Source organism: Corynebacterium vitaeruminis (genome assembly GCF_001054325.1).
GTDB classification, from domain to species: domain Bacteria; phylum Actinomycetota; class Actinomycetes; order Mycobacteriales; family Mycobacteriaceae; genus Corynebacterium; species Corynebacterium vitaeruminis_A.
The window spans coordinates 1-115,343 of record NZ_JVVM01000006.1; the positions used below are offsets into that span (position 1 = coordinate 1).

The following is a 115,343-nucleotide window of genomic DNA, read 5'->3' on the forward strand; positions in this document are numbered from 1 at the left end:
CGACCCTAACCTTGGCAAGGTTATGCGCTACCAGCTGCGCTACATCCGCATTGCGTTACAAGAGAAACTCAAGCGCTCTCTTGCGGTGCGAAAGATACTTTAGCGTGATTGTGCGATTGATTACAAATGCCCAGGTGAACATCTCTATTGCGTTTGTAGGAGTTGAGCTAAGGCCGGCTGTATGACGACGTTGAATCGCAACTATGTCATTTAGTGGCTTTCGCAGATTTGTTGCGGGGTGGACATCGAGCTGTTGCCGCCCAGGAGCTCTATTGGTGTGGCGATAAATCCTCGAACTGCGCAATCGCAACCCAAGCCAACTCAATTAGGGAAATTTCTAAAACGCGTGCTAACTTATTCCGCAGAGCAGGAAAGCTTTCGTAGTTTTCTGTCCTAGTCCCATAGCTCAGTGGAAGAGCGTTCCGTTCACACCGGAAAGGTCGCTGGTTCGAACCCAGTTGGGACTACCAACCAAAACCCCGGTCGGCTCGTTGTCTATAACAGCCGTACCGGGGTTTTCGCTATGTGACCTGAAATATATTCCCCCTCTCGGGAACTTTTCTGGGCTACCATCCGACAATAGGGATAAGGGCAGCGGTCAGATTACTGCTGGCCTTCCCGAACTGTCCCGCTTTAAGGAGTTGAACTGTTCTAGTGAGTCCCCGGGTCGCTTCAGGCGAAACGTACCGGTTCCCAAAGTTGGGTCTCCGGCGTGCGGCAGCCACTGTTGCGTCGTTCGCTGTACTCGCAGGTGCATCAGTTGTCACAGCAGCGCCTGCAAGTGCTCATGATGCTGTGATCTCATCAAATCCAGGTGATAAGCAGGTTCTAGAGGAATTCCCACACCGCGTTTCTCTCAAGTTCTCCGGCAACCCCAAGAACAATTTCAACACCGTTGCAATCAGTGATGCAGATGCCAAGGAAGTCTTGTACTCCCACGTGCCAGAGGTAGTGGGCAATGAGGTCTCTTTGGATATTCCAGAGGGTATTAATCCCGGGCCCGGCAACTACATCATTGGTTTCCAGATTACGTCCTCGGATGGGCACTCCACTCGGGGCAAGACCACTTTCTCAGTGGGGAATCCGGATGCTGCGGGCGCAGCCGAAGCTGGGGCAGAATCTCGTCAGACCGGTGCGAACGCCGAGGAAACGAAGTCTTTACCACTGTGGGCCTATGGGCTCGGTGGTGGGCTGATTGTAATCATCGCCGCTGTCGTCACCGTTATTAATCGAAAGGCAAAATAGACACATGAAGCTCAATCGCACTGCAACTGCACTGATTGCCGGTTCCGCAGCTTTGACCCTCGCCCTGGCAGGTTGCTCGTCCGACGACAACAATGCTGCTGAGGTGACTGAGTCCGCTACTTCCGCTGCGACCGAGGCTTCCTCATCGATGGAGAAGAGCGATGCGGCCGTGCAGCTGGCTGATGCTTACATCAAGGAAAAGCCAGCTGACAAGAACATGACCGCTATCTTCGGTACCCTGACCAACAACACCGACGAGGACATCAAGATTTCCTCCTTCAAGCTTGAGGGGCTGAAGGAAGGCACGAAGTTCGAGCAGCACGACACCGAGGACGGCAAGATGTTCGAGGTGCCCGAAGGTCTGACAATCCCGGCTAACGGCGAACTCGTTCTGGAGCCGGGTAGCACCCACTTCATGATTATGGATAATGATGAGGCGATGGAGGCGGGAGCAGAGTACAAACTCGTCATCGAGCTTTCCGACGGCTCTAGCATCACCCAGGATATTGAGGTTCGTGTCCAGCCAGCAGGTGAAGAGGACTACGGCGACGACGGCGACCTGAACAACCCGGAGCACATGGGTGGCGATGAGATGGATCACTCGGGCCACTAGTTCTTTTGACGAAACAGTTGGGCAACGAATCGTCGTAAAGCGGGCGTGAGCCCAGTTATGCCGAGGAATTAACTGACTGTCTCTAAGGGCAGTGAAAGCGCCGGAGTTGGCAAGTTGTTGCAACAAGTGCATCGAACTCCTGCGCTTTTTTCTTTTTCCGAAAGATGATTTCGATACGGTCAAATTGGATAGGTCAGTGGCGACATTGAAACCATTGAAGAGTTGGCGGATTACCAGTCACCGCATGTGCTCCAGTTTGAAGTAATCAGAAAGGTAAGAGTGCACAACATGTCCGAAGGCTTTTCCAGAAGGCGTTTTCTTGGCGGGCTCGGCACTGCGGCAGGAGCCTCAGCGCTCGCTCTGGGAGCACCGGAAGCCCAGGCAATCGGGTTGGAACGTCCGAAGGAGGAGCCGCCGAAACCTCCGTTGCAGACCGCAACCGTACCTTTTGATAGCGCACACCAGGCGGGAATCGCGACGCCCGCACAGGCGAATCTATGGCTTGTGGCCTTCAATGTGAAGAAGGATGTCGATCGCGATCGCCTACAAAACCTCATGCGCGTGTGGACGGATGACGCTCGCCGAATGACAGCCGGTAAACCCACCCGTACGGACTTGGAACCAGAGCTTATGGGGGCTCCAGCCAACTTGACTATCACTGTTGGATATGGGGAGAACTTTTTCAAGATTATCGATAAGGAAGACGAGAAGCCCGAGTGGCTGGGAGACCTGCCGAAGTACGTCAATGACGAACTCCGCCCGGAGTGGAACGGTGGAGACCTGTGCCTGCAGATTTGTGCTGACGACCCGGTAATGGTCTCCCATGCGGCCCGGATGATGATCCGAAATGCAGCTCCTTATCTGGACGTCCACTGGGTGCAAGCTGGCTTCCAGCACGCCAATGGCTCTCAACAGGAAGGCGAAACTCCACGCAACCTCTTCGGGCAGAAGGACGGCACGGTTAACCCGCGCACTCGTGAGGAGTTCGATAAGCAGGTGTGGATTGACAGTGGTCCGGACTGGCTGCGAGGTGGTACGGCGATGGTCGTCCGACGTATCGAAATGGATATTCCAGGCTGGGACGTTTTGGACCGCGAGAGCCGCACCGTTATTACCGGACGCGATATCGGCACCGGTGCGCCCATTGGTGGCAAGGACGAATTCGAGACCGTCGACCTGTCGAAAACTGATGAGTACGGCCTGCCTCTGACGGATCCGAACAGCCATGTTGCACTGTCGATGCCTCCGAAAGAAAATCCCAATCAGAGGATTCTGCGACGGGTCTACAACTACGACCTGCCGCCGGAGCCGAACGGTCGATTCGAAACAAACACGGGCCTGGTGTTCATCTGTTTCCAGAAGGACCCGTTGGAGCAGTTCAATCCGATTCAGGAGCGACTGTCGAAGAACGACCGTCTCAATCAGTGGATTTTCCACATTGGATCCGCTGTGTTTGTCATGCCGCGAGGTACCTCTGAAGAGGAGTACTGGGCACAAGACCTCCTCGAGGCCTAAGTTTTGACCGTGCGGTAAAGTGTGTGAGCGACTGACGAAGGTCACCAGGTATGTGATTTTCGAAGACACTTTGAAAAGGAGTACACGCACGCCGTGTCAGAAGAATTTGCAACCCCAGCACCGTTTTCCGTGCCCGCAGGAGTTTCTGCGGGTGAGGCGATGAGAGACCTGGGTTTCCCAAATAAGGGCGTTGACGCCATCGTTTGCGTCCGCGACCCCGAAGGCGATTTGAAGGACCTGTCCTTTAAGCCAGAAGCGGAAACCGTTTTCGAACCCGTTCCGGCCAACACGCCGGACGGTCGCGATGTCATCCGCCACTCTGCTACTCACGTGATGGCTCAAGCCGTGCAGTTGGAGTTCCCTGGAACGAAGCTGGGCATTGGTCCTGCGATCGATAACGGTTTCTACTACGACTTCCGTGTCGATGAGCCTTTCTCGCCGGAAGATCTCAAGCGTATCGAAAAGCGCATGAAGAAGATCATCAAGTCTGGTCAACGATTTGAGCGCTTCGCGTTTGAGTCTGCTGATCAGGCGCAGGAGGCGCTTGCCGACGAGCCGTATAAGCTCGAGCTTATTGTTGAAAAGTCGGCCGGCAAGGTGTCCGAAGAGGATGAGGCCAATGTCGACGTCGGTGGTGCAGGTACGACCTTGACCGGCTACCGCAACGTCAATCCGCGTACCGGTGAGACCGAATGGTTTGATCTTTGCCGTGGCCCGCACGTGCCGACCACTCGCTACATTCCGGCATTCAAGATCACGCGTTCTTCCGCTGCCTACTGGCGTGGTGACCAGTCCCGCGACGACCTGCAGCGTGTTTATGGCACCGCGTGGGAGTCCAAGGAAGCACTCGACGAGCACCTCGACCGCATGCTGGAGGCTGAGAAGCGCGACCACCGCCGTCTGGGCTCGGAGCTGGATTTGTTCAGCTTCCCGGATGAGATTGGTTCCGGGTTCCCGGTATTCCATGTCAAGGGCGGCATCATCCGTAATGAGATGGAGCAGCACTCCCGTCGTCGCCATATCGAGGCCGGCTATGACTTTGTGAACACCCCGCACGTAACTAAGGGCGACCTGTTCAAGAAGTCCGGTCACCTGGACTTCTACGCCGATGGCATGTTCCCGCCGATGCAGCTCGACGGTGAGTACGACGAGCACGGCAACTGCACCAAGGCTCCGCAGGACTACTACGTCAAGCCAATGAACTGCCCGATGCACAACCTCATTTTCGCATCACGTGGCCGCAGCTACCGCGAACTGCCGATTCGTATGTTCGAGTTCGGCACTGTCTACCGTTACGAGAAATCGGGTGTTATCCACGGTCTGACCCGAGCCCGTGGCTTTACGCAGGACGATGCCCACATCTACTGCACCGAAGAGCAGCTGGAAGAAGAGCTCACCAGTGTCCTCGACTTCATTATTTCGCTTCTTCGTGACTACGGCCTGGATGACTTCTACTTGGAGTTGTCTACGAAGGACGATAAGAAGTTCGTCGGCTCGGATGAAATTTGGGAGAAGTCCACGGCTATCCTGCAGCGCGTTGCGGACGCCTCTGGTCTAGAGCTCGTGCCGGATCCGGGCGGAGCCGCTTTCTATGGCCCGAAGATTTCTGTCCAGGCCCGCGACGCCATCGGTCGTACCTGGCAGATGTCGACGGTTCAGCTTGATTTCAACCTGCCGGAGCGCTTTGAGCTTGAGTACACCGCACCTGATGGAACCAAGAAGCGCCCGATTATGATTCACCGCGCACTGTTTGGTTCTATTGAGCGCTTCTTTGGTGTCCTGCTGGAGCATTACGCCGGCGCTTTCCCAGCATGGCTGGCTCCGGAGCAGGTCGTTGGTATCCCGGTTGCGGACGACTGTATCCCGCACCTGGAAGATTTCGCTGCACAGCTGAAGTCCCGCGGTATTCGCGTTCACGTGGATACCTCCGACGACCGCATGCAGAAGAAGATTCGCAACCACACCCAGGCCAAGGTTCCGTTCATGATTCTGGCTGGGGCCCGCGACATTGAGGCAGGTGCCGTCAGCTTCCGTTTCCTCGATGGCACCCAGATCAACGGTGTCGCAGTTGAAAAGGCTGCGGACATCATCTGTGACTGGGTTGCATCGCGGAATAACGAACAGCCGAACAAGGAGAATATCTCTGCTCTCTAGGGCTCGCTGACGCTCTCTAATTCGACCGAGTTGTTTTATCTGGTGAACCACGTGTGGTAATCCAAAGAAGATAGCTGCAAGGTCGTAAACTACAGCAGGGAAATATTTGTGGTCGAGGTCCGAGAGGGGCGCGGCCACGCAACGAAGGGGATGGCAGTGAACCAGTCGGGAAGTGAAGAGTTGCCTCCGCAACAGCAGGGCAATGCCGGTCAGCAGGAATCGTCTGATGAGGTATACGTCGACAGCGGTTACGGCGAACCGGATCGGCTCACGCGGTTGTGGGCACCGTACCGCCTGGACTACATCGTCAAGCGTGGCGTGCATAACTCCAAGCCGTCCCGTAACCCCTTCGTTGATTTGCCGAAGCAGAGCGATGAGGAAGCACTCATTATCGCTCGCGGCGAGTGGGTGTACGCAGTTCTGAATCTATTTCCGTACAACCCGGGACATCTCATGGTGGTCCCATACCGCGAAGTCGCCAACCTTGAGGACTTGACCGAAGAAGAAACCGCCGAGATGATGCGTTTTGCAAAGCACGCAGTCCGGACTCTCAAATCCGTTTCGCGCCCGCACGCCGTCAACGTCGGTTTCAACTTGGGCAAGGCATCTGGCGGTTCGGTCGCGGATCACCTGCACATGCACGTCGTGCCACGCTGGTCCGGTGACAGCAATTTTATGACGGTCATCGATGGCACCAAGGTTCTACCGCAGGCTCTTCGTCAGACTCGCGAATTGCTTGCCGACGGCTGGCGTGCCCTCGAGCAGGAGGACGAGGCAACATGCTGAGCGTGCGTGGCAGGGCTCCAATCCGGCCCGTAGTTGAACCGGTAGCCGCTGCACTTTTGCGCATCGGCATTAGCCCGAACACGGTCACCCTCGTGGGAACTGCGGTCGCGGTACTACTTGCGGTAATCCTGATTCCGACGAATCATCTCTTTGCCGCCGCAGTGTCAATTGCTATCTTTACGGCTTTTGACCTTCTCGATGGCACGATGGCCAGACTTCAGGGGCAAGGCACCAAGTACGGGGCGACGTTGGATGCCTCTTGTGACCGCATCACCGATGCTGCACTGTTTGGCTCTATTGCATATTGGGTGGTGTATCACCATGATGCCGACGCAATCCTACTTATTCTGACCTTAGTCACTATGGGTTCGTCCCAGGTGATCTCCTACGTCAAAGCTCGTGCAGAGGCGAGTGGCCTCAAAGTCAATGGCGGACTCGTCGAACGCGCAGAGCGCCTCATTATCGGCCTGATCGGCGTTGGGCTCCAAGGACTTGGCGTGGACTATGCCCTCTACGTTGCGATGTGGCTGCTGACAGTCGGGTCGGTATTCACCGTCGTCCAGCGCTTGTACATGGTGGCAAAGCAGCCGGGAGCGTTGGATCCCATCGCTCCGCCCGAGGGCGCAACTGATAGTTCAACTGTCAATTCTGGTTCTGCACCGAAGCCCACGGGTTCAGCTGAATCCGGCAATTAAAGGAGGATACGGTGTCGACTTTCTTCCTGCCCCGTTCTAAAGAAGATTTTGTTGCGCTCGGCTACATGGCCGGGTGGAAGGTTTTCGGTCTTCTTCCGGAACGCATGGCCTATGGCCTCGGTGACCTGGCCGCCGATCGGGTTGCGTCAAATCCCGAAACGACTCGTCAGCTTCGCAAGAACCTGGCTCGTGTTATGGGGTGTCCACCTGAGGAAGTGCCGCAAGGTCTTATTCGGGCTTCCATGCGTTCCTATCTACGTTATTGGGTCGAGGCATTCCGGTTGCCCTCCATCGCGTCGCCCGAGTTGGCAGACACGGTCGAGTCCACCAGCGTCGGTCTCGAACGGGTCTCTGAGGCGCTCAACGCGGGAGAATCCATCGTCATTCCGCTGCCGCACTGCGGCAACTGGGACATGGCCGGCATGTGGCTAGTCTCGCGGCATGTCCGGTTCAGTACCGTGGCGGAACGGCTGAAGCCAGAGGTGCTTTACGACGCTTTCGTCGAGTACCGTGAGTCGCTCGGTTTCCATATTCTGCCGCTGACCGGTGGCAAACCCGCGATGCCGGAGCTGCAGAAGCGATTGGAAGACGGTGGAGTAGTCTGCCTGTTGGCGGACCGTGATTTCGGTGGCCACGGTGTTCCGGTTACGTTTTTCGGTGAGCCGACCACAATGCCGGTCGGTGCAGCAAAGCTGGCACTGGACACGGGTGCTCGGCTCATGCCTGCGGGGCTGTCCTACACTCACGATGGATGGCGCTTTGTAGCGCATCCTTTCGTGCCGACCGAGGGGCGCGAGCTAAGCGACATTGTCCAAGATATCGCCACTGTCTTTGAATCCGATATCGCCCAGCATCCAGCGGATTGGCACATGATGCAGCCACTGTGGCCAGCGGATAAGAAGAGGTCAAAATAGCAGTGCGAATTGGAATGGTGTGTCCGTACTCGTTCGATGTCCCCGGTGGTGTTCAAGCTCACGCCATTGACTTGTGTGAAGAGTTCATCCGTCGCGGCCACGAGGTCAGTCTTATCGGCCCAGCTAGTGCGCAAGCGGACGTGCCGGACTTCGTTATCCGCGGTGGCGCTGCCATTCCGATTCCGTATAACGGCTCGGTCGCTCGGCTGTCTTTTGGTCCCCGCACGAGCCGTCGAGTCCGCACGTGGATTGACGAGGGAAACTTCGACATCCTCCATATTCATGAACCGAATTCGCCCAGTTTCTCGATGCTTTCACTGGTCAACTCGGTCGGTCCAATTGTTGCTACGTATCACTCTGCGGCAACAGACTCCCTGGCATTGAAGCTGGCCACGCCATTTTTGCGTAAGTACCTTGAACGCATTCGGGGAGGCATTGCTGTCTCGGAAGTGGCTCGTCGCTGGCAGGTTGAACAACTCGGCGGTGACCCGATTCTCATTCCCAATGGCGTTCGCGTTAGAGATTTCGAGTCCTGCCCACCGGCCACATCGTTACCCGAGATTCCACTACGGCGTGAGGGAGTTTCTCGGCTCGTGTTCCTCGGTCGTTTCGACGAATCCCGCAAGGGCTTCGACGTTTTGCTCAACGCTTTGCCAGCTATTTGTGCAGAGATTCCACAGCTTGAGGTCTGTGTTGTTGGTGATGGTGATGTCGCGGCAGCTCGTCGTAAAGCGGGCAGAAACGCAAATGCCCTGCATTTCGTTGGACGCCTGTCGGAGGATGCTAAGGCGTCAATACTCGCCGATGCGGATGCATACATCGCGCCGCAGCGTGGCGGTGAGAGTTTCGGCATTGTGCTGGTAGAAGCGATGGCGGCGGGCGCGCCGGTAATCTCCAGCGACATCGATGCGTTCAAGCTCGTGCTTGACGACGGCCGTTACGGGCTTCACTTTGAAAACGGCAACTCCGCAGACCTTGCGGAGACGGTCATACGCCTTTTGAAGCAGCCGGAGTTGGGGGAGGAGCTACGTGCGCTCGGTCATAAACGAGCTTGGGAGTATGACTGGTCGCAGGTCGCCGATGGCGTTCTGCGTGTGTACGATACGGTGCGCATGGATGGCGAAAAGGTCGTCATTGCGCCGTAGTAGCTGTAGAGACTTCCGTCGTGGCAGCCGATTGAAAGCAGCGGAGTGAAGGTAGGTATTCGGTGGACGTAACTGTTCCAGTTTGGGTCGTTGTCCTGGTCATTGCGCTGATTATTGTGCTCATTATCGGTCTGGTGGCTTCATCGACAGCGAAACGTCTGAACCGTATGCACATTCGCACGGACTTGGCGCGTTCTTCACTGGAAGCGGCGTTGGGGCGAAGGGCGGCAGTTGCTCGTGCCGCGTACCCGGAGCTCGCCGGAGTGGTGACGAAGGTGGAAGCCACACCGCTTAGAGCCAACAACACCGGGCAGCGCGCGGATGTGGAAAACGAGCTGACTAGGAAAATTATGGCGCTCTATGAGGAACAGCCAGTGGATCGAACGATGGCAATTGAGCTCGCCGATGCCCACACGCGACTCGAGCTCGCCCGTCGTTTTTACAACGATGCGGTGACGGATACGAAGGCACTGCGAGCCAGGCCTCTAGTGCGTGCGCTGCGACTGGCGGGTACTGCACCCGAACCGGAATATTTCGATGTTGCAGACGGGCTGACAACGGCTTAGGTTTGGGTAAAGGCGCTGTTGTGCTGGATGTTTTCCGTGTTATCTGACTCTATGAACAGCACGGTCTAGTTCAGGCGTTATAGTGTTAAACGACTACAAACAGTCACATTCACCAGTTTTATTAGGGAAGTAGGGTTCGTTGAGCACGGTTGAAAACAACTCCGGACAGGGCACTGCGCGAGTGAAGCGCGGTTTCGCTGAGATGATGAAGGGCGGCGTCATTATGGACGTCGTTACTCCGGAGCAGGCCAAGATCGCAGAGGATGCCGGCGCAACTGCCGTGATGGCGCTGGAGCGCGTCCCCGCCGATATCCGCGCAGAGGGCGGCGTGTCGCGTATGTCCGACCCGGACATGATTGAGGGCATCATCAATGCCGTCTCCATCCCGGTTATGGCCAAGGCACGTATCGGCCACTTTGTTGAGGCGCAGGTGCTGCAGTCCCTAGGCGTGGACTTCATTGACGAGTCCGAGGTGCTGACTCCGGCCGATTACTCGAACCACATTGACAAGTTCGACTTCACTGTTCCGTTTGTCTGTGGCGCGACCAACCTGGGTGAAGCTCTCCGCCGCATCAACGAAGGTGCTGCGATGATTCGCTCCAAGGGTGAGGCTGGTACCGGCGATGTTTCCAACGCTGTGACTCACATGCGCACCATCCGTGCTGAAATTAACCGTCTGCGTTCCATGGCTCCGGACGAGCTCTACGTTGCCGCCAAGGAGCTGCAAGCGCCGTACGAGCTGGTACGTGAGGTCGCTGAGACCGGTAAGCTGCCGGTTGTGCTGTTCACCGCAGGTGGCATTGCAACTCCGGCAGACGCTGCCATGATGATGCAGCTCGGTGCTGAGGGTGTCTTTGTCGGCTCCGGTATCTTCAAGTCCGGTGATCCGGAGAAGCGCGCTAAGGCTATCGTGCAGGCAACCCAGCACTACGATGACCCGAAGGTCATCGCTGATGTCTCCCGCGGTCTCGGCGAGGCAATGGTCGGCATCAACGTCGATGAGATTCCGCAGCCGCACCGACTCGCGGAGCGTGGCTGGTAAAAATGGCTAACATCCGCGAAGTATTAGATCTGGAGCAGATTGACCGCGACATTTTCCGTGGCCCAGTCATTAAGTCAATTCTGCAGCGCACTTTCGGTGGCCAAGTTGCCGGCCAGTCCCTAGTCGCGGCGACGCGCACAGTGGGTAATACTTTCGCGGTAAACTCCCTCCACGCCTACTTTGTAGGCCCGGGCCGTCCCCATATTCCGACGGTCTACCTGGTCAAGCGTATTCGCGATGGCCGGTCTTTCTGCCACCGCTCCGTCGAAGCTGTGCAAGATGGCCGCACAATTTTCGTCATGCAGGTCAGCTTCCATCGCAAGGGGGATGAGGGGCTCGAGCACTCTGACGTGATGCGCAAGGTGCCAGATCCCGAGGATGTGGTGACGGACACGTCGGAGATGACAAACACCCGGCGCCTGCTCATGCGCGAGTGGGCAGACTGGGATATTCGGGTAGTCCCGGATGATCAGTTCGAACACAACAAGTACACCCCGTCGCAGCAACTGGTGTGGTTCCGGTGCAAGGATCGCCTGCCCGATAACGAGACATTCCACGTCTGCACGCTGGCGTACATGTCCGATATGACTCTTTTGTCGTCGGCTCTGGTCCCGCATCCAGGTGTGGAGGTACAGGAAGCCAGCCTCGACCATGCGATGTGGTTTATGCGCCCATTCCGTGCTGATGAATGGCTTCTCTACGACCAGATTTCGCCGTCGGCGCATGCCGGTCGCGCACTGACTCATGGCCGCATCTTTAACCAAAAGGGTGAGCTCGTAGCCGTCGTCACGCAGGAGGGGCTGACCCGAAGCCTGGCACCGGGTGTCGAGCCTGTGCCAGTGGTGGCGAACTTCGACGCACGCAGCGAAAACCTCGATTAATGTCGCCTGAAACAATCGGAATCCTCGCTCTTCAGGGCAACGTTGCCGAACACGGGTATGTGCTGGATAAGCTCGGTGTCGCGCACCGGAAGGTGCGCTTGCCGCGAGACTTGGATGGGCTCGGCGGCCTAATCTTGCCCGGTGGAGAATCCACCACGATGAGCAAGCTCATGGTCTTCAATGAGCTCGTGGAGCCGCTGCGCGAGGCACTCCGCGATGGCCTTCCGGTATACGGCACCTGCGCAGGCATGATTTTGCTTGCCGACGAAGTGCTCGACACCCGTCCGGATGCGGTAAGCCTAGGGGTGATTGACATTACGGTTCGTCGTAACGCCTTTGGCCGTCAAGTGGATTCCTTTGAAACCGATCTGGATATTCCACAACTGGCGATTAACGGTGACCAGCCGCCTGTGCACGCCGCCTTTATTCGCGCTCCGTGGGTTGAGCGCGTGGGCGATGGCGTTGAGGTGCTAGCGCGCGTTCCAGAATCGGCTGGAGAAGCCGCCGGCACAGTGGTCGGTGTGCGCCAGAGGGCTGCTATGGCGACCAGCTTTCACCCGGAGTCGACGGGGGAGACGCGGGTTCACGAGTTCTTTTTGCGAGAGCTTGTCGGCATTTAAATCGTCGGTTTGTATAATGAACACCTGAATAATTCCCATCTACATGGGTATTGACGAGAGGATTGGTAGGAACTAGCACATGGCGGGTCATTCAAAATGGGCAACCACTAAGCACAAGAAGGCTGCTAATGACGCCAAGCGCGCCAAAGAGTGGGCGAAGATGATCAAGAACATCGAGGTCGCGGCTCGTACCGGCGGTGGTGATCCGGCTGGTAACCCCACCCTCGATGACATGATTAAGAAGGCCAAGAAGGCCTCGGTTCCCAACGACAACATTGAGCGTGCCCGCAAGCGTGGCTCCGGTGAGGAGTCCGGCGGTGCTGACTGGGAGAACATCGTCTACGAAGGCTACGCACCTGGGGGCGTTGCTCTGATTGTGGAGTGCCTGACGGATAACCGTAACCGTGCTGCTTCCGATGTGCGCTCGGCGTTCAACAAGAACAACGGCAACATGGCGGACAACGGTGCCGTGGCGTACCTGTTCGAAAAGAAAGGTGTCGTTGAGCTGCCGAAGGGCGAGCTGACTGAGGATGACCTGCTCATGGCCGTTCTCGATGCCGGTGCGGAAGAGGTCAACGACCTGGGAGAAAAGTTCGAGGTGGTCTCCGCCTTCACCGATTTGATGAATGTCCGCACCGCTTTGGTCGACGCTGAGATGGAGTACGACTCCACAGATCAGGACTACCGCGCTTCTACCATGGTCGCTCTCGATGCCGACGGTGCACGCAAGCTCTTCCGCTTAATCGATGCCCTCGAAGAATCTGACGACGTGCAGAACGTCTACTCGAATGCCGACATCAGCGACGAGGTCATCGCCGAACTCGACGGCTAGGCAATCGCTTGACGACGGACTGATGCGAATCTTGTCGGTCGGGGGTAGCCCGTTTTTGGCCAGCCCCACAACGCTGAATTGCTCGGCGAGCTGGTGTGCATAGAAAATCCCCATCGGAGAATCGTCCGATGGGGATTTTGGTTTCTGAAAGTTTTAAGACAACCGTTTTAAGAGAACCACTGAGTCGGAGGCCCAGCCATCAGCAGCAGAGTGAAGACCACGATGAGAACAATCAGAATGACGAATGCCGAAATGAATGGGCGGCGAATAATCATGGCGAGTGCCCACTCGAAGATGTCCTGTGGCTCCTCAGATTCGTCGGTAAAGCGCCACGGCTGGTCCAGCAAGCCGGCCTTTAGAGTGTTCTGTTCAAACGGGTAGGTTGCGAACGGGATGATGGAAGAGGCCAGGCCAACGACACCGCGGCCAAAGCTCCACCGCTGGTTGATCCACACCATGATGGTGGTGACTACGTAGCACAGAAACGTAAACCCGTGGATGCTGCCGAAGATGGTGGTGGCAACGTCAGTGACTTTGAACAGGTACTTTAGCGCCAGCCCGAACAACAACAGGGCCCACGTGACCATTTCAGCTGCAGCGAGAACGCCGTAGAGCTTCTTCGGTGAATTCATGGTGTCAAACCTAGCAGAACCTACGGTTGGTGCCTCTTGTAGCTACGATACAAACAGCTGTTCGAAATGTGGTATTAGTGGAGACGTGAATTATCGAGCTGGATCTCTCCGAGTGATGGGTATTGACCCTGGCCTTACTCGATGCGGTCTCTCCATTGCGGAAGGCACTCAGGGCAGGAAAGTCGTTCCCATTGCTGTGGGCGTGGCCCGCACACCAACTACGGCTTCGTTGGAGGATCGCCTCCTACGGCTTTCCAATGCCGTGGAGCAGTGGATGGATGAATACCAACCGGACGTGGTTGCGATGGAAAGGGTATTCGAGCGGGGTAACGTCTCCACCGTGATGCAGACTGCTCATGCAGTCGGTGTGCTGGTTCTCGCGGCGGCGCGCCGCGGTTTGGAAGTGCATATGTACACGCCATCGGAGGTCAAGAAAGCGCTTACCGGCAATGGCCGGGCTGATAAGAAGCAGATGACCATGATGGTGACCAGAATTCTAGGGTTGGAAACGCCACCGAAACCTGCGGACGCAGCGGATGCGTTGGCCATTGCGATTTGCCACTGTTGGCGTGGCCCAGTTTTGCAACGCCAGCGCGACACGTTGGCGGCCCTTGCCAAACAGCACGAGGAACGGGAATCGGAGCTCTCTCGCCGTGAGCATACGTCGCGGTAAAGTACGGCTGGTTAGCAAACAGCAGTGAACTCTGCATCTACCGCGGTGTCTTGAGTGGTCTGTAGTGAAAGGAAATGTGAGAAGTGATTGCATCTCTGCGAGGTGAGGTTATTGACCTCGGTGCGGACTATTGCGTTATTGAATGCGGTGGTGTCGGACATTTGGTCACCATTACCGGCAGGTTAGCTTCCCAGTTGGTGAGGCATGAGCAGACTTTCATGTTGACCACTATGACGGTTCGCGAAGACGCAATTACGCTTTTCGGTTTTGCCAACTCGCAGGAACGTGAGATGTTCGCACTCTTGCGCACTGTCTCAACAGTGGGGCCGAAGGTAGCGATGTCTGTTCTTTCTGTACTGTCGCCGGCTGAAATTGCCAATGCGGTCGCCTCAAAGAATGCGAAGGCCTTGCAAGCAGCTAACGGCGTCGGCAAGCGATTGGCGGAGCGCCTGCTAGTCGAGCTGAAGGATAAGGTCGAGGTATTCGCCGACAGGGCAGTGTCCCAGCCGGAGGAAGCTGCAAGCGGAACAGCTCCTGGCATTGTCCTTAAGGCGGATTTGGATCAGGTCGTTGGCGCTTTGGTTGGACTCGGTTTTCCGGAGGCGGATGCCAACCAGGCGGCAGAGACTGTCGTACGCATCGATCCGAACTTGGATACGTCGATGGCGCTCAAGGCGGCGCTGAAGACATTGGGTGAGAAGTAAGTGCTGGTTGATGGTCTGCCGGGACATTGATAGCGATAATTGGCAGTGCACTAGGATGAGGGGACTATGAGCGATATCGAGCGCACGGAATTTAACGTGTCGGGCAATCCCTTCGGGGGTTCCCTCGGTGGATCGGCCAACGATTCTTTCGGCGGTACGGGAAATGGTGCTCAGCGTGATCTCGACGCGCGTGCCCAGGTCGAGGAAATTGATGCCGAATCGAACCTGCGCCCGAAGTCGCTAGGCGAGTTCATCGGTCAGCCCAAGGTTCGGGAGCAGCTCGATTTAGTGCTCTCGGGTGCCCGAGGACGAGATGTGACTCCAGACCATATTCTGCTGTCAGGGCCTCCAGGACTAGGCAAGACCACCATGGCGATGATTATCGCGCAGGAAATGGGGTCGTCACTGCGCATGACCTCAGGCCCGGCTTTAATTCGCGCCGGCGATTTGGCAGCAATGCTGTCCAACCTGCTCGAGGGCGATGTGCTCTTCATCGACGAGATCCACCGCATTGCCAGACCAGTGGAAGAAATGCTCTACATGGCAATGGAGGATTTCCGTATCGACGTCATCGTGGGCAAGGGCCCGGGAGCTACGTCAATTCCACTTGAGATTCCACCATTTACTTTGGTAGGAGCAACGACGCGCTCGGGAATGCTAACCGGCCCGCTGCGTGACCGTTTTGGTTTTACCGCGCAGATGGAGTTCTACGAGGTTGAGGATCTGACAAGGGTGGTTACCCGTGCCGCTGGAATCCTCGGGGTAGATATCAGCCCAGAGGCTGCGGTGGAGATCGCCTCACGTTCGCGCGGCACACCACGAATCGCCAACCGTCTACTGCGTCGCGTACGCGATTTCGCCGATGTCCACTCCGGTGGCGTTATTGATCTTGGTGCGGCTAAGGCAGCGCTGATTGTGTTCGATGTCGACGAGCTGGGGCTCGACCGTCTGGATCGGGCAGTGCTGACAGCCTTGGTCAAGGGACACGGCGGTGGGCCTGTGGGGGTAAACTCGCTGGCACTGGCAGTGGGTGAGGAGCCCTCGACCGTGGAAGAAGTGTGCGAACCCTACTTGGTACGTGCAGGAATGATTGCGCGCACATCCCGTGGACGCGTGGCAACTGCCCGAGCATGGCGGCACTTGGGGCTACAGCCCCCGGAGGGAACTATCGGAGAATAGCTTTCCCTCAAATCCTGTCCCAGGGCAGTGTGGAATTGCGAGCAGGCAATTCGTTAAACTCGGCAGACATGGATCAAACTATTCTCCTCCTACTTATTTTCTTGTTCCTGGCGCTGCCGATTTGGCAGATCGTCAAGCAGAACAAGCAGGTGCGCACCATCCGGGAAATGCAGGATAAGCTGGCCCCTGGCGCGGAGGTCATCACAGGTTCCGGCATGCACGGCGTGGTCGTTGATACCACCGACACAACCGTTGACCTAATCATCGCTGACGGCATCGTCACCCGTTGGGAGAAGGGCGCTATTGCCCGCAACCTCACTACCGGCGCGGGAGCTAGCTACGCTCACCGCGACCAGCGTGGCAGAGTTTCCGATGCGACGGACGACCACATTGGCGATGTGCAAGAAATTACCGGCCACGGTCCGGCTGATAATGCGGCTTCGGACAGCAACGGGCAGGCCGCGAACCCGGATACAACGAGCAATTCGGATAACCCGGGTAAAGGTGGCTCGACTTCTACCGAAAAGTAGTAGCAGTTTTGCACGTCCACGCCCCGCTGGTTTGCATGCCATCAAGCTCTAGCGTGCGCCGTAGGGCGAAGAACGCGACCCAGGTTTCGCCGTCGGCAAGCGTGGGGAAGATTTTCACTAAACAGGTACAAGTCAAAACCGGCGCAGGCCGCTAAATCGGTTATCCTCTAGCGGTTAGTGTTTATAGCTTTGCTTGGCGACGCCCGCAATGCCCCTACCTGGTATTGCGCGAGTTCGCGGTGCAGTTATAGACACGCGTTTCAACCCGAAACGTTCAAGTACCTAAACGTCACGATTCAGGAGACTTTGCTTTGAACAGCAAATCCAGATCTGGTGCGAATACATTCAAGAGGAACTGGCCACAGTGGCTGTTGGCGCTGTTTGTCAGCTTCCTTATCCTTACGTACGCACTCGTCTTTTTCACCGGCGGCGGATCGGCCAAGCCAAAGTTGGGTATCGATTTGCAGGGCGGTACCCGAGTAACCCTGGTGCCGCAGGGCGAAAAGCCGACCCGCGATCAGCTCGACCAGGCTCGCAAGATTCTGGAGAACCGAGTAAACGGCATGGGTGTCAGCGGCGCTCAAGTTGTCACCGACGGTGACACCCTAGTCATCACCGTGCCGGGTGAAGACTCGCAGGAGGCACGTTCCCTCGGACAGACTTCGCAGCTTTTTTTCCGTCCGGTAGAGCAGCCCACGCAGGGCCCAGATGAAGCTGCCTTTGGTGAAGTAGTCAAAAAGACCGCAGAGGACTGGGTTTCGGTCGGTGTCCTGTCGAAGGAGGACGCCACCAAGCGCGTCGATGGCCTGTACAAGGACATGAACGAGACGCAGAAGCGCGCTATTGATGCCTTCAAGGAACAGAACCCGGACCAGCCGGTTCCGGAGGAGCTGTCCGCGTCGCTCGGCGAAGCGCCGAAGCTGGAAGCTACGGCTCCGGCAAAGCCGGCGAACTCGATTGAAGCAGCGGAGCTGCGTACGAAGGTTCGTGACGTGCTGCTGGCAACTCGCCAGTCCGAAGATCCGACGACGCAGTTTGCAGCCGCTGCACTGATGAGCTGCGACGACCGAGATGCAGTCGATCCGCTGCAGGGTTCCGATGACCCGGCCAAGCCATTGGTGACCTGTGCGCCAGAAGGTGGCAAGGCTATCTTCCTGGGCAAGGCTCCGCTGTTGATTGGGCAAGACGATGAGGTCAAGGGCCAGCGTCTGTCCGGCGATGCTATCGACACCAATGCGCCGATTAGCGGTGGCTACGATCAGCAGTCTGGTCAAATCCAGGTCTCCTTTAGCTTCAAGTCCGGTAAGAACGACACCGGTGCTCGTACCTGGACCAAGCTGACCGATGACTACCTGCAGCAGCAGGTCGCCATCGTGTTGGATTCGAAGGTTATTTCCGCACCGGTGATTCAGGAGGCAACCCCGGTCGGTTCAGCTACTCGAATCACGGGTGATTTCACTATCGATGAGGCACAGGCGCTGGCGAATAACTTGCGTTACGGCGCACTGCCACTGTCCTTCGCAGGTGAGGACGGCGAGCCGGGCGGTACCACTACGACCATTCCAGCTATGCTGGGGTCGGCCTCCCTGCAGGCCGGTCTGCTTGCCGGCATTATCGGTATTGCTCTGATTGTCGTCTACGCAATCGTTCTTTACCGAGGCCTCGGAGCCATCTCGCTGGTTTCACTGGCAGCAGCTGGTGCGATGGTCTACGGCGTACTCGTGCTGCTCGGTCGCTGGATTGGATACTCACTCGATCTCGCTGGTATCGCCGGTATCATCATCTCCATCGGCGTGACAGCTGACTCCTTTATCGTCTTCTTCGAACGCATTAAGGATGAGATTCGTGCGGGTAGGACATTCCGCTCTGCGGTACCGCATGCTTGGCGACGAGCACGGCGTACGATCCTGTCGGGTAACTTTGTGTCCATCATTGCGGCTGTGGTCCTCTACATCCTGGCCGTTGGCGATGTGCGTGGTTTCGCATTCACGCTTGGTCTTTCTACGGCATTCGATATTGTGACCGCCTTCTTGGTGACTGCGCCACTGGTCATTCTGGCTACTCGGAAGTGGCCGGCACTGTCCAAACCATCCATGAACGGCTTTGGTTCAGTCATGGAGGTCGCTAACAGGAATAAGTCCGTAGCTACCGGTAAAAAGGCTGTCACCTCCAATGCAGCTGCCAGTGCAGTTGCCGAAACCGGTTCGGCTGACTCCGGCGCGAATGAGGGGAAGTAGGAATTCATGAATACTACTCAGACGAATCCGGCGCTGACTAGCGAAAATGACGCGGCTAACGAGGACTCATTCTTCCGCCGCCTCTACACCGGCGAGGGTGGAATCAACATCGTCGGTAAGCGGAAGCGCTGGTACCAGATTGCGATTGCCGTCATTGTCGTTGCTTTAGCATCGATGCTGATTCGTGGGTTCAGCTTCGGTATCGATTTCGAGGGCGGCACCAAGATGACTATGCCGCCTGCGTCAGTGACGACTGAACAGGCTGAGGAGGTCTTCACCGACGCCACCGGCGTCAAGCCGGAGTTGGTGCAGATCATCGGTTCTGGCGAAGGCCGCATTCTGGAAATCACCTCAGAGAAGCTGACCCAAGGCGAGATTAATGATGCTCGCGTCGCACTGAACGACGCATTCAAACCCGTCGACGCACAGGGGGAGCAGACTCCGGATGCGATTGGCGACTCGACCGTTTCCGAGTCGTGGGGCTCGTCGATTACCAACCGAATGCTGCTGGCTGCAGTAGTGTTTTTGGGCTTGGTATTCGCCTACATCACTATCCGCTTCGAGCGTGACATGGCCATTTCCGCCATCCTCGCCCTGGCTGTGGACGCAATCGTGATTATGGGTATCTACGCGCTGATCGGCCTAGATGTCACCCCGGCCACCATTATCGGTCTGCTGACCGTGCTGTCGTTCTCGCTGTACGACACCGTCGTGGTCTTCGACAAAGTCGACGAGAATACGGCAGGCTATCGTTCATCGACACGTAGAAGCTATGCCGAGCTGGTGAATCTGGCTGTCAACCAGACCATCATGCGTTCAATCAACACCACAGTGTCGACGCTGCTGCCAATCCTGGCACTGATGATTATCGCCGTGGGCATGCTGGGTGTCGGTACGCTGAAGGATCTTGCGCTGGTTCAGCTCATCGGCATTATTCAGGGCACGTTCTCCTCTATTTTCCTGGCTTCGCCGCTGTTGGTAACGCTCAAGTCGCGTCAGCGTGAATACCGCAAGCATGATGAAGCGGTGCTGGCCGCTCGCGCAAAGGTATCTGCTGGGGAAGGCTCGAACTCTGAGTCGGCTGCCACCGATGCCGCGGAGGGCACGGGCGCGGAAGACGCGTCGGCAAGCGACATAGAGCAGTCCAAGCCGAAGCGAACAGTGACTACTCCGAAGCTCCAGGGCGATGATGACAAGCCGCTGTCCTGGCGTCCGGGGCAGTAGGAGGTAGTGGACCCCAGCGGTTGGGGTGAAACTACTTTAAAAGGACATAGTGCGGGTATCGTTGACAGGTACCCGCACTTTTTCTTTTTGCTGAAAAGGAGCTTAAACCTGTGTCGTATGCACACGCGCGAGAGGCATTGGCTGACCAGATTCGCTTGGTGCCCGATTTTCCAGTTGAGGGCGTGCTCTTCGAGGACCTAACGCCGGCGCTTGCCGACGCCACGACGTTCAACCTGATTGTGGACGAGATTGCCGCCAAGGTAGAGGAATTCGGGGCTGATGTCATCGGCAGTCTTGATGCGCGTGGATTCCTGTTGGGTTCTGCGGTGGCATACAAGCTCGGACTGGGGGTGCTCGCTATTCGTAAGAAGGGCAAGCTGCCACCGCCGGTGCTGACAGAAACCTATGACCTGGAATATGGCACAGCAGCATTGGAGATTCCGGCGAGTGGGATTGAGCTGAAGGGCAAGAAAACTGTGCTTGTCGACGATGTGTTGGCAACCGGTGGCACCCTTTGTGCAGCCCGCGCACTGTTGGAGTCAGCTGGTGTAGAAGTAACCGGGCTGTGCACTGTGCTTGAGGTCGAAGGCCTAGGAGCTCGAGAAAAGCTTGCCGACCTGCCTCTGTACGTGGTTAATAAGGGGTGATTGAGCGATGGCTGAAGGGCCCGCACGCCGTTATGGTGCTCGATTAGCGCGAAGCCTTACCGGTAACAGGACGAAGACTCGCCCGGTGCTAGATCCGCTTGTTGCGGTGCATCGACAGGTGCATCCGCGCGCAGATGTGGCTGTGCTCCAGCGTGCCTACGATACCGCCGAGCGCCTTCACGACGGCGTGTACCGGAAATCCGGCGAGCCATACATCACCCACCCGCTTGCAGTCGCCACTATTGCCGCCGAAATTGGCATGGATACGACCACGCTGGTGGCGGCTCTGCTGCACGACACAGTTGAGGATACCGATTACACGCTGGAAGACCTGGAGCGGGACTTCGGGCCAGAAGTCGCGCGACTGGTCGACGGCGTGACCAAACTGGACAAGGTTGCATTGGGCTCCGCCGCCGAGGCAGAGACCGTGCGCAAGATGATTATCGCCATGAGTCAGGACCCCCGCGTGCTGGTTATCAAGGTGGCTGATCGGCTGCACAATATGCGCACCATGCGGTTCCTGCCTCCCGAGAAGCAAGCGAAGAAAGCCCGCGAGACTCTTGAGGTAATCGCGCCGCTGGCGCACCGCCTGGGTATGGCCAGCGTGAAGTGGGAGCTGGAAGATCTCTCTTTCGCTATTTTGTACCCGAAGAAGTACGACGAAATCGTCCGACTTGTCGCTGACCGAGCTCCACAACGCGACCGGTACATCCAGGAAGTCTCTGAGCTAATCCAGAAGGATTTAAAGGAGTCTCATATTGCTGCCGAGGTCCAGGGCAGGCCAAAGCACTACTGGTCGATTTATCAGAAGATGATTGTCCGAGGTCACGAGTTCGACGAGATTTTTGACCTGGTTGGACTCCGTGTCCTGGTGGACACGACAAAGGACTGCTACGCCGCCATGGGCGCCGTCCACTCCCTGTTCAAGCCTATGCCGGGACGATTCAAGGACTATATTTCCGCGCCTCGTTTCGGGGTTTACCAGTCGCTGCACACAACGGTGATTGGCCCTGGCGGTTCGCCTCTGGAAGTGCAGATTCGCACCCATGAGATGCACTACAACGCCGAGTACGGAATTGCCGCGCACTGGCGCTACAAGGAAACAAAGGGCTCTCACAAGGGAGATTCCGCCGAAGTCGACCAGATGGCGTGGATGCGTCAGCTGCTGGATTGGCAGCGCGAGGCCGCGGACCCCAACGAATTCCTGGACTCCCTGCGCTACGACCTCTCAGTTACCGAAATTTTTGCGTTCACGCCTAAGGGCGATGTCATCACTTTGCCCGCGGACTCCACGCCGGTCGACTTTGCCTACGCGGTTCACACTGAGGTTGGCCACCGCTGCATTGGTGCCAAAGTCAACGGCAAGTTGGTGGCGTTGGAATCACCGCTAAAAACCGGTGACCGCGTCGAGATTTTCACGTCCAAGGATGCCCATTCTGGTCCGTCCAAGGACTGGGAGAAGTTCGTTAAAACTCCTCGTGCGCGGGCAAAGATTCGCCAGTGGTTTGCCAAGGAGCGACGCGAGGAGGCACTCGATGCCGGACGCGATGCGCTGGCGGCAGAGGTACAGCGCGGTGGTCTGCCGATGCACCGCCTGTTCACCCCGGCTTCCATCAAGCAGATTGCCTCCGAGCTGCACTATGCGGATGTCGACGCGCTCTATACCGCGATTGGTAAGGGGCAGGTATCGGCTCAGCATGTGACGCACCGTCTGATGGCGCAGTTCTCGAGCACAGACGATGCCGAAGAGCAGCTGGTCTCGCGCACTCCGATTTCGAAGATGAGTGTGCACGATACTCCGCGTCGCGCCGACAGCACCGGCGTGCTTGTGGAGGGCAGTGCGGATATGGCAGCCAAGTTGGCCAAATGCTGTACACCGGTGCCTGGCGATGCCATCTTTGGTTTCGTCACCCGCGGTGGCGGTGTCAGCGTGCACCGCACGGATTGCACCAATGCGGAAAAACTCCACCAGGAGCCCGAGCGCATTATCGAGGTTTCTTGGGCGACAGATTCCTCCGGCGCAGTGTTCATGGTCACGGTACAAATCGAAGCGCTCGACCGCCACGGGTTGCTCTCGGAGATCACTCGCGTGTTCTCCGATCAGAAGGTCTCAATCCTGTCGACGTCCTCTCATACCTCCGATGACCGCGTAGCTGTGATGCGTTTTAGCTTTGAAGTCTCAGATACCAAGCAGATGGGCTATATCATCAACATTTTGCGCGGTGTCGAGGGAGTCTTCGATGTTTACCGCATTACTTCTGGTCAGTAGTCGCTTTACGACGGGACAGTGCTTTCAGTAAACAGGACGAAGGCGAGCCAGAACTTGAAAAGGACCAAGGTGAAATACCTTGGCCCTTTTAAAGCTGATCAACTTTTTAATCAGTTACTGGAGTCAGTTACTTGACCTCTGCCTTCTCAATACGGACTTCCATGGCTGGCTTACCGTCGGAGGTGTCGCCACCTTCGATGCCGTTCTTGGCAATGTCCGCAACCGTCTTGGTGCCCTCGTCAGTCATGGAGCCGAGCAGGGTGTACTGCGGAGGCAGCTGAGAATCTGCCCAGTTGAGGAAGAATTGGCTGCCGTTGGCATCCGGGTCGCCCGGGTTTGCCATGGCAATGGAGCCCTTCGGGTACACCAGCGGGGTATTCTGATCCAGACCGGAGTCCTTGACCGGCCACTCGCCTGCGAACTTGAAGCCCGGGCCACCGGTACCGGTACCAGTCGGGTCACCACACTGCAGCACGTTCAGGCCACCGCCGGTAATACGGTGGCACACAGTGTCGTTAAAGTAGTTGGACTTGGCCATGTGCTCAATCGCATTGACACCGCAAGGTGAAATAGCGCGATCCAGCTCCATCGGGATGTCGCCCTGGTTAGTCTTCAAGGTAATGGTTACCGTGCCGGTGGCTGGAACGTTGTCGGCCGCTGGCTTGTCGATGTCCTTCGATGCCTCACCATCATCCGGGTAAGCACAGGTCACGGTCTCCGAAAGCGGGGAGGAGCGCTTCATCGGAACTTTTTCACCGCTGACGGGAGTAGCCGTGAGAGCTGCAGGTTCGACCGGAGTTGTCGATTCGTCAGCGGCCTCATTGTCGTCAGCGCCGCCAGCTGTGGTCAACAGGTAGATGCCGCCACCGATAAAGAGCAGGATTGCCAAGGTGGTAACGACAACGCCCAGTGGCTTCAGTTTCTCGGCGCGGGCACGGCGCTTAAGTTCGCGCTCGAGCGTCCGCATCGCATCTTTGCGCCTTTGCTCATTATTGGCCACTAGTCTCTCTCCGTATCTCTTAGTCATCTAGTGCCGGTGACGGAACACCAGCGGACGATTTTGCCCATAGATAGTGACCGAGTTTGAGGTGAAAGCTCAGTCGGTCACCGTCGCGTACACAATCGACCATTATGCCCGGAGTCGCTTCTCATTTGCGAGATGACAGGCCAAGGAGCTGTTGGGAAAGGGATTGCGGCCCATTCTAGGAAAGCCCTAATACGCCGCCAGGGGCTGTTGAGAATCGATAGAATGTGCGCTATGGAGATATTTGGTTTTGCAGCCGGCCCTTTTCAGACCAACTGCTATGTGGCAACCGGCGCTCCGGAGATGGACGACTTGGCTACCCCGTGCGTAATTATTGACCCGGGCATGGGGGCACTTGAAGTTGTGCGCACTGAGGTTGAGAAACGAAATTGGAAGCCGGAGGCAATTCTGCTGACCCATGGCCATATCGACCACATCCGCGATGTTGCGGAGGCCGCCGACTTCTGGGATATCCCCGTCTTCATTCACGAAAGCGACAATGTGTTGCTGGCCAACCCGAACCTCGGCGGTTCCTCCTTCGGGCACCTATTTAACGTGGACGCTATGGAAGCCTATACAAAGGCCGATTTCTTCGATGATGGCGAGGAAGTAAAGTGGGCAGGGTTGAATTTCGAAGTCATTCACGCACCGGGTCACTCTCCGGGATGCGTGATGCTGCGCGCTTCTGATGGTGAAGATGAGATTGTTTTCAGCGGCGACGTCCTCTTTAAGGGGGCTATCGGTCGCGTTGATTTGCCGGGCAGTAGTCCGGAGCAGATGCAGCAGTCTCTGAGGGATAAGGTTCTACCGCTGGCGGATGACCTGATGATTCTTCCGGGACATGGCTCCGCATCGTCGATAGGCGAGGAGCGCGCGACCAACCCGTTCCTGCAAAACCTCACCTAGCCTGGCTGACACGTTGTGAGAGTCGGCAGGTAGAGTTAGCGGAGTGAACTCTAGCCAGAAGCCAAAGAAGTTGAAGCCATTCTCCGCGCCCAAGGGCGTGCCGGATTATGTCCCGCCAGTCTCGCGCGAATTCGAGGCGGTGCGGAACTCGTTCCAGCACCGTGCACGACTTGCGGGCTACGAGCACATTGAGCTGCCAATCTTCGAGGAAACAGGGCTTTTTGCTCGTGGTGTAGGAGAATCGACGGACGTCGTCACCAAGGAGATGTACACGTTCGCCGACCGCGGCGATCGCTCTGTCACTCTGCGCCCGGAGGGTACCGCTGGTGTGATGCGCGCGGTCATTGAGCACAATCTCGACCGCGGTCAGCTGCCGGTCAAGCTGTCCTACGCTGGTCCTTTCTTCCGTTACGAGCGTCCACAGGCGGGCCGCTACCGTCAGTTGCAGCAGGTAGGCGTCGAGGCAATTGGCATTGATGATCCAGCATTGGACGCTGAGGTCATCGCGCTTGCCGACGCATGTTTCCGCGGCATCGGCCTGGAGGGTTTCCGCCTTGAGTTGACCAGCCTCGGTGACAACACCTGTCGTCCTGAATATCGTGCTAAGCTGCAGGAATTCCTGTTTGAGCTGCCGCTGGATGAGGAAACTCGCCACCGCGCAAACATCAACCCGCTGCGCGTTCTCGATGACAAGCGTCCGGAAATGCAGGACATGCTTGCCGACGCGCCACTGATGCTCGACCACCTTTCGGACAGCGCTCGCAATCACTTTGAATCGGTGACTGGGCTGCTGGATGACATGAAGGTGCCCTATGTCATCAATCCGCGCATGGTGCGCGGCCTGGACTATTACACCAAAACCTGCTTCGAGTTTGTTCACGATGGTCTTGGTGCTCAGTCGGGTATCGGTGGCGGTGGCCGCTACGACGGGCTGATGGCGCAGCTCGGCGGTCAAGAGCTGTCCGGAATTGGCTTTGGTTTGGGCGTGGACCGTGCACTGCTCGCACTGGAAGCAGAGGGCAAGCAGGCCAGCGATGGTCGACGCGTTGACGTCTATGGTGTTGCGCTCGGTGAAGAAGCCGCTCACGCTATGGCGGTGCAGATTAATCTGCTGCGCCAAGCGGGTATCCGCGCTGATATGTCCTACGGTGGCCGCGGCCTGAAGGGGGCGATGAAGGGCGCTGATCGCGCTGGAGCTCGATTTGCGTTGGTGCTCGGTGAGTCTGAGCTAGCCGCGGGCGAGGTCCAGCTGAAGAACCTCGAGTCCCACGAGCAGCACGCAGTCGCACTTGATGCGCTGGTGCAGGAATTGCAGTCGCGTATCTAAGCAGTTGCCCATCTACTAGGCGTGTAGCTTTTAGACGTGCGGCTGCTGAGTGAAGGGGTTAGCGGTAGACGCCACGGCCAAGGGTGTCGCACTGCGCCATCTTGCCGGATTTGTAGCCGGTGAGGAATGCCTTCGTACGCTGCTCAGCCGAGCCGTGGGTCCAGGAGTCTGGCTGGACACCACCGCCAGAATGCTGCTGGATGGTGTCATCACCAATGGCCTTCGTAGTTTTCAGGGCATCGGAGACCTGCTCGTCGGAAAGCGGCTCGAGGATAGCGTCCGGCCCCTTGTCCGCGTAATGAGCCCAGATGCCCGCGTAGCAGTCTGCCTGCAGCTCAATCTTTACGGCATCGGAATCGGGGCCAGGCTCATTGTAGTTACTGCGGCCGAGCGTACCCTCCAACTTTTGGATATGGTGACCGAATTCGTGGGCTACGACATACTCCTGTGCGAGCGGGCCGTTGCCTCCGCCCATGCGCTCCAGAGTGTTAAAGAAGTCAGTATCGAAGTAAGCCGTCTGGTCGGCGGGGCAGTAGAAGGGGCCGGTGGACGATGACGCCGCGCCACAGCCCGACTGAGTGGAGCCTTCAAAGAGGACTAGGCCTGGGTTTGTGTACTTGATGCCGGCCTGTGCGGGGAGTTGCTCCGCCCAGACCTGGTCGACGGAAATGCCAGTAAATTCCATCCGGCAATCGATACGGCTGTTGGCGTCTTCGCCGGTCTTGCAGGGATCCTCACCAGGGGGCTGCTGTGCGGTCTGCGAGGACTGGTTGTTCTGGGCGCCGGTCAGCTGACCCAGCTGTCCCGGATCGCCGCCGAGAAGTAAGTACAGGCCAATGAGGACAAGGCCGCCGATGCCGCCACCGCCTACCGCAATAGCGCGGCCCCCACCCGAGCGTCGCTCGGCACGGGCCGAGCTCTTTTGGAAGTCATTCCGGAAGGTCATAGGAATAAGACTATTGCATCAGGTGCAGAAAACGGACTATTGAATAAAGCTCGGCAAGAAATGTCCGCGTGTAAGTCAGTGTGAAGGTTCACGAAGATCTTGGCGTAAGTGAATACGCGAAGCCCGAGGTAGACCCGAGGCGATGGCCGGCAGAAGGCAAAAGAACCGGGGTCTTCTTCTCACCTTTATGGCTTCAAGGTAGACTACACGGACGAAACCGCTATCTACAGCGTTAATCCCTATAGCACCAATTTTGGAAGGACCAATTCGCAGTGCTTCGTACGCATCTTGCCGGAGACCTCCGCGCTGACCTCGCCGGCAGCACAGTAACCCTGACCGGTTGGGTAGGACGCCGCCGCGACCACGGTGGCGTGATCTTCATTGACATGCGTGACCGCTCTGGTTACGCCCAGGTCGTGTTCCGCAACAGCGAAGTTGCTGAGCGTGCACACCACCTGCGCAGTGAGTACTGCATTCAGGTCACCGGTGTCGTGGAGAAGCGTCCGGAGGGCTCCGAGAACCCGAACCTGGCATCGGGTGAAATTGAGGTCAATGTCACGGAGCTGACTATCCTCAACGAGTCTGCTGCACTGCCGTTCCAGCTCGAGGATGTTGGAACATCTGGCACTGTTGGCGAAGAAGCTCGCCTGAAGTACCGCTACCTGGACCTGCGCCGTGAAGGCCCGGCCAAGATTATGCGTCTTCGTGCTGCAGTAAACCGCGCTGCACGCAAGGTGCTGGACAGCCACGATTTCACTGAGATTGAGACCCCGACGCTGACTCGCTCTACTCCGGAGGGTGCTCGTGACTTTGTGGTGCCGGCTCGTCTGAAGCCGGGTACCTTCTACGCACTGCCGCAGTCTCCGCAGCTTTTCAAGCAGCTGCTGATGGTGGCTGGCATGGAGCGTTACTACCAGATTGCTCGTTGCTACCGCGATGAGGACTTCCGCGCTGACCGCCAGCCGGAGTTCACCCAGCTCGACGTTGAGATGAGCTTCGCCGAACAGGACGATGTCATTGCACTGGCAGAAGAGATTCTGGTCGCTATCTTCGCAGAGGCCGGTGTCACTGTTCAGACTCCGATTCCGCGCATGACCTTCAAGGAGGCCATGGAGAAGTACGGCTCTGACAAGCCGGATCTGCGCTTCGACATTCCGCTGGTGGAGTGCACCGAGTTCTTTAAGGACACCACTTTCCGCGTCTTCCAGAATGACTATGTCGGTGCGGTCGTGATGGAGGGAGGCGCATCGCAGCCGCGTCGCCAGCTCGACGCGTGGCAGGACTGGGCCCGTCAGCGCGGTGCCAAGGGTCTGGCCTACATTCTCGTCGGTGAGGACGGCACGCTGGGTGGCCCGGTGGCTAAGAACATCACTGATGCAGAGCGAGAAGGCATCGCGGAGCACGTCGGCGCCAAGCCGGGCGACTGCATTTTCTTCGCCGCAGGTGATGCCAAGAGCTCCCGTGCACTACTCGGTGCCGCTCGTGGCGAGATTGCCAAGAAGCTCGGCCTGATTAAGGAAGGCGACTGGGCATTCACCTGGGTTGTCGATGCACCGCTGTTTGAGCCGGCTGCCGATGCTACCGCTTCTGGCGATGTGGCCCTGGGCCACTCCCAGTGGACTGCTGTTCACCATGCCTTCACCTCGCCGAAGCCAGAGCACATGGATACCTTCGACAAGGATCCGGGTAACGCACTGGCTTACGCCTACGACATTGTCTGCAACGGTAATGAAATTGGTGGCGGCTCCATTCGTATTCACCGTCCAGATGTCCAGAAGCGCGTCTTTGATGTCATGGGCATCGGTGAGGAAGAGGCACAGGAGCAGTTCGGCTTCCTGCTGGACGCCTTCCAGTACGGCGCTCCGCCGCACGGTGGTATCGCATTCGGTTGGGACCGTATCGTTTCCCTGCTGGCCGGCGTTGACTCCATTCGCGAAGTTATCGCCTTCCCGAAGTCCGGCGGCGGCGTCGACCCGTTGACCGACGCTCCGACTCCGATTACCGCTCAGCAGCGCAAGGAGACCGGTATCGACTTTAAGCCAAAGCCAAAGACTAAGGCTGACACCGCTAAAGCAGCAGCCGACGCAGGCGACAGCAAGTAAACAAAGAAATCACATTGCGAGGAATTTGATTCGCCACTCCAGCGTGAACAGCGCAAGTGGGTCAATTCCTCCTAACGGAGGCAATACGGGCCACACCACACCAGCCATATCGCCTGACTGAAACTGGCTCATTGAAAGGGCATTCAATGGAGTACTCGGCCGACGCTGCAGCAGAAGTTGACAGTGTAGTTAAAGATGCAGAGACACTGCTTTCCGCACGATTCGGCGGTACCCCAATGCTGTCGGATCCAGAAGTACTTACAGGCCAGTCAAACGCCCTTGTTATTCGCGTACGGGTCGCCACAAACCCGTTCATGCAGGAACGCACGGTCGTCGTAAAGCAGATTCCTGGGACTACTGACGGCGTCGATCCTGCGGTTCTACGGGAAGTCGTGGCGTACCAGTTCATCAATACGCTGCCTGACGACGTCCGCCCGGGACCGCAGCTGCTTGCCTACGATGTTTCAAAACAGCTGCTGGTCCTCAGTGACGTCGGAGTCGTGGACACTCTGGCGGACGTTCTTTTCCGTGGCGATGAAGAACGACGCCTGCGGGCATTCCGCAGCCTCGGTGCCTCGTTGGGGCGGATGCACATTCACACACATACTCGCGAAGATGGTTTTGAAACTCTGCGTCGCCGTATGTGGGTGAAGAACAAAGTTGATCGTGAAGCGCTTGAAGCCCGGGACCATGGGATTGTTTCTGCAATTCGCTTTGGCATGCGGGCTATTGAGGGTTCCGGTATGCCTGTTCCCGACGCTGTGCGCTCTTTCGGTGAGGACGCCGCTCGTCGAATCGAAAAGGGCACGCATCGGGCATTTACGCCGTTCGATCTCGCCCCGGACAACATTCTGCTGGCGGACAAGGTTCAGTTCCTCGACTACGAGTGGGCAGGCTACCGCGACGTTATCTTCGACGTGGCTAGTGTAGTTGCAGGCTTTCCACTGCATGTCTTCGTGGAACGTCCCTCGGAGGCAGAGGTCGATGCCTTTGTCCGCGCATGGATGGAAGAGATTCGTGATTACTGGTATCGCGGAATCAACGACCGCCGTATGATGGCGTTCATTGCCGCGGCGTTGCTCGGTTGGCTGTTCATCTCCGCCACGGTCTCGTTCTTCGGTTCCCCGAAGGAAGCTCTGTGGGTAGGCCATGAAGGGCGCACCGACTTGAACCCCAAGGTGGGGGGTTCCGCACTGGAGAGGCGCGACATGGCCAATACCGCCCGCGCCATTGCACAGTTTGCGCATAAGTGCGAGGACGATCGCGCCGCCGAGCTGGAACAGTTCGCGCATGCAGTCATTGATTTCTTAGAAGAAGAGGAAGGCTAGGGCACACGTGGCGGATCCGAACAAGCTGCCGACAGGCGGTGCAAACGGCTCCGCCGATGACGCGCCAGGGCTTTTCGACGAGCCTTCGGTCACCAACCCCGCGGGGGCCAAGAGCACAGATCGGGGTGCAGGCTCAGGAAGCTTCGGTGTGAACTCCGACGCGAGCGCCTACTTCCATCCGGGCGCACATGCGCCACTGGCGGTTCGTATGCGACCGCGGAACCTCGATGAGGTCGTCGGTCAAGACCATCTTCTGGCCCCCGGAACGCCGTTGCGCCGTCTGGTCGAAGGCGGTGGCGACACCTCCGTTATCTTGTTTGGTCCTCCCGGGACAGGCAAGACCACTCTTGCCAGTTTGATTTCCTCGGCGACCGGCCGACATTTTGAAGCGCTTTCCGCCCTCAACGCTGGAGTGAAGGAAGTGCGTGCGGTTATCGACACCGCCAGACGGACACTTGTCAATGAGGGTGTTCAAACTGTGCTCTTCATCGACGAGGTGCACCGCTTCTCGAAGACGCAACAGGATGCCTTGCTGGGTGCCGTGGAAAACCGGATTGTCCTACTCGTTGCGGCAACGACGGAAAATCCATCGTTCTCAGTGGTGTCCCCGCTGCTCAGTCGATCGCTTCTGTTACAGCTGCAGCCACTCGATGACGAAGCCGTCGGCACGCTCATTGATCGAGCGCTTACTGATGAGCGCGGCCTCAATGGTCGCGTCAGCATGACGGACGACGCTCGTAAACAACTCATTGCGCTGGCTGCAGGAGACGCCCGACGTTCCCTCACGTACTTGGAGGCTGCCGCAGAAGCTGTGGCGGATGGCAAACAGATTACTGCTGAGTCGCTTGCCAAATCAATCAACCGTGCCGTCGTTCGCTATGACCGTGATGGGGACCAGCATTACGACGTCACCAGCGCTTTTATTAAGTCTGTGCGCGGATCTGATGTAGATGCTGCGCTGCATTATTTGGCCAGGATGATTGAAGGTGGGGAGGACCCACGGTTTATTGCTCGCCGTATCGTCATCCTGGCCAGCGAAGACATTGGTATGGCAGACCCGACTGCCTTGCAAACTGCCGTCGCCGCGGCGCAGGCCGTTGCCTTGATCGGCATGCCAGAAGCTCGGCTGACGCTGGCACAGGCGACGATTCACCTGGCCACGGCACCGAAGTCGAATTCGGTCATAAACGCGATCGACGGGGCGTTGAAGGATGTTCGTTCCGGGAAGACAGGCCCGGTTCCTCCGCATTTGCGCGACGGACATTACAGCGGGGCTAAGGATCTAGGCCACGCGGTTGACTACATCTACCCGCACAATGACCCCATGGGGGTCGTTGCTCAGCAGTATCCGCCAGATCAGTTGGTAAACACTGACTATTTTGTCCCGTCCAACCACGGCCGAGAAAACGGGATGGCGGAGTATCTAGGACGCATTCGCCGGATTGTCAGGGGGAGACGCCGGAAATCAAAGTAGGCGGCGTTAAAAGGGGCCGTGTGTCATCGGCGGGGTGGTTTTAAAGTTGCCCGAACCGAGCGGGTAGACTGCTAATTTTGTATTAAACATCTCGGACGCTCGACGTGAAACGAGGAATTAGAACACCGTGCAGACTCATGAAATTCGAAATCGCTTTATCCAGCATTTCGTGAAGGCGGGACACACCGAGGTCCCCAGTGCCTCCCTGGTTTTGGATGACCCGAACCTGCTGTTCGTTAACGCCGGTATGGTGCCGTTCAAGCCCTACTTCCTCGGCAATGAGACTCCGGACTTCTCGACCGCGACTTCGATTCAGAAGTGCGTGCGCACACTGGACATTGAAGAGGTGGGTATCACCACTCGTCACAACACCTTTTTCCAGATGGCGGGTAACTTCTCGTTCGGAAATTACTTCAAGGAAGGTGCCATTACTCACGCCTGGAGCCTTCTGACCGGCTCTGTTGAGGATGGCGGCTTTGGCATCCCGGCAGAGAAGCTGTGGGTAACGGTCTTCCTCGATGATGACGAGGCCCATGACATTTGGCACAAGAAGGTTGGTGTGCCAGCGGAGCGTATTCAACGCCGAGGCATGGCTGACAACTACTGGTCCATGGGTGTTCCGGGCCCGTGTGGTCCGTGCTCGGAGATCTTCTACGACCGCGGTCCAGAGTACGGTGCCGATGGTGGCCCAGAGGCTGATGAGGATCGCTACATCGAGATTTGGAACCTCGTCTTCATGGAAAATGAGCGTGGCGAGGGGACAGGCAAGGATTCTTTCGAGATTCTTGGCCCACTGCCGAAGAAGAACATCGATACCGGTATGGGTATCGAGCGCGTTGCCTTCCTGCTACAGGGCGTCGACAACGTTTACGAAACCGACCTGCTGCGTCCGGTTATCGACGAGGCGGAAAAGCTCACTGGTTCGAAGTACAGCTCGAACCACCAGGACAACATCCGCTTCCGCGTCATCGCTGACCACAGCCGAACCGGCTTGATGCTCATGCTTGACGGCGTCACCCCGTCAAACTCCGATCGCGGTTATATCCTGCGTCGCCTTCTGCGTCGCATTATCCGCTCTGCACGCTTGCTCGGTGCTAATGGTCCGGTGCTGGAGAAGCTTATTGGTGTCGCTGCTGAGACCATGACTCCGTCCTACCCAGAGATCGCGGAGAACTGGAACCGTATTCGCCGCGTGGCTGTCGCCGAGGAGAAGACTTTCACCAAGACGCTGTCCGCCGGTGAAGAGCTGTTCGAGCGCGCTGCCACCAAGGCTAAGGCAGAGGGTAAAACTGTTCTGTCCGGTCACGATGCCTTCACTCTGCATGACACTCACGGCTTCCCAATCGACCTGACCATCGAGATGGCCGAAGAAGCTGGTCTGACGATCGACCGCGAGGAATTCGACCGCGAGATGGCAGAGCAGCGGGCCCGCGCAAAGGCTGACAGCCAGGCGAAGAAGCAGTCTCACACTGATCTGCACGTCTACCGCGAGTTCATCGATGAGCACCCAACGTCCTTCACTGGTTACGATCGGCTTGCCGACGAGTCCACGATTCTCGGCATCATTGCCGATGGCCAGAAGCAGGCCTTTGCCGCAGAAGGCGATGAGATTGAGGTTATTCTCGACCGCACTCCGCTTTACGCCGAGGCCGGCGGTCAGCTGGCTGACCGCGGCCGCATCGTGACTGATTCCGGCGCTGTGGTTCACATTAACGATGTCCAAAAGGTGGGCAAGAAGCTGTGGCTGCACAAGGGCATCGTCACCGCCGGCGAGTTCACCCCGGGAGTGTCCGCTGAAGCTTTGGTCGATGAACAATGGCGACACGGTGCTCGTCAGGCGCACACTGCCACTCACCTGATTCACGGTGCGCTGCGCCAGGTACTGGGTGATACAGCGACTCAGGCTGGTTCCATGAATAAGCCGGGTTACCTCCGCTTTGACTTCAAGTACGGTGACCAGCTCACACCGGAACAGCTCCGCGAGATTGAGCAGATTACCAATGAGGCTGTCGACAACGACTGGGCTGTCAATACTGCCGAGATGCCTTTAGAAGAGGCCAAGGCAGCCGGTGCCATGGCATTGTTCAATGAGAACTACGGCGACGTCGTTCGTGTTGTGGAGGTCGGTGGCCCGTTCTCGATTGAGCTGTGTGGCGGTACCCACGTTTCGCACTCCTCGCAGATTGGTCCGGTGGCCGTGCTGGGCGAGTCTTCCGTCGGATCGGGCGTGCGCCGCATTGAGGCCTACTCGGGTATGGATTCCTTCCGATACCTGTCCACTGAGCGCCTCTTGGCTGAGCGACTGGCCACTGAATTCAAGGCTCCGTCTGCTGAGCTGCCAGACCGCATCGCAGCATTGGCTGAGAAGCTAAAGGCTGCAGAAAAGCAGCTCGCTGATTTCAAGGCGGGACAGCTGCTAGCTAATGCTGCGTCTCACCTTGAGTCCGCTCGCACCATCGGCGATGTCACCTACCTCGGCCTTCAGCTTCCCGACGGCACGGAGATGAAGGACATCCGTTCGCTGGCTAATGACCTGTCGAAGCGCCTCGCAGATCGCCCAAGTGTCATTGCGTTGGTTTCCAGCGCTGGCGGCAAGGTTCCATTTGTGGCCTCGGTTTCGGCTGAAGCCGTCGATCGCGGTATTAAGGCCGGCGACCTGGTTAAGCTGATGGGCGCCGAGGTCGGCGGTAAGGGCGGCGGTAAGCCGGCGATGGCACAGGGCTCCGGCTCTGATGCCTCCGGTATCGATGCAGCATTGGCCGCTGTTGAGGCCGAACTGTCCAAGTAGCTGATGACGGCTGTGCTATCGGAAGAGCGGTGAACAATGGCTAAGCCCCGCATTGATACCCCCGGTCAGGATGACCCCGGTCGGGGACGGCGGCTCGGAATCGACGTCGGCGATGTCCGCGTTGGTGTCGCGGTCTCTGACCCTGACTGTATCCTGGCCACACCAGTTGAGACAGTCACTCGAGCAACGGGGCGTAAGGACCCTGATGGGCCGGATATTGATCGGCTCGTGGAACTGGCCACTGAATTTGAGGTCGTTGAAATCGTTGTCGGCATGCCCCTTATGCTCGACGGCTCATTCGGGACTTCTGCTCGAAAAGCTACTGATGTCGGGTTCCGTCTGCAGCGCCGACTCGGTGACCGTGTCGTAGTACATTACGCCGACGAGCGCATGACGACGGTAATGGCACAGTCGAGGCTGCATGCAGCTGGTATTGACGTTAAGTCTGGGCGGCAGGTCATCGACCAGGCAGCGGCAGTAGAAATTTTGCAGTCCTGGCTGGACAGCCGGTCAAAAGCCTTGGACGCAAAAGCAGACTAGGGGCACACAAAAGTTACCGAAAGGTGACAATTCCCCCACCTTTGCGCAATTATAAAGTGTGTAATGCCTTAGCACGTTACAGCGTGCAAGGGATGTGAAAGTTGAAGTGGCGAATCACACCTACGCCGCAACCTAGCGCTACGACTTCGTCGTGAAGCTACGTTGCACCGGTCGTTATTAGTGGCGTGTCCTCCCCAAACGGGGCGACTCCTGCTGATACCGATGGGAGAGTGGGCCGCATTCGAGGAGATTATTGATGAGTAAAGACGCGCAGACCGCGCGCCGCACCGATAGCGGCGGTACCGACCGGAACCGCTCTGGTGCTCGCAGCGGCGGGGCAAGGCCTCGGGTTCGTCACCGCCAGACAGCAGTGGCAATCAATGTGACTTCTGTCCTGTTATGCGTGTTAGTCCTCGGAGTGATTGGCATTGTGTGGAGCCGAGGTGGCATTGTCGATGACTACGATGGAAACGCCGAAGGTCCAATGACCATCGTTGAGGTAACTGAAGGCACGTCACTTACCGATTTGTCCAACCAGTTGGTGGAAAGTGGCGTCGTCAAGTCTTCGCATGCATTCATCCAGGCAGCGAATGAAAACTCCCATTCCAATGAATTGCAACCTGGTTTCTACCGTCTCCACCAGCGAATGAAGGCCGACGATACTGTCGAGGCTCTACTGGACGTCGAAAATCAGGTCGGTACCGTTGACATTCCGACTGGTGCTCGCTTTGCCGATACCCGCATTGTGTCCTCTTCGGACGTGCGTAAGGGCATTTTCTCGCTTATTTCCGAGGCCACTTGTATTGAGGACGATGACTGTGTGTCCAAGGCTGAGCTCGAACGTGCTGCCAGTGAAACCGATTTGGCAGCACTCGGTGTTCCAGAATGGGCACAGGACGCGGTAGCAGCGCGTGGCAATGACCCTCGTCGTCTGGAGGGGCTCATTACGCCGGGTATTCACCACCTCGACCCGCAGCAGACCCCTGAAGAAATGCTGGCTAAGTTGGTCAAGGAGTCGGTGAAGAACTACGAGAGCACAGGTCTCTTGGCTTCTGCGGACATGGTTGGGCTGTCTCCCTACGAACTGATTACCGCAGCTTCGTTGATTCAGATGGAGTCTCCGGATGGCGACTTCGATAAGGTTGCTCGCGTTATTCTTAACCGCCTGGATGAGCCGATGCAGCTGCAGTTTGACTCGACAGTCAACTATGACCTGCCGGATCAGGAAATTGCGACCACGGATGAGGACCGCGCGCGCGAGACCGCGTGGAATACTTACGCCAAGGAGGGGCTGCCCGAAACCCCAATTGCTTCACCGTCTATCGAGGCGATTCGTGCCATGGAGAATCCGGCTGACGGCACCTGGCTGTACTTTGTCACGGTGGACAAGGAAGGCAACACCGTCTTTAGTACGACCTTCGAAGAACACGAGGCCGCTATCGCTGAGTCACGCCGCAATGGCGTGCTGGATTCCAACCGTTAAGGGGTAGAGTTCCGATGGCCATAACTCATCGTGCAGCTGTGCTTGGCGATCCGATTGACCACTCATACTCGCCGGCCATTCACAATGCTGGTTATCGCGCTGCAGGTATGAATGACTGGCACTACGACCGCATTCGCTGCAACGCCGAAGAGCTTGCCGACGTCGTCGGTGGCTCAGACCCCAGTTTTCAGGGGTTTTCCGTCACCATGCCCGGCAAGTTTGCCGCTTTGGACTTCGCCGATGAAGTCAGTGACCGCGCGCGGTTGATTGGTTCTGCAAACACCCTGGTCCGTCGCGATTCAGGCTGGTTTGCCGACAACACTGATGGCGACGGAGTATTGGGAGCACTGCGCGAGATTGGCTGCACGAACGCACCGCGTGGTCGAGCCGTTGTTGTTGGTGCCGGTGGCACGGCACGACCAGCACTCTGGGCGCTGTCTCAGCTGGGAGTCAATCATGTGACCGTCGTGGCGCGCTCTGAGCGCGCATACGATATCGAGCCGCTGGCTGCCGCGTTGGGTATGGAGTTTGCCTGGGTGACTTTCGATGTTCCAAACCTGGCAGATATTGTTAGCAATGCCGACGTCCTGGTCTCTACGGTGCCGTCAGCCGCAATCGAATCCGTCGCCGGCTACCTCGCTCGAGCACCGAAGATTCTCGACGTCATTTACAATCCCTGGCCAACCCCACTTGTGAAAGCAGCGGAGCGCGGGGGTTCACAGGCCGTTGGTGGGTTGTCCATGTTGCTGCATCAAGCGGTGGGACAGTTTGAGCAGTTTACTGGACGCACTCCTGATATCGATGCGATGCGTGCAGTGCTGCCGAATTAGCTCGCACCGGTTAGAATTCCGAAGTTATGGGGTGGGGAATATTTGAGATAGCGCTGTCTCCGAATGGACAGCACAGGATTGACCCGGTCTATCTAGACCGGGTTTTCTTTTTCCTAGTCGCGTTGCTTGTTCTCAGCTGGGGCGCTATTGGTTGCTGGTTCGACGTAGCTCAGCGGAGGCTGCCGAACTGGTGGTTGGTACTAGGGGCGGCAGGCCTGACTGTTGCTATTGGGATATTGCTCCGACAAAAGCCAGCTTCAGTTTTTGAACTTGCCGGGGTAGTCGGTGCTGTGGGAACGGGGATAGGTCTCTGGTTTGGATTCTATTTAGGGGCGTTCTTACTCAACCCGTGCTCTATTGGCGCTGGAGATGTGAAACTCGCAGCAATCCTCGGTGGCAGTGTTGGTCTGGTATCGGGCGAGGCAGTGACGACGGGAATCTGGATCGCAGTGGCCATGGTGTTGGCCGCAGGGCTTACGCTCCTCATGGCAGGAATCAACACGAGGAGGAGGGCGTGGGGTGACCGTCGTAAAGCGAAAACAGTGTCTTTATCGGCGAGCGTGCCTCATGGGCCCGCGATGCTTGCCGCAACGGCCATTGTGTGGGGAATGAGCGGGGGTTACCTCCAAGTCCCGTGAAGCGATAGACCAGGGGCGATGAAATGGGGCATATTTAAAACTTGTATGCCCCCAAATGCACAAGAAGTACGGCAAACGTGACATTATGATACCTATGCTTCGTTGGACTACCGCGGGTGAATCTCACGGCAAAGCGCTTATTGCTCTTGTAGAAGGCGCGCCAGCCGGACTTCCCCTGACTACAGATGACGTATCTCGCCACCTCGCACGCCGCCGCCTCGGCTATGGTCGCGGGGCGCGAATGAAGTTTGAGGCTGATGAAGTCACGCTGCTGACTGGCATCCGACATGGTGAGACGCTGGGATCGCCGATTGGCATTATGGTCGGCAATTCCGAATGGCCGAAGTGGACTGAGGTCATGAGCCCGGATCCGGTTGACCCAGCTGCTTTGGATACCGCCCGTGGGGCAACATTGACCCGCCCGCGTCCAGGACACGCCGACTTCAACGGCATGCTTAAGTACAACCACACCGATGCACGAAACATCCTGGAGCGGTCATCGGCTCGTGAGACTGCGGCACGTGTTGCTGCTTCGGTTGTGGCTCGCTCAATTCTGCGCGAGACTCTCGGCGTGGAAGTTGTCAGCCACGTTGTTTCGATCGGTCGCTCCGAACCCTACGAGGGACCGCTGCCGACCTTCGCCGATCAGGACAAAATCGACGAATCGCCGGTACGTGCATTCTCCGTAGCAGCGGAGGAGTCGATGATTGACGAAATCAAGGCCGCTAAGAAGCAGGGTGACACCCTTGGCGGCATTGTTGAGGTCGTAGTCCATGGTCTGCCGGTGGGGCTGGGGTCGCACATTTCCGGTGATGCCCGTCTGGATTCGCAGCTTGCAGGTGCCTTGATGGGCATTCAGTCCGTCAAGGGCGTGGAGATTGGTGACGGTTTTGAGGAAGCCCGTCGGCGTGGCACCGAGGCGCACGATGAAATGGTGCGTACCGACGACGGCGTAGACCGTGAAACCAACCGCGCCGGCGGCTTGGAAGGTGGCATGACTAATGCTCAGCCTCTCGTTGTCCGCGCTGCGATGAAGCCGATATCGACTGTGCCGCGCGCGCTGAAGACCGTCGACATGGCCAGCGGCGATGCCGCCACCGCAATCCACCAGCGCTCTGATGTCTGCGCAGTTCCGGCTGGCGGCGTTGTCGCCGAGGCCATGGTCGCGCTGGTGCTGGCGCGTGCGGTGATGGAGAAGTTCGGCGGCGATAGCCTGGAGGAAACCAAGCGCAACGTTGAGGGCTACTTGGAGCAGACCCGACGCCGCCTTAATTGGAATTAGCGCCACATTTGCGCACACGAAGAAGGGTAAAACGAGGAGAATGTCTGTTCCTACTATTGTCCTTGTCGGGCCTCCCGGGTCGGGAAAGTCCACCATCGGCCGTCGGCTGTCCCGTGCGTTGAACACCAGACTCACCGATACCGATGAGATGATTGAACAACGCATGGGCAAAGCTTGCGGGGAAGTCTTTTCCGAGCTGGGCGAACCGGAATTCCGCCGTATCGAGGAACAGGTCGTGGCGGAGGCTCTGACTCGCGACGGAATCGTCTCGCTTGGTGGAGGCGCTGTGATTTCACCAGCAAGCCGTGAGCTACTCAGAGACCATAACGTCGTCTACCTCGAGATCAGCATTGCCGAGGGCGTACGCCGTACCTCGGGCAACAATTCGCGCCCGGTTTTGCAGGCGGATGACCCAGAGGCTCATTACCGTGCAATCTACGACGCCCGCCGCGCTTTCTATGAAGACGCGGCCAGTTTCAAGGTGCGTTCCGACGAGCGTTCTCCGCAGCGGGTTGTAGCTGAGATTCTCAGCTACCTCGACGAAACCTACGATGACGCTTAACTGCCGACACTTAAGTCTCGGCAGCTAACGACAGCCACATAGCCAGTAACTTCATACATTTTCTACGCCAACGACTAGGGACTGACAATGAACTCAACCCGCACCATCCGTGTTGAAGGCCCATCCCCGTACACCGTGACGATGGGCCACGGACTCACCGAGCAGATTGCGGAGGCCGCTACCTTTGCCTCCCAGGTCGCAGTGATTCATCAGGGTAGCGTTCAAGAACTGAGCTTCGGCGTCATCAAGGCCCTGGAGGACAGCGGAGTCAATGCCTTCAGCATTCAGATTCCGGATGCTGAAGAGGGCAAGACGCTCGCGGTTGCTGAAACCGTTTGGGACACTTTTGGTGAGCGCGGTCTGGGGCGGCGTGACGTGGTTATCGCCATCGGTGGCGGTGCGGCTACAGACTTCGGCGGTTTCGTCGCCGCCGCCTGGATGCGTGGAGTGAAGGTTATTCAGGTTCCGACCACGCTACTCGGCATGGTCGACGCGGCTGTCGGCGGCAAGACCGGCATCAACACTGCAGCCGGCAAGAACCTGGTTGGTGCATTCCACGAGCCGGCCGCAGTGTACTGTGACCTGGACGTCTTGCGCACATTACCGGAGGCCGAACTCATTGCAGGCTCGGCCGAGATTATCAAGGCGGGATTCATTGCGGACACGAAGATTCTCGATCTTTACGAGGCCACCCCGCAAGCCTGCCTTGACGTCGATGGTGATCTGCCCGAGCTGGTCGAGCGCGCAATTGCTGTCAAGGCTCGCGTTGTTGCTGAGGACCTGAAGGAATCTGGTCTCCGCGAGATCTTGAACTACGGCCACACTTTCGGTCACGCCATCGAGCATTTTGAAAATTACCGCTGGCGCCACGGCCACGCCGTCGCTGTTGGCATGATTTTTGTCGCTGAGCTGGCCAAGCTCACCGGACATATCGATCAGGAACTCGTAGACCGCCACCGTTGCATCCTGGAGTCTATCGGTCTGCCAACGACCTACCAGGCAGGACGTTTTACCGAGCTTTACAACGCTATGACCAGGGATAAGAAGAACCGCGACGGAGCAATCCGTTTCGTGATTCTCGAAGGCCCTGGCAAGACCGCTCGTCTTGAAGGCCCAGAGCTTGGTGACCTCGAGCGTGCTTACGAGCTAGTTTGCAGCAACGGCCGAGCCGCATCTGAGGAGTCCGCCCGCTCATGACATCTCTTCGCGCAGCAACTGATGCCACAGCGGCGATTCCGACGGTACTTGTTCTAAACGGCCCGAACCTCGATCGTCTGGGCAAACGCCAGCCAGAGATTTACGGTGCCACCACCTTGGCCGACGTCGAAGCTGAGCTTCGTACCTTAGCCAAGGAGCTCGGCGTCGTGGTGGATTGCCGTCAGTCCAACTATGAAGGTCAACTAATCGAGTGGGTTCACGAAGCTGCTGACTACGGATGGCCAATCATTATCAACCCAGGTGGCTTGACACATACTTCCGTCGCCCTGCGTGACGCGCTTGCCGAAGTTGCCGACGGTGCGGGCTTCCACGAGGTCCATATTTCGAACATTCACGCTCGGGAAGAGTTCCGGCACCACTCGTATCTCTCGGCACTTGCCGCTGGCGTTATCGTCGGATGTGGAACTGATGGCTATTCCATGGCACTGAGAAGGGTGAGTACGAAACTATGACAGATAACTCCACGAATTACGCCGCCCGCCGAGCCGCTCTCGTCAACGCACTGTCCAACAACGACTGTGACGGTTTCCTTACAGTCGACCCAACCCATGTTGGTTGGCTTACTGGTTTCCACGGCTCGAATGCTGGCTTGATTGTGGCGGCCAGTGGGGAAACGCTGCTTTCCACCGATGGGCGGTACACAGTACAGGCTGGCAAGCAGGCACCGGACGTGGAGTTGCTCACCGCCCGCAACACAGGTGTGGCGCTCGTCGGTCAAGCTCGAAAGTTGGGCATCTCGCGTCTTGGTGTTGAATCTGAGTTCCTCACCATGGCCGCTTACCAGGAGCTCGACGATACCCGGCCACAGGCTCTCGAGCTGGTGTCGACTACGGGAATCGTCTCTAAGCTGCGCGAAATCAAGTCCGATGCTGAGCTCGTCGCTTTGCGTCATGTCGCCGACATCGCAGTCCGCGCATTCGAGGATTTGCTTCACGACGGCATCGTGGTCGCCGGCCGCACGGAGCGTGAAGTCGCCGCCGAGCTGGAGTACCGCATGCGTTTGCAGGGCGCCGATCGGCCTAGCTTCGACACGATTGTCGCAAGTGGCCCGAATTCGGCCAAGCCACACCACGGCGCGGAAGATCGCGTGATTGAGGCCGGTGACCTGGTCACAATCGACTTTGGAGCCTTTTCCGGGGGCTACAACTCCGATATGACGCGTACTCTCTTCGCTGGTGAAGCAGGGTCGTCGTCAAGCGAAAACGTTGCCAACAGTGTGGCGTCGGATTTGGCCGGTGCGATCGTTTCCGGCGTGGAGTTCGCGGAAGAGAAGTCCCGAGAAATTTACAATGTCGTGCTGAACGCACAGCTGGCTGGAGTGAAAGCTGCAGTGCCGGGGGCGGACGTCGTCGATGTCGACGCAGCTTGCCGCGATATTATTGAAAAAGCTGGTTACGGAGATTACTTCGTCCATTCCACTGGCCACGGTATCGGCATTGAAGTGCACGAGGCGCCATTTGCCGCTCGCACTGGTAAGGGGAAGTTGGCTGCTGGTATGACGTTGACCATCGAGCCGGGAATTTATGTGCCGGAGTTCGGTGGTGTGCGTATCGAGGATACGTTGATTATCACCGACAACGAGCCCGAAATCATTACGCAGCTGCCGAAACCGCGGGCCTAACATCACGGCGTTTTATTTTTCTCTCGATGAGATACGGAGTATCGTGGTTTCGTCAGAGAGCTTTTTAACAATTTCAGGAGAGTTTAGTTGGCTACCACCGCAGATTTTAAGAACGGTCTAGTTATCAAGCACGACAACAAGCTTCAGCAGATCGTGGAGTTCCAGCACGTTAAGCCAGGTAAGGGTCCGGCATTCGTCCGTACCAAGCTAAAGGACGTGCTGACCGGCAAGGTTGTTGACAAAACTTTCAACGCTGGTGTCAAGATCGAGACTGCAACCGTCGACCGTCGCGACATGACGTACCTGTACCACGACGGTGAAGGCTATGTCTTCATGGACGACAAGACCTACGACCAGATTTCCATCCTGGACGCTCAGATGCCGGAGGGCGCTAAGTTCCTGCTTCCAGAAACCACCTGCCAGGTGTCCTTCCATGAAGGCAATGTTCTTTTCGCTGAGATGCCTGTTTCGGTTGAGCTGAAGGTTGAGCAGACCGACCCGGGTCTGCAGGGCGACCGCTCCACAGGTGGCACCAAGCCGGCAACCCTGGAGACGGGCGCTGAGATTCAGGTGCCGCTTTTCATCGAGACTGGTGACATTCTGAAGGTCGACACCCGCGACGGTTCCTACCTGTCCCGCGTCAACCACTAATTCTTTCGTCAAGCCCAATTCTTTGTTGAGAGCGATACACACACATCCATGACTGATAAGGATCACAAGTCCGTCGAGACCTCGGATGCGCAGGAGTCCGCAACACTTCGCGAGCCTAACTACAAGCGCCATGGCGCTCGCTACCGTGCACGTCGTCGTGCTGTAGATCTGCTTTTTGAGGCCGAGCAGAGGGGCGTCGACGTCGTCAAGCTTCTTGAAGAACGACTGGAAATGGTCCGTAACCCAGATCTGGATGTGAATCCGATTGCGGAATACACCGAGCAGATTGTTCGCGGTGTAGCTGCGGAAATCATTGGTATCGACTCGACGATTGCCTCGTACCTGACGGAGGAGTGGCCACTGCGTCGTCTGCCAGCGGTCGACCGTGCCATTCTGCGCCTTTCCACCTGGGAGCTGTTCTACAACTCTGACGTGCCTCCGCGCGTGGCTGTGGTTGAAGGCGTTGAGTTGGCATCGGAGTACTCCACGGATGTGGCGGCTCCGTACATCAACGCAGTGCTAGATGCTGAAGCCAAGATTGCCGACCAGGCTCGTTTGGCGGCAGCTGCCGTGAGCACGTCGGTGGGCGAGTCTCAGTTTGACGAAGCCATCCAGGCACAGGCTGCGGCAAACGAGGAGGCCGACAAGAACTTGGTCGATTCTGATGCGACGGCCAAGATTACTGGGCTGGACATGAGTGACATCGCCAAGCTGGTGGCAGAGGACGTCGCCAAGAGCGAGAATCAGTCCTAGCCAGCCAACTTTAGCGCTTAGACAAGACCCACGCGATTCCAGCCGGGTCCTATCGAATTCAGAAACTCCAAGTCCCTTTTTGGGGGCTTGGAGTTTTGTTGCATTTAGAGGCAACGACCGGGCGAGTGCTATTCTGGTCTGCGGAAGTTTGCACCGCGACTGCGCTGGCAGTTCGTACAAACTGATAATCAAATATCCCCAATCAAGACATCCTTTAACGGACCGCACTGAGAGGCGGGGAAGGAGGTCACGATGAGCGAAGGAACGCCGCAAACCACTGAGCTGCTTAACGCAGACGAAGTTGCACGTACCGTCGCGCGCATCGCGCACCAAATTATTGAGAAAACTGCGCTGGATAGCCCAAATGCTGGACGCGTAGTTCTACTCGGCATTCCATCTGGTGGCGTACCGCTGGCAGAGAAGTTAGCCGATTTGATTGAACAATTCTCCGGCATTCGTCCTGAAACTGGATCGCTGGATATCACCCTGTACAGGGATGACTTGCGCAAGGGCCCGCACCGCGCTTTGCAGCCCACGAACATTCCAAACTCCGGCATTGATGGCACCACCGTTGTCCTCGTTGACGATGTCCTTTTCTCGGGCCGCACGATTCGTGCCGCACTCGACGCTATTGCCGACATCGGTCGCCCCCGGGTAATCCAGCTTGCTGTGCTGGTTGATCGTGGCCACCGTCAGCTACCAATTCGCGCCGACTACGTCGGTAAGAATCTGCCAACTTCCCGCGACGAAGACGTCGATGTGCTGGTAGAGGCACTTGACGGCCGTGACGCGGTCATTCTCACTCGGGCGGAGGAACAGTGAAACACCTGATTAGCATCGCGGATTTGACCAAAGATGAGATTGTCGGCCTGATGGATGAGGCCGATCGTTTCAAGGAGGTCATCCGCGGTCGGGAAATTAAGAAGCTGCCGACATTGCGCGGCCGCACCATCTATAACCTCTTTTATGAAAACTCCACTCGTACCCGCTCGTCTTTTGAGACCGCTGGTAAATGGATGAGCGCCGATGTCATCAATATCTCGGCTTCCTCTTCCTCTGTGAAGAAGGGCGAGAGCCTGAAGGATACCGCGCTGACTTTGGATGCTATCGGCGGCGATGCCATCGTCGTTAGGCATCCATCGTCGGGAGCGGCACAGCTGATCGCCAAATGGACTGAAGAGTTTGGCAACGGCCCATCGATCATCAACGCGGGTGACGGCAAGCACCAGCATCCGACGCAGGCACTGTTAGATGCAGTGACTCTGCGTCAGCGCCTCGGTGGAATTGAAGGCCGCAAGGTCGTCATTGTTGGCGATATTTTGCACTCCCGCGTGGCTCGCTCCAACGCCGATCTGCTGAGCAAACTAGGTGCAGAGGTTGTCTTTGTCGCCCCGCCAACACTGCTGCCGTTCGGCATCGAGACCTGGCCGGTGCGCGTCGCCTACCGCATGGAAGACGAAATTCGCGATGCCGATGCAGTGATGATGCTCCGCGTTCAGCAGGAGCGCATGAATGGCGGCTTCTTCCCATCGCATCGTGAATACGCCACTCGCTACGGTCTGTCGAAGGCACGCGAGAAGATGCTTCGCGACGACTGCATCGTGATGCACCCAGGTCCGATGCTTCGTGGCATGGAAATTAATGACGCCGTCGCGGATCTGCCACGAACCGCTGTGTTGCAGCAGGTTGCCAACGGTGTCCACGTCCGCATGGCAGTTCTTTTCACACTGCTGACCTCAGGTGTTTCCGCCAACTTGGAAGGGCAGGCATAAATGTCGAATCGCAATGAGTATGACGAAGCCTCGTACCCCGAGGTAGGACCACTGGCAGCGTCCGCCCGCGGACAGCTCCTGCTCAAGGGTGTGCGCCCCTACGGTGAGGGCGAAGATGTCGACGTTTTAATCAAGGACGGCATCATCGCCGAGATTGGTGCTGGTCTTGAAGCCAAGGATGACGTTGAGGTCGTCGAGTTCGACTCCCTCGTTCTTCTGCCAGGTCTGGTTGACATCCATGTGCACCTGCGCGAGCCGGGCCGTGAAGATACGGAAACCCTGGCCACTGGTTCCGCTGCCGCAGCACGCGGTGGTTTCACTGCAGTGTTCACTATGGCCAATACCGCTCCGGTAACCGACGACCCTTCGATTGCTGAGTCAGTATGGCTCAAGGGCCAGGCGCTCAACCTCTGCGACATCCACCCGGTCGGCTCTATTACTAAGGGCCTGAAGGGCGAGACGCTGACCGAGTTCGGCATGATGGCAGACTCGCAGGCGAAAGTGCGCATGTTCTCCGACGACGGTAAGTGCGTCGACAATCCACTGATTATGCGCCGCGCGATTGAATACGCCCGCGGCGAGGACGTACTCTTGGCGCAGCACTGCGAAGACCCACGTCTGACTGCTGATGCTGCTGCGCACGAAGGTCCGACTGCTGCACGTCTGGGCCTGACCGGATGGCCGCGGGTAGCTGAGGAATCCATTGTTGCTCGCGACGCCATCATGGCCCGCGACTACGGCGGACGCATGCACATTTGCCACGCATCCACCGAAGGCACTGTTGAGCTGGTCAAGTGGGCAAAGGAGCATGACATTCCGCTGACTGCGGAGGTCACCCCGCATCACCTGATTCTCACCGATGAGAAGCTGGAGACCTACGACGGTGTCTACCGCGTCAATCCGCCACTGCGCGAGCACCGCGACACCTTGGCCCTGCGCCAGGCTCTTATCGACGGGACTATCGACTGCGTCGCTACTGACCACGCTCCGCACGGCTCTGAAGAGAAGTGCTGTGAATTTGAGCACGCTAAGCCGGGCATGCTTGGTCTTGAGACCTCGATGCCGATTATCGCCGAAGAGTTCGTTTTGAAGGGCGATTGTGATTGGCGCTGGCTGGCCAAGGTCATGAGTGAGCGCCCGGCTCAAATCGTGAAACTGCCGGGTCACGGCCGACCGATTGCGGTCGGTGAGCCGGCCAACCTGACCGTCGTTGACCCGGGTAAGAAGTGGACAGTCCGCGGCGAAGATCTGGCTTCGAAGTCCGAAAACACTCCTTATGAGGAAATGGAGATGGCCGTGTCCGTGGCAGCTACCGTGCTGCGCGGTAAGGTGACCGCTCTCAACGGAGAGGTCGCTGGATAATATTCATGTCAACGCATAACAATTCACATGCGTCCCGTATGATTAATGTAAATTCCTCGCACGCTACCCAACTGAAAGGCAATAACGTGAGCAACGAGTCGCAGGCCGCGGCCGCTACAGCGGCAGTCCTGGTATTGGCAGATGGACGAGTGTTCCGCGGACGCGGTTTTGGCGCCACCGGTACGACTCTGGGTGAAGCTGTTTTTACCACCGCTATGACGGGCTACCAGGAAACCCTGACTGACCCGTCCTACCACCGCCAGCTGGTTGTGGCCACTGCACCACAGATCGGTAACACCGGTTGGAATGACGAGGACTACGAGTCCCGTGGAAACAAGATTTGGGCAGCAGGCTTTATTATCCGCGACCTATCGCGCATCCCCTCTAACTGGCGCTCGGAGCGCAGCTTGGAAGATGAGCTGAAGGCACAGGGCATCATCGGTATTCGCCAGATTGATACTCGTGCGCTGGTTCGTCATCTGCGCGACAATGGCTCGATTGCCGCTGGCATTTTTTCCGGTGAGGACGCACAACAGTCCGTCGATAAGCTGCTGGAGATCGTACGCGCACAGCCTGCGATGAAGGGCGCGGACCTGGCTCGCGAGGTCAGCACCGATGAGGCCTACGTTGTGGAGGCGCAGGGGGAGAAGAAGGCCCGCGTTGTCGCTTACGACCTGGGCATTAAGTCCAACACCCCGCGTGAGCTGGCTAAGCGTGGCCTCGAAGTCGTAGTGGTTCCGGCTAACACGCCGTACGAGGACATTAAGAAGGAATACCAGCCCGAGGGTGTCTTCATGTCCAACGGCCCAGGTGACCCGGCAACTGCTGATGAGATGGTTGCGGTCGCCAAGGCTGCGCTCGATGACGGCATGCCGCTGTTCGGCATCTGCTTCGGTAACCAGATTCTTGGCCGGGCTTTTGGCATGGACACCTACAAGCTGGTCTTCGGTCACCGCGGAGTCAACGTCCCGGTGAAGGACCACCGCACCGGCCGCATTTTCATCACTGCTCAGAACCACGGCTTCGCACTCGAAGGCAAGGTCGGGGAGAGCTTCGATACGCCGTGGGGTGAGGCTGAGGTTACGCACACTTGCCTTAACGACGATGTCGTAGAGGGCGTTGCCCTGAAGAACGGCATGGCCTTCTCTGTGCAGTACCACCCGGAGTCCGCAGCCGGCCCGCACGATGCGCACTCCCTCTTCGATGACTTCTTGGAGCTAATCCAGAACGTCGATTTCAACAAGTCCGCAACCGAGAACTCGAACAAGTAGGAAAGGGCTAAGGGACCTAACACCATGCCACGTCGCACAGACATCAACCACGTACTGGTTATCGGCTCCGGCCCGATTGTTATCGGTCAGGCCTGCGAGTTCGACTACTCCGGCACCCAGGCTTGCCGCGTGCTGCGCGAGGAGGGCCTGCGAGTCACGCTGGTCAACTCCAACCCGGCAACGATTATGACCGATCCGGAGTTCGCGGACTCCACCTACATCGAGCCGATTGAAACCAAGTACATCGAAAAGATCCTGGCCAAGGAAGCTGCAGAGGGCAATCCGATTGACGCTGTCCTAGCAACCCTCGGTGGCCAGACTGCACTGAACGCAGCTATCCAGCTCGACCGCGAAGGCATTCTGGAGAAGTACAACGTCGAGCTGATCGGTGCTGATATTCCAGCCATTCAGCGCGGTGAGGACCGCCAGATGTTCAAGGACATCGTCGCCAAGATTGGTGGCGAGTCTGCTCGTTCTCGCGTCTGTCACAACATGGATGAAGTCCATGAGACTGTCGCTGAGCTCGGCCTGCCCGTCGTTGTGCGCCCGTCGTTCACCATGGGTGGTCTGGGCTCTGGTCTGGCCTTCAACCAGGAAGACCTGGAGCGGATTGCAGGTGGCGGCCTGGCCGCATCTCCCGAGGCCAATGTTCTGATTGAGGAGTCCATCCTCGGTTGGAAGGAATTTGAGCTCGAGCTCATGCGCGATGGCGACGATAACGTCGTTGTTGTCTGCTCCATTGAAAACGTTGATGCCCTCGGTGTTCACACTGGTGACTCGGTGACTGTCGCTCCGTCGATGACTCTGACCGACCGCGAGTACCAGACCATGCGCGATCAGGGCATCGCTATTTTGCGCGAGGTCGGCGTCGACACCGGTGGCTGTAACATTCAGTTCGCCATCAATCCGCATGACGGCCGCATTATCACCATTGAGATGAACCCGCGCGTCTCCCGCTCGTCGGCCCTGGCCTCCAAGGCAACCGGCTTCCCGATTGCGAAAATCGCCGCCAAACTGGCTATCGGCTACACCCTCGATGAAATCACCAATGACATCACCGGTGAGACTCCGGCCGCGTTTGAGCCGGTGCAGGACTACGTGATTGTCAAGGCTCCACGCTTTGCTTTCGAGAAGTTCCCAGGTGCTGATGACACGCTGACCACCACCATGAAGTCCGTCGGTGAGGCCATGGCTATCGGGCGCAACTACATCGGTGCGCTCGGTAAGGTCATGCGCTCGCTGGAGAACAAGCCAGCTGGTTTCTGGACTGTTCCGGATGAGAACTTCGCAGGTGAGCGCGCAAACGATGTCAACGCTGTCCTCGAGGACTTGAAGCGTCCGACTGAAGGCCGCATTTACGACGTCGAGCTGGCTCAGCGCCTGGGTGCTTCCATCGAGCAGATTCACGACGCCTCCGGCCTGGATCCGTGGTTTATCGCCGAGATGGAAAACCTGCAGGATATTCGTAAGGCGCTTATCGACGCTCCGGTGCTGACCTCTGACCTGCTTCGTGAGGCCAAGTACTGGGGCCTGTCCGACGCTCAGATTGCTGCGCTGCGTCCGGAGTTGGCCGGGGAAGATGGCGTGCGCGAGTTGCGCTGGCGCCTGAACATCCACCCGGTATTCAAGACCGTCGATACCTGCTCCGCTGAGTTCGAAGCACAGACTCCGTACCACTACTCGGCCTACGAGCTGGACCCGGCTGCTGAGTCTGAGGTCGCTCCGCAAACCGAGAGGGAAAAGGTCATTATTCTCGGCTCCGGTCCGAACCGTATCGGCCAGGGCATTGAGTTCGACTACTCCTGCGTCCATGCTGCACTGGAGCTCTCCCGCGTTGGCTACGAGACCGTCATGGTCAACTGCAACCCGGAAACCGTCTCCACCGACTACGACACCGCAGACCGTCTCTACTTCGAGCCGCTGACCTTCGAGGATGTCCTTGAGGTCTACCACGCTGAGAGCCAGTCCGGAAAGGTCGCAGGTGTTATTGTCCAGCTCGGTGGTCAGACTCCGCTGGGCCTGGCTGAGCGTCTGCAGGCCGCAGGTGTTCCGATTGTCGGCACCAGCCCGGAGGCCATCGACCTGGCTGAGGACCGTGGTGAGTTCGGCAAGGTCCTGGCTGAAGCCAACCTGCCGGCGCCGGAATTCGGTACCGCCACCTCGTTCGCAGAGGCTCGCCAGGTTGCCGCTGGAATCGGTTACCCGGTCCTGGTTCGTCCGTCCTACGTCCTGGGCGGCCGTGGCATGGAAATCGTCTACGACGAAGCCACTCTGGAGGATTACATCAACCGCGCTACCGAGCTTTCCAACGAGCATCCGGTACTGGTTGACCGCTTCCTGGACAGCGCTATCGAAATCGACGTCGATGCACTGTGCGATGGGGAAGAGGTCTACCTCGGTGGTGTCATGGAGCACATCGAGGAAGCCGGTATTCACTCCGGTGACTCCGCTTGTGCACTGCCTCCGATGACTCTGTCCGGTGGCATCATCGATAAGGTGCGTGAGTCCACCAAGGCACTGGCACACGGCATCGGCGTCAAGGGCCTGATGAACGTTCAGTACGCGCTGAAGGACGAGACGCTCTACGTCATTGAAGCCAACCCGCGCGCATCCCGCACCGTGCCGTTCGTGTCCAAGGCAACCTCGGTTCCGTTGGCGAAGGCCGCGTCCCGTGTCATGATGGGCGCCTCCATCGCAGAACTGCGCGAAGAGGGCATGATCCCGTCCAACTTCGACGGTGGATCTCTGCCTGCCGACGCTCCGATTGCGGTTAAGGAAGCCGTCCTGCCGTTCAACCGCTTCCGCGACTTCGAGGGCCGCGCTCTCGATAGCCTGCTGAGCCCGGAGATGAAGTCCACCGGTGAGGTCATGGGCCTGGCCGACAACTTCGGTGCGGCATTCGCCAAGGGTGAGCTGGCCGGTTTCGGTGAATTGCCGACCGAGGGCACTGTCTTCGTCTCGCTGGCCAACCGCGACAAGCGCACCCTGGTCTTCCCGATTCTCACGCTAGCCGATATGGGCTTCCGCATTCTGGCAACGGAAGGTACTGCGGGCATGCTGCGTCGCAACGGTGTTGAATGTGAGATCGTCGCAAAGCGCACGACTGACTCCGACGCACCGGCTGACGAGCGCGACATTGTCGACATGATCCGCGACGGCGAGGTTGACATCATCATCAACACCCCGTCCGGTTCTGCAGGTGCTCGCTCCGACGGATACGAGATTCGCGCCGCTGCCGTGAGCCAGGGCGTCACCTGTGTGACCACTGCACAGGGTGCTGTCGCTGCGCTGCAGGGCATTCTGGCGCTGCGGGGCGGCGAGATGAGCGTCAAGGCGCTGCAGGAACTCCACCCGGCAGAACTGGCTGCTCGGGAGCAGGCCTAACATGACCGCGAAGGCTGGAGATTCCACAGTGAAGACCGTCAAGGGTTTCGGCGATCGCCTCAGTGATGTTGTCGCCGAGCGCGGCCGACTCTGTGTGGGCATCGACCCGCACCCGGGGCTGCTGGATGCTTGGCATTTGCCGCACACGGCAGAAGGCTTGGAGCGCTTTGCCGCCACATGTGTCGAGGCGTTTGGTGACATTGTTGCCGTCGTCAAGCCGCAGGTAGCGTTCTTCGAGGCCTACGGGTCCAAGGGCTTTGCGGTTCTGGAGCGGACGTTGGCGGACCTAAAGGATGCCGGTGCGTTGTCGATTGCCGACGCTAAGCGGGGCGATATCGGTTCGACGATGGCAGCGTACGCGGAGGCCTGGCTGTCGGATAGCTCGCCACTGGCTGCCGACGCGCTGACGGTCTCTCCGTACCTCGGCTTCGGGGCGCTTGATCCGGCTGTTTCGTTAGCGCTGAAGAACGGACGCGGTTTGTTTGTGCTGGCCGCAACCTCCAATCCGGAAGGTGCGTCCGTGCAGAAGGCGACAGTTTCGGGTGAAAGCCTCGCTCAGACGATGGTCGACCAGGCCGCCGCGATTAATGCTCGCCAGATTAACACTGGTGCGCGCGCTGGCAGCATTGGCGTCGTCGTTGGCGCAACGCTTGACGACGCCCCGGTGCTCAGTGATCTGCGCGGTCCTATCCTCATGCCCGGTGTGGGAGCTCAGGGCGGAACCCCGGCAGATGTAGATCGTCTGGCAGGGGAGTCAAGAGGGCTTGCGCTGCCGAATATCTCCCGTGCGATTCTCTCGGCCGGACCCGATGTCGCGGCGCTGCGGCGCGCAACTGTAGAAGCCGCAGCTCCATTCCTTACCGAGAATTAGCGACAGTTCGTCTAATCCTCTGAAGCCCGCAGGGCCTGCCCAGTAAGCAGGTATCCCTGCGGGCTTCCTGCGTATCTAATGGTGAGTGTTTTGACACGTTAAAAATATATTGCAAACAATTTGGGATTAATAATAAATGTGTTTATTAATCATTGTTGCTAGTGGGACAACGTGTTATAAACAGCTTAAGACAATTACGTCAATTCCGGAGTCAATTGAAGAGCGGAGTGTTAAATATATAGAAAGTGCATTAATGCATTGTGTGCATCATTAATAGGGTTTGTAGACCTTTTACCTGTATCTAATGCAAATGCCGAGGTCTAAGACGACTACAGGACAGGAGCATTTGCAACCGAGAAGGAAATTTCTGCTGCTAACTCGCAATACTCGGTAGATAGCGATGGAGGCAAGCGTTTTGATAGTAAAGCCGCAGAAGACGCCGGGGTAGACATAAATATCATCAACGTTGGGCTAGTCTACATTGAAATGTTGGCAGATGAAGTTAGTGGCCATAATCCGCATACTCGCTTGGCAAATCCATTAAATAGGTGGCGATAGTGCGGAAAATACAATTCCCGCCCCGGCGAGCCGTTAAATTCGGCAGACGAAGCATGTAGGCGCCACGATAAATGCCTATCTGCTGGTACTTCTGCCTGTTGGTGTGATTCGCAGCTTGTTTACGACCTTCGTCGCATTCGGGACAAATATTCTGGTGCCGATCGCGTTTATATCGAGGCGGCGATTCAGGCTGTGCCCCGATATCACGGCTGCCCGATTCCTGGGTGATCTCGAACGGAACGATTCAGCCGTCTTATTCAAGGGGAGGAACGGAGGAATAATGGTCAAGAACAAGACACGACAGCCCGCAGAGTGGATTGCTTGGGTGGCGGCCGCATTCGGGTGGTTATGCTCGGCGTTTGTGTGGTCATCTGGTGGCCCTGAACAACGAGTGGTCAGCATCGTATCTACGGTAATGGTACTGATAGTGACGATAACGATCGCAGCTATCGCAGTGGCAAGGAAAAGCTCGGCGTTAGGCGTACTTGCGCTGGTTCCCTTGCTTTCGCCCTTACTCATTCTTTTTGCATCGTTTGCTAGCTGGTGATTAAGGCGCATATCTTACGGACGCGACCACCTGGGAATTCATTCATAGTGGCATACGCAGCGAACTGCCACTGCATCAGGGACATTTCATACAAAAACCGTGGTCAATTTCCATTCTCCTGGGCAAACGGTGCTACAATCGCCGGAGTTGGTTGACCACGACCGAAAGGTGGGGCGGATTAAGCCCTGGTGTGATTTTTATCGACACCCCGTCAGCATTTGCTCCAACAAGCGGCAAGTGCGGTACGGTCTCCAATCGTTAAGCACGGTCTCGGTGCCGCCGCAGGTGGACGTAAGACTCGTGCTAGTAAATAAGAAGCTAACCAATCTATTTTTACGGAGGAACACGTGGCCCTTCCGCAGTTGACCCCGGAGCAGCGTGCAGCAGCACTCGAGAAGGCAGCTCAGGCCCGCAAGGTGCGCGCAGAGCTCAAGGATAAGCTGAAGCGTGGCGCTATCGACCTGCCAGAGGTTCTCAAGCAGGCTGATGAGAACGAGATCATCGGCAAGATGAAGGTCTCCGCTCTGCTCGAGGCTCTGCCGAAGGTCGGCAAGGTCAAGGCACAGGACATCATGAATGACCTGGAGATTGCTCAGACCCGCCGCCTGCGTGGCCTGGGTGACCGTCAGCGTCGTGCTCTCCTTGAGCGCTTCGGCTACGCAGTGGAGGACTAGTCGCTGTGGCCGGGAATGAAAACGGTCAGTTGGTAGTCCTCGCCGGCCCCGCCGGTGTGGGAAAGTCCACTGTTGTCAGTCGGCTCCGTGCCGAGGTTCCCGGACTGTACTTCAGCGTTTCCATGACCACCCGAGCCGCTCGGCCGGGCGAGGTCGATGGCCGCGACTATTTCTTCGTGAGCCCGGAGAAGTTCCAAGAGCATATTGACGCCGGTGAGATGCTCGAGTGGGCCGATATCCACGGAGGTCTGCAGCGTTCGGGTACGCCGCGTGGCCCGGTGGACGAAGCTCTCGCAGAGGGACGTCCGGTACTCGTTGAGGTAGATTTGGCGGGTGCCCGTTCCATTCGCAAGGTAGCGCCGGATGCTCATCTGCTGTTCTTGGCTCCGCCAAGCTGGGAAATTCTCGTTAACAGGCTCACTGGCCGTGGCACGGAAACCGAGGCGCAAGTCAAGCGTCGCCTGGAAACCGCACGCGTGGAAATGGATGCTCAGCACGAGTTCGATGAGGTCGTTATCAACGACAGTGTCGATGAGGCGGTTGCAGCCATTGCTCGAGCGCTGACGGCTGGAAAGTAACAGGGCAGCTCCGCATCATCGATAGTAGGAACCGCTTACAAGCCATCGCGTCGCTCTAGCGACAGCAGTTTTTATTATCACCTAGTAACTCACGTTCTATTGAGGAAAGATTTCTCGTGACCCAGGAAAATACCGCCACCGAGGCAGTGTTCGACCCGCCGATTGGTATTACCAATCCGCCAATCGATGAGCTGCTTGATAAGGCTTCTTCGAAGTACGCTCTGGCTATCTTCGCTGCCAAGCGCGCACGTCAGATTAATGACTACTACCAGCAGATCGACGAAGGCATGCTGGAGTACGTTGGTCCGCTGGTAACTCCGGGGGTCGCTGAGAAGCCTCTGTCCATCGCTCTTCGTGAAATCAACGCTGGTCTGCTGGACCACACTGAGGGCTAGAGCATTTCCTTAAGGGGAGATATCTGTATGCATGCCGCCGGTAATGCTGACGTATCCGAATGTTTAAAGGTTGTCGTCGGGGTTACCGGCGGCATTGCCGCGTATAAGGCCGCACACGTCGTCCGTGGATTCAAAGAACTAGGTCACGACGTTCGCGTCGTTCCCACCGAGTCTGCATTGAACTTCGTGGGTGCGGCCACCTTCGAGGCGCTATCTGGTAACCCGGTCTCGACTACGGTTTTTGATGCAGTCGATGAAGTCCAGCACGTTCGAGTAGGTCAGGAGGCCGACCTCGTCGTCGTGGTTCCCGCGACAGCCGACTTCATGGCTCGCGCCGCACATGGGCGTGCCGACGACCTGCTCACCGCAACACTGCTTGTGGCTACCTGCCCGGTGGTGCTGGCCCCTGCTATGCACACCGAGATGTGGAACCATCCAGCTACCCGAGATAACGTGGCGACTCTCCGTCGCCACGGCACTATTGTGCTCGATCCAGCCCATGGTCGCTTGACTGGCAAGGACACTGGTCCAGGTCGTCTTCCCGAGCCGGAGCAGATTGTTTCGCTGGCATTGGCGGCGGTCGAGAATCCACGCCATTTCCGCCGTGATTTCGAAGGCGTGCGTGTCATGATTACTGCCGGTGGCACCCGCGAAGCCATCGATCCAGTGCGTTTTATCGGCAATCACTCATCTGGCCGCCAAGGCTTTGCACTCGCCGAGATGGCCGCTCAGCGTGGCGCCGAAGTCACTGTCGTGGCAGGCCACACCGATCAGTTGCCGACCCCGCTGGGCACAAATGTTGTGAAGGTGGACTCCGCATTAGAGATGGCCGAGGCTACCTACGAGCACGCCAAGCTGGCCGATGTCTGCATTTTCGCGGCTGCCGTCGCAGACTTCCGTCCGGCATCAGCCGCGGGGTCGAAGATGAAGAAGGGTGTCGCAGATGACGCTTTGAGCAACATTCAGCTCGTGGAGAACCCGGACATTCTGGCCACCACTGTGCAGCGTCGTAAAGCAGGCGAAATTTCGGCGGCCACGACGATGGTGGGTTTTGCGGCTGAGACGGGCGACGAAACGACGACGCCGCTCGAGCTCGCGAAACAGAAGATTGTCCGCAAGGGCTGCGATTTGCTCATGTGTAATGACGTCTCAGGTGGCCAGACTTTCGGCGCGACAGATAATGTCGGTTGGTTGTTATCGCTCAACGGCGAGCAGTGGGGTGTGCCGCGGGGCTCGAAGTTCTCGGTAGCTGGTTCGATTTTGGATGCAGTTTCCGAGCTGCGCCAGGAATCTCAGCCAGCGGAATAGTTTAATCTGGTGTCGTTTCACCAGTTTAGAAGGGGACGGTGGGGCCTTGGTGCATCAACTGAACCGCTTGGTCTATAATTATTAAATCAAGCGAAAATCCCCACCGTGGCAAGTTCGCACCGTGCGGAGTACGCTCGGCTGAGCAGCTAACCCACAGGGTGGGGAAATAATCTAGAAGGAAGTTGTACTGCTCGTGGCCTCAAATCTTCGGCTTTTTTCCAGTGAATCTGTTACCGAGGGGCACCCGGATAAGATTTGCGACTCGATTTCGGATTCCATCCTCGACGCCATGCTCGCGCAGGACTCCGAATCGATGGTCGCCGTGGAAACCGTGGTGACCACCGGTTTAGTCCATGTCGTCGGTGAGGTTCGCACCAAGAGCTACGTCGATATTCCCGGCATTGTCCGGAGCCGCCTGAAGGAGATCGGTTTTGATTCGTCAGAAAAGGGTTTCGACGGCAAGACCTGTGGGGTCTCCATTTCAATTGGTGAGCAGTCCTCGGACATCAACGACGGTGTGACTACCTCGCTCGAAGCACGCAGCTCGGACGGTGAAGTTGAAGCAGAAGATCTTAAGGGCGCTGGCGACCAGGGTCTGATGTTCGGTTACGCCACCAACGAAACCCCCGAATACATGCCGCTGCCGATTGCACTGGCGCACCGCCTTGCTCGCCGCTTGACGCAGGTACGCAAGGAGGGCATCGTCCCATCGCTCCGTCCAGACGGTAAGACCCAGGTCACCTTCGCTTACGACGAGGACAATAACCCGGTGTACCTGGACACCGTTGTGGTCTCTACGCAGCACGACCCGGATGTGAGCCAGGAATGGGTTACCGAGCAGGTCAAAACTCATGTGGTCGACTGGGTTCTCGACGACGCTGACCTGCGCGAGCGCTTCGTTACCGACGAGTTGAAGCTGCTGGTTAACCCTTCCGGCCAGTTTATTATTGGCGGTCCGATGGGTGATGCTGGCCTGACCGGCCGTAAGATTATTGTCGACACTTACGGTGGTATGGCTCGTCACGGTGGTGGTGCATTCTCGGGTAAGGATCCGTCAAAGGTGGATCGCTCCGGCGCTTATGCCACCCGCTGGGTTGCAAAGAACGCCGTGGCCGCAGGTCTGGCTGACCGCCTTGAAATTCAGGTAGCTTACGCTATCGGCCGTGCTCGTCCAGTTGGCCTCTACGTCGACTCCTTCGGCACCGGTCACGTTTCGGACGACATCATCCGCGAGGCTATTAACAAGGTCTTCGATCTCCGACCGGCCGCCATCATCCGCGACCTGGACTTGCTGCGCCCGATCTACGCGCAAACCTCCACCTACGGCCACTTCGGCCGTACCGACTTGGACCTGCCGTGGGAACGTCTCGACCGCGTTGATGAACTCCGAGCAGCCGCTGGCCTGGGATAATTGACTCCCTTCAACATCGCTGGAGGATGGGGAAGTAGAGTAAGACTCTATGACCGATGCCCCCTTTGCACCCGCCGCCGCAGCCGAGAAGCTGCCGGTCGCGCGGGTGCTTCCGCTTTTGGGGCTACCGCAGTTGGACCGGCCCTTCGACTACCTAGTACCGCACGCCTTGGCAGACGATGCCGTGGTCGGTTGTCGTGTGCGAGTTCGTTTCCACGGCCAATTGGTCAATGCGCTCGTACTGGAGCGTCGCGCCACCCCCACTCACGATGGCAAACTGTCCTACCTAAAGGACGTCATCAGCTCAGAGGTGGTCTATCCGCCGCAGCTCCGCAGGCTGGTGGACTCTCTCGCGGAGTACTACGGCGCAACGCGCTCAAACATCATTCGCGCTGCCATTCCCACCCGCCACGCACGGGCCGAGCGTGCTCGCAAGGAGAAAACTCCTCCAACGTGGGAGGAACTGGGCAAGCTAGCTACCGAAGATCCAAATCTTTCCGCATGGAGAAAGTATGTTTTCGGTGAATCGTTCGTCGACTCGGTTCGCAAGGGAGCCCCGGCACGCGCCGCTTGGCAGCCTGTTCCGGGCGAGCAGGTGGCAGCCATGCTCGCCGCACTCAGTGTCGCGGTAGCCCGCGATGGTGGTGGCGTTCTCATCATTGTTCCGGACGCCCGCACACAGTCACGTTTTGAAACCGCTTTTCGCGAGCTCATTTCTGCCCGCCAGCTCACACTTCTCGGCGCCGGCCTCGGCCCTGAGTCCCGCTATCGGCGCTACTTGGATATCCTTCACGGCCAGGGGCGCATAGTCGTCGGCACACGCTCGGCAACGTACGCGCCGGTGAAGAATCTACGCTTAGCAGTGATTATCGATGATGGCGACGACAACCTCGTCGACCCCCGAGCACCCTACGTCCACGCTCGCGAGGTGCTGGTCACGCGTAGCGCGCAGGAAGGGTGCGCTCTCATTTTCGCGTCGTATAGCCGCACGGCGGAGGTGCAGCTGCTGGTGTCCTCCGGGTGGGCGCACAATCTGGTCGCGGACGCCGACGTCCTGGCTGAGTACATGCCGGAGATGATCGCATCGACGGACACTGCCGAGGATCCGGATGACATCAGTAGGGGGCGTCTCCCCGCCATCGCTTTTCGACGGGCAAAAGCCGCATTGCGCGAAGAGCTCCCGATTCTGGTCCAGGTACCCCGAAAGGGATATGTGCCGACACTGTCGTGTCGTTCCTGTGGCGCACCTGCGCGCTGTCGCTGGTGTAACGGTCCGCTGGGCATTCCGCCATCGGATAATCCGGATGATCCAGCGCCACCGACCTGTCGTTGGTGCGGCCGAATCGACATTCATCACCGGTGTCACAGCTGTGGTTCCACCAAGATTCGGCCAGTTGTGGTCGGCAGTGAACGCACAGCGGAGGAATTTGGCCGTATCTTCAGTCCCTTCCCAGTCGCGGCTTCTTCTGGTGAACGGATTGTGGATGATGTTCCTGCAGGTCCGAGGGTTGTGGTGGCCACTCCGGGGGCTGAACCCGTTGCACCGGAGGGCTATGGCGCAGTGATGCTGCTAGACACCTGGGCCATGCTGGGCCGACAGGATTTGCGCGCGCATGAAGAGGCCTACGCACATTGGTCGCGGGCAGTCGCGCTTGCGCGCCCACGTGAAAAGGGCGGGGCAGTGATCATCGATGCTGACGCTGCGATTCCAACCGTGGCCGATTTGCTGGCCTGGGACTCGGTGGGCGCGGCGAATAGGGAGTTAGCAGACCGTACTGCCGCGGCACTGCCACCAGCTTTTCACGTGGCAGCGGTGGACGGTACCGAAGAGGGCCTGCGTAACTTCATGGAATCCCTGGAGGTTCCACCAGGCGCGGAGATTCTGGGGCCGGTCGATCTTCCTCGCAATGCCAGACCACCGGCAGGCGTGGAGCCGGGTACCCCCATTCAGCGGATGTTGGTTCGCTGTGACCGTCGTCAAGCACGAGCAGTGGGAGCGGTGTTAAAGGCGGCACAGGTCGTTCGGGCGACCAGGAAAGATCCGACGCCAGTGCGTGTTGTCGTCGATCCAATTAATTTTGGCTAGCTGCTAAAATAGCTCCGTTATCGCTTGATTCTCATTAGTTTTCTTGGAGGCCCTAAGTTCATGGCAGTTCGTGAGGTACGTCTTTTCGGCGATCCGGTGTTGCTGTCCAAGGCGGATACCGTCACTGATTTCGATGCGACACTGTCGCACTTGATTGATGACATGTTCGACACGATGGATAAGCACCGCGGCGTCGGTCTCGCGGCAAACCAGGTAGGCGTGCTGCAGCGCGTTTTCGTCTACGACTGCAAGGGCACCCGCGGGCACATCGTCAATCCGGAGTGGGAAGCCATCGGCGGTGAAACTGTCCACGAAGCCGAGGGATGCCTTTCCATCCCAGGTGTTAACGGGGCTGTGACTCGGCAAGCACGCGTGCGTGTTACCGGTCAGGATCGCCACGGTACCCCGGTGAGCTTCGAGGCAGACGATCTATTGGCTCGCTGCATCCAGCATGAGAGCGACCACCTGGACGGTGTGCTGTTTTTGAAGCGGCTCGAGGGCGACGAGCGCAAGGCCGCGATGCGTTCTCTGCGTGAACAGGACTGGTTCATCAACCGCGGTTAATCCGCGCGCCCAGCTAGGGCGTGTATGCCGAATTTCATCACTAGATTCACTAGAACAACTAGGTTCACCAGGAAGGAACCCGCTTACTGTGCGCCTGATTTTTGCCGGAACCCCGGAGCCCGCCGTCGTTGCACTGAAGAAGTTGCTCAAGGACACCCGCCACGAAATTGTCGCTGTTCTCACCCGCCCCGATGCCCGCCGTGGCCGTGGCAAGTCGCTTTCGCCATCGCCGGTGAAGGCTCTCGCCATGGAACACGGCATTACCGTTCTCACCCCGACGACCCTGCGCGATAAGGAAATCCAACAGCAGATTCGCGAACTAAACGCCGACTGCATCCCCGTGGTCGCCTACGGCAATCTCGTACCGGAGGAATTGCTCGACGTACCGACACACGGCTGGGTGAATCTGCATTTCTCACTGCTCCCTGCTTGGCGAGGAGCCGCCCCAGTGCAGGCAGCTATCGCCGCTGGTGATGAAATCACGGGTGCCAGCACTTTCCGGATTGAAAAGGGCCTGGATACCGGACCGGTTTTCGGTACCGTCACCGAAACAATCCGCTCGACCGACAATGCCGACGACCTTCTGACCCGCCTCGCTTACTCCGGCGCTGATCTCCTAGCCGCCACCATGGACGGCATCGAAGCTGGCGCACTGCGCCCGACCGCTCAGCCGGAACAGGACGTCAGCTATGCGGCTAAGTTCGGGCCGGAGGATGCCCGAATCGTCTGGACTCACCCGCGCCATCTCCTCGACCGCCGCGCTCGCGCGTTCACGCCCGCTCCAGGTGCGTGGACGACTCTCGACGGCGCACGTCTGAAAGTCGGAGAGCTCACCCCGCTTTCCGACGAGGACAGCGCCGCAATCGAAGAGGTGCGAAAGGCAGCCGCTCCGGAGGCGGCAGCCGCCACACCGGGAGAATTGGTAGTGGAAAAGCACCGGGTATCCGCGCGTTGTGCCGATGGCTATGTGCAGCTGGTGAAGGTGCAGCCGCAGGGCAAGAAGATGATGGATGCGTCCGACTGGGCACGAGGAAGCCAACCCGGCGGAAAGGTCTGCGAGTAAATGGGCAACGACAAACCTCGCCACGCCGGTGGCGGACGGCAGCGCAGCGACCGCGGCGGACAGGGCCGCAATGACCGCAACCGTAAGCGAGATAATCGCCGGAACCACCGTGAAGACAATCGCGGTGGTATTGACCAGCCGCGCAAGGTTGCACTGAGGGTGCTGGCTGAAGTCCGCGAGAATGATGCCTATGCGAACCTTTTGCTGCCGAAGTTGCTGAAGGCACACAAGCTCAAGGGTCGGGACGCCGCTTTTGCTACAGAGCTTACGTACGGCACCCTGCGGGCGGAAGGCCTGTTGGATGCCGTGATTGAGGCATCGTCGTCACGCCCATTGAGCGAAATTGCTGGCCCGGTGATGGACGTACTGCGTCTGGGAACGTACCAGCTACTGCGTACGCGAGTCGATGCCTACGCAGCGGTTGATACCTCGGTGCGGGCAGTGGCAAAGGTCGCGGGACCTGGTGCGCGTGGCTTTGTCAATGCCATCTTGCGGAAGGTCTCCTCGAAAACCGAAAGTGAGTGGGTGGCTGAGATTGCACCGGATCCGGCGTCTGATCCGATTGGCTACGTGGCGATGAAGTACGCCCATCCGCGCTGGATTGCGATGGAGTTTGCCCGTGCACTCGGTGCACAAGCCGGTGAATTGCAGCAGGCGCTGGCCGCGGACGACGCCCGCCCACTGGTGCACTTGGTCGCCCGCCCGGGCGAGATTACCGCGGAGGAATTGGCACTTATCACTGGCGGTGAGGAGGGGCCGTGGTCGCCGTACTGTGTGCGGTTGGACTCCGGCGCCCCGGGAGAATTAGAGCCGGTTCGACAGGGCTTGGCTGCGGTGCAGGATGAGGGTTCTCAGCTCATTGCGCGTGCCGTCACAATGGCGCCAATCACCGGTGAAGATAGTGGCCGCTGGTTGGACTTGTGTTCTGGTCCCGGTGGTAAGTCAGCGTTCATCGGCGGAATCGCCGCTATTGAGGGCGCGAAGCTCGATGCTGTTGAAGTATCTGCGACTCGCGCAGAACTGGTGAAGAAGGCCACGGTTGGGCTACCAGTGACGGTAACCGTCGCGGATGGCCGCGATACTGGCCTGGATACAGGCTTTGACCGCATCCTTGTCGACGCACCGTGTTCAGGATTAGGCTCGCTTCGCCGTCGTCCGGAGGCGCGCTGGCGCAAGTCACCGGGCGATCTTAACTCGTTGACCACGCTGCAGTTTGAGCTGCTCAGTGAGGCAGTGCGCCTAGCACGGCCGGGTGGCATCATCGTCTATTCCACGTGTTCTCCACATCTACGGGAAACCCGGGGCATCGTCGATAAGGCTTTGGCAGAACTGCCGGTGACTGAGCTGAACGCACACGAGTTGGTAGCGCCGATGACCGATGTCGGACCTTATCCATCGGTACAGATGTGGCCGCACCGCCACGGCACCGATGCGATGTTCTTCTCAGTTTTGCGCAAGAACGACTAGGCTCAGAGGGTATGAGCGCACCAATTATCGCCCCGTCCATTCTCGCCGCTGATTTTGCTCGCCTCGACCGCGAGGTCGAAGCTGTAGTTAACGCTGATTGGCTGCATATCGACGTGATGGATGGCCACTTCGTTCCGAACCTGTCCTTTGGCGCCCCGGTGCTGGAGGCCGTGGCTGCGGTGACGGATAAGTACTTGGATGTCCATCTCATGATTGAGAATCCAGAAAAGTGGGTCGACACCTACATTAAGGCAGGGGCGAGCTCCGTTATTTTCCATGTGGAAGCTGCCGACGACGCCATCGCACTGGCACACCACATTCGTTCGCAGGGTGTGAAGGCCGGATTCTCGCTTCGCCCGGGTACTCCAATTGAGCCCTGGTTGGAACACCTTGCTGAATTCGACGAGGTTCTGGTCATGAGTGTCGAACCTGGTTTCGGCGGCCAGTCCTTTATGCCGGATCAGCTGGCCAAGGTCGAAAAGTTGCGCGAGCGCATTGACGCCGAAGGTCTAGAAACTCTGATTGAGATCGACGGTGGCATCTCCGCCAAGACCATCGAAGCCGCTGCCGCCGCTGGTTGCCATGCCTTTGTCGCTGGCTCTGCCGTTTTCGGCGCAGAGGATCGTGCAGCAGCTGTTGACGAGCTGCGTACGCTGGCAACTGCCGCTGCAGCTAAGTAGTCGGCGGTGAGGCACGGTGGCACAGTTTCCCGATCTCGTCTCCGCACAGCCGCTCACTGATGCAGCGGCCATGTCGCTGGCCATAGAGGCTGGCCAGCGAGTTCGAGGCACCACCTATCCCAATCCGCCGGTTGGTTGCGTCATCCTCGATTCTTCGGGCATTGCAGTAGGCGTGGCCGGAACTGAGCCGGTAGGCGGGCAACATGCGGAGCCTCAAGCTTTAGAAATGGCGGGCACTCGAGCTCAGGGCGGCACTGTAGTGGTCACGCTGGAGCCGTGCAACCACATCGGCCACACGCCTCCGTGCACTGAGGCACTTGCGTCGGCCGGTATTTCCCGCGTCATCTTTGCTGTCGCTGATCCCAATCCCGTTGCCGCTGGCGGCAGCGAGTGGTTGCGCTATAAAGGAATCGAAGTCAGCGAAGAATTCGATCGTGACCGCGTAGCAGCCGGCTATCTGCGTCCATGGCTTCACTGGCAGCGGACTCGTCGCCCGCATATCACGCTCAAAACGGCGGGCACACTCGACGGTTTCGCCGCCGCTACCGACCACACCTCGCAGTGGATTACGGGGGAGCAAGCGCGAGCGCGGGTACATGTCGATCGTGCTCGTCGGCAAGCGATTGTCATTGGCACGGGGACAGTGCTCGCGGACAACCCGCGATTGACGGCGCGCACACCAGACGGCGATGAGCTGCCGACGCAACCTCTGCGCATTGCGATTGGTACCTCGGAGATTGCCGCCGACGCGAACATTCGTGGCGATAATTTCCGCCAGATTCGCACCCACGATGTTGAAGTGGCGCTGGAGGCAATGGCGGATATGGGGCTTATCGACGTCCTGGTAGAGGGGGGCCCGCGTCTAGCCAGCGCCTTCTTGGATGCCGATGCCGTTGATGCGATTGAGTCCTATATCGCCCCGGCATTTCTCGGCGCCGGTCTGCCGGTAACTTCTGCCAACCATGAGACCACGATTACTGACATCTCGCGCTTTCGTACCGTCGCGGTCGAGACTTTGGGAGATGACGTTTTAATCACGGCTCTCCGCAGTGGCAAAGATCGCAGGCTGACCAGCTAGAGTTAATCTTGCAAATGTTTTTCAATTTATAACCAGAGGTAAAGGATCCGCCCGACCACTATGTTTACGGGAATTGTTGAGGAGCTCGGCGAAATTCGCGAAATCAGCCGCGAAGCCGACTCCATTACCCTGACCATTCACGCGACCACCGTGCTTGACGACGTACACCACGGCGACTCCATTGCTGTCAACGGCGTTTGCTTGACAGTTGTGGAGTTTGGCGATGACTTCTTCACCGCTGACCTCATGCAGGAGACTCTGGACAGGTCGAGCCTCGGCCAGGTTGAGGTCGGCTCCAAGGTCAACCTCGAGCGTGCGACCGCAGTCGGTCAGCGCCTCGGCGGCCATATCGTGCAGGGTCACGTTGATGGCACTGGCGAGGTCATTTCGCGTGAACCGGGGGAGCGCTGGGAAGTAGTGCGTATTTCCCTGCCGGAGCAGCTCGCCAAGTACGTCGTGGAAAAGGGCTCGATTGCCGTGGACGGCACTTCGCTGACGGTTTCTGCAGTAGGCGAGGGGTTCTTTGAGGTCAGCCTGATTCCGACGACGCTGACGGACTCCGTTATTGGTTCGGCTGGTGTGGGGACCAAGGTCAATTTGGAAGCCGATGTGCTGGCCAAGTACGTCGAGAAAATGTTGGAAAGATAAGCTAAGAGACTGTGATTAAGTTCGATTCCGTAGAACAGGCCATTGCGGACATCGCAGCCGGTAAGGCAGTGGTTGTTGTCGATGATGAAGATCGTGAGAACGAGGGCGACATCATCTTCGCCGCCGAGAAGGCAACGCCTGAACTTGTTGCCTTTATGGTTCGCTATTCCTCTGGTTACATCTGCGCACCGCTGACCGCCAAAGACTGCGAGCGTCTCAACTTGCCGCCGATGGTGTCGGATAATGAAGACGCCCGCGGCACCGCATACACCGTCACTGTGGACGCCAACACCGGTACCACCGGTATTTCCGCCACTGATCGCGCGAACACCATTCGTACGCTGGCTGACCCAACCTCGAATCCGCACGACTTTACCCGTCCAGGACATGTGGTTCCGCTGCGAGCTCGCGAGGGTGGCGTCCTCGTTCGCGCGGGACACACTGAGGCTGCGGTCGATCTTGCGCGCCTTGCCGGACTTCGACCTGCCGGTGTGCTGTGCGAGGTCGTCTCCGAGGAGGACCCGACCGGCATGGCGCGCGCAGAGGAACTGCGTCGCTTCTGTGACAAGCACGACCTGGCGCTAATCTCCATCGAGCAGCTCATCGAATACCGGCGTCACCACGAGCAACTGATTAAGCGCGTCGTTGAAACCAAACTGCCCACCGATTACGGCGAATTCCGTGCTATCGGCTACCGCAGCCTTATCGACGGCGTCGAGCACGTAGCTCTCGTTGTTGGCGACATCACTGCCAACGATGGCCAGGACGTCCTCGTGCGCGTCCACTCGGAGTGCCTTACCGGCGATGCGCTGGGTTCGCGCCGCTGTGATTGCGGTCAGCAGCTACACAACTCCATGCGCATGGTGCATGAGGCCGGCCGTGGTGTGATTCTCTACATGCGTGGCCACGAGGGCCGTGGCATCGGTCTAATGCCGAAGCTGCAGGCTTACCACCTGCAAGATGAGGGCGCTGATACCGTCGATGCCAACCTGGCACTCGGCTTGCCGACGGATGCTCGCGAGTACGGCACAGGTGCACAAATTCTGCAGGATCTCGGAGTCACCACCATGGCGCTGCTGACGAACAACCCGACTAAGCGCGCCGGCCTAGGTGGCTATGGACTGGAAATGAGCCGCAGGGTACCGGTGCCAGTTGAGGTCAACGAGGATAACTTGAAATACTTGTTGACAAAGCGCGAGCGCATGGGCCATGAACTTCCCTGGTTGGATGAGTACATGGAGTCCCACGGAATTTCGACAGAAGGAGCACAGTAGATGAGTGGCGCAGGTCTTCCTGACGTTTCCGTTCCCGATTCGACTGGTGTGACCGTCGGTCTGGTCACTTCTCACTGGAACGAGGAGATCACCGGGCAGCTTCGTCGTGAAGCGCTGGCACAAGCAGCGGAAGTCGGCGCTGTAGTGACGGATGTGACTGTCGTCGGTGCCCTGGAGATTCCGGTTGTAGCCCAGCAGCTCGCACACACTCACGATGCCGTGGTGGCACTGGGATGCGTTATCCGGGGCGGCACCCCGCACTTCGACTACGTTTGCGACTCGGTCACTGAGGGGCTGACTCGGATTGCACTGGACTGTGAAACGCCAGTTGGCAACGGTGTGTTGACCTGCAACACTGAGCAACAGGCAATTGATCGCGCCGGTGGCGAGGGAGCTGTGGAGAACAAGGGGCGCGAGGCTATGGCCGCAGCGCTGCATACCGTCGCCGTGTTGAAGTCTCTTCGTGAAGGTGGAGCTGAGTAAGAATGGGTAACTCCGAACGCCAAAGCAATTCAACCACCGTCGACAGTGGTAACGATGACAAGTGGCTGCTGGAAATCACCTCACAGAAGCTGCGCTTGTGGGCGATTATTGCCGCAGTCGTCGTCTTTGCCATCCATGTTTTCATGGGTATCGTGGTGGATTTTGGCAACACCGGAGCTTCGGTGACCACCATTGACCAGCTGGCGTTCCCTATGATCGGTCTGATCATCGCCGGAGTATTCCTGCTGCTGACTCGAGCTCGCGTACGCGTAAATGCGAAGGGCGTGGAAGTCCGCAATCTGCTCAACGCGAAGTTTTACCCGTGGGTCGACATCTATGGCCTGAGCTTTCCAAAGAAGTCCCGCTGGGCTCGCCTGGAACTGCCGGATTTTGAATTTGTGCCGATGCTGGCCATTCAGTCAGCCGACGGCACTCGCGTCGTGGAGGACATTCGTCGGTTCCGTGAACTTGAAGACAAGTTCATGCCGGAGGACTAACCCAAGGACTCGTTTTAAGGACACCCTAAGTGACTGACCCTTCTCAGTACCGTCCCGCCCCCGGCACCATTCCCACGGAGCCGGGGGTGTACCGTTTTCTCGATTCGGCTGGGCGCGTGCTCTACGTCGGTAAGGCGAAGAATCTCCGTGCGCGTTTGTCGAACTATTTCCAGGACTTAACCCGACTGCACCCCCGCACGCGCCAGATGGTGCAGTCCGCTTCTAAGGTTACGTGGACCGTCGTCCACAACGAGGTTGAAGCGCTGCAGCTGGAGTACACCTGGATCAAGCGCTTTAATCCGCGGTTCAATGTGATGTACCGCGACGACAAGTCGTACCCGATGCTGGCTGTCAGCGTCGGAGAGCTGTACCCGCGGCTCTTTCTCTACCGAGGACCGCGCCGCAAGGGTGTGCGCTATTTCGGTCCCTACTCACACGCGTGGGCTATCCGAGAAACGCTCGACTTGCTGACCCGCGTTTTCCCTGCCCGAACCTGTTCAAAGGGAGTGTTCAACCGACAGCAGGCTTTGGGACGGCCGTGTTTACTCGGCTATATCGACAAGTGCTCGGCGCCGTGTGTCGGCCGTGTCAGCGCCGATGAGCATCGCGAGATTGTCCGGGGTTTTACCAGCTTCATGTCGGGCAATACAGGCCCAGTGACCAGGCGGCTGAAAAAGGAAATGGAAGAAGCCGCCGCCGAGTTAGACTTCGAACGCGCCGCCAGCCTCCGCGACAACCTCACCGCTATCGACAAGGTCATGGAGCGGCAATCTGTCGTGCTTTCCGACGCCGCCGATGCCGACTTCATTGCGCTAGCAACAGACGAGCTGGAAGCTGCGGTGCAGATTTTCCACGTTCGTGCAGGACGTATTTACGGTCAGCGTGGTTGGGTAGTGGAGAAGTCCGGTGAATACGCGACTACGGAGTTCCAAGAGGGAGAGCCCGACCCCAGCTTGGGCGGGCTGCTGACGCAGTTCCTCACACAGTTCTATGGCGATGCCGCCAAGCACGCGGATGTCGACGGCGATGAATCGACCACCGCCGCCCAGGTTGTGCCACGCGAAATTCTCGTCCAAGCCACGCCCGACGACCTTGATGAAGTGACTGCGTTCTTAGCTGCTATTCGTGGCACCAACGTGGATATTCGCGTCCCCCAGCGCGGTGACAAACGAACACTCATGGAGACCGTGCAGAAGAATGCAGCTGAAGCGCTGCGTCAGCACAAGCTAAAGCGGAGCGGGGATTTAACTACTCGCTCGCAGGCTCTCTCTGAACTCCAGGACGCGCTGTTTATGGATGAAGCGCCACTGCGTATCGAGTGCACTGATATTTCACATATTCAGGGCACGGATGTGGTGGCCTCGTTAGTGGTCTTTGAGGACGGATTGCCTAAGAAGTCCGATTACCGCCGGTACCGAATCAAGGACGCAGCGGGTGACGGCCGCTCCGACGATGTCGGATCTATCGCCGAGGTGGTGCGCCGTCGTTTTCTGCGCCATAACGAGGACAAGCTCGCCATGCCCGATGATGCCAGCGAAATGTTCGTCGAAGAGACGACTGATGCCGTCGATGAGCAGTCGCGGAGTAGCCGTAAGTTTGCCTACCCGCCACAGTTGTTCATCGTCGACGGTGGTGCACCACAGGTCGCAGCCGCACAGGGGGTCCTCGATGAACTCGAGGTCACCGATGTGACATTGGTGGGGATTGCCAAGCGTTTAGAAGAGCTGTGGATTCCCGACGACGATGAGCCGCTCATCCTGCCGCGCAATTCGGAAGCGATGTACCTAATCCAACGAATTCGTGATGAGGCTCACCGCTTTGCCATCACCTATCACCGTCAGCAGCGCTCTAAACGTATGCGCTCGTCGGTGCTCGACGGAATCAAGGGCCTGGGGCCAGCACGCCGCAGCGAGTTGGTCAAGCACTTTGGCTCGGTCGCGGCGCTGAAGAAAGCCAGCGTCGAGCAAATTGAAGAGGTGCCTGGTTTCGGGCCAATGCTCGCGAAAACTGTCTACGACTATCTCCACTCAGACGTGGAATCGTCCGGACCAAACTCAGCTTCCGGCTCCGGAGAGTAGGCCAAGAAGTAGGTAAACAACTGGCTAAACCCGCACTTGGAACAGGGCTAGCGGGTTTACTTCCGCTACTAAAACCGAGAGCGGTTGGCCGAAATTGTATTAGAGTGATGGCATGATTACTTCGGGCTATTCCCCTCAGGCTGAAAAGTCACTTGTGTTGATTACCGGCATGTCCGGTTCCGGACGCAATACGGCCGCCAGCGTCTTGGAGGAGATGGGCTGGTATGTCGCAGACAACCTGCCACCGGAGTTAATTATGCGGATGGTCGAGTTGTCGTTTGAGGCGGACTCTCCGGTAGAGCGCCTCGCTATCGTCACCGATGTGCGCTCGCGGGCATTCGCCGGCAGTTTGGGGGAGGTCCTAGACGGGCTGCGAAATGAAGGACGCCAGCCGTATGTCATCTTCTTTGATGCCAACGATGACACCCTCATCGCCCGTTATGACTCTGTCCGCCGCACCCATCCGCTGCAGGACAATGGGACGCTCTCGCAGGGCATTGCCGCTGAGCGTCAAATGCTCCTGCCAATAAAGGGCATGTCGGATTTGGTAGTGGATACCTCTGATATGAGCGTGCACGATTTGCGCCGCGAGCTAGAGCATCAGCTGTCTGATTCCGCCAGCAAGATTCAGCAGATCACCATTGAGTCCTTTGGGTTCAAGCACGGTGCACCGCGAGATGCCGACATGCTTTTCGACGTTCGTTTTCTCCCCAACCCCTATTGGGTACCTGAGCTGCGTGCAGGCCGCGGGACCAACAAAGCGGTGGCCGACTACGTGCTGTCCCAACCTGAATCTCAGGGGTTCTTGGACAACGTCACAAACTTGATTGAATTGGTTCTGCCCGGGTACCGCCGTGAGGGCAAGGGTTTTATGACTATCGCTGTGGGATGCACCGGAGGCCATCACCGAAGTGTGGCCATGTCGGAGGCGCTGGCTAAGAAACTCGAGGGAGTTTCCGGCATCAACGTCAACGTCGTCCACCGCGATATCGACCGCAATTAGCGGTTTTCGTGGAGGTGTAGGAATTGACATCAATTACCAGTCTGGGTGGCGGCCACGGTCTGTTTGCCACGCTGAGAGCTGACCGTCAGGTCGCTGACCACGTCACCGCTGTGGTTACAGTTGCCGACGATGGAGGCTCTTCTGGTCGCCTTCGTCGTGAGCTGGGACAGATTCCCCCTGGAGATCTACGGATGGCACTTGCTGCGCTCTCCGCAGATACGGAAAAAGGCGATCTGTGGGAAAAGACGCTGCAACACCGTTTCGGTGGAACCGGCGCGCTCGCAGGACATGCAATTGGCAACCTCATCATTGCTGGTCTCACCAGTGTGATGGGAAATGAAGTCGACGCACTTGACGAAATTGGCCGGTTGCTGCAAATCCAGGGTCGCGTCGTTCCCATGTCACCAATTCCGCTAGAGATCGAGGCTGAGGTCGTTGGTCTAGAGCAGGATGCCCGCGTCGTGCGCCAAGTCCGTGGCCAGGTTGCAGTGGCCACTACACCGGGCCAGGTTCGCCGAATCAGGCTCATTCCTGAGGCACCCCCGGCTTCCGATGAGGCCATTGAAGCTATCCTCAATGCTGATCTGGTGACGCTGGGGCCGGGCTCGTGGTTCACTTCGGTTCTGCCACATCTACAGGTGCCGGGGCTACGGGACGCGCTACAGGAAACCGATGCCACAACCGTCGTCGTGCTGAATCTTGTCGCTGAGCCGGGGGAGACCGCCGGTTTTTCCTCCGAACGGCACATCCATATGCTCACGCAGCACGCACCCAACTTGAAGCTCGATTACGTGCTTGTCGACGACAACACGCCGCTCGCGGATACCGAACGGGAATACCTGCAGCGAGCTGCCGACAGCCTGGACGCGAAGGTCGTCTTCGCCGATGTGCAGGAATTAGACGACTACGGAGCTCTGACTGGTCGGCATTCGCCGGAGAAACTTGCTGTCGCACTTCGCCGGTTTCTCTAGCGCTTTGTCATGCGAGGCATTTTCTATGCTTTCCTGCGGATATGCCTGAAGCAATCGGGTAGTTGCTTTTTAGTTGTCCTCGGATACTATCCTTTAGGTTCATTGCTAAAGCTCGAATAGAGGCCAATTCTACCCAAATTAGCTAGGCCCAATAACCCGCTCGTACAGATGAATTGAGGATGGACAGCATCGTGGCGTTGACGGCGATGGTCAAAGACGAACTAGCCCGCGTGTCAGTTTCGCAGGAGAGCGCTCAGGCAGCGGAGATTGCGACACTGTTCCGCTTCGCTGGAGGCCTCCACCTGGTGGCAGGTTCGATTGTGCTGGAAGCTGAGTTGGATTCCGGTGCTGTCGCGCGCCGCCTGCGCTCCATGCTGGCCGAACTCTACGATGTCAAAGCGAGTCTCAATGTATTGTCTCCCGGTGGACTGCGCAAAACCTCGAAATACATTGTGCGGGTCACCGATGGCGCTGAACTCGTCGTTAGGCAAACTGGGCTGATCGACTCCGCCGGACGTCCCGTACGAGGGCTGCCGCGCAAGCTAATCATGGGGCAGAAGATTGACCAAGAAGCTGCATGGCGGGGTGCGTTTTTGGCTCATGGTTCGCTGACGGAGCCGGGGCGTTCCTCGGCCTTGGAGGTCACTGCGCCCTCTGCTGAAGCAGCACTCGCATTGGTGGGCTGTGCTCGTAGGCTCGGAATTACGGCCAAGAGCAAGGAAAATAAGTCCCGCGGTGGCGATCGCGTAATCATCCGGGAGGGCGACGCAATTGGTGCACTTCTGACGCGGATGGGAGCCCAGACTACTCGCCTGCAGTGGGAAGAACAGCGCATGCGTCGTGAAGTGCGAGCGACGGCCAATCGTCTGGCAAACTTCGATGATGCCAACCTACGACGCTCGGCACGTGCAGCCGTTATTGCGGCGGCACGAGTAGAGCGCGCGCTGGAGATTCTCGGTGACGATGTACCGGATCACCTGGTATCTGCAGGGCAGTTGAGAATTGAGCACAAGCAGGCCTCATTAGAGGAACTGGGGCAGTTAGCCAATCCGCCAATGACGAAAGACGCTGTCGCAGGACGCATTCGCCGTTTGCTGTCCATGGCGGACAAGAGAGCAAACGAAATCGGAATTCCCCCCACAACGGCAGTTGTTACAGATGAACTTTTCGACAAAGAAGTTGACGAGTAAAGAACCTGTTTTGCCTAGTCAGGTGCGTAACTTTGGGTAAATCTCCGTTTATTTGGGATTGCCGAGCGAAAGCTGCGCTGCGCGAATGAAAAACCCAACGTACACTTCTGTAGTGAACCTGTTGGAGCGCAACCAGCGCCTCAACAAGTGGCATCGTTTCGCCAATCCATTAAGGAGATTATTGTGACGGTTCGTGTAGGTATTAACGGTTTTGGTCGCATCGGCCGCAACTTCTTCCGCTCCCTGGTCGCTTCGGGCGCTGACCTGGAAGTCGTTGCTGTAAACGACCTCACTGATAACAAGACCCTGGCTCACCTGCTCAAGTACGACTCCATCATGGGCAAGCTTGACGCAGAGGTCACCTACGACGATGAGTCCCTCACCGTCAACGGCAAGCGCATCCGCGCATACGCTGAGCGCGACCCGAAGAACCTGCCGTGGGGCGAGCACGAGGTCGACATCGTCATTGAGTCCACCGGTTTCTTCACCGATGCCAACGCTGCTAAGGCTCACATCGATGCTGGCGCCAAGAAGGTCATCATCTCCGCTCCGGCTAAGAACGAAGACGCAACCTTCGTTGTCGGTGTCAACCACACTGACTACGACCCGGAGAAGCACAACATCATCTCGAACGCTTCTTGCACCACCAACTGCCTGGCTCCGATGGCTAAGGTTCTGGACGACAAGTTCGGCATCGAGCGCGGTCTGATGACCACCATCCACGCATACACCGGCGACCAGCGTCTGCACGACGCTCCGCACAAGGATCTGCGTCGCGCCCGCGCTGCTGCGCTGAACATTGTTCCGACCTCTACTGGTGCTGCAAAGGCAGTTGCTCTGGTGCTCCCGCAGCTCAAGGGCCTGCTGGACGGCTACGCACTGCGTGTTCCGACCCCGACCGGCTCTGTCACCGACCTGACCTTCACCACTAAGAGCGAGGTCACTGTCGAGTCCGTCAACGCTGCTATCAAGGAAGCTGCTGAGGGCGAGCTCAAGGGCGTTCTGGGCTACAACGAGGACCCGATCGTTTCCAAGGACATCGAGGGCGACCCGCGTTCCTCCATCTTCGACGCACCGCTGACCAAGGTCATCGGCGACCAGGTCAAGGTTGTCTCCTGGTACGACAACGAGTGGGGCTACTCCAACCGCCTCGTCGACCTGGCTGTCTACGTCGGTGAGCGCCTCTAATAACTCACCTGGTTAATCCCAGACCCCGAACGGGCCGGGGTGGTTGTGCCTGAGTAGGGCACGCCACCCACGGCCCGTTTTTACACACTCTCACAAGGAATTCATTCAGATGACTGTTAAGACTGTCAAAGACCTGATCAACGAAGGTATTGAAGGCCGTTACGTCCTTGTCCGCTCCGACTTTAATGTTCCGCTGAAGGACGGCGTTATCACCGACCCGGGTCGTATCGACGCTTCGCTGCCGACCCTGTCCGCTCTTGTCGAAGCCGGCGCCAAGGTCGTTGTTATGGCTCACCTGGGTCGCCCGAAGGGTGAGGTTAAGTCCGAATTCTCCCTGGCCCCGGTCGCTGAGGCTCTCTCTGAACGCCTGGAGCAGTACGTCGCTCTAGCCGGCGATGTCTCCGGTGAAGATGCGCACGAACGTGCTAACGGCCTGACTGAGGGCGACGTGCTCCTGCTGGAGAACGTCCGCTTTGACCCGCGCGAAACCTCCAAGGACGAAGCAGAGCGTGCCGAGTTCGCAGCAGAGCTGGCGGCACTTGTTCCGGACGGAGCATTTGTCTCTGACGGCTTCGGTGTTGTTCACCGCGCACAGGCTTCCGTTTTCGACGTAGCTAAGAAGCTGCCGCACTACGCCGGTAACCTGGTTCAGGCGGAGCTCGAGGTTCTGCGCAAGGTCGCTGAGACCCCGGAGAAGCCATACACCGTCGTTCTCGGTGGTTCTAAGGTTTCCGACAAGCTGGGTGTTATCGAAGCACTCGCCCCGAAGGTTGACTCCCTGGTCATCGGTGGTGGCATGTGCTTTACTTTCCTTGCTGCCAAGGGTTACGCCGTCGGTGCATCTCTGCTGCAGGAAGAAATGATTGACACCTGTAAGGATCTCCTGGACCGCTACGGCGACCAGATTGTTCTGCCGACCGACGTAGTCGTGGCCGACAAGTTCGCTGCTGACGCCGAGCACAAGGTCGTCGATGCCACTGAAATTCCGGAAGGTTGGATGGGCTTGGACATCGGACCGGCTTCCGCTGAGGCCTTCGGCAAGGTACTGGCCGAGTCCAAGACCGTGTTCTGGAACGGCCCGATGGGCGTCTTCGAGATGGAGGCGTTCGCAGCCGGCACCCGCGAAGTTGCACAGGCCATCATCGACGCCACCACTAACAACGGTTGCTTCTCCGTCGTCGGGGGCGGCGACTCCGCAGCGGCAGTGCGTACTCTGGGTCTCGACCAGGACGGCTTCAGCCACATCTCCACCGGTGGCGGCGCATCGCTAGAGTTCCTTGAGGGCAAGACCCTGCCGGGCGTCTCCGTCCTGGAAGACTAAGATTTTTCCACCACTGGGTTTTCATCGCTTAAAAATCCACTAATTGATAGGGAAGTGAATTCCACCACTATGGCACGTACACCATTTATTGCTGGTAACTGGAAGATGAACCTGAACCATCTCGAAGCTATCGGTGTGGTGCAAAAGCTCGCCTTCGCTCTGCCGCAGGAATACTACGACAAGGTTGACGTCGCTGTCATCCCGCCGTTTACCGACCTTCGTTCGGTCCAGACTCTGGTTGAGGGAGATAAGCTCGGCGTCACCTTCGGTGCACAGGATGTCTCCGTTCACGAGTCCGGTGCATACACCGGCGAGATTTCCGCCTCGATGCTGGCAAAGCTGGGCTGCACCTGGGTCGTCGTCGGTCACTCTGAGCGCCGCGACATGCACGCTGAGACCGATGAACTGGTTGCAAAGAAGGCCAAGGCAGCACTGCGTGAGGACATGAAACCAATCGTCTGTGTCGGCGAGCCGCTAGAGGTCCGCGAGGCTGAAGAGCACGTCGAGTACGTTGTCGCTCAGGTCAAGGGCTCCCTGGCTAACCTGACTAACGCAGAGCTGGCGAAGACCGTCATCGCTTACGAGCCGGTCTGGGCTATCGGCACCGGTAAGGTCGCATCGGCTGCAGACGCTCAGGAAGTCTGTGCAGCTATCCGTGAGACCATCGCTGAAATTGCGGACGAGACCATCGCAAAGGAAATGCGTATTCTCTACGGTGGCTCCGTCAAGGCCGAGAACGTCGCTGAGATCGTCGGCAAACCCGACGTCGACGGTGGCCTCGTCGGTGGTGCTTCGCTCGATGGTGAAGCATTCGCGAAGCTCTGTGCACTTGCTGCAGATGCCGCTCAGAACGCCTAACTACATATAAATTCAGAGTAACTGATAAGATAGGCGCCATGCGCGACCCCGGATTGGTTTTATTGATTCTCATAAAACCGATTCGGGGTTATTGCCTTTAGGCCATCTCAACCTAGGTACACCGACTGGCAATATTTCAGCGCAACTCATTTCCCGTGGCATCCCACGATACGTGCCCGGCAATTTTAAAAGGACGTGCTCAATGAACGAACAAGTACATCGTGACACTGACCGACACACTGCAGGCAGTGAGCAATCCTCATCGACCGCTACCGCGAAGCAGCAGGACTTGCTCTGGGAGGATATTCGCCACCTGGGTCGAATTCTTGGCCAAGTAATCCGCGAGCAAGAGGGTGACGAGGTCTTTAACCTGGTCGAGAATGCTCGCCGCGCAGCCTTCGAACTCCATCGTGGCGATGGCGATATCGAGAAGCTTACCGGTCTCTTCCGCGACATAGACCCAGTTGATGCAAGCCCGGTCATCCGTGCTTTCACGCACTTCGCACTCTTGGCTAACCTCGCTGAGGATTTGCACGAGGAACTTGGCATCGAGGCCTCTCTCGATGCTGGCGATCCGCCGCAGGATTCGACTCTGGAGGCGACATGGCAGAAGCTTCGCGACGCCAAGGTTTCCAGCAGCGCCATTGCGGACATGATGGACCACATTGAGGTTGTTCCGGTTCTGACCGCGCACCCCACGGAAACCCGTCGTCGCACGGTGTTTGATGTGCAAAAGCACATCACGGCCGCAATGCGTCGCCGCCATGAAATCCAGGCAGCCCCGTTGAATGCACGCACCGCGGATAGACTCGCTGAAATTGATGCCGACATCCGCCGCCGCATCCTGACGCTGTGGCAAACGGCTCTGATTCGCATGAACCGTCCGGATATTCGCGACGAGGTCGAGGTTGGACTTCGCTACTATCAGCTTTCTCTGCTGGAAGCTGTGCCGCAGATTAACCGAGACGTCGTCAAGCACTTGCGTCAACTCGGCGATAACAAGCTTCCGGCAAACCCAACGATTCGTATGGGATCGTGGATTGGTGGCGACCACGACGGCAACCCATACGTGACAGAGGAGACGCTACGCTACGCCTCGGATAGGGCAGCGGGTACCATCCTGCGTCACTACTTCTCTCAGCTGCACCTGCTGGAGCGCGAGCTCAGCCTCAGTGACCGCCTGACTAAGGTCACCGTGGATCTGGTCGCTCTGGCCAGCCGTGGTCACAATGACGTACCGAACCGCGAAGATGAGCCTTACCGTCGCGCGGTTCACGGCATCCGTGGTCGCGTGGCGGCGACAGCTGTGAACTTCTTTGATGAGTCCATCATTGAGGGCGACTGGTCGGAGTTCACTCCGTACGAGAGCGCCGAGGAACTGCTTGAAGAGCTCTCCATTGTCGACGACTCACTGCGTTCCAGCCACGACGACCTCATCGCCGATCACCGCCTGCGCGATCTGATTGATTCAATTGAGGTCTTTGGGTTCCACCTGTACTCGATTGATATCCGTCAGAATTCGGACTCCCACGAGGAAATCCTCACCGAGCTGTTCTCAGCTGCCGGTGTCGTGGACAATTACGCAGGATTGAAGGAAGCCGACAAGGTCGAGCTACTGACCAAGGAACTTAAGTCCTCCCGTCCGCTGGTTTCGACTTCCGCAGATCTTTCTGAAGCCACGGCCCGCGAGCTGGGCATTATGCGTGCAGCATCGCGCGCGGTTCGCAAGTACGGTCGCGATGCAGTTCCGCACTGCATCATTTCGATGTGTACCTCAGTCTCCGACCTGCTGGAGCCGATGATTCTGCTTAAGGAGGTCGGTCTGATTCGTCCGAATGGATCCCAGCCGACCGGTTCTGTAGACGTCATCCCGCTGTTTGAAACCATCGAAGACCTGCAGGCTGGCGCCGACGTGCTGCGTGCTGCGTGGGACATTCCGGTCTACCGCGCATACGTCTCCGCACGCGGAGACCTCCAGGAAGTGATGCTCGGCTACTCCGACTCGAACAAGGACGGCGGATACTTCGCTGCAAACTGGGCGCTTTACGACGCGGAGGTCGCCATCGTGGCAGCCGCGAAGGACAACGACATTCGCCTGCGTCTCTTCCACGGCCGCGGAGGTACTGTCGGCCGTGGTGGCGGACCGTCCTACGAGGCAATCCTGGCGCAGCCTTCCGGCGCAGTCCAGGGTTCGGTGCGTGTCACCGAGCAGGGCGAGATTATCTCTGCGAAGTACGGTCACCCTGCGGCGGCGCGCAGGAACCTCGCCGCGCTGGTTTCGGCAACTATCGAGTCGACTCTGCTCGATGTCGATGACCTGAAGAACCCAGCCCGCGCCCACGAAATCATGTCGGAGATTTCCGACCTGTCTCGTGAGGCCTACTCGAAGCTCATGCACGAGGACCCGGGCTTCATCGACTTCTTCACGTCGTCGACTCCGGTCGATGAGATTGGTAGCCTCAACATCGGTTCGCGTCCGACCTCACGCAAGCAGACTCAGACTATCTCTGATTTGCGCGCAATTCCATGGGTACTGTCCTGGTCGCAGCAGCGTTCTATGGTGCCGGGCTGGTTCGGTGTCGGCTCTGCACTGCAGGAGTGGATTGGTGAGGACGAGGACGGTTCCCGCCTGGCCGAACTCCGTCAGCTCAACGAGGACTGGCCGTTCTTCAACTCGGTGCTGTCGAACATGGCGCAGGTGATGTCCAAGGCTGACCTGAACCTGGCGCGCGCCTACGCTAGCCTGTGCGAAAATAAGGCTGACGGTGAGCGCATCTACGGCATCATCAAGGCTGAGTTCGACCTGACGCTGAAGATGTTCCTGAAGGTAACCGGGTACAAGGATCTGCTTGAAGACAATCCGCTGCTCAGGCGCTCGGTGGACATGCGCTTCCCGTACCTCATGCCGCTGAACATCATCCAGCTGGAGATGCTGCGTCGCTACCGTGCCGGCGATAACCGCGACAAGGTGCGTCGGGGTATTCAGCTGACCATGAATGGTTTGGCAACTGCACTGCGCAACTCGGGTTAGAAAAGACGGCTGGGGAATACCTAGCCAGCGGAGCAATTGCGCTAGTATAGTTGGAGTTCTTAAAGAAGCGACGTTTCAAAAGGAAGTGCGCGTGTACCTCGCCATTCAGATTGTCCTGGTCATCACATCCATCTTGATGACGCTGTTCATCCTGCTCCACAAGGGTAAGGGTGGCGGACTGTCCAGCCTCTTTGGCGGCGGCATGCAGTCGAACTTGTCGGGTTCGACGGTGGTGGAGAAGAACCTCGACCGCGTCACTATTGTGACCGTGATTATCTGGTTGCTCTGCATTGTCCTGTTGCTGCTGTTCAACACCTTCGGTTGGTAAGTTCCGCACGCAGCATGCCCGCCGCAGGCCTTTAAGTAATAAAAATTCCCGTCGATAGCATTTCGCTTATCGACGGGAATTTGCTGTTCCTGGACTTAGAAGTACAGGGGGCAGCCTAAAGCTGTGCAGCCGCAGCATCGTCAACAAAGACAACAGTCTCCTGAACACCGCGGACCCCGGCCGCCGGCCACTGCGCTGGATCGCCCTGCTGAGCGATCGCCGCGATCGCGTCGGCCTTTTCACCACCGGCTACCAGTAGCCACACACGCTGCGAACTGGCAATGGCCGGCATAGTCAGCGTGATGCGAGTCGGTGGTGGCTTCGGGCAGTTGTGTACATCTACGACCAGGCGTTCCTGCTCAGCCAGAGCGGCGGTGTACGGGAAAATTGAGTTGATGTGTCCCTCTCCGCCCATACCGAGAAGGTGAAGGTCAAAGCCATTCGGTGCCTTTTCCCGGACAATGGCCTCATAGTTTTCGGCGGCCTCCGTGGTGGTCACGCCGCTATCGGCAGCAGCAAACTCGAAGATGTTCTGCTCAGGCACGCCGACGGGGGACAAGAGACGCTCACGGGCCGCCAGCGCGTTGCGGTCTGCCGAGTCGACAGCGACAAAGCGTTCATCTCCGAAGAACACCAGGACTCGGTTCCAGTCGATGTCTCCAGAATCGTCGGCAAGCGCACTGAGCAGAGCAGTACCCGCGCCGCCGCCGGTGAGAACGACGCGCGCGAAACCGTCATCGGTAACTGGAGTGGCGTTACCACGCTGGACGGCGACAACCGCATCGATGAAGCGTTGACGTGCCGCGTCGACGATGCCAGTCTGGTCGGCGGCGCGGTGGAACTGTGGGGCAGGGGCAGTACTCGAGGCGTTATCGGTGGTCACTTGTCAGAGACTCCTGGTTCGTTTTCGAAGCTGGTGATTGTGGACGTCGGGACCTGCATGCCCACGGTGTGAATCTGGCTGAGACCACGGAGGGCACGTCCGTAGGCAGTATCGTGATCGAGGTGACGCAGCTCCTCTGCCAAGCACTCGGAGCGTGTTGGACGCGACAATGCGACCTTGAACGGGGGCTTTTCTCCGTTGGTAACCGATGCAGTGGTAGCGCTTTCAATATCGATGCGCAGGGTCTGGCCATTTTCACGCTCAAACGCGACCGAGGTCACCGGTGGCTTGGCGCGGCCCTTTTCGTCCACCGGAATCTTCTTCTCCCCGGTGGAGTAACGGTTGACCGGCAGCCCCAGGCGATCTGCCAACCAGCCGGCGGCGACCTCCACCGATGGCGACTCCTGTGGACCGTAGATAGACACGGAGGTCACCGGCGAATGCGGCGGCAAGTCGAAAGCCGAGGCCAACACACCACGCCAGTTCGTCAGTCGCGACCAGCTCAGGTCGGAATCACCAGGCGTGTAGCCCGTGCGGCGCATGTAGATAGCGTTGCTATTCGGGTCACACAGCGAATCGGTAATGCGACGCTGGGCAATCCGACCGATTGGTGTCGCCGCCGGGACTTGCGGAGCCTCTGATGGCCACCACGCCACGACTGGCGTATCCGGCAGCAACAGGGGAGTCACGACAGAGCTGTGGTGCTGACCAATCTCACCGGACATGTGCATAACGACGATCTCAGCGGCACCGGCATCACCGCCGACGCGGAGTTCTGCGTCGAGGCGATTGTCCAAACGCGGATCATCGGAGACCAATACCAGCACACGGGACGGGTGCTCGCGGGACACCGAGTTAACCGTGGAAATAATGTTTTCCAGGTCGTCTTCGCTTTTGGCCAAAACAATCAGGGTGAGGACACGGCCTGTGGTGACAATGCCGCCCTGCTCTCGAAGCTGCACCAACTGACGAGCAATGCTCGCGGTGTCAGTGTCTGGCAAATTGACGATCATGAAAGTGTTCTTTCTGTCAGAAAATTCTTAAGAAGTGAGAGGTTGGCAATCTATGGCCGTCGCCAAGCGCGACCGTCGCGCTCGAGCATGTGGTCAGCGGAGGACGGCCCCCACGAACCTGCGGGGTATCCCTCGGGGCGACCACGCTTGGCCCAGTACTCGATAATGGGGTCAAGAATCTTCCAGGACAGCTCGACTTCCTCGTTGGTGGGGAAGAGGCTGGCTTCGTCGAGAAGCGCATCCAGAATTAGGCGCTCGTAAGCCTCTGGGGACTGCTCGGTAAACACCTCGGAGTAGGAGAAGTCCATGTTGACATCGCGTACCTCCATAGCCGAGCCCGGCACCTTCGAACCGAAGCGCATGAGCACGCCCTCGTCTGGCTGGACTCGAATGACCATGGCGTTCTGGCCGAGAGCGGCAGTCATTGTCTCTGCAAAGGGCAGATGAGGTGCGGACTTGAAAACCAGCGCAATCTCAGTGACGCGACGGCCGAGGCGCTTGCCGGTGCGCAGGTAGAAAGGGACACCGGCCCAACGACGAGAATTGATCTGGAGCGTACAGGCGGCGTAGGTCTCGGTCGTGGACTCGGGGTCGAATCCTTCCTCGTCGCGCAGCCCCGGCACAAAGTTGCTGCCCTGCCAATCCGCGGTGTACTGGCCACGTGCGGTGTATTTCGAAAACGGACGCACCGGCTCGACAGCGCGGAGAATCTTGATTTTCTCCGCCTGTAACTCCTCCGGGGTAAAGGCGATGGGCTCCTCCATTGCCACCAGCGCCAGGAGCTGGAGTAGGTGGTTCTGGATCACGTCACGAGCCGCACCGATACCGTCGTAGTAGCCGGCGCGACCGCCCAGACCGATGTCCTCAGCCATGGTGATCTGAACGTGGTCAATGTAGTGAGAATTCCACATCGGATCGAACAACTGGTTGGCAAAACGCATGGCCAAAATGTTCTGGACGGTTTCTTTGCCCAGGTAGTGGTCGATGCGGAACACAGCGTCTTCTGGGAACACCGAGTTCACAATCCGGTTGAGTTCCTGGGCCGAAGCCAGGTCGTGGCCGAATGGCTTCTCAATAATCACACGACGCCAATAATCCTCGCCCGACTGCGCCAGCCCCGACCGATCGAGCTGATGACAGACATCGGGGAAGTTAGCCGGCGGAATGGACAGGTAGTAGGCCCAGTTGCCGGCGGTGCCGCGGGAGCGATCGAGCTCCTCAAGTTGCGCGGCCAGGCGATCGAAGGCCTCGTCATCGGTGAAGGTACCGGTAACAAAGTGAATGCCCTCAGCCAGACGCTGCCAGACACTCTCACGGAAGTCTGTGCGGGCGCCCTGTTCCACGGCGGTGCGCACATAATCCTCAAAGTCCTGTTTGGACCATTCGCGACGACCATAGCCAACTAACGCGAAGGAGGCAGGTAGCAGACCGCGGTTGGCCAGGTCATAAATGGCAGGCAGCAGTTTCTTCCGGGCGAGATCGCCCGTCACTCCGAAAATCACCATTCCACCCGGGCCCGCGATACGCGGCAGGCGTTTATCCTGCGGGTCACGCAGCGGGTTGATGTATCCGTGGTGGTTGGTGCTGCCATCTCCGTTGTGCGGAGAGCTGGCAGTAGGGGAGTTCGGATCGTTGCGTTGCAGAGAATCACTCACGGTTTACATAATGTCATATCGAGAAAAGTCCGGTGGAATCGTTTCCGATTCCTCCGATGGGGCCTTGACGGGCCCCTTTCTTCTGCTTTAGGTTTATGACATAGGTGGTATACCCGTACACCATGGAGGTGGATATGCAGGCGAAGGAGGCGGACCCTCGGCCCATCTACGTCCAGATCGCTGAGGATCTGAAATCAATGATTCTGTCCGGGGAGCTCGCGGCTGAGAATCGCGCCCCTTCAACCAAAGAACTCTCGGAGTTCTATCAGGTCAACCCAACCACGGCTGCCAAGGCCATGACGGAACTGTCGATGGTGGGGCTCGTGGAGAAGAAAAGAGGACTCGGCATGTTTGTCACCCCAGGCGCCCGTGAGCGCATTCGCGCTGAGCGTCGTGAAGCGTTCCAGCGCACCTACATCGAGCCGTTAAAAGCGGAGGCCGACATCCTCGGTCTTACGCTCCACGACATCATCGCCATGCTGGAGGATGAGAAATGAGTATCTACGGCGTGATCGGCCCCAACGGTGCCGGCAAGACCTACTACCTGCATACCCTCGCGCAGATTCCTACGGCTGCCCTGGCGAAGGCAGCACCCGACACCCAGATCTTCGGCGCCACCCCGCGCGAATATTTCCACATCTTGCGCACGGGCTGGGATCAGCTCGATGTGTCCCACGCGGAGTCCCTCCTAGATTTCCCCGCCGACACACCCATCAAGCAACTCAGCCTGGGCCAGCGCCAACTGCTCATCGCTGCGGCCGCCCTCGCATCGGGCAAGGATGCATTGCTTTTCGACGAACCCTTCAACGGCCTCGATGTCGAGCACCGCACCATGTTGCGCCGCATGCTTATCGACGCCGCCGAATCGGCCGACATTGTGGTCACGTCGCAGCACTCCCAGGATCTCGCAGACCTGGTGGACACCTTGATCGTCATGCACAAGCAGGATGCGTACGGACCCTATGACGTCGATAAGCTGCGCACTACCCATCCTGTGCTGCGCGGCTCTGCGGACCTCGTGACGCAGGTGGCCGGCTCGGTGCTCGCTAAGAAAACCCTCGGCGAGCGCTGCGAGGCGATCCTGGCTGCAGCGCTCAGCCCGTCGACCGTCGCGCATGCCCGCGCCCTCGGTGTTGAGGTGAGCTACCTCGACCCCGCGGCCCTCATCGACCTCGCTAGCACCTCCGCCTACATCGAAAGGAGCAAGAAATGAGCACCGGGGCTTTCATCGCAACCAACAAGAAAACCTTCTTCGGCGTCGCCGGAGTGGCCATCCTGTACTCGGCTTTCGGGCGCATGCTCATGGGCAGCGGCACCGGCAACACCCTGCTGGGCATCATCGCGCTGGGCATCCTCTTCCTCATCACCGCCCAGCGCTCGGTCACCCTGCGCGACTACGGCGTGCGCACCGCCCGCTGGGTGCGCTCCGCAATCATCGCAATCTTGGGAACATCGCTGGTGGCTACCGCCTTCATCGTCGCGGCGATGGTCACCGAACAGAATAAGTCCGGTTACTACCGGGGATTCGATAGCTTCATTGTCACCTCCGGACCGGCCCTGTTCCCGGACACCAACGGGGCGATGTACATGATCGAAGACTCCGGCCAGAACTACACCACAATCCTGCTCACCGCCCTGTGCGTCTTCTTGAGCTTCCTCATGGCCACCGTGGCGGGCACCGCGATTGGCACCGTCGTCGGCGCGAAGGGCGCTCGCGCGGGGTCGATCACTATCGGCCTGGCACTGGTCGCACTCTTCCTCTTCAGCTTTCTGCTGGACGCGACCGACTCCATCCCGGGAGCCCCCTGGCCAGCTGTGCCGATCTTCGCCTCGCTCATCACCGTGGTTTCCGCGGTCGTGATGGCCTGGGCCTTAAAGGAAGACAAACGCCCACTGCCCGACGTGCGCCCCGCCTTCGCCGAGGCCTGACAGCCAAAAAGCTCCCCCGCGGGGGAGCTTTTTGTGCGCAGCTTACGGGCTGCAGCTTACGGGCCGAAAAAACACGGGCTGCAAATGTGAAACTGTGCAAGTTTATGACACTTTCAGGCTATTTTTCGGACCATTTCTGCCATAAGCGCAGTCAGTAACTCGCATCGCTCATCGATCCGCTGGCGCCAGCCATAAACGCGGCCGCTACCAACAGGCAGCTAGATAATCAGCAGGGTTCGTGCAGCTGCTCCATGCGCTGTGCAATAGACACGAGCAGGGACTGCCAGGAATCCACAAACTTCTCCACGCCCTCGCGCTCCAGGACAGCGAAGACATCGTCCAGGTCGATACCAATCTCGCTGAGCTGGGTCATAACGGCATTGGCTGCTTCACCCTGACCGCTGACGGCATCACGAACCTCGCCCTCAAAGCCCGCGGCAGCACGCAGCGTCTTCTCCGGCATGGTGTTTACAGTCTGCGGGGCAGCCAGCTCAGTGACGTAGAGAGTATCCGGGTAAGCCGGGTTCTTCACACCGGTGGAAGCCCACAGCAGGCGCTGCGGCTTAGCGCCGGCATTCTCCAACTGCGCCCAACGGATATTCTGCGAGGAGAAGGTCTCTTCGAACTTAGCGTAAGCGGCGCGGGCGTTGGCCAGACCAGCCTTACCACGCAAAGCCAAGGCCTCTTCCGAGCCAATCTTTTCCAGGCGAGCATCAATCTCGGTGTCAACACGAGAGACGAACAGTGAAGCAACTGAGTGAACCGAATCCAGGTCCACGCCATTGTCCTTTGCACGCTCGATTCCCTCGACGAAAGCATCGATAACCTGCAGGTAACGTTCCACCGAGAAAATCAAAGTGACGTTCACGGAAATACCCTCGGCCAGGGCCTGAGTGACAGCAGGTAGGGAAGCATCGGTCGCCGGAATCTTAATCATCGCGTTGCGCTTGCCGACGCGTTCCCAGAGCTCACGGGCCTGCGCAATCGTGGCCTCGTAGTTGTCGGCGTAACGAGGATCGACCTCGATAGAAACACGGCCATCGACACCGTCGGTATCCTCAGCCACACCGGCGAAGAGGTCACAGGCATCGCGGACATCGTCGATAGCCATGGCGAACACAGCATCTGACGGGTTCGCGCGCTCAGCGGTGAGCTGCGCCAGCTGAGAGTCATAGTCCTCACCAGCGGTCATCGCCGAAGAGAAGATAGCCGGGTTAGTGGTGACACCAACCACCCGCAGTTCATCGATGAGGTTCTTCAAATCGCCCGAGGTGAGACGCTGGCGCGAAAGATCGTCGAGCCACGCCGAGGTTCCTACCTTGGCGAGTGCTTCCATCGTGGTGTTTCCCATAGTGTTTAACGCCTTTCTGTCTAAACCGCTTCGTTGTCTAAAGACTTCTCTAAAAATTATCCGTCTTTAAACTACTGTGCGACACAAACAATACTGGCGCCACCGGAGCGCCGGTACGGTTTCTACAAATCCCGTCCCGACATCAGCCGATAGCGCCAGGTTGAACAAACTTACTTAGCAGCCTCGATGGACTCCTTGGCGGCATCGACAACAGCCTCTGCGGTGATGCCGAACTTCTCAAACAGCTCCTTGTACGGAGCCGATGCACCGAAGTGCTCCAGGGAGACAGCACGACCAGCGTCGCCCAGGTGGCGGTACCACGGCATAGCAATACCAGCCTCAACCGAGACGCGAGCGCGGACGGCCTTTGGCAGGACCTGCTCGCGGTAGGCCTCGTCCTGCTGCTCGAACCAGTCGAGACACGGAACGGAGACAACGCGGGCGCTGACGCCTTCCTCAGCTAGCTTCTCAGCGGCCTCGACAGCTAGGTGAACCTCCGAGCCGGTACCCATGAGAATGACGTCCGGGGTCTCCTTGGCACCGTCGACAAGCACGTATGCACCACGACGGACACCCTCGGCGGCCTTTTCCTTCGTGCCTTCCAGAACCGGAACGTTCTGGCGGGTCAGAGCCAGAGCCTTCGGGCCTGCCTCACCTTCGAGAACAGCGGCCCAAGCCTGAGCGGTCTCATTAGCATCAGCCGGACGGACGGTGGACACACCCGGGATAGCGCGCAGTGAAGCCAGCTGTTCAATAGGCTGGTGCGTCGGGCCGTCCTCGCCCAGACCAATGGAGTCGTGGGTCCAGACATAAATGGGGGAGATGCCCATCAGCGATGCCAGGCGGACAGCCGGACGCATGTAGTCCGAGAAGATGAGGAAGGTGCCGCCGTACGGACGGGTGCCACCGTGGAGCAGAATGCCGTTGAGAATTGAGCCCATGGCGTGCTCACGAATACCGAAGTGCAGGTTACGGCCATACGGATCGGTGGTCCAGGTTCCGGTGGTGATGGACTTCGGGCCGAAGGACGGCTCACCCTTCAGGACAGTGTTGTTGGAGCCAGCCAGGTCGGCCGAGCCACCCCACAGCTCCGGCAGGGCCTTACCCAATGCCTGCAGCGCAGCCTCGGAAGCCTTGCGGGTTGCAACGCCCTTCTCATCCGGCTCCCACGTCGGCAGCTCAGCGTCGAAGCCCTCCGGCAGCTCACCAGCGGTCAGACGATCCAGCAGAGCCTTGCGCTCCGGGTTGGCCGCAGCCCACTCGTCGAACTTGACCTGCCACTGCGCATGAGCCTCAGCACCGCGCTCAACCAGCTTGCGGGTGTGCTCAATCACCTCGTCAGCGACGTCAAAGCTCTTATCGGTATCGAAGCCGAGAGCTTCCTTAATGCCGACAATCTCCTCACCACCAAGAGCAGCACCGTGCGAAGCACCGGTGTTCATCTTGGTCGGAGCCGGGTAAGCAATCACAGTGCGAACGCGAATGAAGGTCGGACGCTCCGTGTCCTTCTTGGCTTCTTCAACGGCAGCCTCGAGTGCTGCGACGTCCTCGCCGCCGTCGACCTCAATGACCTGCCAGCCGTAAGCACGGTAGCGGTCCGCCACATTCTCGGTGAAAGCAATAGTGGTGTCGTCCTCGATGGAGATGCCGTTGTCATCCCAGAAGACAATCAGGTTGCCCAGCTGCTGCGTACCGGCCAGCGAGCAAGCCTCAGCAGTGACACCCTCCTGTACGTCACCATCAGAAGCAATGACGTAGACGTAGTGATCGAACGGGGACTCACCCGGAGCAGCTTCCGGGTCGAACAGCCCACGTTCCCGTCGTGAAGCCATGGCAAAACCGACAGCCGAAGCCAGACCCTGCCCCAGCGGACCAGTGGTGATTTCCACGCCGTCAGTGTGGCCGTACTCCGGGTGACCCGGAGTGAGCGCGTCCCACGTACGCAGCGCCTTCAGGTCACCGAGCTCCAGGCCGAAACCGCCGAGGTAGAGCTGGACATACTGCGTCAGAGAGGTGTGACCACAGGAGAGAATGAAACGGTCACGGCCGATCCAATTCGTATCCTTCGGGTCATGGCGCATAACGCGCTGGTAGAGAGAGTAAGCCAGCGGTGCGAGGCTCATAGCAGTGCCCGGGTGGCCCGAACCTGCTTTTTCCACGGCGTCGGCTGCCAGCACACGAGCCGTATCTACGGCCTTCGTGTCCAAGTCAGACCAGTCCGAGGGGTAGTTGCGAACAACCCGTGCTTCATGCTCAGTCGACAGTGTCACGTAAATGACTCCTAGTATCCAAATGGATTAGTAAAGATCTCTTCCATACTAACTAGGAATACGTGCGCCCGGTTTAAACCGGGCCGAATAGGCGAGAGGTTAACTCATAGAGGACGCGCCGCACGTGCTTTACGACGGTCATTGTTGGAACCGTTATGATTATCGGTAAACTGATTGCCTACCCCTCATTTTTATTTTGCGGAAAAACTCGTCGGGAACTTTTTGACCGTTACATCCGACTATTAGTATTCGGGGGGATTGTTTATGGCGCGTGAAAGGGACATTGCTTTGTTGGAAACAGTCAAGGCGTATATTGCACTGACTAAGCCAAGAATTATTGAGCTCCTGCTCGTCGCGGCCATTCCCGCAATGCTTCAGGCTGATCGCGGTCATGTACACGTTGGACTGATTCTTCTCACCCTGTTCGGTGGTTGGATGGGTGCAGCGGCAGCGCACACCTTCAACATGGTCATGGATTACGACATTGACCAGAAGATGCGCCGCACTCGTCGACGCCCGCTCGCGCGCAACCAGGTTAGCCGTCGCGCGGCAGCGATTTTCGGCACCATCTTGATGATTGCGTCGTTCCTCTGGCTGTGGCTGCTATGTAACTCGCTGCTGGCCGCCGTTTTCATTCTGATTACGATTGCGTTCTACATCTTCGTCTACACGTTGTGGCTGAAGCGCCGAACTGATCAGAACGTAATCTGGGGTGGCGCTGCGGGTTGTATGCCGGTGATGGTTGGCTGGGCCGTCATCACTGACAACAACCCGGAGATTACGGGGCTCGCTCACTGGTGGCAGGCATTCATCCTGTTTCTGCTCATCTTCTTCTGGACTCCGCCGCACACCTGGGCGCTGGGGCTTCGCTACAAGGAGGATTACAAGGCCGCTGGCGTGCCGATGATGCCAGTGGTCAAGCCGGCAATCGTCGTTTCCAAGCGCATTATTTACTACACCGCTGCAACCGTGATTACCACTCTGCTATTGGTTCCGTACGCTGGTTGGATTTATCTGATTGGCGCGGTTGGCGCCGGTGCCTGGTTCCTGTGGGGCGCCATTGACCTGCACCGTCACGTTAAGACCGGTGGCAAGATTAAACCGATGAAGCTGTTCTTCATGTCGAACAACTACTTGTCCATCGTGTGCGTAGCGCTTTCCCTGGATGCTGTACTCGGACTACAGACAGTTTCGAGCATGTTTTAGGGGTAGCTACTAAGCTCCTATAAACGTTTAAAGAGGCCGTTCCCAATGACGAGGAGGGCCTCTTTTGGTGTGTGCAAACGGGCTGCAAATGTGAAACTGTGCGAGTTTGTGACACTTTCAGGCCATTTTTCGGGACATTTTTGTCATAAACGCAGTCAGTAACTCGGATCGATAGGTGGGCAGACCGCCCCTTGCACCGCCCGCGCAGCCCGCACCGCCCGCGCAGCCCCACTAGCCACTGGGAAAATGCACGTCCGAGCGCACGAAGCCGAGCAGACAGCAAAACCGCCTAAACACGCGGAAATCAAAGTGCGTGTTTAGGCGGTCAGAGCTAGGAGTCGACGGCGCTGAGAGCGGTCGCCTATACAGCCGTTAATACAGCCGCTACCCAGCAAACAGCTACGCGGTAACCTCCGCATTCTTTTCCGACGCGACAATTGCGGCAGCCGCATCGCCTTCCAGAGACCCGGTCACTACTGCGCTGCCTCCGACAGTGCGGTAACCGCGCTGGAAGAGTACTGCAGTCAAAGCGGTGCAGATGCCAGAACCGGCAACGTGCACCGGAACCAATGCCTCCGGCACACCGGACCAGTACTGAATCATTCCGACGACTCCCTGGGCCAAAATGAACACAACTAGTGCAATGGCAACCTTGCGTACGGGGGCAAATGCCTCAGAAGCCAGCAAGCCGAAAATCAGGCCGATAACCAAGCCCAGGTAGAGGTACATGAAGCCAGCGTGGATATGCGCCAGGTCAACAATCGGCAGCTGCAGGCGATCCTCCGGCAGCACCGAAGCATCTCCGGCGTGCGGCCCCGCACCGGTGACCATGGTGCCGGTAATCAACGTCATCGTCAGAGCCAAACCGGAAGCCGCAGCGAGGTGGCGCAAGTAACGCGGGTACATGCGGGTAGCAGTACCGTCGTCAGGTTCAGAGATTTTAACGAAAAGCATGCCAGCCAGCCAGACCAGAATCATCGATGGCAGGAAGTGCAGGGCCACGGCGTACCACTTCAGGTCAACCCACACGGAAATGCCACCGATAACAGCCTGGACGATAACGCCGAGACCGTTGAGGAACGCCAACAGCTTGATTTCCTTACGGCGCCCAACACGCATCACCGAAAGGAAAAGCAGAAGCGTGAGCGCAACCAGTACAAAGGTGAGCAGGCGATTGCCGAACTCAATAATTTGATGGAGCATTTCTGCTTCCCCGGCAACAGGAACGAAACTGCCCGGGTGACATTCCGGCCACGATGCACAACCGAGACCTGAACCAGTAACACGGACGATAGAACCGGTTACCGCGATTGCCGCCTGTGCAATCAATACCGACAGCGCGTAGAGCTTTTGGCGCCCGATTGGTGTTAGGGGCAAAAACGATAGGGGCAAACTTCGATCTGCAGTAGTCACATTAAGAAATTCTACCCATACTGTGGACGAATGGTAATACGCGAAACGCCAACGTCGGGCTGCGAATTCCTCGTCAGATTCTCCGTCTATTTTTCCGTCAAACGGTCAATCAGATTCCTAATCATTCGGCATATCAAAACGGAACCAACGAGTCGCCAGTGCAGCACCGACGACACCCCAAACAACCAGCACACCAACGGCTGACCAATGGACAGACATAGCCAATGCCGCGGAGAGCACGTCGGCAAGCGCGACGGACGGCAAGAGGTGCAATAACACGGAACTGATGCCATCGAGTGACGGCGCAACAGCCACGTATGTGGTCGCGCCGATGAGGATGAACCAGATTAGGTTGGCGAGGCCGAGGATTAGTTCAGCGCCCAGCGTGCCACCCATGAGCAAGCCCAGCGAGGTAAAGACGAATGTTCCCAGAAGCATGCCGAGGTAGGCCAACAGCCAGCCGCCGATTGACAGCTCTGCCCCCAGAGCGAGCCCCACGAGGCTGAACAGTATGTACTGCAACGTCACCGTGGTACAGACCGACACAATCTTGCCGGCGATAATGCCCCACGGTGGCACGCCTGAGGCACCGATGCGCTTCAGAGCTCCATAACGACGATCAAAGCCCACGGCAATTGCCTGCCCCGTAAACCCTGCAGACATGACGGAAATCGCCAATACCATGGGGAAGATGCGCTCGAGAGGATCATCGAGATCCAGCACAGGCACCATCACCAAACCAATGAGCATCGCCAACGGAATGATGATGGTGAGCAACATCTGCTCACCATGGCGCCAGAAGAGCTTCGTTTCCAACCGCGCCTGCGACATGACCAACTTCGCCATGTCCGAACGCTGCGGTGCCGGGGCGAAAGTGCCCTTTGCAAAGCGGGAGGCGTCAGACCTCGGTGCGGTAGTCATTAGCTCCTCATCTCCGTTCCAGTAATCTGCAAGAAGACATCTTCAAGCGATTGTGTCGCCTTACTCAGCGAAGTAATTAGCACTTCTTGCTGTTCGCAGCCCTGCGCCAGCACGGTCAAGGCACGCGGGGAAGCTTCACCAATCAGCGAAAACTCGCCGCCGCCAGAACGCTGCAGGCGCTGCTGAAGGCCGGCCTCGCTAAAGCTGCGGTTGATTTCATCGAAGTCAAGGTCGCCTCGAACGCTGACCTTCATGGCAGTGCTGGACGACGTCCCCTGGAGCGCCGACGCACCAGCGCTAGTAATCTCCTCGGTGGTGCCGGCCACAACTAAATGACCTCGGTCGATAATCGCAACGTCGTCGGCAAGCGATTCCGCCTCATCCATGAGGTGAGTTGTCAGAACCACGGTGACCCCATCACGCCGCAGAGACGAGATGAGATCCCAGACGGCCAAACGCGACTGGGCGTCCAGACCTGCCGTGGGCTCGTCCAAGAAGACCAGCTCCGGACGCCCGACCAGGGCGCAGGCAAGCGACAGTCGCTGCTGCTGACCGCCTGAGAGCCGGCGGTAGTTGGTCTTGCGGTGACGTTTTAGGCCCACAACTTCAAGGAGCCAGTCGGTATCCAGCGGGTTGGCGGAGTAGCTGGCAACGAGGTTCAGCATTTCGCCGACGCGGACACCGGGGTAGGCACCGCCGCCCTGGAGCATGATGCCAATGCGGCTGCGCAGTGCCGTGGTCTGAGTGACCGGATCGAGGTCGAGAATGCGAATTCGCCCCTGATCTGGCTTGATGAAACCCTCACACATTTCAACGGTCGTAGTCTTACCAGCACCGTTGGGGCCGAGGAGCGCAAGCACCCTACCTCGATCCAGGGAAAGCGAAAGGTCTGATACAGCCTCAACGTCACCGAATTTCTTCGTTACGTTCTCAAGGTGCAGAGCAGGAGAATTGGCAGCGTTATTCACGGTTAGTCAGTCTAATCTCACAGTTTTAATGAAGGCGAAATACCTTTGATCGCATCGAGTAAGCCAGTATGACGAACATGACTGCGACGAAGAATACCAACGCCAGTAGGTAAATCTGAGCGACGGTGCCCGGGGGCAGCCCCAGGCCGCGTGGCAGTACGACGAAACTGAAAATCGCTGAGTACAGAACCACGGCAATGCGAAATTGTACCCGGTTAGCCCATGCGGACAGCGGCACGATGGCCCACAGCAGGTACCAGGGGTGTACGACGGGGAAGAGAATCACTAGCGCGAACATCGCCAAGCCGTAGCCGCCCAGCGGATGAATGCGGCCACGGAACGTCGCCAGCAGCATGCGCAGGAGCCATGCGGCCACCAGCACTACCCCCATGCCACGGGTGAACAGCAAGGCGCTGTCGCTGATATCGCCAAGCCCCAAAAGCCTGCCGAAAAACCCAGCGATGATGCCGAGCAGAGTAGTCAGCGACATCCAACTGCGCACCGTTGCTGCGCCGCCCTGCGCGGTAATCCAGCCGAAGCCCAAACCCGTTCCCACGGAAACAACGACTGCCGTGACGACGGTTATTGCGCCCGTCACTACCGCTGAGAGAACCACGGCTTTCCAGGTGCTGCCAAACTTTCGGGCCAGCCACATGCCGGCAAAGCCGAGCGCCACAAAACCGGTGACTTTGACCATTCCAGCCAAGCTAATCAGCACAATGCCGCTTATGTACAGCGCCCAGGCCCTACCTCGAGTTTGATTTTCGCCTCCGATGGGGCCGGTCTCTGGCAGTTCATCCGGCACCATCGGCTGCGCCGGTCCGTGGATAGCGCGCATACACAACTCGAGGCCAACAAGCAGGAGTGCAAGCAGCAGCGCCTCGTTGTGGATGCCACCGACCAAGTGCAGCAATACCAGCGGATTGAGCGTGCCCAACCAGAGCGTGAACTGGGAACTAACCCCGCAACGGCGCCCCAGCTGAACCAGCGCCCAGGACACGACGAAAAGCGAAACGATAGCGACAAGGCGGTGTAAAAAAACAGAAGCAATCACGCCGTCACTGGTTATCTTCGCGATGACCCAGGCCACAGTGAGGGCAGTCGGGCCATACGGACTCGGTGAGTGCGACCAAATCAATGGCACTGACCGGGCCAGCGGATCGTTGGCCCCCAATAGATCAACGGGCCCAGCGAGGTAGGGGTCCATACCTCGCTCCACGATTGCCGCCTGCGCCAAGTAGGAATAAATGTCCTGTGTAAACAGGGGAGCGGTAAACACGAGCGGCAAGACCCACGCCGCGTAGGTGCGCACGAGCATCGGGGTGGTCACTGCGGTGACGCGAGTGCGCGCGCCTGCCAGAACAAAGGCGCCGACACCCAACCAGGCGGTAACCAGCATGCCAATGCCGACGAAGGTAACGATTGTCGTCGCCACCAACATTCGACCGAGGGCTAAGCCGAGCGGCGTGCTCCAAAACTCATTTCCAACCACCGGCGTTGCACCCGCGCCGATACCGGCGACCATAATAAAGATTGACCCGAGTGTGCCCAACCAGCGCAACCAGGTGAAGCGCCGGAGTTCTCGGTAATTAATGCGGTGTTGGAGCGGCTGCTCTGACCCTTGGTGGAGAGTTGCCGACCTGGAACCCGCCAGACCGATTTTCGGAATGGCGTCACGCACCCCGAGAGCGTCGTCAAAGGTGGACGAGCGGCGCGGGGTAGGTCGGTTAGTTTTCACAAGGTCACATAGTAGACGATTCGACACGCCGCAAGGGCGTTCTAATCAGCGTCGTTGCATTGATATTTAAATGCGTTGGACATTGCGACCCAATTACGACACAATTGTGTTGTCTAATACACCAGCGGTGCAAGTGGGATATTTGCCTCGCTGAGCCACCTAGACACCTTTTATAATCCAGCAGTCCAATCGCAGGAGGTGACTCACCAGTCATGACTGATCGGAAACCGACCGTCAATGACGGTGACACGCGCAAGCGCATTCTCCAACTGCTTCTGGAACACAACCCGGCATCTGCGACTTTTATCGCTGACACGCTGGGACTATCCGCTGCAGGCGTCCGCCGTCATATCGACATTCTGGTGGACGAAGGTCTTGCCGAAACCGCTCCGGCGCCCAGCACTGGGCCCCGTGGCCGAGGCAGGCCAGCAAAGTCCTATCGCCTGACAGATCGGGGTCGCGCTCGATTCGGGCACGCTTACGACGACCTTGCTAGTGCCGCTCTGACTGCACTGCGCAAGGCCGGCGGTGAGCAGGCAGTTGCCCAGTTTGCCCGTCAGCGCATTGATGACATTCTGCTCGGCGTCACCCCTGTGGGACACGACGCAGAGAAGGAAGAGGTCGTAGAGGCTGTCGTCGAGGCTTTTCGACGGGCCGGCTATGCGGCAACCATCAACCAGAACACTGGCGGCGTGCAAATTTGCCAGCACCATTGCCCAATTAGCCACGTGGCCTCCGAGTTCCCGGAGCTCTGCGCGGCGGAGCATGAAGCCGTTAGTAAATTATTAGGTCAGCACACCCAACCGTTGGCGACGATTGCCGATGGAAACGGTATCTGCACGACAAATATCCCACTCACTCCCGTAACAAAGACACTTACTGAATCGCCACAAGAAAGGAGCGGACAATGACCCTCGCCCATGAGAACTCCACCGACGTGGCTGAATCCACGAAGGCTGCCACTCCGCAGACTGACGAAGAGATTATTGAGTCCATTGGTGCCTACCAGTTCGGTTGGCACGACCCGGATACTGCTGGCGCTTCCGCGAAGCGCGGCCTGTCTGAGGCAGTCGTCCGCGACATTTCGGCTAAGAAAAACGAGCCGGAGTGGATGCTTGAGCGTCGCCTGAAAGCTTTGGAAATCTTCGACCGCAAGCCACTGCCCACCTGGGGCGCGGATTTGTCGGGCATCGACTTCGACAACATTAAGTACTTCGTTCGCTCCACCGAGAAGCAGGCCCAGACCTGGGAAGACCTGCCGGAGGATATTAAGAACACCTACGACAAGCTCGGCATTCCGGAGGCTGAGAAGCAGCGCCTGGTCGCAGGTGTCGCCGCTCAGTACGAGTCCGAGGTTGTCTACCACCAGATTCGCGAGGATCTGGAGGCCCAGGGCGTTATCTTCCTGGACACCGATACCGCTCTCAAGGAGCACCCTGAGCTGTTCAAGGAGTACTTCGGCACCGTCATTCCGTCTGGTGACAACAAGTTCTCCGCTCTTAACACCGCAGTTTGGTCCGGTGGCTCCTTTATTTACGTGCCGAAGGGCGTCCACGTGGACATCCCGCTGCAGGCATACTTCCGTATTAACACGGAAAACATGGGCCAGTTCGAGCGCACGCTCATCATTGTCGATGAGGATGCCTACGTGCACTACGTCGAGGGCTGTACCGCTCCGATTTACAAGTCCGACTCGCTGCACTCCGCTGTTGTGGAGATCATCGTGAAGAAGGGCGGTCGCTGCCGCTACACCACGATTCAGAACTGGTCGAATAACGTCTACAACCTGGTCACCAAGCGCACCAAGTGCGAAGAGGGCGCAACCATGGAGTGGATTGACGGCAACATCGGTTCCAAGGTCACCATGAAGTACCCGGCAGTGTGGATGACCGGTCCGCACGCCAAGGGTGAGGTGCTGTCCGTGGCTATGGCGGGCGAGGGCCAGTTCCAGGACACCGGCGCCAAGATGGTGCACATGGCTCCGCACACCAGCTCCAACATCGTATCCAAGTCCGTGGCTCGAAACGGTGGCCGCGCGGCTTACCGCGGTCTGGTACAGGTCAACAAGGGCGCCAAGCACTCCCACTCCAACGTTGAGTGTGACGCACTCCTGGTGGACACGATTTCGCGTTCGGACACGTACCCGTACGTGGATGTCCGCGAGGACGATGTCACCCTCGGCCACGAGGCAACGGTTTCCAAGGTCTCTGATGACCAGCTGTTCTACCTGATGAGCCGCGGTATCGAAGAGGAAGATGCAATGGCCATGGTCGTGCGCGGCTTTGTCGAGCCCATTGCCAAGGAGCTCCCGATGGAATACGCCCTCGAGCTCAATCGCCTCATTGAACTGCAGATGGAAGGTTCGGTCGGTTAATACCTATGACTACGACGATTAACAACGAAAACCAGGCTGCTCATAGCCGTCGCGTGCTGGCGAACAAGGGCGACGTTTTCTCATCCTTCAATGTGGAGGACTTCGCCGTGCCACACGGCAAGGACGAAGAGTGGAAGTTCGCACCGCTGCGGAAGCTGCGCGGTCTCCACAACGGCACCGCCGCAGATCCGGTTGCAGCCTCGATTTCGGTCGAGACTGCCGGTCAGGATAGCGTCGCTGTGGACGTCGTCAAGCGTGACGACGAACGCCTTGGTCGCGCCGGTGCCCCAACGGACCGCGTGGCAGCACAGGCGTACTCCAACTTCGACGATGCACACATCGTGACCTTCGCGAAAAACTCGGTTTCCAAGGATCCGGTCGTCATCGATATCGATGGTCCGGGCGAGGACAACGTGTCCTACGGCCACATCGTCATTGATGTGCAGTCCCACGCTGAGGCCGTCTGCGTGATTAACTACCGCGGCAGCGGCACGTTCGCGGACAACGTCGAGTTCGTGATTGACGACGGCGCCAAGCTGAGCGTCGTGACCATGGTGAACTGGAGCGAAGATGCAGTTCATGGCTCTGCGCACCACATTCGCGTCGGTCGCGATGCCACGCTGCGCCACACCGTCGCAACGTTCGGCGGCGAGGTTGTTCGTATCGTTCCACGCGTTGCCTTCACGGCACCGGGCGGCGACGTCGACCTGTTGGGCGTGTACTTCGCCGATGGTGGCCAGTACTTCGAAAACCGCATGCTGGTCGACCACGCTGTGCCGAACTGCCGCTCCAACGTCATGTACAAGGGCGCACTGCAGGGCGAGCCGAATGTCGCTCATCGTGAGGCCCGCACCGCGTGGGTGGGAGACGTGCTCATTCGTGCAGAGGCTACGGGCACTGACACCTACGAGCTCAACCGCAACCTGCTGCTCACCGAGGGCGCGCGTGCCGACGCAGTTCCAAACCTGGAAATTGAAACCGGTGAGATTGCCGGTGCCGGGCATGCTGCCACCGTTGGTCGCTTCGACGAGGAGCAGCTGTTCTACCTGCTCTCGCGCGGCATTCCGGAGATGGCAGCTCGCCGTCTGGTAGTACGTGGCTTCTTCAGCGAGGTCATCAACCTGATTCCGGTCGAGTCCGTTCGCGAGAAGCTCGAGCAGCTCGTTGACGAAGAGCTCAACACCGCTGGCTTCTAACCGCTTATCTTCTTTCTCACCCTTTCCGTCCTGTCTTCCCGATAGCACCGGGGGACAGGCCACTAACACCGATTAAAGGAAAAGATTTCACTATGAGCACTTTGGAAATCCGTAACCTCCACGCGCAGGTGCTGCCGACCGACGAGTCCGCCGAGCCCAAGGAAATTTTGAAGGGCGTCAACCTGACGATTAACTCCGGCGAAACCCACGCCGTGATGGGCCCGAACGGCTCCGGTAAGTCCACCCTGAGCTACACCATCGCCGGCCACCCGCGCTACGAAGTCACCGAGGGCGAGATTCTCCTCGACGGCGAGAACGTGCTGGAGATGAGCGTCGACGAGCGCGCTCGCGCTGGCCTCTTCCTGGCTATGCAGTACCCGGTCGAGGTCACCGGCGTATCCATGTCCAACTTCCTGCGCTCTGCAGCAACCGCTGTCCGTGGCGAAGCTCCGAAGCTGCGCCACTGGGTCAAGGAGGTCCGTGAGGCAATGGCTGACCTGGAGATTGATTCATCGTTCTCCGAGCGCTCCGTCAACGAGGGCTTCTCCGGTGGCGAGAAGAAGCGTCACGAGATTCTGCAGCTCGACCTGCTGAAGCCAAAGTTCGCCATCCTGGATGAGACCGACTCCGGCCTCGATGTCGACGCCCTGCGCGTCGTTTCCGAGGGCATTAACCGCTACCAGGATGAAAACGACGGCGGCATCCTGATCATTACTCACTACCAGCGCATCCTGAACTACGTGAAGCCGGACTTCGTCCACGTCTTCCACGACGGTCGCTTCATCACCTCCGGTGGCCCGGAGCTCGCAGACGAGCTGGAAGAGCACGGCTACGAGAAGTTCATCAATGCCTAATCCCGAACTGCTCAGCCCATCACTCCGCGAGGACTTTCCGATTCTGTCGCGCACTGTCCGCGACGGAAAGAAGCTGGTCTACCTGGACTCCGGAGCGACCTCACAGCGCCCGAAACAGGTCATCGATGCTGAGGTGGAGTTTCTGACTCATCACAATGCACCGGTGCACCGCGGCGCTTACGAGATTGCTGAGGAGGCCACGGATGCCTATGAGGACGCCCGTGAGGCGATTGCGTCCTTCATCGGTGCCGACTACGACGAGCTAGTCTTCACCAAGAACGCCACCGAGGCGCTCAACACGGTGGCATTCGTACTTGGCGACGACCGCGCGGGTGAGTACCAGGTTGGCGAAGGTGACGAGATCGTCGTCACTGAGCTGGAGCATCACGCGAACTTGGTGCCGTGGCAGGAGCTGGCTCGCCGCACTGGCGCGACATTGCGCTGGTACGGCGTGACTGAGGACGGTCGCATCGACATGGACTCGCTGGAGCTCAGCGAGAAAACCAAGGTTGTGGCCTTTACCCACCAGTCAAACGTCACCGGTGCAGTCACCGATGTGAAGGAAATGGTGCGCCGTGCTCGCGAGGTCGGCGCGCTGGTAGTCCTCGATGCCTGCCAGTCGGTGCCGCATATGCCTGTCGACGTCAAGGATCTCGATGTGGACTTCCTGGCGTTCTCCGGCCACAAGATGCTCGGACCAAACGGGGTCGGTGCACTCTACGGTCGCCGCGAGCTCCTGGAGGCTTTGCCGCCGTTCCTCACTGGTGGCTCGATGATTGAGGTCGTCACCATGGAGAAGACCACCTTCGCGGAGCCTCCGCAGCGCTTCGAGGCCGGCACCATGATGACCTCGCAGGTCGTCGGTCTCGGGGCCGCTGTGAAGTACCTGGATGCCATCGGTATGGATAAGGTGGCTGCTCATGAGCATCACCTGACCTCACTCGCGCTGGAGAAGCTGCAGGAAATTAACGGCGTAACCATCGTCGGTCCGACAACCCCCGAGCAGCGAGGCTCCGCTGTGTCCTTCAAGGTCGAGGGCATTCACCCTCACGACCTTGGACAGGTTCTCGATGACCAGGGCGTGTGCATCCGCGTCGGTCACCACTGCGCGTGGCCGATTCACCAGATCCTCAACGCCCAGTCGACCGCCCGGGCATCCTTCTACATCTACAACACGGAAGAAGACGTACAGGCGCTTGCCGACGCAGTGCGCTACGCCCAGAACTTCTTCGGTGTCACCCTGTAACTTTAAGAAAGGAGAAGGACATGAAGCTCGAGCAGATGTACCAGGAAGTCATCCTGGATCACTACAAGCATCCGCAGCATGCGGGTTTGCGGGAGCCTTTCAATACGGAAGTGCATCATGTCAATCCGTCGTGTGGCGATGAGCTCACGCTTCGAGTCACCCTGAACGACGACCTCACCGTCGTCGACGACGTCTCCTATGACGCCGTGGGCTGTTCTATCTCACAGGCCTCTACCTCAGTTATGGCTGAGGAAATTGTCGGCAAGACTGTCGACGAGGCCATGGCCAAGCTCGCCGAGTTCGAGAGAATGGTCACGTCCCGTGGAAAGATTGAGGGAGACGAGGACCTTATCGGCGATGGTATTGCCTTCGCTGGTGTGTCTAAGTACCCCGCCCGCGTAAAGTGCGCGCTTCTCGGTTGGAAGGCTTTTCAAGCCGCAACTGCTGAGGCTCTGACCAACGCTGCTGAAGGCAATGGTGTTGGTACCGCGACCGTAACCGTTCCCGCTGACGAGGAAGGCCATGACCATGACTGAACCAAACGCTTTTGACACCACCTCGCCCGCACAGCCTGACGCTGTTGAGGACGACGCCATGACCACTGGTGCTCCAATCGATGAAGGGGACGCGTACGAGTCCATCACCGTCCCTCCGGCACCGGAGCAGACCGAAGCTGACAACAAACTGGCCATTCAGGTTGAAGAGGCCATGTACGAGGTCGTTGACCCGGAGCTCGGCGTCAACGTCGTTGACCTCGGCCTGGTTTACGACATCTGGATCGAAGAGGGCGACGTTGCCGCTATCTTCATGACTTTGACGTCTCCGGCCTGCCCGCTGACCGATATGCTCACCGATCAGACTGCCTCTGAGGTCATGAAGATCGAGGGTATCCGCGACTTCCGCCTCAACTGGGTCTGGTCCCCGGCATGGGGTCCGCACATGATTACCGAGGACGGCCGCGAACAGATGCGCGCTCTGGGGTTCTCTGTCTAGACGATTTGCTTGGGCAATCTGTCTAGGTGATTTGTCTTGGCGGTCTCTATAGCCGCCCCACGTTAAAAGTGCTTGGCGACGGGCTTCTTGCTGGTTTGGCCAAGCACTTTTTCGTTTCTCTTGGGTTAGTGACTGCGTTTATGGCTGGCTGCGGTGAGTCAATCAGAGTTACTGACCCCGCTTATAGCAAAAATGGCCCGAAAAATGGCATGAAAGTGCCATAAACTCGCACAGTTTCACACGTGCAGCCCGTATTCACATTTGCAGCCCGAAGTTTTTGGGGTTGTCCAATCTGGAATTAAAAGCGACCCCGCTTGGCACTGATAAGTGCCAAGCGGGGTCGCTATTGTCTTCGACTGCTAATCCAAGTCGTGAGAGTTAGATACGAGATGCATTAGCTATTCACAGCCATTCGCAGCTATTCGCGGCTCATGTCTGCCGCGGCCGGGTCAATCAGCTTGGACCCCGTGACCTTCTTATGGATAAACCACAGCAGCACGAAGACTGGAATACCCAGGTACGGAGTGAGGATAGCGAAGATATTTTCACCAGTGCGAATTGGATCAAGAGCCTGTCCGGCCACCACGAAGAAGCACATGATCAGTGCCAACACGGCACCAGCGGGGAAGAAGCTCGCTTGGTAGGGAAGAGAGTCAAGTGGGATGTTCTGGGCCTTCAGACACTTTCGGAAACGGTAGTGACTGAAAGAGATACCAAACCAGGTGATAAAGCCCGCGAGCGCAGATAGCGTCAGCAAGAAGGTGTAGGCCACACCATCGCCCACCAGGGAGGTAATGAAACCTGCCATGCCAATGACAGTGGTGGCGATCAAAGCACGCAGCGGAACGCCGTGACCAGCGATCTTACCGAAGTAGCGCGGTGCGTGCCCCTGGCGAGCCAGAGAGAACAGCATACGAGTGGACACATACATACCGGAGTTACCTGCGGACAGCACCGAGGTCAGAATTACGGCGTTCATCAGTCCTGCGGCAATGGCAATACCAGCGCGTTCGAATACGAGAGTAAACGGCGAGATAGAGATATTGTCTTCGGCGGCGTTCAGCAGATGCGGATCCGTGTAAGCAATGAGGAAACCGATGACAGCGATGGCACCGATGTAGAACAGCAGAATGCGCCAGAAGATTGTGCGAATCGCACGCGGGATGGTGCGTTCAGGATCCTCAGCCTCACCTGCCGCAACACCAACCATCTCGGTGCCCTGGAAGGAGTAGCCGGCCACAACGAAAACAGTCAGCAGTCCCATTCCGCCATTGACGAACGGTGCGTCGCCCGTGGTCCAGTTTTCGAAGCCAGGGGAGGCCCCACCCAAGATGCCGAAGATCATGCCGATGCCAAGAATCAGGAAGACAACGACGGTGATGACCTTGATAGTCGCAAACCAGAACTCACCTTCGCCGAATGCACGTGCAGACAGGGCATTCAGACCGAACAGAATCGCTAGGAAGAGCGCGGACCAGATAATTGAGGGCACGTCCGGGAACCAGTAGCGCATCACCAGCGCAGCAGCGACGAGCTCGGCGGCCACAGTAATCGCCCAGTTAAACCAGTAGTTCCAGCCCATGGCAAAGCCGAAGGACTCTGAGACATATCGGCGACCGTACTCCTGGAAGGAACCGGGCACCGGCAGGTAGGCAGCCATTTCGCCGAGTGACTGCATAACCAGCCACACCATGATGCCGATAAGAGCGTAAGCGATCAGCGCACCGCCCGGTCCGGCCTGCGAAATGGTTGCTCCAGAGGCTACGAACAGGCCCGTACCAATAGCACCACCGATAGCAATCATATTCAGGTGGCGGGCTCTCAGCCTGCGCTGAAGCTTGTGGTTGTGTGAGGAAGTCTCCTCAGATTGCGTCGAAGTCATTCACTTATCATAAGCGTTTGCACTCCTGTGAGTACAAAATCCACACCGCTTTAATTGTTGGTATCACCCCACAAATCGGCTGGCACATATACACCCTGTCAACGATTTCGCCATTTTCCAGGTCCCCGTATAAAACCGGCGATGAGTTTTCCACACGTTCTCGGACTCATTTTCAGCAAAGGCCCGGCGACTTTCGCCATGGCACAAAGCGTCATCAGTGGGGACGTCCCTATCAAATAGGCGAACACGTCTTTCTCCGGCAACGAAAAGAATGCCCGAAAAAACTCGCTCGTCTGTCGGGCATCGAATCCCAGCAACGCCGCTAATCCACGCTCGCGCAGCCATCGTTGTACGCGCATGCTTAACGACGTCCCCCGCGACCGGCTTCCCCTCTTTTCCATATCGGCCAAGAAGCGATCGGCATCTTCGATAACCGAACCCACCGAGTAACCGGTGGCAGGATGCATCCAACCACCAGCAAAGCCGAAGAGGGTACCCATGGATGGCCGATTGCGCGTCAGGTCACGGCGGTGAGAGGGCAAGTTTGCAAGTAGGGGAAAAGACACTACTTCTTCGTCCGTGGCCAAATCTTCCGAGAGCCCTAGGGACTTCAATCGTGCACTTTGGCGGTTACGCAGCAGCGCTAGAAGTGCGGAGTCATCCACCTCACCGCCGCTCCCGACTGTCGCACCGGTTTCGCTGAGATACCCGCCAACCAAAGGAGTCGGGGTAGCGAGAATGGTCTCTTCAATAAGGAAGGTGCGGTCATCCAAGAAGATGCGATAGGAAAAACTAGCGGGCTCTGAATCCGACGACTCCGGGTCGGCTGGAGTGAAGTCCATAAGAACTGCTCGGCGGTGGTCGCTGGGGACGTCGTCAAGCGAAAAGATGTGCCCAATGGCGAGCTGACGTACCTGACCGCCTCGCCCGACTGCGGCGTGAGTGCGCCCGGTGGTGACAATCGTAATGTCCGCACTCGTGCTTTCGAGGTCGGTGAGCGCGCGGCGTTCGATGCGGAAACCGCCCAGTTTTTGCAGGCAGTCCTTATTAATAACGCCGTAGGCACGGGTGAGCTGACGTTCCCTGCCGTCCGCAAGGATGACGCTGGGGCGAAAAGTGGCGGCGAGGAAGTCGCTGGGCAGCCAGTCGGGGAGTTGGTCGCACCACAGGCCGATTGTCGAGGGCAGCGTGCCACCGGCGGGATCGTAGGCGGTGACGTCCCAGCCGTGAGCGGAGGCGCGGTGGGCGACGATTCGGCCGGCGGGCCCGAGGCCGACGACGGAGGCGGTCACGGGAATTGAAGTCATAACTGGTAGGCTACTCGTTCGTGATTGTGACCCATGACCTTGAAGTCCGCGTCGGCGCCCGTACCCTGCTTACTGCGCCGGGTGAGCAGCTGCGCGTCCAGCCGGGAGACCGGATTGGACTCGTTGGGCGAAATGGTGCTGGCAAGACAACGACTATGCGCATTCTCTCCGGCGAGACTGAGCCCTATGGTGGTTCTGTGGTTCGCTCCGGATCAATCGGTTACCTGCCGCAGGATTCGCGCGAGGGCAATATCGACATCCCTGCCCGCGACCGTGTGCTGTCTGCGCGAGGCCTTGACCAGATTCGCCGCAGGATGGATCGCCAGCAGGAGATTATGGAGACCGCGACCACCGAGACGAAGCGCGATGCGGCGATTCGGAAGTTTTCGCGTCTCGAGGAGCGCTACCACGACCTCGGCGGCTACGAGGCGAACGCCGAGGCAGCACGTATTTGTGACGCGCTGGGGTTGCCGGAGCGCGTTCTCGACCAGCCGCTGAAGACGCTCTCGGGCGGTCAGCGCCGACGTGTCGAGCTCGCACAGATTCTCTTCGCCGCTACCGAAGGCTCGGGCAAATCTGCCACGACACTGCTTCTCGACGAACCGACGAACCACCTTGATGCGGACTCGATTACCTGGCTGCGTGAATTCCTCAGCAAGCATGAGGGCGGGCTAATTATGATTTCGCACGACGTTGAGCTGCTAGAGGCCGTGTGTAACAAGGTTTGGTTCCTCGATGCCGTGCGCGCCGAAGCGGACGTGTACAACATGGGCTGGAAGAACTATCTTTCAGCCCGTGCGACCGATGAGGCTCGCCGTCGTCGGGAGTTCGCCAACGCGGAGAAGAAGGCCAGCGCACTGCGCAAACAGGCTGAGAAACTTGGCGCGAAAGCTACGAAGGCGCGTGCGGCCAAGCAGATGGTGGCCCGCGCTGAGCGCATGATGGACAGTCTCGACGAGGTCCGCGTCGAGGACAAGGTCGCCCACATTTCCTTCCCAGAGCCCGCACCGTGTGGCAAGACTCCGCTCAACGCCACGGGGCTGACCAAGATGTATGGTTCGCTGGAGGTCTTCGCTGGTGTTGATCTCGCGATTGACAAGGGCTCCCGCGTAGTCGTCCTTGGATTCAACGGTGCTGGTAAGACAACGCTGCTAAAGCTGCTTGCCGGAGTGGAGCGCACCGATGGCGAAGGCGGCATCGTCTCCGGACACGGCCTACGCATCGGCTACTTCGCCCAGGAGCACGACACCATTGACCCGGACAAGACTGTCTGGGAAAACACTGTCTATGCCTGCCCAGACGTCAACGAACCGCAACTGCGGAGCCTGCTCGGTGCCTTTATGTTCTCCGGCGACAAGCTGCAGCAGCCCGCGGGAACGCTCTCCGGTGGTGAGAAGACACGCCTGGCGCTGGCGACACTGGTTAGCTCCCGCGCAAACGTCCTGCTTCTCGACGAGCCCACTAACAACCTCGACCCGCAGTCCCGCGAACAGGTTCTCGACGCGCTGCGCACCTACACGGGTGCCGTCGTGTTGGTCACCCACGATCCCGGTGCGGTCAAGGCACTAGAGCCCGAGCGCGTCATCGTGCTTCCCGACGGCACGGAAGACCTCTGGAGTGATGACTACATGGAAATCGTCGAGCTGGCTTAGGCCGGATCCATCGGTCCCGGCAGGTAACCGTCCTGCTGGGCGAGCCTGTACATCTCCGACTTGTTGAGGCTGTTTTCGGCCCTGCCAGCAGCCGCATACTTGGCTCGAATGCGGCCCAGGTAATCCAGCACGGTATTTGGTGTCAGACCTGTCATCGAGGCGACTCGCTTCGTCGACTCACCGGAAGCGTAAAGCTCCAGCACTTCGCGCTGGCGTTCTGACAGATCGACAGAGTCGAGCAGGGGATCGGAGTCAACCACCGATGCCCACTCTGTAGTCAGCGCGCCCTTACCGAGGGCTGCCAGCCGTACTGCAGACACGATTGTTTCCGGAGTTTCCGACTTCTGCACAACCCCCATCACCCCGGTCCGCACTGCTTTTCGGACGAGGTACGGGCTTTCAGCCGACGAGAGGATGAGCACGTGATCGGTGACCAATTCCAGCGAGAGCACGTTCTGAGCGGGATCTGAATTATCCGCCAGCCGTAAATCCAGCACGACCACATCCAGGCGGTCATCGGTGCCCACATCAGCCAGTAGTTCCGGCACCGTTTGATAACAGCCAACGAGCTCGAAGTCCGGCTCGGCCGAAAGCAGTGTTTCAAGCCCCTGCAAAGTCAAGGCGTGATCATCAATCGCAGCAACGCGGAGCAGACGATCCGACTGCGCGCTGTAATCCCCGATGTTGTCGGAGTCAATCGCAGCCGACACATCGATGGAAGCATTGCTCATACCCGCAATATTCTCCCTACTCACGTGACATCACTATCCTCTCACCGGTTTCATCAAACCTTTGCACTCCATTGTCATCAGAAATGGATGCAAATGCACGTCTGCCCGGCGGTAATAGGCGGATTGTTACCGAACCTTCCTCCGCGTTATCGATTGCTTTGAGAAAGTTCGGCATCAACTTAGCCACCGCAGAATCATCGTCGACAAGCGGAATACGGCGTACATCGGTGCCGTCGGAAACGACCTGCGTGTGATTTCGGTCGTCGAGGAGGCGAACGTGAACACCTCTGGCCCGTGCGTCCCACACCGCTTGATGAAGTGCTCCGTCATTCAGGTGCGGCGAGCGTAAAACGTCTCGGAGAAGCTGTTCGGTAAGGCGTGCACGCAATTGCAGCCGCGGAGTCGGTTTGTCCAGGACTGCAGCGGCACTGAATACGGGGCCGACCCGGCTCTGCAGCCATTCGTAGTTACTTTGGCTGCTGAGTTCGTATTCTTTGGCGGCGCCGGCAGCATACAGCGCACGATTATAGTCTTGAATAGACTGCGGCACAGTGCGCATGAAAAACCGAACCATGATGGACGTCAAAATTCCGGCGACCAGCATCACAGAACGGGCAATCAGGTCAAGACCGGAAATACTGATGTGGTTCGAATCCGTGGGGGCGAAGGGGAAGAATTTGAGTAGCTCCACTAAGATTGCGCCGCCGAGCACTGAATTCAGCGCGATCCAGGGGCGGCCTCGAATGGCAAGCAACGCCGCGGCAAAAGAAATGAAGCTAAAGTGCCAAAAGTACGACCATTCCAAATAGTTCGGAATTGGCTGATAGAGACCAACCACCGCTAACACGACAATAGTGACACCAATAATAATTCCGCGGATCAGCGGTAATTGAGAATGGCGACCATACATAAGTATGCCGAGAAGACCAATTGCCAACACCAAACTGATTTGCCCCGCCGTGGTAAATAATTGTTCATTACTCACTAGAACCATGAACAAGGTACCAACGATCGTGCCGTAGAACTGCCAGGAAAAAACGATTGACATCCCCATGAGGTCATACGAGGATGTTGTATGGGCGGAGGGATCGACAACATCTTCCTCTTCCACAGGAGAGGTATTACCGTGCCATTTCAGGATGACCTGAGTACCCTTCCCAGGCTTTGAATTAATGTAGGCGTCTCCACCGCGAAGGGCCTCCATTCGCCCCTTAACGCTTAACCGAATACCTGCACGATGTGGGTCAATTTCTTCAGGGTCAAACCCTGTGCCATCGTCCCGAAAATCAATGGAGACCTCACCTGAGACGACACGGATGTGGCACTTCTTTTCCGCAGTGGTACCAGCATGATGTTTGGCGTTGTTTGCCACCTCAGTTGCCGCTAACAAGAACGTATTAGCAACTTCACCCGGCAGACGAACAGGGCCACCCTCTTCGTTGGTATCTAGTGTTACCGAGATGTCAGGACTTACCGACATCAATTGAGCCCGTACAGACTCCGCAAAAGTTCTCCCACTTACTGTTTGCCGAGGCGAGAAAAACAAACCCGTCTGCTCGTCTAGCGAGAAGTCAATCTTAGAACCCTTACCGATAGCTGACAGCGCTGCTAACACATAGTCGTGGACGTAGGCGTTGAAATTACTCATCGCCTCACCGCGGACACGCATCCGCTCAGCTCTCTCGTTGACCTTTCGAGAGTTCTCGTAGGTGTAGTCAATTAGCCTTGCGACCGGTTGTGCGGAGCCCGCAATAATTACAAATGGAAAAGTATTGATGAGATTGAACCCGACATCAGACAACATGTCGAGCCAAAATGTGTGCCCGAGCAACCAAGAATTGATTACAGCGATAAGTCCAGGAACAAATACCATGACGGACAAACTGATATGTAGAGGTACCGTCAGTGCAAACGCAGCGAGTGCCAACCCAGAAAATGGGCTATACCAGAGCGCATTTCCAACTGGATTATGTGGAATGTCCCAGTATGTTGATACCACCATGAGGAAAACCAGCATGATGTACATCGGTACACGTAGCGCGGTGATGAGGCCCCGCCGAGTATTATTCACCACTGCCCAAATCAGCAACATATCGCTGAGAATTAAAACGAGCAGTGACGCAAAAGGGAACCAGTGGCTCCGAAAGTTTTCCAGTGGGACAGAACGAATAACCGATTCAATCTGCCACAGGAAACCAGTGACGGCAATAATCACTGCACCGGATCGAAGCACAGACATTTCAATTGATGGAGACTGCCCGGCAAGTGCCGAATCGGGATTCCACCGAGCCATGCGACAACCACATTCCTCTTTGTTTATTGCCACTAAATAAAGTTAATTAGTCTCTACGCGCGACATGAAGCCGGGCAAAATTCTGGAGAATACGTCCACTTCGACCGACATCCAACTGGCGCGCGGCAGACACCGCCTCCAGGTCTGTTCCTGGTAGATAATAACCTTGATTCGCATAAATCTGTAGACGCTGTGCAAACGTGTTGGCATCTAATTCCGGATGAAACTGCGTCGCATATGCATTGCGGCCCAGCCGAAACATCTGCACCGGGCAGTTCTTTCCGGTTGCTAGTAGCGTAGCGTCGCCGGGGAGCTCTTCAATGGCTTCCTTATGGCCTACAATGGCGTGAAAGTTCGTCGGCAAGCCTTCTAGAATTGGATCCGATTCGCCGTCCGGGGTTGCAGCAACTTCAATTACAGCTGCTTGCTCACCATGCTTGCGGGAGACTCGGCCATGTCCAGCGGTACCGAGCAGCCCGACGCCATAACAAGCTCCGAAGAAAGGGAAATCTCGCTCGAGCACTTCGGCCAGCAAATCATCGAACCAGGCTTCGACCTCCTTCTGCAGATAACCCTTTTCTTCATCGGAGGCGTTAAAGGGGCCTCCGCCAACGATTACGCCCGAGTAATTGTCGAGGTTCAGGGTGACCGGGCGTGACTGCTCTAGGCGAATTTGATGCAGCTTTGCCGGAGCTAGTCCACATGTCCTGGCAAATGAGAGATGCTCAGCGTGCGCTGCGGGATCTTCACCACGTGTGGAAAGCAAGAGGAAGGGCTTGGCGGAAGTAGACATTGCGGGAAAGGTTTCGTGGAAGGGAATCTGAGGGGAGGGAGGCTACTGCACCATTAGCATGCTTGGGTTGGCTGCATGTGTGCAGACGTGCATAAAACGCGGAATAATCGATGCGACGGCCTGGAGGTCGACATCGGATACGATCGCCCTAATCGCCTCGACTTCTTCCGGATCAAAGTAACCGACATCGGTGTAGAAAGACATTCTGCGCAATAGTCCGTTGGCATTCATCTCCGGATGAAACTGGGTAACCCAGTTATTCGATCCGATTGAGTACATCTGCACCGGACAGGTTGGGCCTGAGGCAAGCAGGGTTGCGTGCTTAGGAAGTTCCGCAACGGATTCCTTGTGACCAGTCAACGCGTAGAAAAACGGAGGTAAGACCGAAGCCACCGGATCCTGAGCAGCGGCTGCGGTGAGCTCCACACGGGTGGGACCTGCTATTTCTCCGTAACGCAGGTTAACCAAGCCCCCGGAGGTAAAGGCCGTGTAGCTAGCGCCGTAGCAAATGAGCAGTGCGGGGACTGGACTCCGGAGTACGTCGTAAAGCACGTCGTGCGAATACTTCTGCAGGTCCGAGTGCTCAAGGTCAGTGACGTTAAAAGGGCTGCCGCCGACGAATACACCGTCATAGGAGGTCAGCTCGGGCAATTTAGCGCCGACAGCGTCGATGGTAAATAAATCCAGCTGGCTGGGTGCAAGCCCGGTGGAATCCAGAAAGTCCTGGTACTCGGCTTGACCCGCACCATCGGCGGGGCGGAGCGCCACCAACAAAAACTTACCCACACTCATAAATAGACAGCTTAGTTCATACAGAGCGGAATCTTTGCATCGGCACCGGTCAAACGGGGTAAATGCCGCCATAAAACCGAAACCCGCTCCCGTATTAGGGGAGCGGGTAGGACGGAGCGTTATCAAAGCCAGCCTGAACGGCTAGTCCTTGCGCCGTAAGCTGTCTTCAACTAAATCAAGCACGGAATCCAATTCGTCGACAGTGCGACCAGATGCCAGACGAACGATGATGCCATCGAGCATCAACTCGAGATAAAGCTGCATCGTGCGAACCGAAAAGTCCGAGCGTAGGGAGCCGGATGAGGCAGTCTGGGTTAATCGGTTAGCGACAGCGTCATCCAATTGATCCTGATGGCCCAGCCATTGGTCCTTAAACTCCGGATCGCTGCGAAGACGACGGGCAATCTCGAGGCGAGTCCCCAGCCAGCCATGCTTTTCTGGGTTCGCCACGATATCACGCATGACCTCCACTAATCCCGAAGACTCCGCGACTTCCGCCATATTTGCGGCATCCTCTTCGGCCAAAGCCAAGAACAGACCTTCTTTGGATCCAAAGTGATGGAAAATGGCGCCGCGAGACTTTCCGGTAGCGGCTTCCAAGCGGGAGACGGTTGCGCCGTCGTAGCCAAATTCTGCGAAGCACTGCCGAGCGCCGTCGAGAATCTCGTGCCGTCGTTGAGCTAAATCCTGATTACTCACTTTTGGCATAAGGAAACTCTTTTCTTGCCGGCGACGCCCAGGGGCATATTTCACTGCATGACATGGCAACGCTATTTCTTTGCTTTCTTTGCTTCCCAGGCCTGGCCTCATCCTGGCTCAGGGTAGAGAAGCCTGAGGCCGGCAGGGCGCTAGCCCGCGGGCTAGCGCGACCTACCGGCCTCTAGAAGCGCTGCTTGCAATAAGCCCTAGCACGCACGAGTCAAAGGGAGATTAGTTGCCCTTGATCATGTTGCGCAGGACGAACTGCAGAATACCGCCGTGGCGGTAGTAGTCAGCCTCACCAGGGGTATCGATGCGGACAACAGCGTCGAAGTCGAAGGACTCGCCGTTTTCCTTGGTAACAGTGACCTTGACGTTCTTCGGGATGGAGCCGTTGTTGAGCTCCTCCAGACCGGCAATGTCGAAGGTCTCAGTGCCATCGATGCCCAGGGACTTCCAAGACTCACCCTCCGGGAACTGCAGCGGGACAACGCCCATACCGATGAGGTTCGAGCGGTGAATACGCTCAAAGGACTCAGCGATGACAGCCTTGACGCCCAGCAGCAGGGTACCCTTAGCGGCCCAGTCACGGGAGGAACCGGTGCCGTATTCCTTACCACCAACAACGACCAGCGGAGTGCCAGCCTCCTTGTAGTTCATGGCAGCGTCGTAGATGAATGCCTGCGGACCACCCTCCTGGGTGAAGTCGCGAGTGTAACCACCGGTGACGCCGTCAAGCAGCTGGTTCTGCAGACGGATGTTAGCGAAGGTACCGCGAACCATGACCTCGTGGTTACCACGACGGGAACCCAGGGAGTTGTAGTCCTTGCGCTCAACGCCCATGGAGTCGAGGTACTGAGCAGCCGGGGTGCCCGGCTTAATGGAGGATGCCGGGGAAATGTGGTCGGTGGTCACCGAGTCACCCAGAGCTGCGAGGACGCGAGCACCCTTGATGTCGGAAACCGGTGCCGGCTCCATTTCCATCTCATCAAAGTACGGTGCCTTGCGGATGTAGGAAGACTTGTCGTCCCAAGCGAAGGTCTTACCCTCCGGGGTCGGCAGGTTCTGCCAGCGCTCGTCACCAGCAAAGACGTCCTTGTAGTCCTCGTCGTAGAGCTCGGAGGAGATGGAAGCCTCGATGGTGGCCTCAATCTCTTCAGTGGACGGCCAAATATCACGCAGGAAGATGTCGTTGCCCTCTGCGTCCTGACCCAGAGCGTCGGTCTCGAAGTCGAAGTCCATGGTACCGGCAATAGCGTAAGCGATAACCAGGATCGGGGAGGCCAGGTAGTTCATCTTCACGTCAGGGGAGATGCGGCCTTCGAAGTTACGGTTACCGGACAGAACTGCGGTAGCAGCCAGGTCGGCCTCGTTGATGGCGGAGGAAATCTCAGCCGGCAGCGGACCGGAGTTACCGATACAAGTTGCACAACCGAAGCCGGACAGGTAGAAGCCCAGAGCCTCGAGGTCCTTCCACAGGTCAGCGCGCTTGAAGTAGCCGTTGACAACCTGGGAACCCGGAGCACAAATGGTCTTGACCCACGGCTTTGCATGCAGGCCCTTCTCGACAGCCTTACGTGCCAACAGACCAGCGCCAACCATGACCGACGGGTTGGAGGTGTTGGTACAAGAGGTGATGGAAGCGATAGCGACCATACCGTGGTCGAGCGTGTACTCGCCGCCCTTCGGGGAAGTGACGGTAATTGGGGAGCTCGGGCGACCTTCAGCGCTGTCAGCAGCGGACTCGCCGTGACCCTCGCGGGACTCGTTGTAGTCTGCAGCCAGCTCGGAAGTCGGTGCGGAAGCCTTGACAGCGCCCTTAATCTCGCCGTCGGAGTAGTTGTGCAGGTCCTTACGGAACTGTTCCTTGGCGGAAGCCAGCTCGATGCGGTCCTGCGGACGCTTTGGACCAGCGATGGACGGAACGACGGTGGACAGGTCCAGCTCGAGGTACTCGGAGTACTCGGCCTCCGGAGTGTTCTCGTCCAGCCACATGCCCTGAGCCTTGGCGTAAGCCTCGACGCGCTCCAGGGTCTCCTTGTCACGACCAGTCAGGGCCAGGTACTTGACAGTCTCATCGTCAATCGGGAAGATTGCGGCGGTGGAGCCGAACTCCGGCGACATGTTACCGATAGTTGCACGGTTAGCCAGCGGCAGCTTGGAGACACCAGCGCCGTAGAACTCAACGAACTTGCCGACGACGCCGTGCTGGCGCAGCATGTCGGTGACGGTGAGCACAACGTCGGTTGCGGTAACGCCCGGCTGAATGTCGCCAGTCAGCTTGAAGCCAACGACGCGCGGGATAAGCATGGAAATCGGCTGGCCGAGCATTGCGGCCTCAGCCTCAATGCCACCAACGCCCCAGCCCAGGATGCCCAGACCGTTCTGCATGGTGGTGTGAGAGTCAGTACCAACACAGGTGTCCGGGTATGCCAGGCCGTTGTTCTCGAAGACAACGCGGGCCAGGTACTCGATGTTGACCTGGTGGACAATGCCAGTTCCCGGAGGAACAACGCGGAAGTTGGAGAATGCGCCAGTGCCCCAACGGAGGAACTTGTAGCGCTCATCGTTGCGCTGGTACTCAATCTCGACGTTCTTAGCCAGAGCGTCTTCACTACCGAAGGCCTCGATGATGACGGAGTGGTCAATGACCATCTCAGCCGGGTTCA

At 58.1% G+C, this 115,343-nt stretch carries 99 protein-coding genes, 1 tRNA gene and 1 pseudogene (1 of these 101 running past the window's edge); 81 read left to right on the forward strand and 20 right to left on the reverse strand.

Annotation, left to right across the window (positions count from 1 at the left end; translation table 11 throughout):
- Positions 1-395 precede the first annotated feature (395 nt).
- From ADA16_RS01195 to ADA16_RS01260, 14 genes are all read left to right on the forward strand, one after another.
- A tRNA-Val gene (locus ADA16_RS01195) sits at positions 396-470 on the forward strand.
- A gap of 184 nt (positions 471-654) precedes the next feature.
- Positions 655-1,245, forward strand: coding sequence for a copper resistance CopC family protein (locus ADA16_RS01200; RefSeq protein ID WP_082150624.1), 591 nt, complete (start codon positions 655-657; stop codon positions 1,243-1,245).
- 4 nt (positions 1,246-1,249) lie between these two features.
- Positions 1,250-1,858, forward strand: coding sequence for a copper chaperone PCu(A)C (locus ADA16_RS01205; protein WP_048758495.1), 609 nt, complete (start codon positions 1,250-1,252; stop codon positions 1,856-1,858).
- 288 nt (positions 1,859-2,146) lie between these two features.
- The gene (locus tag ADA16_RS01210; protein ID WP_048758496.1) at positions 2,147-3,373 is read left to right on the forward strand and encodes a Dyp-type peroxidase; all 1,227 of its coding nucleotides are present in this window, start codon (positions 2,147-2,149) and stop codon (positions 3,371-3,373) included.
- A gap of 159 nt (positions 3,374-3,532) precedes the next feature.
- Complete coding sequence (gene thrS, locus ADA16_RS01215; RefSeq protein WP_239659302.1) at positions 3,533-5,527, forward strand: threonine--tRNA ligase; 1,995 nt, start codon at positions 3,533-3,535, stop codon at positions 5,525-5,527.
- A 150-nt stretch (positions 5,528-5,677) separates the two neighbouring features.
- Positions 5,678-6,313: an HIT family protein gene (locus ADA16_RS01220; RefSeq protein ID WP_048758498.1), complete on the forward strand. Its 636-nt coding sequence runs from the start codon at positions 5,678-5,680 to the stop codon at positions 6,311-6,313.
- Positions 6,307-7,008 carry a phosphatidylinositol phosphate synthase gene (gene pgsA, locus ADA16_RS01225; protein ID WP_048758499.1) on the forward strand — a complete coding sequence of 234 codons (702 nt, stop codon included), beginning with the start codon at positions 6,307-6,309 and terminating at the stop codon, positions 7,006-7,008. Before ADA16_RS01220 ends, pgsA begins: the two co-directional genes overlap by 7 nt.
- A gap of 11 nt (positions 7,009-7,019) precedes the next feature.
- Complete coding sequence (locus ADA16_RS01230; RefSeq protein ID WP_048758500.1) at positions 7,020-7,922, forward strand: phosphatidylinositol mannoside acyltransferase; 903 nt, start codon at positions 7,020-7,022, stop codon at positions 7,920-7,922.
- Positions 7,923-7,924: 2 nt separating this feature from the next.
- Entirely contained in the window at positions 7,925-9,067 is a 1,143-nt protein-coding gene (locus ADA16_RS01235; protein WP_048758501.1) for a glycosyltransferase family 4 protein, read from the forward strand.
- Positions 9,068-9,129: 62 nt separating this feature from the next.
- On the forward strand, positions 9,130-9,633 hold the full coding sequence (locus ADA16_RS01240) for a hypothetical protein (RefSeq protein ID WP_048758502.1): 504 nt from the start codon (positions 9,130-9,132) through the stop codon (positions 9,631-9,633).
- A gap of 139 nt (positions 9,634-9,772) precedes the next feature.
- Positions 9,773-10,675 carry a pyridoxal 5'-phosphate synthase lyase subunit PdxS gene (gene pdxS, locus ADA16_RS01245; RefSeq protein WP_005511452.1) on the forward strand — a complete coding sequence of 301 codons (903 nt, stop codon included), beginning with the start codon at positions 9,773-9,775 and terminating at the stop codon, positions 10,673-10,675.
- A 2-nt stretch (positions 10,676-10,677) separates the two neighbouring features.
- On the forward strand, positions 10,678-11,556 hold the full coding sequence (locus ADA16_RS01250) for an acyl-CoA thioesterase (RefSeq protein WP_048758503.1): 879 nt from the start codon (positions 10,678-10,680) through the stop codon (positions 11,554-11,556).
- The gene (gene pdxT / locus ADA16_RS01255) at positions 11,556-12,176 is read left to right on the forward strand and encodes a pyridoxal 5'-phosphate synthase glutaminase subunit PdxT (RefSeq protein WP_048758504.1); all 621 of its coding nucleotides are present in this window, start codon (positions 11,556-11,558) and stop codon (positions 12,174-12,176) included. The genes ADA16_RS01250 and pdxT overlap by 1 nt, the downstream gene beginning before the upstream one ends.
- Before the next feature lie 79 nt (positions 12,177-12,255).
- A complete protein-coding gene (locus tag ADA16_RS01260; RefSeq protein WP_048758505.1) occupies positions 12,256-13,008 on the forward strand; it encodes a YebC/PmpR family DNA-binding transcriptional regulator in 753 nt (250 codons plus the stop codon).
- 167 nt (positions 13,009-13,175) lie between these two features.
- On the opposite strand, the gene ADA16_RS01265 is transcribed toward ADA16_RS01260, so the two are convergent.
- Positions 13,176-13,640, reverse strand: a complete 465-nt coding sequence (locus ADA16_RS01265) for a DUF3817 domain-containing protein (protein ID WP_048758506.1) — start codon at positions 13,638-13,640, stop codon at positions 13,176-13,178.
- A gap of 115 nt (positions 13,641-13,755) precedes the next feature.
- On the opposite strand from ADA16_RS01265, the gene ruvC reads away from it, so the two are divergent.
- The 8 genes from ruvC (at position 13,756) to ADA16_RS01305 (ending at position 23,103) form a co-directional block, all read left to right on the forward strand.
- Positions 13,756-14,313, forward strand: coding sequence for a crossover junction endodeoxyribonuclease RuvC (ruvC, locus tag ADA16_RS01270; protein WP_048758507.1), 558 nt, complete (start codon positions 13,756-13,758; stop codon positions 14,311-14,313).
- A gap of 83 nt (positions 14,314-14,396) precedes the next feature.
- The gene (gene ruvA, locus ADA16_RS01275) at positions 14,397-15,017 is read left to right on the forward strand and encodes a Holliday junction branch migration protein RuvA (protein WP_048758508.1); all 621 of its coding nucleotides are present in this window, start codon (positions 14,397-14,399) and stop codon (positions 15,015-15,017) included.
- A 66-nt stretch (positions 15,018-15,083) separates the two neighbouring features.
- A complete protein-coding gene (gene ruvB / locus ADA16_RS01280) occupies positions 15,084-16,196 on the forward strand; it encodes a Holliday junction branch migration DNA helicase RuvB (protein ID WP_048758509.1) in 1,113 nt (370 codons plus the stop codon).
- A 68-nt stretch (positions 16,197-16,264) separates the two neighbouring features.
- Positions 16,265-16,726 (forward strand): preprotein translocase subunit YajC, encoded by a 462-nt coding sequence (yajC, locus tag ADA16_RS01285; protein ID WP_048758510.1) that lies wholly within the window; start codon positions 16,265-16,267, stop codon positions 16,724-16,726.
- Between the two features lie 311 nt (positions 16,727-17,037).
- On the forward strand, positions 17,038-18,963 hold the full coding sequence (gene secD / locus ADA16_RS01290; protein WP_048758511.1) for a protein translocase subunit SecD: 1,926 nt from the start codon (positions 17,038-17,040) through the stop codon (positions 18,961-18,963).
- 6 nt (positions 18,964-18,969) lie between these two features.
- Positions 18,970-20,187: a protein translocase subunit SecF gene (gene secF / locus ADA16_RS01295; RefSeq protein WP_048758512.1), complete on the forward strand. Its 1,218-nt coding sequence runs from the start codon at positions 18,970-18,972 to the stop codon at positions 20,185-20,187.
- A 110-nt stretch (positions 20,188-20,297) separates the two neighbouring features.
- Positions 20,298-20,834, forward strand: coding sequence for an adenine phosphoribosyltransferase (locus tag ADA16_RS01300; RefSeq protein ID WP_048758513.1), 537 nt, complete (start codon positions 20,298-20,300; stop codon positions 20,832-20,834).
- Positions 20,835-20,841: 7 nt separating this feature from the next.
- A complete protein-coding gene (locus ADA16_RS01305) occupies positions 20,842-23,103 on the forward strand; it encodes a RelA/SpoT family protein (protein ID WP_048758514.1) in 2,262 nt (753 codons plus the stop codon).
- Positions 23,104-23,230: 127 nt separating this feature from the next.
- On the opposite strand, the gene ADA16_RS01310 is transcribed toward ADA16_RS01305, so the two are convergent.
- A complete protein-coding gene (locus ADA16_RS01310; RefSeq protein WP_048758665.1) occupies positions 23,231-24,070 on the reverse strand; it encodes a peptidylprolyl isomerase in 840 nt (279 codons plus the stop codon).
- A gap of 291 nt (positions 24,071-24,361) precedes the next feature.
- Here ADA16_RS01310 and ADA16_RS01315 point away from each other — a divergent pair, with 291 nt between their 5' ends.
- Together ADA16_RS01315 and hisS are read left to right on the forward strand one after the other, a co-directional pair.
- Entirely contained in the window at positions 24,362-25,033 is a 672-nt protein-coding gene (locus ADA16_RS01315; protein ID WP_048758515.1) for an MBL fold metallo-hydrolase, read from the forward strand.
- 43 nt (positions 25,034-25,076) lie between these two features.
- On the forward strand, positions 25,077-26,360 hold the full coding sequence (gene hisS / locus ADA16_RS01320; protein WP_048758516.1) for a histidine--tRNA ligase: 1,284 nt from the start codon (positions 25,077-25,079) through the stop codon (positions 26,358-26,360).
- Positions 26,361-26,418: 58 nt separating this feature from the next.
- Here hisS and ADA16_RS01325 read toward each other — a convergent pair whose 3' ends face one another.
- The gene (locus ADA16_RS01325) at positions 26,419-27,306 is read right to left on the reverse strand and encodes a neutral zinc metallopeptidase (RefSeq protein ID WP_048758517.1); all 888 of its coding nucleotides are present in this window, start codon (positions 27,304-27,306) and stop codon (positions 26,419-26,421) included.
- 272 nt (positions 27,307-27,578) lie between these two features.
- On the opposite strand from ADA16_RS01325, the gene aspS reads away from it, so the two are divergent.
- The 45 genes and pseudogenes from aspS (at position 27,579) to secG (ending at position 80,515) form a co-directional block, all read left to right on the forward strand.
- Positions 27,579-29,408 (forward strand): aspartate--tRNA ligase, encoded by a 1,830-nt coding sequence (gene aspS, locus ADA16_RS01330; RefSeq protein WP_048758518.1) that lies wholly within the window; start codon positions 27,579-27,581, stop codon positions 29,406-29,408.
- Between the two features lie 146 nt (positions 29,409-29,554).
- Positions 29,555-30,736: a phosphotransferase family protein gene (locus tag ADA16_RS01335; RefSeq protein ID WP_048758519.1), complete on the forward strand. Its 1,182-nt coding sequence runs from the start codon at positions 29,555-29,557 to the stop codon at positions 30,734-30,736.
- Positions 30,737-30,884: 148 nt separating this feature from the next.
- Entirely contained in the window at positions 30,885-32,210 is a 1,326-nt protein-coding gene (locus ADA16_RS01340; RefSeq protein ID WP_239659303.1) for a replication-associated recombination protein A, read from the forward strand.
- Positions 32,211-32,337: 127 nt separating this feature from the next.
- On the forward strand, positions 32,338-34,998 hold the full coding sequence (alaS, locus tag ADA16_RS01345) for an alanine--tRNA ligase (protein ID WP_048758521.1): 2,661 nt from the start codon (positions 32,338-32,340) through the stop codon (positions 34,996-34,998).
- Between the two features lie 36 nt (positions 34,999-35,034).
- Positions 35,035-35,538, forward strand: a complete 504-nt coding sequence (gene ruvX, locus ADA16_RS01350) for a Holliday junction resolvase RuvX (protein WP_048758522.1) — start codon at positions 35,035-35,037, stop codon at positions 35,536-35,538.
- Positions 35,539-35,794: 256 nt separating this feature from the next.
- Entirely contained in the window at positions 35,795-37,021 is a 1,227-nt protein-coding gene (gene mltG / locus ADA16_RS01355; protein WP_048758523.1) for an endolytic transglycosylase MltG, read from the forward strand.
- Positions 37,022-37,035: 14 nt separating this feature from the next.
- Positions 37,036-37,851, forward strand: coding sequence for a shikimate dehydrogenase (locus ADA16_RS01360; protein WP_048758524.1), 816 nt, complete (start codon positions 37,036-37,038; stop codon positions 37,849-37,851).
- A 26-nt stretch (positions 37,852-37,877) separates the two neighbouring features.
- On the forward strand, positions 37,878-38,489 hold the full coding sequence (locus tag ADA16_RS11455; RefSeq protein ID WP_048758525.1) for a prepilin peptidase: 612 nt from the start codon (positions 37,878-37,880) through the stop codon (positions 38,487-38,489).
- Positions 38,490-38,583: 94 nt separating this feature from the next.
- The gene (gene aroC / locus ADA16_RS01370; RefSeq protein WP_193387471.1) at positions 38,584-39,771 is read left to right on the forward strand and encodes a chorismate synthase; all 1,188 of its coding nucleotides are present in this window, start codon (positions 38,584-38,586) and stop codon (positions 39,769-39,771) included.
- A gap of 40 nt (positions 39,772-39,811) precedes the next feature.
- Positions 39,812-40,333 carry a shikimate kinase gene (locus tag ADA16_RS01375; RefSeq protein WP_048758526.1) on the forward strand — a complete coding sequence of 174 codons (522 nt, stop codon included), beginning with the start codon at positions 39,812-39,814 and terminating at the stop codon, positions 40,331-40,333.
- Between the two features lie 87 nt (positions 40,334-40,420).
- Positions 40,421-41,530: a 3-dehydroquinate synthase gene (gene aroB, locus ADA16_RS01380; protein WP_048758527.1), complete on the forward strand. Its 1,110-nt coding sequence runs from the start codon at positions 40,421-40,423 to the stop codon at positions 41,528-41,530.
- A complete protein-coding gene (gene aroQ / locus ADA16_RS01385) occupies positions 41,527-42,003 on the forward strand; it encodes a type II 3-dehydroquinate dehydratase (RefSeq protein WP_048758528.1) in 477 nt (158 codons plus the stop codon). Before aroB ends, aroQ begins: the two co-directional genes overlap by 4 nt.
- Positions 42,000-43,172, forward strand: a complete 1,173-nt coding sequence (locus tag ADA16_RS01390) for a M24 family metallopeptidase (protein ID WP_048758529.1) — start codon at positions 42,000-42,002, stop codon at positions 43,170-43,172. The genes aroQ and ADA16_RS01390 overlap by 4 nt, the downstream gene beginning before the upstream one ends.
- A gap of 87 nt (positions 43,173-43,259) precedes the next feature.
- Complete coding sequence (gene efp, locus ADA16_RS01395) at positions 43,260-43,823, forward strand: elongation factor P (protein WP_048758530.1); 564 nt, start codon at positions 43,260-43,262, stop codon at positions 43,821-43,823.
- A 48-nt stretch (positions 43,824-43,871) separates the two neighbouring features.
- Positions 43,872-44,393: pseudogene (gene nusB, locus ADA16_RS01400) on the forward strand (transcription antitermination factor NusB); the annotation flags it as partial.
- 435 nt (positions 44,394-44,828) lie between these two features.
- Positions 44,829-45,398: a bifunctional pyr operon transcriptional regulator/uracil phosphoribosyltransferase PyrR gene (pyrR, locus tag ADA16_RS01405; protein WP_038628907.1), complete on the forward strand. Its 570-nt coding sequence runs from the start codon at positions 44,829-44,831 to the stop codon at positions 45,396-45,398.
- Positions 45,395-46,348 (forward strand): aspartate carbamoyltransferase catalytic subunit, encoded by a 954-nt coding sequence (locus ADA16_RS01410; protein ID WP_016422709.1) that lies wholly within the window; start codon positions 45,395-45,397, stop codon positions 46,346-46,348. The genes pyrR and ADA16_RS01410 overlap by 4 nt, the downstream gene beginning before the upstream one ends.
- A complete protein-coding gene (locus ADA16_RS01415; protein WP_048758532.1) occupies positions 46,349-47,710 on the forward strand; it encodes a dihydroorotase in 1,362 nt (453 codons plus the stop codon). It abuts the gene before it with no gap.
- Between the two features lie 38 nt (positions 47,711-47,748).
- Entirely contained in the window at positions 47,749-48,981 is a 1,233-nt protein-coding gene (gene carA / locus ADA16_RS01420; RefSeq protein WP_414629636.1) for a glutamine-hydrolyzing carbamoyl-phosphate synthase small subunit, read from the forward strand.
- 24 nt (positions 48,982-49,005) lie between these two features.
- On the forward strand, positions 49,006-52,365 hold the full coding sequence (gene carB / locus ADA16_RS01425) for a carbamoyl-phosphate synthase large subunit (protein WP_048758534.1): 3,360 nt from the start codon (positions 49,006-49,008) through the stop codon (positions 52,363-52,365).
- A 1-nt stretch (position 52,366) separates the two neighbouring features.
- Positions 52,367-53,236 (forward strand): orotidine-5'-phosphate decarboxylase, encoded by an 870-nt coding sequence (pyrF, locus tag ADA16_RS01430; protein WP_048758535.1) that lies wholly within the window; start codon positions 52,367-52,369, stop codon positions 53,234-53,236.
- A gap of 1,452 nt (positions 53,237-54,688) precedes the next feature.
- Entirely contained in the window at positions 54,689-55,015 is a 327-nt protein-coding gene (gene mihF / locus ADA16_RS01440; RefSeq protein ID WP_016422714.1) for an integration host factor, actinobacterial type, read from the forward strand.
- A gap of 5 nt (positions 55,016-55,020) precedes the next feature.
- Complete coding sequence (gene gmk / locus ADA16_RS01445) at positions 55,021-55,593, forward strand: guanylate kinase (RefSeq protein WP_048758537.1); 573 nt, start codon at positions 55,021-55,023, stop codon at positions 55,591-55,593.
- A 116-nt stretch (positions 55,594-55,709) separates the two neighbouring features.
- Positions 55,710-55,988, forward strand: a complete 279-nt coding sequence (gene rpoZ / locus ADA16_RS01450; RefSeq protein WP_048758538.1) for a DNA-directed RNA polymerase subunit omega — start codon at positions 55,710-55,712, stop codon at positions 55,986-55,988.
- A gap of 27 nt (positions 55,989-56,015) precedes the next feature.
- Entirely contained in the window at positions 56,016-57,296 is a 1,281-nt protein-coding gene (coaBC, locus tag ADA16_RS01455) for a bifunctional phosphopantothenoylcysteine decarboxylase/phosphopantothenate--cysteine ligase CoaBC (RefSeq protein ID WP_048758539.1), read from the forward strand.
- Positions 57,297-57,483: 187 nt separating this feature from the next.
- Complete coding sequence (gene metK, locus ADA16_RS01460; protein ID WP_414629637.1) at positions 57,484-58,707, forward strand: methionine adenosyltransferase; 1,224 nt, start codon at positions 57,484-57,486, stop codon at positions 58,705-58,707.
- A gap of 49 nt (positions 58,708-58,756) precedes the next feature.
- Positions 58,757-60,793 carry a primosomal protein N' gene (locus ADA16_RS01465; protein ID WP_048758541.1) on the forward strand — a complete coding sequence of 679 codons (2,037 nt, stop codon included), beginning with the start codon at positions 58,757-58,759 and terminating at the stop codon, positions 60,791-60,793.
- Between the two features lie 60 nt (positions 60,794-60,853).
- Positions 60,854-61,357 (forward strand): peptide deformylase, encoded by a 504-nt coding sequence (def, locus tag ADA16_RS01470; protein ID WP_048758542.1) that lies wholly within the window; start codon positions 60,854-60,856, stop codon positions 61,355-61,357.
- Between the two features lie 88 nt (positions 61,358-61,445).
- Positions 61,446-62,420 (forward strand): methionyl-tRNA formyltransferase, encoded by a 975-nt coding sequence (gene fmt / locus ADA16_RS01475; RefSeq protein WP_048758543.1) that lies wholly within the window; start codon positions 61,446-61,448, stop codon positions 62,418-62,420.
- Positions 62,421-63,887, forward strand: coding sequence for an RsmB/NOP family class I SAM-dependent RNA methyltransferase (locus ADA16_RS01480; RefSeq protein ID WP_048758544.1), 1,467 nt, complete (start codon positions 62,421-62,423; stop codon positions 63,885-63,887).
- Positions 63,888-63,898: 11 nt separating this feature from the next.
- Complete coding sequence (gene rpe / locus ADA16_RS01485; protein WP_048758545.1) at positions 63,899-64,567, forward strand: ribulose-phosphate 3-epimerase; 669 nt, start codon at positions 63,899-63,901, stop codon at positions 64,565-64,567.
- Between the two features lie 16 nt (positions 64,568-64,583).
- A complete protein-coding gene (gene ribD, locus ADA16_RS01490) occupies positions 64,584-65,645 on the forward strand; it encodes a bifunctional diaminohydroxyphosphoribosylaminopyrimidine deaminase/5-amino-6-(5-phosphoribosylamino)uracil reductase RibD (RefSeq protein ID WP_048758546.1) in 1,062 nt (353 codons plus the stop codon).
- A 60-nt stretch (positions 65,646-65,705) separates the two neighbouring features.
- Positions 65,706-66,293 (forward strand): riboflavin synthase, encoded by a 588-nt coding sequence (locus ADA16_RS01495; RefSeq protein WP_048758547.1) that lies wholly within the window; start codon positions 65,706-65,708, stop codon positions 66,291-66,293.
- An 11-nt stretch (positions 66,294-66,304) separates the two neighbouring features.
- The gene (locus tag ADA16_RS01500) at positions 66,305-67,567 is read left to right on the forward strand and encodes a bifunctional 3,4-dihydroxy-2-butanone-4-phosphate synthase/GTP cyclohydrolase II (RefSeq protein ID WP_048758548.1); all 1,263 of its coding nucleotides are present in this window, start codon (positions 66,305-66,307) and stop codon (positions 67,565-67,567) included.
- Positions 67,568-68,050 carry a 6,7-dimethyl-8-ribityllumazine synthase gene (gene ribH, locus ADA16_RS01505; RefSeq protein ID WP_048758549.1) on the forward strand — a complete coding sequence of 161 codons (483 nt, stop codon included), beginning with the start codon at positions 67,568-67,570 and terminating at the stop codon, positions 68,048-68,050.
- Positions 68,051-68,052: 2 nt separating this feature from the next.
- Positions 68,053-68,547 (forward strand): PH domain-containing protein, encoded by a 495-nt coding sequence (locus ADA16_RS01510; protein ID WP_048758550.1) that lies wholly within the window; start codon positions 68,053-68,055, stop codon positions 68,545-68,547.
- Between the two features lie 29 nt (positions 68,548-68,576).
- On the forward strand, positions 68,577-70,625 hold the full coding sequence (uvrC, locus tag ADA16_RS01515; RefSeq protein WP_048758551.1) for an excinuclease ABC subunit UvrC: 2,049 nt from the start codon (positions 68,577-68,579) through the stop codon (positions 70,623-70,625).
- A gap of 112 nt (positions 70,626-70,737) precedes the next feature.
- Positions 70,738-71,628 (forward strand): RNase adapter RapZ, encoded by an 891-nt coding sequence (rapZ, locus tag ADA16_RS01520; RefSeq protein ID WP_048758552.1) that lies wholly within the window; start codon positions 70,738-70,740, stop codon positions 71,626-71,628.
- 23 nt (positions 71,629-71,651) lie between these two features.
- Entirely contained in the window at positions 71,652-72,599 is a 948-nt protein-coding gene (locus ADA16_RS01525) for a gluconeogenesis factor YvcK family protein (RefSeq protein ID WP_048758553.1), read from the forward strand.
- 191 nt (positions 72,600-72,790) lie between these two features.
- Positions 72,791-73,789, forward strand: a complete 999-nt coding sequence (gene whiA / locus ADA16_RS01530; RefSeq protein WP_048758670.1) for a DNA-binding protein WhiA — start codon at positions 72,791-72,793, stop codon at positions 73,787-73,789.
- Between the two features lie 183 nt (positions 73,790-73,972).
- A complete protein-coding gene (gene gap / locus ADA16_RS01535) occupies positions 73,973-74,977 on the forward strand; it encodes a type I glyceraldehyde-3-phosphate dehydrogenase (RefSeq protein ID WP_048758671.1) in 1,005 nt (334 codons plus the stop codon).
- A gap of 109 nt (positions 74,978-75,086) precedes the next feature.
- Positions 75,087-76,298, forward strand: a complete 1,212-nt coding sequence (locus ADA16_RS01540) for a phosphoglycerate kinase (RefSeq protein WP_048758554.1) — start codon at positions 75,087-75,089, stop codon at positions 76,296-76,298.
- A gap of 69 nt (positions 76,299-76,367) precedes the next feature.
- Complete coding sequence (gene tpiA, locus ADA16_RS01545; protein ID WP_048758555.1) at positions 76,368-77,156, forward strand: triose-phosphate isomerase; 789 nt, start codon at positions 76,368-76,370, stop codon at positions 77,154-77,156.
- Positions 77,157-77,358: 202 nt separating this feature from the next.
- Positions 77,359-80,187, forward strand: a complete 2,829-nt coding sequence (ppc, locus tag ADA16_RS01550; protein WP_048758556.1) for a phosphoenolpyruvate carboxylase — start codon at positions 77,359-77,361, stop codon at positions 80,185-80,187.
- Between the two features lie 91 nt (positions 80,188-80,278).
- Positions 80,279-80,515, forward strand: coding sequence for a preprotein translocase subunit SecG (gene secG / locus ADA16_RS01555; RefSeq protein ID WP_005510775.1), 237 nt, complete (start codon positions 80,279-80,281; stop codon positions 80,513-80,515).
- 115 nt (positions 80,516-80,630) lie between these two features.
- On the opposite strand, the gene pgl is transcribed toward secG, so the two are convergent.
- From pgl to zwf, 3 genes are read right to left on the reverse strand one after another with little or no spacing between them, the layout of a single operon-like run.
- Complete coding sequence (gene pgl / locus ADA16_RS01560) at positions 80,631-81,398, reverse strand: 6-phosphogluconolactonase (RefSeq protein WP_048758557.1); 768 nt, start codon at positions 81,396-81,398, stop codon at positions 80,631-80,633.
- Positions 81,395-82,411: a glucose-6-phosphate dehydrogenase assembly protein OpcA gene (locus ADA16_RS01565; protein WP_048758558.1), complete on the reverse strand. Its 1,017-nt coding sequence runs from the start codon at positions 82,409-82,411 to the stop codon at positions 81,395-81,397. Before ADA16_RS01565 ends, pgl begins: the two co-directional genes overlap by 4 nt.
- Before the next feature lie 50 nt (positions 82,412-82,461).
- Positions 82,462-84,066, reverse strand: coding sequence for a glucose-6-phosphate dehydrogenase (gene zwf, locus ADA16_RS01570; RefSeq protein WP_048758559.1), 1,605 nt, complete (start codon positions 84,064-84,066; stop codon positions 82,462-82,464).
- 134 nt (positions 84,067-84,200) lie between these two features.
- On the opposite strand from zwf, the gene ADA16_RS01575 reads away from it, so the two are divergent.
- Genes ADA16_RS01575 through ADA16_RS01585 form a run of 3 tightly spaced genes read left to right on the forward strand, consistent with a single transcriptional unit; the run spans position 84,201 to position 85,995 of the window.
- Positions 84,201-84,563, forward strand: a complete 363-nt coding sequence (locus ADA16_RS01575) for a GntR family transcriptional regulator (protein ID WP_048758560.1) — start codon at positions 84,201-84,203, stop codon at positions 84,561-84,563.
- Positions 84,560-85,279, forward strand: a complete 720-nt coding sequence (locus tag ADA16_RS01580; RefSeq protein WP_048758561.1) for an AAA family ATPase — start codon at positions 84,560-84,562, stop codon at positions 85,277-85,279. The genes ADA16_RS01575 and ADA16_RS01580 overlap by 4 nt, the downstream gene beginning before the upstream one ends.
- On the forward strand, positions 85,276-85,995 hold the full coding sequence (locus ADA16_RS01585) for a hypothetical protein (RefSeq protein WP_048758562.1): 720 nt from the start codon (positions 85,276-85,278) through the stop codon (positions 85,993-85,995). Before ADA16_RS01580 ends, ADA16_RS01585 begins: the two co-directional genes overlap by 4 nt.
- Before the next feature lie 226 nt (positions 85,996-86,221).
- On the opposite strand, the gene tal is transcribed toward ADA16_RS01585, so the two are convergent.
- Both tal and tkt read right to left on the reverse strand, forming a co-directional pair.
- Positions 86,222-87,346: a transaldolase gene (tal, locus tag ADA16_RS01590; RefSeq protein ID WP_048758563.1), complete on the reverse strand. Its 1,125-nt coding sequence runs from the start codon at positions 87,344-87,346 to the stop codon at positions 86,222-86,224.
- Positions 87,347-87,516: 170 nt separating this feature from the next.
- A complete protein-coding gene (gene tkt, locus ADA16_RS01595) occupies positions 87,517-89,616 on the reverse strand; it encodes a transketolase (protein ID WP_048758564.1) in 2,100 nt (699 codons plus the stop codon).
- 291 nt (positions 89,617-89,907) lie between these two features.
- Between tkt and ADA16_RS01600 the strand changes: the two genes are divergently transcribed.
- Positions 89,908-90,822 carry a heme o synthase gene (locus ADA16_RS01600; protein WP_193387475.1) on the forward strand — a complete coding sequence of 305 codons (915 nt, stop codon included), beginning with the start codon at positions 89,908-89,910 and terminating at the stop codon, positions 90,820-90,822.
- Between the two features lie 399 nt (positions 90,823-91,221).
- Here the strand turns inward: ADA16_RS01600 and ADA16_RS01605 are convergent, their stop codons facing one another.
- The 4 genes from ADA16_RS01605 to mptB all read right to left on the reverse strand — a co-directional run bounded on the left by ADA16_RS01605 (position 91,222) and on the right by mptB (position 95,889).
- Positions 91,222-92,235: a COX15/CtaA family protein gene (locus ADA16_RS01605; RefSeq protein ID WP_048758566.1), complete on the reverse strand. Its 1,014-nt coding sequence runs from the start codon at positions 92,233-92,235 to the stop codon at positions 91,222-91,224.
- A 117-nt stretch (positions 92,236-92,352) separates the two neighbouring features.
- Positions 92,353-93,156, reverse strand: coding sequence for an ABC transporter permease (locus ADA16_RS01610; RefSeq protein ID WP_048758567.1), 804 nt, complete (start codon positions 93,154-93,156; stop codon positions 92,353-92,355).
- Positions 93,156-94,124: an ABC transporter ATP-binding protein gene (locus tag ADA16_RS01615; protein WP_048758568.1), complete on the reverse strand. Its 969-nt coding sequence runs from the start codon at positions 94,122-94,124 to the stop codon at positions 93,156-93,158. The genes ADA16_RS01610 and ADA16_RS01615 overlap by 1 nt, the downstream gene beginning before the upstream one ends.
- Positions 94,125-94,149: 25 nt before the next feature.
- On the reverse strand, positions 94,150-95,889 hold the full coding sequence (gene mptB, locus ADA16_RS01620; protein WP_048758569.1) for a polyprenol phosphomannose-dependent alpha 1,6 mannosyltransferase MptB: 1,740 nt from the start codon (positions 95,887-95,889) through the stop codon (positions 94,150-94,152).
- A 185-nt stretch (positions 95,890-96,074) separates the two neighbouring features.
- Between mptB and ADA16_RS01625 the strand changes: the two genes are divergently transcribed.
- From ADA16_RS01625 to ADA16_RS01655, 7 genes are all read left to right on the forward strand, one after another.
- Positions 96,075-96,773, forward strand: a complete 699-nt coding sequence (locus tag ADA16_RS01625; RefSeq protein WP_048758570.1) for a helix-turn-helix transcriptional regulator — start codon at positions 96,075-96,077, stop codon at positions 96,771-96,773.
- Complete coding sequence (sufB, locus tag ADA16_RS01630) at positions 96,770-98,236, forward strand: Fe-S cluster assembly protein SufB (protein WP_016422750.1); 1,467 nt, start codon at positions 96,770-96,772, stop codon at positions 98,234-98,236. The genes ADA16_RS01625 and sufB overlap by 4 nt, the downstream gene beginning before the upstream one ends.
- A 5-nt stretch (positions 98,237-98,241) precedes the next feature.
- Positions 98,242-99,432, forward strand: a complete 1,191-nt coding sequence (sufD, locus tag ADA16_RS01635; RefSeq protein ID WP_048758571.1) for a Fe-S cluster assembly protein SufD — start codon at positions 98,242-98,244, stop codon at positions 99,430-99,432.
- Between the two features lie 92 nt (positions 99,433-99,524).
- The gene (gene sufC, locus ADA16_RS01640) at positions 99,525-100,286 is read left to right on the forward strand and encodes a Fe-S cluster assembly ATPase SufC (RefSeq protein ID WP_048758572.1); all 762 of its coding nucleotides are present in this window, start codon (positions 99,525-99,527) and stop codon (positions 100,284-100,286) included.
- A complete protein-coding gene (locus ADA16_RS01645) occupies positions 100,279-101,532 on the forward strand; it encodes a cysteine desulfurase (protein WP_048758573.1) in 1,254 nt (417 codons plus the stop codon). Before sufC ends, ADA16_RS01645 begins: the two co-directional genes overlap by 8 nt.
- A 20-nt stretch (positions 101,533-101,552) precedes the next feature.
- Positions 101,553-102,068, forward strand: coding sequence for a Fe-S cluster assembly sulfur transfer protein SufU (gene sufU, locus ADA16_RS01650; RefSeq protein WP_048758574.1), 516 nt, complete (start codon positions 101,553-101,555; stop codon positions 102,066-102,068).
- Positions 102,061-102,525 (forward strand): metal-sulfur cluster assembly factor, encoded by a 465-nt coding sequence (locus ADA16_RS01655; RefSeq protein ID WP_048758575.1) that lies wholly within the window; start codon positions 102,061-102,063, stop codon positions 102,523-102,525. The genes sufU and ADA16_RS01655 overlap by 8 nt, the downstream gene beginning before the upstream one ends.
- A gap of 418 nt (positions 102,526-102,943) precedes the next feature.
- Here the strand turns inward: ADA16_RS01655 and ADA16_RS01660 are convergent, their stop codons facing one another.
- Together ADA16_RS01660 and ADA16_RS01665 are read right to left on the reverse strand one after the other, a co-directional pair.
- On the reverse strand, positions 102,944-104,407 hold the full coding sequence (locus ADA16_RS01660) for an amino acid permease (RefSeq protein WP_048758576.1): 1,464 nt from the start codon (positions 104,405-104,407) through the stop codon (positions 102,944-102,946).
- Positions 104,408-104,505: 98 nt separating this feature from the next.
- Positions 104,506-105,714, reverse strand: a complete 1,209-nt coding sequence (locus ADA16_RS01665) for a lycopene cyclase family protein (protein ID WP_048758577.1) — start codon at positions 105,712-105,714, stop codon at positions 104,506-104,508.
- Between the two features lie 20 nt (positions 105,715-105,734).
- Between ADA16_RS01665 and ADA16_RS01670 the strand changes: the two genes are divergently transcribed.
- On the forward strand, positions 105,735-107,366 hold the full coding sequence (locus ADA16_RS01670) for an ABC-F family ATP-binding cassette domain-containing protein (RefSeq protein WP_048758578.1): 1,632 nt from the start codon (positions 105,735-105,737) through the stop codon (positions 107,364-107,366).
- On the opposite strand, the gene ADA16_RS01675 is transcribed toward ADA16_RS01670, so the two are convergent.
- The 6 genes from ADA16_RS01675 to acnA form a co-directional block, all read right to left on the reverse strand.
- Positions 107,363-108,121: a response regulator transcription factor gene (locus tag ADA16_RS01675; protein WP_239659298.1), complete on the reverse strand. Its 759-nt coding sequence runs from the start codon at positions 108,119-108,121 to the stop codon at positions 107,363-107,365. The genes ADA16_RS01670 and ADA16_RS01675 overlap by 4 nt on opposite strands.
- Complete coding sequence (locus ADA16_RS01680) at positions 108,114-110,390, reverse strand: sensor histidine kinase (protein ID WP_048758579.1); 2,277 nt, start codon at positions 110,388-110,390, stop codon at positions 108,114-108,116. Before ADA16_RS01680 ends, ADA16_RS01675 begins: the two co-directional genes overlap by 8 nt.
- Positions 110,391-110,436: 46 nt before the next feature.
- A complete protein-coding gene (locus ADA16_RS01685; protein WP_082150627.1) occupies positions 110,437-111,183 on the reverse strand; it encodes a glutamine amidotransferase in 747 nt (248 codons plus the stop codon).
- Between the two features lie 42 nt (positions 111,184-111,225).
- Positions 111,226-111,975 carry a glutamine amidotransferase-related protein gene (locus tag ADA16_RS01690; RefSeq protein ID WP_048758580.1) on the reverse strand — a complete coding sequence of 250 codons (750 nt, stop codon included), beginning with the start codon at positions 111,973-111,975 and terminating at the stop codon, positions 111,226-111,228.
- Between the two features lie 141 nt (positions 111,976-112,116).
- Complete coding sequence (locus ADA16_RS01695) at positions 112,117-112,683, reverse strand: TetR/AcrR family transcriptional regulator (protein ID WP_048758581.1); 567 nt, start codon at positions 112,681-112,683, stop codon at positions 112,117-112,119.
- 222 nt (positions 112,684-112,905) lie between these two features.
- Positions 112,906-115,343, reverse strand: the 3' portion of a protein-coding gene (acnA, locus tag ADA16_RS01700) for an aconitate hydratase AcnA (protein ID WP_204369610.1). Its footprint extends 349 nt past the window's final position; the window shows 2,438 of its 2,787 coding nt (coding positions 350-2,787); its start codon lies off the right edge, out of view — the gene reads right to left on this strand; its stop codon occupies positions 112,906-112,908.

Coding starts and splice junctions, on each gene's coding strand:
- pgsA (WP_048758499.1), top strand. CDS start 6,307: ATGCTGAGCGTGCGTGGCAGGGCTCCAATCCGGCCCGTAGTTGAACCG.
- ADA16_RS01375 (WP_048758526.1), top strand. CDS start 39,812: ATGTCTGTTCCTACTATTGTCCTTGTCGGGCCTCCCGGGTCGGGAAAG.
- yajC (WP_048758510.1), top strand. CDS start 16,265: ATGGATCAAACTATTCTCCTCCTACTTATTTTCTTGTTCCTGGCGCTG.
- ADA16_RS01480 (WP_048758544.1), top strand. CDS start 62,421: ATGGGCAACGACAAACCTCGCCACGCCGGTGGCGGACGGCAGCGCAGC.
- mltG (WP_048758523.1), top strand. CDS start 35,795: ATGAGTAAAGACGCGCAGACCGCGCGCCGCACCGATAGCGGCGGTACC.
- ADA16_RS01645 (WP_048758573.1), top strand. CDS start 100,279: ATGCCTAATCCCGAACTGCTCAGCCCATCACTCCGCGAGGACTTTCCG.
- ribH (WP_048758549.1), top strand. CDS start 67,568: ATGAGTGGCGCAGGTCTTCCTGACGTTTCCGTTCCCGATTCGACTGGT.
- ADA16_RS01680 (WP_048758579.1), bottom strand. CDS start 110,390: ATGGCTCGGTGGAATCCCGATTCGGCACTTGCCGGGCAGTCTCCATCA.
- ADA16_RS01695 (WP_048758581.1), bottom strand. CDS start 112,683: ATGCCAAAAGTGAGTAATCAGGATTTAGCTCAACGACGGCACGAGATT.
- ADA16_RS01305 (WP_048758514.1), top strand. CDS start 20,842: ATGGCTGAAGGGCCCGCACGCCGTTATGGTGCTCGATTAGCGCGAAGC.
- ADA16_RS01610 (WP_048758567.1), bottom strand. CDS start 93,156: ATGACTACCGCACCGAGGTCTGACGCCTCCCGCTTTGCAAAGGGCACT.
- ADA16_RS01265 (WP_048758506.1), bottom strand. CDS start 13,640: ATGAATTCACCGAAGAAGCTCTACGGCGTTCTCGCTGCAGCTGAAATG.
- ADA16_RS01325 (WP_048758517.1), bottom strand. CDS start 27,306: ATGACCTTCCGGAATGACTTCCAAAAGAGCTCGGCCCGTGCCGAGCGA.
- ADA16_RS01625 (WP_048758570.1), top strand. CDS start 96,075: ATGACTGATCGGAAACCGACCGTCAATGACGGTGACACGCGCAAGCGC.
- aroC (WP_193387471.1), top strand. CDS start 38,584: ATGCTTCGTTGGACTACCGCGGGTGAATCTCACGGCAAAGCGCTTATT.
- ADA16_RS01540 (WP_048758554.1), top strand. CDS start 75,087: ATGACTGTTAAGACTGTCAAAGACCTGATCAACGAAGGTATTGAAGGC.
- ADA16_RS01465 (WP_048758541.1), top strand. CDS start 58,757: ATGACCGATGCCCCCTTTGCACCCGCCGCCGCAGCCGAGAAGCTGCCG.
- tal (WP_048758563.1), bottom strand. CDS start 87,346: ATGGGAAACACCACGATGGAAGCACTCGCCAAGGTAGGAACCTCGGCG.
- sufD (WP_048758571.1), top strand. CDS start 98,242: ATGACTACGACGATTAACAACGAAAACCAGGCTGCTCATAGCCGTCGC.
- tpiA (WP_048758555.1), top strand. CDS start 76,368: ATGGCACGTACACCATTTATTGCTGGTAACTGGAAGATGAACCTGAAC.
- ruvB (WP_048758509.1), top strand. CDS start 15,084: ATGAGCGATATCGAGCGCACGGAATTTAACGTGTCGGGCAATCCCTTC.
- sufU (WP_048758574.1), top strand. CDS start 101,553: ATGAAGCTCGAGCAGATGTACCAGGAAGTCATCCTGGATCACTACAAG.
- ADA16_RS01335 (WP_048758519.1), top strand. CDS start 29,555: ATGGAGTACTCGGCCGACGCTGCAGCAGAAGTTGACAGTGTAGTTAAA.
- ADA16_RS01390 (WP_048758529.1), top strand. CDS start 42,000: ATGACAGATAACTCCACGAATTACGCCGCCCGCCGAGCCGCTCTCGTC.
- ADA16_RS01210 (WP_048758496.1), top strand. CDS start 2,147: ATGTCCGAAGGCTTTTCCAGAAGGCGTTTTCTTGGCGGGCTCGGCACT.
- pyrF (WP_048758535.1), top strand. CDS start 52,367: ATGACCGCGAAGGCTGGAGATTCCACAGTGAAGACCGTCAAGGGTTTC.
- carA (WP_414629636.1), top strand. CDS start 47,749: ATGATTAATGTAAATTCCTCGCACGCTACCCAACTGAAAGGCAATAAC.
- ADA16_RS01660 (WP_048758576.1), bottom strand. CDS start 104,407: ATGACTTCGACGCAATCTGAGGAGACTTCCTCACACAACCACAAGCTT.
- ADA16_RS01565 (WP_048758558.1), bottom strand. CDS start 82,411: ATGATCGTCAATTTGCCAGACACTGACACCGCGAGCATTGCTCGTCAG.
- carB (WP_048758534.1), top strand. CDS start 49,006: ATGCCACGTCGCACAGACATCAACCACGTACTGGTTATCGGCTCCGGC.
- ADA16_RS11455 (WP_048758525.1), top strand. CDS start 37,878: ATGGGGTGGGGAATATTTGAGATAGCGCTGTCTCCGAATGGACAGCAC.
- aroQ (WP_048758528.1), top strand. CDS start 41,527: ATGACATCTCTTCGCGCAGCAACTGATGCCACAGCGGCGATTCCGACG.
- ADA16_RS01495 (WP_048758547.1), top strand. CDS start 65,706: ATGTTTACGGGAATTGTTGAGGAGCTCGGCGAAATTCGCGAAATCAGC.
- sufB (WP_016422750.1), top strand. CDS start 96,770: ATGACCCTCGCCCATGAGAACTCCACCGACGTGGCTGAATCCACGAAG.
- ADA16_RS01655 (WP_048758575.1), top strand. CDS start 102,061: ATGACTGAACCAAACGCTTTTGACACCACCTCGCCCGCACAGCCTGAC.
- ADA16_RS01310 (WP_048758665.1), bottom strand. CDS start 24,070: ATGCGGACGCTCGAGCGCGAACTTAAGCGCCGTGCCCGCGCCGAGAAA.
- ruvC (WP_048758507.1), top strand. CDS start 13,756: ATGGGTATTGACCCTGGCCTTACTCGATGCGGTCTCTCCATTGCGGAA.
- ADA16_RS01665 (WP_048758577.1), bottom strand. CDS start 105,714: ATGACTTCAATTCCCGTGACCGCCTCCGTCGTCGGCCTCGGGCCCGCC.
- ADA16_RS01360 (WP_048758524.1), top strand. CDS start 37,036: ATGGCCATAACTCATCGTGCAGCTGTGCTTGGCGATCCGATTGACCAC.
- ADA16_RS01415 (WP_048758532.1), top strand. CDS start 46,349: ATGTCGAATCGCAATGAGTATGACGAAGCCTCGTACCCCGAGGTAGGA.
- ADA16_RS01510 (WP_048758550.1), top strand. CDS start 68,053: ATGGGTAACTCCGAACGCCAAAGCAATTCAACCACCGTCGACAGTGGT.
- pyrR (WP_038628907.1), top strand. CDS start 44,829: ATGAGCGAAGGAACGCCGCAAACCACTGAGCTGCTTAACGCAGACGAA.
- def (WP_048758542.1), top strand. CDS start 60,854: ATGGCAGTTCGTGAGGTACGTCTTTTCGGCGATCCGGTGTTGCTGTCC.
- ADA16_RS01575 (WP_048758560.1), top strand. CDS start 84,201: ATGCAGGCGAAGGAGGCGGACCCTCGGCCCATCTACGTCCAGATCGCT.
- aroB (WP_048758527.1), top strand. CDS start 40,421: ATGAACTCAACCCGCACCATCCGTGTTGAAGGCCCATCCCCGTACACC.
- ADA16_RS01260 (WP_048758505.1), top strand. CDS start 12,256: ATGGCGGGTCATTCAAAATGGGCAACCACTAAGCACAAGAAGGCTGCT.
- secF (WP_048758512.1), top strand. CDS start 18,970: ATGAATACTACTCAGACGAATCCGGCGCTGACTAGCGAAAATGACGCG.
- ADA16_RS01580 (WP_048758561.1), top strand. CDS start 84,560: ATGAGTATCTACGGCGTGATCGGCCCCAACGGTGCCGGCAAGACCTAC.
- rpe (WP_048758545.1), top strand. CDS start 63,899: ATGAGCGCACCAATTATCGCCCCGTCCATTCTCGCCGCTGATTTTGCT.
- ppc (WP_048758556.1), top strand. CDS start 77,359: ATGAACGAACAAGTACATCGTGACACTGACCGACACACTGCAGGCAGT.
- ADA16_RS01250 (WP_048758503.1), top strand. CDS start 10,678: ATGGCTAACATCCGCGAAGTATTAGATCTGGAGCAGATTGACCGCGAC.
- rapZ (WP_048758552.1), top strand. CDS start 70,738: ATGATTACTTCGGGCTATTCCCCTCAGGCTGAAAAGTCACTTGTGTTG.
- sufC (WP_048758572.1), top strand. CDS start 99,525: ATGAGCACTTTGGAAATCCGTAACCTCCACGCGCAGGTGCTGCCGACC.
- thrS (WP_239659302.1), top strand. CDS start 3,533: ATGAGAGACCTGGGTTTCCCAAATAAGGGCGTTGACGCCATCGTTTGC.
- ADA16_RS01315 (WP_048758515.1), top strand. CDS start 24,362: ATGGAGATATTTGGTTTTGCAGCCGGCCCTTTTCAGACCAACTGCTAT.
- ADA16_RS01205 (WP_048758495.1), top strand. CDS start 1,250: ATGAAGCTCAATCGCACTGCAACTGCACTGATTGCCGGTTCCGCAGCT.
- pdxT (WP_048758504.1), top strand. CDS start 11,556: ATGTCGCCTGAAACAATCGGAATCCTCGCTCTTCAGGGCAACGTTGCC.
- ADA16_RS01585 (WP_048758562.1), top strand. CDS start 85,276: ATGAGCACCGGGGCTTTCATCGCAACCAACAAGAAAACCTTCTTCGGC.
- ruvX (WP_048758522.1), top strand. CDS start 35,035: ATGGCTAAGCCCCGCATTGATACCCCCGGTCAGGATGACCCCGGTCGG.
- ADA16_RS01220 (WP_048758498.1), top strand. CDS start 5,678: ATGGCAGTGAACCAGTCGGGAAGTGAAGAGTTGCCTCCGCAACAGCAG.
- ADA16_RS01685 (WP_082150627.1), bottom strand. CDS start 111,183: ATGTCTACTTCCGCCAAGCCCTTCCTCTTGCTTTCCACACGTGGTGAA.
- coaBC (WP_048758539.1), top strand. CDS start 56,016: ATGCATGCCGCCGGTAATGCTGACGTATCCGAATGTTTAAAGGTTGTC.
- ADA16_RS01690 (WP_048758580.1), bottom strand. CDS start 111,975: ATGAGTGTGGGTAAGTTTTTGTTGGTGGCGCTCCGCCCCGCCGATGGT.